The organism is Pseudomonas sp. CCI1.1, assembly GCF_034348165.1.
Taxonomy (GTDB): Bacteria; Pseudomonadota; Gammaproteobacteria; order Pseudomonadales; family Pseudomonadaceae; genus Aquipseudomonas; species Aquipseudomonas paracarnis.
The window spans coordinates 4,523,110-4,637,331 of the sequence record NZ_CP133780.1 but is presented as its reverse complement, the minus strand read 5'-3'; the positions used below and the strand labels follow the sequence as shown (position 1 = coordinate 4,637,331).

The window sequence follows — 114,222 nt, the reverse complement described above, 5'->3', positions numbered from 1 at the left end:
GGCGCCCTAGTGGCGCCTTTTTTACGTTCAAAATGAGCTATGTCCTCTGCACTGCCATGACCCTGACCATGCAGGAACAAGATTAGAAGATCAGTTTCCGGGGTATTCAGCAATGACGTGGTCTGTGCCTGCTTTGGACAAGCCGATTACCTTATAAGCGTCATGTTTCCCGTCCACTTCCATTCCTGGGGAGCCGGCCGGCATGCCAGGAACGGCGATCCCGAGAAGGTCGTCACGTTTGCTCATCGCAATGATTTGCTCGGCGGGCACGTGACCTTCAACAAACTTTCCATTGATCATTGCTGTGTGGCAGGACGAGAGTCGTGGAGCAACACCGAGATCCTGCTTGACCGCGCTCATGTTGGTTTCTACATGATCAACGACGGTGAAGCCGTTAGCTTCAAGGTGCTGGATCCACTTCTTGCAGCATCCACAGTTAGCGTCACGATGGACGTCGATCGTCAGCGACTCTGCTGCATGACCAGCTGAACTGATAAACAGAGCCGCAAATGCAGCGAGGCGAAGTGCCCGACCGGGACGAAGAAAGTTATTTCGCATGGGTATGTTCCTTCCCATCAGCGTGGGTATGAGTTTTTGGCTGAGTGGCCGGAGTTTCAGGGGCGTCATGTGAAGCCTCCACAACCTGAGGATGGGCGTGTTCGGTACTTTCATCCTGAGAAGGCGCTGCGGCCGCCTCATGGGCATGAGCGCTGTTTCTCTCGCCATGATGGTCGCCTGCTTCGGCTATCTCTTCGGCTGCACTCGCGTCATGATGCCCCGCGACAACGCCTTTTTGGCCCTCATGCTGGCCTTCATGGTTATGCATTTTGCTCTCACCGCCACCGTGTTGATGACCACCGCTGCTGGTTGCTAGAGCTTTGTATTGCTCTGCATCCAATGAAGGCAGTTGCTGGAGAAAAGCGACCATTCCCCATATGTAGGGATCGGCCATGCTTTTACCCCAAGCGGGCATGCCTGTGGATTTGATTCCATGCTTGATGATCCAGAAAGCTGCGGCAGGGTTTCCATCAACGCCCAGTTTTGAAAGATTCGGAGGTGCAGGGTAAAGGCTATTACTTAACTCGGTTCCTGCAATACCCGGAGCCAGATGGCAACCGATGCACATAGAGTTGTAGTTGCCAGCACCTGCGCGGATGAGAGCTTCTTCGCTCAGGTCGGGGACTTTAATGTCGCGTGAGCGCACTTCGATCGAGCGATCCCGAGCGGTGGAAAGTAGCGCGTAAACGGGATCGGAATGTGGTTCATCCGCCCCAACATTGATCACACCAAAATAAACCACGCCGGCACCTGTTATTGCGGCAACCACCCCGGCAGCAGTCAATGTTTTCAATGTTCTTTTCATGTCAGGCCCTCAAAACCACATCCGAATACCGGCGACAAACCGGGCCTCGTTGGCATCCTCTCCTTCATCGCTGGCCAGATCTGCCGTATTGCCGTAGGAGCGGCTCCAGCTAACACCAATGTAAGGGGCAAATTGGCGAACAATCTCATAACGCAATCGGAGCCCTACTTCGGTGTTTGCCAATCCAGACCCAATGCCGCGCTGGGGATCATTTTTTCCGTAAAAATTGGCTTCGGCCGTCGGCTGCAAGATCAGGCGATTGGTCAGCAGAATGTCGTAGTCGCCTTCCAATCGAGCAGCGGTTTGACCGTTCTCACCGATGTAGGCGGTCGCTTCGGCTTCAAAGTTATAGAGGGCCATGCCCTGAATACCGAGCGCTCCCCAAGTTTGTGGTGACCCGGGTTTGAAGTCTTGTCGTACGCCGGTGACGACATCCCACCATGGACCGATGGAGTGCCCCCAAAGTGCTGAGAGTTCAGCGTTTTCCGTTACGCCATTGGTACGTTCGCCTTCCGAGCGCAACCACAGTCGGTCAACGTCACCGCCGATCCATCCTTTTGCATCCCAGGCCAATGCACTACCGTTGTCAGCATCCTGGTACTCAAATTTATCCAGCAGCATGAAGGAATTTAGTTTTTTGTCGTGGACACCATGACCAGCGACATCTGGAAAGGCGGCTGCACGGTCAGCGTCGGTAAGTACGGGGACTGGGGTTCGACTGGTGGTAGTCGCCCCTCCATCCATACTTTCCATTCCGTCCATTTGCCCGTCATCCATACTCATCTTGCTGTGATCCATAGCCCCCATCTTGCTATGGTCCATAGCTCCGATTGAGCCGTGGTCCATCTTGGAGTGATCCATCTCTTCAGCGGCGTGAACCACGACAAAGAAAGCAGGACTGGTAGAGACTGCCAGTGCTATCAACGTTGGGCGTAAAAACTTACTGGTCATGATCTCAATCTGCCTTTTTGGTTTTTTGGTCATGATCCATCGACTCATGGCTCATCTTGCTGTGATCCATTGACCCGTGATCGGGCTTTGACTCGTTTGTCGCAGTTGGAGGCTTGCTCGTTGCTTCCGCAGGAGTAGCAGGTGAATGAACACTACTATCTTCGACTGCCAGCGCCACGGACGAGAGTCCACCCATCAAGCCGACGGCAAAGAGGCAACCGACCAGCGATTTACGATTTAGGTATGTGCTCACAGATCGTCTCCTTTACTCATCAACCCGTACTTCACGGAACATGCCCATTTCCATATGGAAAAGCAGGTGGCAGTGATAGGCCCAGCGACCTAAGGCATCGGCGGTGACTCGATAGCTGCGCTTGGTACCTGGTGGCATGTCGATTGTGTGCTTGCGCACCATGAACTTGCCGTTCTCATCTTCAAGGTCGCTCCACATGCCGTGAAGGTGGATGGGGTGGGTCATCATGGTGTCGTTCACCAGGGTGATACGCAGACGCTCCCCATACTTCAGACGAAGCGGCTCGGCGTCAGAGAATTTGATGCCGTTGAAGGACCACGAAAACTTCTCCATGTGACCGGTCAGATGAAGCTCAATGGTGCGATTGGGCTCGCGACCGTCAGGGTCTTGGAAGGTGCTTTTCAGGTCTGAGTAGGTGAGCACTCGACGACCATTGTTTCGTAACCCGATGCCTGGATCGTTTAGCTTGGGCGTTGGGTTCATGGCTTGCATGTCAACCAACGGGTTGTTGGTTTCGGACGCTGGGTGAGTTTGCATTTCGCCACCCATACCGCCCATCCCTGCCATCTTGCTGTGGTCCATGCCAGCCATGTTGGACATGTCGCCTTTGTCCATTCCCGCCATCTTGCTGTGGTCCATGCCGGCCATGTTGGACATGTCGCCTTTGTCCATTCCCGCCATCTTGCTGTGGTCCATACCGGCCATGTTAGTCATGTCACCGCTGTCCATGCCGGTCATCCCGGTCATGTCACTTTGGTCCATTCCCGCCATTTTGCTGTGGTCCATGCCCGCCATGCCTGACATGTCACCTTGTTTCATATCGCCGCCGCCCATACCAGCCATGCTGCCATGGTCCATGCCCGCCATACCGCCCATACCCATGTCATCCATGGTCAAAAGCGGCCGAGGATCGATCGCAGGTACCTGTGCCTTTAATCCTTCGCGAACTGCCAAGGTTCCACGTGCATAACCGGTTCTATCCATGGACTGGGCGAAGATTGTGTAAGCTTCTTCGCTGGCAGGTTCTACGATCACGTCATACGTTTCTGCCACGGCGATGCGGAATTCATCGACGCTGACTGGTTCGACATGTTGGCCGTCAGCCGCCACAACGGTCATTTTCAAACCAGGGATGCGGACGTCGAAATAGCTCATAGCTGAGCCGTTGATAAAGCGCAGGCGCAGCTTCTCGCCCGGCTTGAAAATACCGGTCCAGTTACCGTTAGGCGCCTGGCCATTCATGAGATAGGTGTAAGTATCCCCACTGACGTCTGCGAGATCAGTGGGGTTCATTTTCATTTCAGCCCACATCTTCCGGTCGGCCACGGCAGCAGACCAACCTTGCTTGCTGACGTCGTCGATAAAGTCGCCCACGGTACGTTTGTGGTGATTGTAGTAGTCCGATTGCTTCTTGAGCTTGGCCATGACGCGACTAGGATCTTCATCGGTCCAGTCAGTCAACATCACCACATAATCGCGGTTGTATTGAAAAGGTTCAGGCTCTTTCGAGTCGATGACGATTGGACCGTAAACGCCTGCCTGCTCCTGCAAACCAGAGTGGCTGTGGTACCAGTACGTACCGTTCTGATGCACCTTGAATTTGTACTCGTACATGCCATCGGGCGCGATGCCATGGAAACTCAAACCCGGTACACCGTCCATATTGGCGGGCAGAATGATCCCGTGCCAATGAATGGAGGTGTCTTGGTCTAGGCGATTTTTCACACGCAGTGTGACCGTCTCGCCTTCGCGCCAGCGCAGCAAAGGTCCGGGCAACGAACCATTGATGGTCATGGCTGTGCGCGGCGAGCCAGTTATGTTTACAGGGGTTTCACCAATAAACAGATCAAATTCGTTACCGGTGAGAACGCTCGGCAGACCAGGACTGGTCACTGCCCATACAGGAGTGCGCCACAGACCCAGGCCGCCGAGAATGCCACCAGCGGCCAGGCCTTTAACGAATGTCCGCCTAGAGGTTTTGGAATGCATGCCGTTTATGTCCGATCAGTCAAAAGGGAAGCCGTGCGAAACAACCAATGAGTTGCTCAAACAGGTGAAGGCACTCTCTCGGGGGGTGTAATGAGCCCGAATGAGCTCGCTCGCCGTCACTAAAAACGAGTTCTTACGGCAAGCGAGCTCAGAAATTGCCACATTTGAACCACCACAGTGATTACATTTCTGTCAGCTTGGGAGCGCAGCAAGCTATTCAGCAATTCTTGTGGTCCGTCGATTTGGCTTGGCTTTCTGCGATGGGAGGTTGGGTGCTTTGCTTTTGGGCTACTTGATACGATTCCATTGAATTATTCCTAGCCGCTTCCATACGTGCGAACGCCCGGTCACCACCGCCTTCAGCCATTGCCAAAGAAGAGACGGTCAGGGCTGCGATGACGAACAAAGTTTTGATGGGGTTCATTTGAATTTCCTCGGATGAGTATTGGTAACCCCCGAATCCACATCAAGTGATGATTCTTAGGGGTGAGCTTAAGGCTCAATAGGACTATAAGACTCATCCCCTGTCAGGAACCTTAGGTGAATATTACAGTTGTGTCAGGTTGCGATATTTCTCTTGAGGAACACGCTATTTAATCCGTAAGGTCTCGATCTTCCAGCGTCACACCGCTATTTACTGAGTATCAGTTTGAGGTGCGTGACTTTGTAAGTTTCCGTTAACTTTCAAGGGGAAGATGTTTTTTTAGTTTCTTTACTGGAACTGCATATCTGAACCTGGATGCACCGCGTCAACACTTAAGTGTTCGATGTTCATGGGAAATAGTAGCGCTACTGAGGGTGATTTAGCGTGAGTATTAATTTTGAGAAAGCGCTTGGCTTCGCAGAAAGAGCGTTAATTTATCGTAGTCAAAGAGCTGAGATCCTGAGTAACAATATCGCAAACGCTGATACGCCGAACTTCAAGGCCCGAGACTTAGATTTTTCTACTGTGCTTGCAAGCCAGACAACAGAAACTCCTGCTACTCCGTTTTATTTGAAAACAACAAATGTAAAACACGTTACCGAAAAAGAATCAGCAGGTGATATTTACGGAGGTGCGTTGCTTTACAGCACACCAGCTCAACCTGCCATTGATCAAAATACTGTCGATCAGCAGGTCGAGGTCGCAAAATACACAGAAAATGGAATACGTTTCGACGCCGCTTTTACTCGGTTGAATGGAGCATTCAAAGGTTTGCTCAAAGCTCTGCGAGGTGATTAGTAGCGCAAGGGCTTGCGAGCGGTAATTGTGGCCGACGCGGCTGCTTCGGTACTCCCTGAGGGTTCACCAAGGGGAGCCCCCTGCATACGGGGCTCTGACTAGGGGCAGGTGTCAGCATTCAAGCGCTGATCTGAGAAGGAAAACCTAACGCCTCGACAGCTTTACGAATCTGCTCTGGGCTTTCGCTGCTTTCAACACTCACCTTACCGGCTGACCGATCCACGGAAACCGTAGCTTCGTTGTCCAGTGACTGAATCGCTTTGGTAATTTTGCTGACGCAACTGCCGCAACCAATGCCTGATACATCTAAGACGAACATGGTTATTCCTCTCGTGCTGAGCGGTCTCTTTTCACCGCACCGACAGCATCAACGTTGACACGATGGCAAGGTCAATAGTTATCTGTTTCGGGTTGTGAGCGTCATTCATGGGTAATTGCACAGTCTGGACCACCCTTTTGCATTTGACCTAACCAGCCATTTGCATCGGATTCGACCAGTACGCTTCTTGGCCATGACCGGCAGAGAACGGCCAAAACCGGACGCTCATCACGAACGTCTGAAGCTTGAAAGCCTGACTGACAGGCCAACACGCACAGCACCTATTAACCCTGCCTTCGCAACCCCTTCTCCAGTTGGTCTCGCCAAAACCCTAGCTCTATAGGGCGGCTTTCCAAACGCCAAGATTAGGAGTAATGTAATACTGACTACATATTAAATAGCTATCTCTACATGAAAAATTGGCTGACTCTGATTCTTGGCTTACCCACCGCTAATGCCACCGAACGCATGCGGGCTTGGCGCGCTTTGAAAGCTTCAGGTGCGGCAGTTTTGCGCGATGGTGCTTACCTGCTGCCTGATACCGGTGTCTGTCGTGAAGCGTTAGCGTCTGTCGAACGCGACATCCTGGCCATCAACGGCACCGCTTACGTCTTGCCCGTCGTCGATTCTCACGGTGAGCGCTTTGTCGAGCTGTTCGACCGTAGCGAGGACTACACCAAGCTACGCACTGAGATCGAAGCATGCCGTGCACAGCTCAATGCTGAGAACGCACTGGCCACCACCAAGCAGATTCGCAAGCTGCGCAAAGCCTACGAACAACTGGTCAACATCGATTACTTTCCAGGTAAGCCGAAGCAGCAAATTAATTTGGCTTTGCAGGAGCTAGAGACAGCGGTTAGCAGGGCCCTGTCTCCGGATGAGCCACACAGCAGCAACCAAACAATAACGACACTCTATGTTGATGATTATCAGGGACGCGTCTGGGCAACACGCAAGCGTCCCTGGGTCGACCGACTGGCGTGTGCCTGGCTCATTCGTCGCTTCATTGACGCGCAAGCTCAGATCCTCTGGCTGAACACGCCACAGGACTGTCCAGTCGGTGCCCTGGGTTTTGATTTCGATGACGCAACCTTCAGCCATGTTGGTAACCGCGTCACCTTCGAAACCCTACAAGCCAGTTTTGAGCTTCAAGAGCCCGGCCTAAACCGTATCGCCGCATTGGTGCACTACCTCGATATCGGAGGTATCCAGCCGGTGGAGGCTGCCGGTATCGAACGGGTGCTGGCAGGGCTACGTGAAACCATTACCCATGACGACCATCTGCTGGCAGCTGCAAGTGCCATCTTCGATGGCCTGCTCGCCGGGTTCGTGAAAGAGGAGCAACCCAATGAGTAAGGTTTTGGCACCAGAGGTTGAAGAGGATATGTCGAGGCCTGAACCGATTAGTCTGCGTGAGGCGTTCTGGTTCTGGCTGAAGCTCGGCTTCATCAGTTTCGGCGGGCCAGCCGGACAGATCTCGATCATGCACCAGGAGCTGGTGGAACGGCGACGCTGGATTTCCGAGCGCAGATTCCTGCATGCCCTCAATTACTGCATGTTGTTGCCTGGGCCTGAAGCTCAGCAGTTAGCAACCTACATTGGCTGGCTAATGCATCGAACCTGGGGCGGAGTTATTGCGGGTGCTTTGTTTGTACTGCCCTCACTTTTCATCCTGATCGCTCTTTCGTGGATGTATATCGCCTTTGGCGATGTCCCCGCGGTGGCCGGACTTTTCTATGGGATCAAACCCGCCGTAACGGCCATCGTGGTGCAGGCGGCACATAGAATCGGCTCTCGGGCATTGAAGAACAATTGGCTGTGGGCAATAGCGGCGGCTTCATTTACCGCGATCTTTGCATTCAATGTTCCGTTCCCGCTGATCGTCTTGGGGGCCGCGTTAATCGGCTATGTCGGAGGTCGCCTGGCTCCCGAGAAGTTCAGAGCTGGGGGGCATAGCGCCGCCAAAAAGTCCTTCGGCCCAGCCTTGATCGATGACGACACTCCGTCCCCGGAACATGCCCGGTTCAGCTGGTTGAAATTGGCATCGCTCGCACTGATCGGCGCCGTGCTATGGGCTTTGCCGATGGGGATTTTGACCGCCCTCTTTGGTTGGGAAGGAACCTTGACCCAGATGAGCTGGTTCTTTACCAAGGCGGCATTACTGACCTTTGGCGGAGCCTACGCAGTGCTCCCATACGTCTACCAAGGCGCGGTCGGTCACTATGGCTGGCTAACCCCGACGCAGATGATCGACGGGCTGGCTCTGGGGGAAACCACGCCAGGGCCGCTGATCATGGTGGTGGCTTTCGTCGGCTTTGTCGGGGCCTATGTCTTGCAAGTATTCGGTGCCGATCAAGTATTTCTGGCGGGAGCTGTGGCCGCCGCCCTAGTGACCTGGTTCACCTTTCTACCATCGTTCCTGTTCATCCTCGCGGGTGGCCCGCTGGTGGAGTCGACCCACAACGAACTCAAGTTCACGGCACCCCTTACCGCCATTACGGCGGCGGTGGTGGGAGTTATCCTCAATCTGGCGTGTTTCTTCGGCTATCACGTACTTTGGCCGAAAGGCTTCAGCGGTAACCTGGACTGGCCCTCCGCGTTGATCGCGATTGCTGCGGCGATTGCCTTGTTCCGCTTCAAGCGAGGCGTCATTCAGGTACTGATGGCCTGCGCGCTCGTCGGGTTGGCTGTGCATTTGCTGCGCTAGAAAGCATGAATTGATTAGCAATCTTTGGCGGGCATTGGGCTCGCCTGACCACCCAGCCTATTGAGCTAGGCAGGAGGTGTTCCATGAGGTGGATTACCCGTGAACGACCCAAGATCGATCGGGTTGCTTGTCCTTGGCTGATCACTCGCTTTATCGATCCACAGGCCGAGTTCTTGTACGTACCCAGCGGTGATGTGCTGCGGATTGCAGCTGAGAAAGATGCGACACCCTACGACATTCCGGGCGTAGAGCTTACCCATGAGGGTGAGTTGTGCAGCTTCGACGCGTTTGTGAAGAAGTACCAGCTCAATGAGCCCGCCTTGCAGCAGCTCGCGAAGATCGTGCGGGGAGCAGATACCTCTCGTCTGGATCTGACGCCACAATCGGCTGGGCTGTACGCCATCTCACTGGGGCTGTCGCAGCGATATTCCGATGATCATGAAATGCTTTCGCATGGACTGATCCTGTACGACGCGCTTTATGCCTGGTGCAAGGAATGCCAAGGTGAATCGCACAACTGGCCTCCTCAAATGTAAAGAGACCAGCTCGCACTGAAGCCCAGCCTAGCGCTGGGCTTTTGCCGTTTAGTGGCAGTGGTAGTCGTTCGTTTTATGGTTGCGATGGCAACCTTTTGAATCAGTACCACCACTATGCGCGAAGGCAGCAGCGGACGAAATCGAAAGTAAAGCGGCGATCAAAAGGGCAGACAGTTTCATCAGGGCTTGCTCCATGCTCATGTTTTTATACTCGTGAGACCTCTCACGCCTTGCAGAGTATGGCCAATTGCCTTCATCGAGCAAGCAACTTCCTCGCTGTTTCCCTGACATTCGATGAAAGGCTGAGTGCCTATTTCTTGAGCTGTCCCCGCCTCTAGTTTAGGATGTTGTGATATCCCCCTAGGGAGGATATAAGAACATCTATAAACGAGAAACTCGTTGCTCTCTTTCTTCGAGAAATGCTCGACAATCTAGTGGTCACACGCCTCTCCATGTGAGATTTCTCATGCTGAAAATCCTAGCCAACCGCACCTACCGTCATCTCTTTCTCGCCCAAGTAATCGCGCTCGTAGGGACTGGACTCGCCACCGTCGCGCTGGGGCTACTGGCATTCGATCTTGCGGGCGCCCAAGCGGGCGCCGTCCTCGGTACAGCCTTGGCGATTAAAATGACGGCCTACATCGGCGTGGCGCCGATTGCCGCCGCTTTTGCAGAACGCCTACCCCGTCGAGCGATGCTGGTCTCGCTGGATTTGATACGTGCCGTGGTTGCACTGGCGTTGCCGTTCGTGACCGAAGTCTGGCAAATCTATGTGCTGATTTTCGTCCTTCAGTCCGCCTCGGCAGCGTTCACTCCGACGTTCCAGGCGACCATTCCAGACATACTGCCGGATGAGGACGATTACACCCGCGCCTTGTCGCTATCACGTCTCGCCTACGATCTTGAAAGTGTCGCCAGCCCAATGCTCGCCGCCGCGTTGCTGACCGTGATCAGCTTCCATAACCTGTTCGCCGGCACCGTCATCGGGTTCCTTGCCTCAGCGGCCTTGGTCGCCACAGTACTCCTGCCAAAGGCGAAACCGACGCCACGACGCAGCATCTACGAACGAACCACTCGTGGCCTGCGCATATTCCTGGCCACTCCTCGCTTGCGGGGGCTGCTGGCTCTCAATCTGACGGTAGCGGCTGCTAGTGCAATGGTCATCGTCAACACCGTAGTGCTGGTGCAGTCGCGCTTCGCTCTGCCTCAGAGTTCTACGGCATTAGCGCTGGCTGCGTTTGGTGGCGGCTCGATGGTCGCTGCCCTGGTCTTGCCTCGATTGTTGAAAAACATCAAAGACCGAACGGCCATGCTGTTTGGCGGAGGCATATTGGTCGCAGGCTTAGCGGTTGGCATCAACCTGACCACCTACAACTTTCTGCTGCCGCTGTGGATGGTGCTTGGGGTGGGCTACTCCTTGGCCCAGACTCCGAGCGGTCGACTGTTGCGTCGCTCTGCACATGCCGAAGATCGCCCGGCGTTGTTTGCCGCCCAATTTGCGCTATCCCATGCCTGCTGGTTGATTACCTACCCATTGGCGGGATGGCTGGGTGCCAACATCAGCCTCACGGCCTCGTTTGTTGGGCTCGTTGTCGTGGCAGGTAGCGCATTGGCGGTCAGCATCGTGATCTGGCGTCCGGCCCATGATCAAGAGAGTATCAGGCACAGCCATGAGAATCTGTCGGATGACCATACTCACCTGGACGGACACAGCGGCACCGATCATGAACATCCATATGTCATTGATGATCAACATCGTCGCTGGCCGAATAGGTAACCGCGTCAACACCTGCTTTAAGGCTGCTCCAGGCAAACTGCATGATTGGCCGCCAAAATCTGAAGAGACCAGCTCGCCCTGAAAGTCAGCCTGGAGCAGGCCGGTTCCTCGAAGCACTGCCGTGGGAGTACTGCGTGCTGCAAAGCAACGGCAGATATGCACTCCATCGCTCAATCCAGAATTCACGGATCGACTTGAACATGCCGGCTGATCGGTATGTTATTATGTAACTATAAAAATCAATGAGTGATGCCGCCTTGCCTCGCCTCTCTTCCCTTTTGCCCGCCGTGACCCTGACTTGGTTGGTGGCCGCCTCGGCCTTCGCCGAACCCCGTGTTCTAACCAGCATCAAACCGCTGCAACTCATTGCTGCGGCCGTGCAGGACGGTGTCGGGACACCTGATGTGTTACTACCAGCCGGTGCTTCACCTCACCATTACACGTTACGTCCTTCGGACTTGCGTCAGGTAAAAGAAGCAGACCTGGTTTACTGGATCGGGCCAGACTTGGAGGGCTTTCTGCCTACCGTACTTGAGGGCCGAAAGGGCAAGAGCGTGGCTGTGCAGGACATGCAGGGGCTGCACCTAAGGCATTTTGGCGAGGAGCATCGACATGACGACGAGCCTGTCGGAGATCAATCTGAGGGGCATGATGCAAAAGAGCAGGCAACAGAATTGCAGGTCGATAATCATGACCAACTTCATCGACCCGGTGCACTGGATGCCCACCTCTGGCTGAGACCTGAGAATGCACGGTTGATCGCCAAACACATGGCTTCGGATCTGGCTCTTGTCGATCCAGGCAATGCCGCTCGCTACCAAGCAAATCTGGATGCCTTCGAGCAACGCTTAAAAACCCTCGATATCAAACTAAAAGCGCGCCTCAAGCCGCTGGAAGGCAAACCGTTCTTCGTCTTCCACCAGGCTTTCGACTACTTTGAGGAGGCCTACGGATTGCAGCACACTGGAGTTTTCGCAATCAACGCCGAGGTCCCGCCTGGTGCACGCCACGTCGCAGAGATGCGAGAGCGCCTCAAGGCTGCTGGACCTACCTGTATATTTAGCGAACCACCCATGCGTCCACGTCTGGCGCAAACCTTGAGCGATGGCCTGCCAGTGCATTTTGCCGAACTAGATGCGCTGGGCTTTGGTCTAAAACCCTTGTCCAACAACTACGAGCAATTGCTGATGAATCTCAGCGATGGTCTTGCTGGGTGTCTTGATCAACTTTGAAATGGAATTATGCATACGATTGAGCCGAACTGGATGATGATCGGCACAATATTTCGGGCCATAGGTCATCGCCTTTTCAGTGAAGATACGCATCTATGGCTTTGATGGGATTGCCAGACATGTCCTGCGTCAGCTTCTGCGCGGCCTCAATCTCTTGTGGCGTCATTGAAGCGGTAATCCTATCGCGCTCTTCTAACGCAATGCTGTCAGGAGCGCTCGCGGCCGCCAGGCTAAAGAGCGCATAAGCTACCACGTGATTCTGCGGCACCCCATAACCATTGGCGTATAGCACTCCGAGGTTGGATCGAGCGAGGGCTGCCCCCTGCTCGGCAGCGAGGCGATACCACTTGATGGCCTCCTTGAAGTCCTGCGGCACGCCTTTGCCCTGGACGTACATCATTCCGAGGTTGGATTGTGCGGCAGCGTTGCCCTGTTCAGCTAAAGGTCGCCATTCACGTAAAGCGGCGGTGAAATCTCCTCGCTGAAAAGCCGAGAAACCTTCATCGAAACCTGCATAGACCGTGTTCAGAACACCAAGCAGCACAAGGTAAACTGGTACATGGCGGGCGTGCATGGCGAATCCTGATTTTGTCTTGGAGCACTATCGATAATCCTAGCAAAGAATCCACCCGTCACCTTTAAGCCATGATCCGTATACCTACTTAAGGGATGTGCTGGCGTGGCCTCCTCTACCGCGAGCGAGTGAAATTGAAGAATTGCCGCCGCATAAGTGCGAACCACAAGGGCGGCCCAAGGTTGCCGTGCGCTCAGGTACTACTAAATTGAGGTTTTTGGCCAGACCAGTAAATTCGGTTCATGGGCGAGTGCCTTTCCCTTAGCGGCCGAGTCAAAGTTCAACTATGACGCCATACTTTTACCGAGGAAATCAGGAGAATGGCGGCGAGCAACGGGAGGAGATATGTTGTCGGGATCAGACCTAGTAATTGCCCGCCGATGAATGTTCCTATGATGGAACCCGCTGCCATGACCAGTATGAATGGCCGTTGAGCGCGGATTATCGAAAAGCTCTGGTCGCGGCTGTATCGCGTGAAACCCACAATCATTGTGGGCAGGCTCACAGCAAGTGAAAGACTGCCAGCGAGCTTGATGTCAGCACCGAATAGTAGAACGATTGTGGGTATTAACAACTCACCGCCAGCAACCCCCATCAATGCAGCAACTACTCCGATACCGAAGCCAACCACGATCCCGACTATAGCCAGTGTCTCGCCTTGAAGCAGGGCGACCCCAGTTGCGCTTGCCTCATGGCCGAACAGCAAAGCAACAGCGATGCCTACGAGCAGCACTGCCAAAACGCGGTACAAGGTTTTACTCTTGAGCTTGGTTGCCCATCCCGCTCCAAACCAAGCACCCGCAAGGCTTCCAGCCAGAAGCGTGACGATGATGTCCCACCGTTCAAAGACCGCAGAGTAGGGAACGCTGAATGCGCGAAATGGAAGAGCTGTGGCTACCACCACGAGGCTCATGGCCTTGTTGAGAATGACAGCCTCCAACGCACCGAAACCAAACAATCCGATGAGTAGTGGCAGCCTGAACTCTGCGCCACCCAAGCCAATCAGCCCACCTAGGGCACCGATAATAGTGCCGCTACCAAATACTATTGGTTTGTTTTTTTCTCTACTTGAGGTCATTGCTCATTTTTCTTTTCAGCGCCCTGAAACTACAAAGCTAGACTAGGATCTTTCCTGGTCCTTCTGCCAAGCTAGATAAGTGTTCACTGGAGGGCGTCGGCTGAAGTGTTGCCGTAGCCCATCAAACAAAGAGTTCGCCAACGCTTGCTGATGGCGTGCGCTGACTAACCGCTGGCAGTCCTGTGCGTTAGGGATGGTCTGAAGTAGCCATGTATTTCCCCGGCATACCACCTAGCGCAACTTTTAAACTCGCCAAATGATCAAAAAACAATCAATTCGACGAGTATTTCTTACGTTTTCGCCACCCGGACCCCACTCCGGTGGCCATTTCCCGCATTACAGGCGCACCTCTCCTGCATTCGTCAGTAAATGTCGGCGCGCCATCCACAGGTTCGACAGAGCGAACAGTGTCACCAGTTGCGCCGTGTTTTTGGCCAAGCCGCGAAAGCGCACCTTGGTGTAACCGAACTGGCGCTTGATTACCCGGAACGGATGCTCGACCTTGGCGCGCACCTGAGCCTTGGCCTTTTCAATCTTGCGCTTGGCTTTGTACAGCACGCTGCGCTTATCGAGTTTTTTGTAGGTGCTGCGGCGTGCCGCCACCTGCCAGATAACTTCACGTCCTTCATGCTCGGGCCGCTTTTCGACACCGGTGTAGCCTGCATCGGCGCAGACCACGTTTTCGTCGCCATGCAGCAATTTGTCCACCTGGGTGACATCCGCCACATTGGCCGCCGTGCCCACTACGCTGTGCACCAGACCCGATTCGTCATCGGCGCCGATGTGGGCCTTCATGCCAAAATAATACTGGTTTCCCTTCTTGGTCTGGTGCATTTCCGGGTCGCGCTTGCCGTCCTTGTTCTTGGTCGAACTGGGCGCATTGATCAGCGTTGCATCGACGATGGTGCCCTGGCGCAGCGACAGGCCGCGGTCGCCCAGATAGCCATTGATGACAGCGAGGATGCCGGCCGCCAGCTCGTGTTTCTCCAGCAAGCGGCGGAAGTTGAGAATGGTGGTTTCGTCGGGGATGCGCTCCAGGTTCAGCCCGGCAAACTGGCGCAGGATCGTGGTTTCGTACAGCGCTTCCTCCATCGCTGGATCGCTGTAGCCGAACCAGTTCTGCAGCAGATGCACACGCAGCATCGCCATCAACGGGTAGGCCGGACGGCCACCTTCACCTTTCGGATAATGTGGCTCGATCAAAGCAATCAAGCCCTTCCACGGCACCACCCGATCCATCTCGATCAGGAACAACTCCTTGCGGGTTTGCTTGCGCTTGCCAGCGTACTCGGCGTCGGCGAAGGTCATCTGCTTCATCGGGAAACTCGGTGGGTGGGGTCGCGGTATTTTGCCAAATCAGAAAGTCTTTTTCAGAGTTTCCCTAGGCTGACAAGCCAAGCGCTGGATCGCAACCATCCATCACCTTATCCAGCTAGATCTGCCTCCTCCAATAAGTGCCGCACAAATCCCGGCGGGTGCAGATTTCCGGGAGGTTTGCGCCAGATCAGTTGGAGACGCTTTTCAAGCCCCGGGATGGGAAGAGCTACCAGCGCGCCACTGCGAACTTCGTCTTGTACTGCGGAAGCCATCACCAACGACACGCCGAGTCCCGCCCTCACTGCTTGTTTGACTGCCTCGGTGCTGCCTAGCTGCATACCGCTGCGAGGCACGCCCAGTTCGCCAAAGTATTCGGTCAGAAGCCGTCCGGTACCGCTACCCGGTTCACCTCCCAGCATCGGCAGGTCCACCAGACGATCACGTTCTATGCACCCTGCTTCAGCCAGCGCATGGTCGGGGCTGACGATAAGCACCAGCGGCTCGACCCGCCAGAGGCGGTGTTCGAAGTCGGGGTGAGGTAGCCACCATTCCATGATCGCGGCGTCGAGCTGGCCCGCCAGTAGCTGGTCGGCCACATCCGGGTTGGCGGCGATGCGCAGATCCACCTCGCCCCTCTCATTTGCGGTCGTCAGATAGTTGCGCACGAATGGCTGGAGAAGGTAGGTGCCGATGTTGGAGCTGGCCCCGACGCGCTCACGATTGCCATGCAGGGCTTCTAGCGCCCGGGCGTGCATGTCGAGCAAGGCGGTCGCATGCGGCATGAAGGCCAGCGCCCGTGTGGTAGGCTGGCAGCCGCTACGACTGCGCTGCACCAGCGTTACGCCGACCTGCTCTTCAAGCTTCTGCAAGTGCTGCGACACCGTCGGCTGGGCCAGCCCCAACGCCCTCGCCGCGCTCTGAAAACTGCCTGTTTGAACGATCGCTACCAGGCTCTTCAGCCAGACCGGATTCAACATGCGGCAGGCTCGGCCTTGGGCAGACGGTTCGCAGCGTTGATTGGGCGCGCACCTGCCAATACCTGGATGATGTTCTGCGCTGCACAACGTTCAATCTCCAGGCGCACCGCGCGCACTGCCGACCCTATGTGCGGAGTGAACAGCGTATTCGGATGCGCGAGCAGCGCAGGATCGATCAGCCGCGGCCGGTCCGCGCGAGCCCAGTCTTCCATTTCGAATACATCCGCCGCATACCCGCCGAGCTGGCCTCGCTCAAGCGCCGCGAGCACGGCGGCTTCATCCACTACCGAACCACGACAGGGGTTTACAAGCAGAGCGCCCGGCCGTACGAGGGCAAGCAGCTCGGCGTTGACCAGATGCTGGGTATCGGCATTCAAGGGAAGCGCCAGCAGGATGAAGTCCGAGCTGGCGAAGAGTTCGCTGCACGCCACCTGGCGCAGGCCGAGCCGTTGCTCGGTTTGTGTATCCAGAGCCTTCGCCTCGTGGTACTGCAGGGTCGCGCCCCATCCCTGCAAGCGATCAGCCATGGCCAGTCCGATGGCGCCCATGCCAAGGATGCCGACCGTAGCGTTATCCAGCCCCGTGCCGTAGAACTGTGGTTGCCAGCCCTGGAACTCGCCAGAGCGGACGAACGCATCTGCTGCCCGCAGATGCCGCCCCAGCCCCACCGCCAGTCCGATCGCCAGCTCGGCAGTCGGGACCGTCAACAGATCAGGCACGAAGGTCAGCCAGACCCCGCGGGCAGTACAGGCGTCCACATCGAAATTGTCGAAGCCCTTGAGCGCGCAGCCGACTACACGCAGCTCAGGGCAGGCTTGAAGAAAGTCTGCATCGACCCGATCGGGCATGAACGCCATCATCGCCTGAGCATCGCGGCAGCGGCGCAGAATTTCCTCGCGCGTCAGCGTGCTGTCGGTCTGGTTGGTCATCAGCTCGCAATGTGGCGCCAGCAGTTGCAGGATCTCATCGTGTACTCGGTGAGTTATAACGAGTTTCGGCAGCATGGTTTGTCCTATTTGAAACGTTTGCGCAGCACGCCACTGAAGGCGTCTACTAGCGTGACCATGGCCAGGATGACCAGCAGGATTGCTGCAACCTCCTGGTACTGCATGATGCGCAGCGAGCCCATGAGTTCGAAGCCGATACCGCCGGCGCCAACCATGCCCATCACGGTGGAGGCGCGAAAGTTGTATTCCCAGCGGTAGATCGCCACGTCGGCGAACTGCGGCGTCACCTGTGGCAAAACCGCGTGCAGCAGCACTTGCATCGGCGTAGCCCCCGCCGCCCGAGCGGCTTCCACCGGCGCTTCGTCGACGTGCTCGATGGCCTCGGCGAAGAACTTGCCGACCATGCCGACCGAATGCAGACCCAGGGCAAGCACGCCCGGCAAGGCGCCGAACCCTACGGCTGCAACGAAGATGATGCCCATGATCAGCTCCGGCACCGACCGCAGGGCATTGAGCAGCACCCGGGCAACACCGAACACAAGGGGGTGCGGCGCCGTATTGCGCGCTGCAACGAAGGCCACCACCAGCGAGAACACCACTGCGATGGCCGTACCGGCGATGCTCATCGCCAAGGTGTCGATCAAGGGGCGAATCCAGCTTCGATAGCCCGAAAAGTCTGGCGGCATGGCCTCGCCTGCCAGGGTCGCGATGGAGGGCAGCCCGTTCAGCAGCGTGGTGGCATCGAGCAGCCCCACGTACCAGCAGGCCAACAGCACCACTCCGAATACAATCGCCACCTGCCCCAGCTGGCGCCACCAACCGAGGCCGAAGCCTCGAAGGATGTGCTCGCGTTGCTCTGCAGGCAGCGCCTGCACGTCGTAATGAGTAGACATATCGGTGCTCACATCGTGGCGAAGTCGAGGCCGAGCAGCGATCCCATGTTGCGGATCACATCGTAGTCGGCGTCGGTGATTGGCGCGAAGGCCTCGGCCTTGAAGTTGCGCAGCACTTCGGGATCGTCGATACCGACGAATACATCCCGCACCTTGGTTTTCAGCTCGGGGCTCAGGTTCGAGCGCATCGCCCAGGGGTACTGGGGGTATTCGCCGCTGTAACCAAGTACTTTCACCTTGCTCGGATCGATTAGGCCACGTTCGGCTACGTGATTGAAAATTACCTCCGACAGCCCACCCGCATCGGCGTTGCCGTTCGCCACGTTGACGGCAACGGCGTCATGCGTGCCCACAAAATGTTGTTCGTAGTCCTGCCCACCCGTCAAATCGGCCGTCTCAAGAAGCACGGTTTTGGGAATCAAATGGCTGGACGTCGATGCCCGGTCACCATAGGCCATCTTCTTGCCCTTAAGGTCGGCATACTCATTCACGCCTGACGCCACATTGGCGATAATCACCGAGCGATAGGTCGGCTTGCCGTCGATGACCATGGCAGCGAAGGGCTCGATGTCGCTTTTGCTTTTGGCCATGACGTAGGACAGCGGACCGAAATACGCCAGGTCGATACGGCCAAAGCGCATCGCCTCAATCATCGAGGAATAGTCGGTGGTTACGATCAGCTGCACCTTCTTGTCCAGATGCTCTTCCAGATAATCCTTCAGCGGCTGGTTACGCTTGATCAGCTCGGAGGCGTTTTCGTCCGGCAGCAGGGCAACCTTTAGCACATCCGGATCGGCATCGGCCGCTAGGGCGGACAAACTTGAAACAGCGGACAGCAAGCAAGTCAATAAGAGCGCGGATAAGCGTTTCATCGGGACATCTCCAGTGAAGGTTCGAGCATGACAGGTGGTTCAGCCGGAGCATTCGCTGGCTGAGTCGTAGAGCGGCCTGCATAGATGCGCTCAAGCTGCGCATCGGTGAGTTCCGAGGGCGCGGCATCGAAAACGATCTGAGAATCGGCCAGCCCGACGACGCGATCGGCGAAGCGGCGGGCATATTCGAGTTGATGCAGCGAAACGATGGCGGTGATGCCGTCTTCCTTGCAGATGTCGCGCAGCAATCCGAGAACACGGACCGAAGTGGCCGGGTCGAGACTGGCTACCGGCTCATCGGCCAGAATGATCGCCGGCTGTTGCGCTAGCGCACGCGCGATGCCTACCCGCTGCTGCTGGCCACCGGACAGTTTGTCCACCCGGCTTAGCGCCTTGTCTGCCAGACCGACCCGAGCGAGGCAACTGAGCGCAATCTCCTGATCGGCACGCGGCAGAGGAAACAGCGAGCGGAGCGTGTTGTGAAAGGCCAGCCGACCGGTAAGCACATTAGCCAGTGCGCTTTGACGTTCGATTAGCTGGTGGTGCTGAAAGATCATGGCGGTACGCCGACGATGCTGACGCAAGGCCGAGCCGCTGCCGAGTTCACCGAGTTCGCTGGTGACACTGCCGCCAGTGGGCGTGACGAGTCGATTGAGACTACGGAGCAAGGTCGACTTGCCTGCGCCCGAGAGACCAAGCAGCACGGTGAACTCACCACGCCGAAATGCAATCGAGGTATCGCGTAGGGCTGTCACGCCGCCTGGATAGACGACGCTCAACCGGTCGACCCGCAGCACGGCGTCCTGTATCGGATGGGGCGTCATTTGATCACCTTTCGCAATATTGCTGGCCGCACAATTGCGGTTCGCGATGCAAAGGGTAGAAATTCCTTGTTACCGCACTGCTTCTAAAGGATGACATTTCGATGAATACTTCGAATCTGCCGTAGCGGGGCGGCAAGCGAAGCCGTGGAAGAACGGGCGCAACGTAGCGTCTTTCTTCACGCGGGATACAGGAGGCTTTGATTGATACTGCTGCGGATTCGCTACAGTAACGTTGGGCCAGAACGTAATGCCATCCAAGCAAGAGAGCGCACACTAGCGGACTATAGGAGACATTCTATTCTTGCCCGTCGATTGACCTAGGCCGTTATGTGGCTGGTCGAAACCTTCAGGTGCCGCCCAACTAGACGTCTGTTGTCGCGCCCAGCTTAATGCTAGGGAAACTCTGAAGAAGACTTCCAGATTTTGGCAAAATACCCGGATTCCACCCACCGAGTTTCCCGATGAAGCAGATGACCTTCGCCGACGCCGAGTACGCCGGTAAGCGCAAACAAACCCGCAAAGAGTTGTTCCTGATCGAGATGGATCGGGTGGTGCCGTGGAAGGGTTTGATTGCCTTGATCGAGCCGCATTATCCCAAGGGTGAAGGCGGTCGTCCGGCCTATCCGCTGATGGCGATGCTGCGCGTGCACCTGATGCAAAACTGGTTCGGTTACAGCGATCCAGCGATGGAAGAGGCGCTGTACGAGACCACCATCCTGCGCCAGTTCGCGGGGCTGAGCTTGGAGCGTATCCCCGATGAAACCACCATCCTCAACTTCCGTCGTTTGCTGGAGAAGCACGAACTAGCCGCCGGCATCTTGGCTGTCATCAATGGCTATCTGGGCGACCGAGGGCTGTCGCTGCGCCAAGGCACGATCGTCGATGCCACGCTGATCAATGCGCCGAGTTCGACCAAGAACAAGGACGGTAAGCGCGACCCGGAAATGCATCAGACCAAGAAGGGTAACCAGTACTGTGTGTCACGAACACAGGTCAGATGACCTGTGCTGCTGTGCCGAAGATGGAAGTAGGCCTTCCGAAGTCGGCTTGCAGGAGCGGACTTCAAACCACCCGGTGCTGCTGCATCCAAAAGGTGTGGTGGTGAGCGACCGAGGAAAAGTCATCCCTGAGGATGGCAGGTGAGTATGGAGAAGATGAGCGAAAGCAAACCGTCCGATGACGCATCGTTATGCCCAAGGTGCTGCCGAAACTGAGGTGGAGTACTGGCTTCAGGACAAGTCGGGGCGTTACCTGCTTACGGACCCGATGGCAGCCGGTGTATAGGCGGCATGATCTTCATACAGGCTTTGGTACGGAACGTGAGAACCTTGTTCCAGATGCGAAGGAAAATGACAAATGGCCAACACCATGAGGAAGAATACCGATGCTGGAACGAGGGGCGGAGCCTCCCGTAGTAGCGATGAAGCCTCTGTAATGGAGGTGGAGCGAAGGGGCGGCGTTATCCGGCCGACGAGCGTTGCCAACCTCCGGGGATGAGTGGCGTGAGCTCGGCGAAACCTTATGACATAGCGAAACGCACGGTATGGGACGCCTACCAGCAGGTCAGGGCCAACCGCGGTGCTGCCGGCATCGACGATGAAACCATCGCCGATTTCGAGCGGGATCTGTCTAAGAATCTCTACAAGCTGTGGAATCGGATGTCGTCGGGGTCGTACTTCCCGCCTCCGGTCAAGCAAGTAGAAATTCCCAAGGCATCGGGAGGCACGCGCAAGCTGGGAGTGCCCACGGTTGGTGATCGTGTCGCGCAAACCGTGGTCAAGCTTCTCATCGAGCCGGAGCTGGACTCGATCTTCCACTCGGACTCCTATGGGTACCGGCCGGGACGATCAGCGAAGCAGGCGGTGGCGATCACGCGTGAGCGCTGCTGGCGATACGACTGGGTGGTGGAGTTTGATATCAAGGCAGCCTTCGATCAGATCAATCATGGGTTGCTGATGAAGGCGGTGCGCCTGCACATCAAGGAGGACTGGATACTTCTGTACATCGAGCGGTGGCTGGTTGCGCCGTTCGAAACGGATCACGGTATGCGCGTCCGACGCGAACGCGGCACCCCGCAAGGTGGAGTGATCAGTCCCCTCCTGATGAATCTGTTCATGCACTATGCCTTCGACACCTGGATGCAACGTACCAGCCCCAACTGCCCGTTTGCCCGCTACGCCGATGATGCGGTGGTGCACTGCCGCAGTCGAAAGCAAGCGGAGTACGTGATGCGCTCCATTGCTTCACGGCTGGCTGCCTGTGGCTTGACGATGCACCCCGAGAAATCGAAGGTCGTGTACTGCAAGGACAGTAACCGTCGCGCAGGTTATCCGCATGTGAGCTTTACCTTCCTCGGCTTCACCTTTAGGCCGAGGAAGGCGCTCAGCAAACAAGACCAGCTCTTCACGAGCTTCCTTCCGGGAGCGAGTGCGGATGCCTTAAAGCGGATGCGGCAAGCGGTACGCAGGTGGCGACTCAATCGCCAAACCCACGTGACGCTGGTCGACGTGGCTCGGCTCTACAATCCAGTGATACAGGGGTGGTCGCAATACTATGGCTCGTTCTATCGGACAGCCATGCTTGGCATCTTCCAGCACATTGACCGCGCGCTTGAACGCTGGGCCCGACGAAAATACAAGGCTCTTCATAGGCGCAAGCGGCGCATTAGCCAATGGCTGGACAAGATGCGGACTGTGGTACCCCGGCTGTTTCATCACTGGCGAGTGACCGGGCAGCAAGGTTGGATAACGGGAGCCGTATGACGCGAGAGTGTCACGTACGGTTCTGCGAGCGGCTGCGGGGGCAGTTCCCGCGGCCGACTCACCACTTCGGCATGAAGGCGCACATCGGTGTCGATGATGAGTCGGGCTTGGTGCACAGCGTGGTGGGCACGGCGGCCAACGTGGCCGATGTCACCCAGGTCGATAAGCTGCTGCACGGCGATGAGAACATGGTCGGTGCCGACGCGGGTTACACCGGCGTCGAGAAACGCCCTGAACATGAAGGCCGGGGGGTCATCTGGCAGATCGCCGCCCGCCGTAGTACTTACAAGAAGCTTGATAAGCGCAGTGCTTTGTACAAAGCCAAGCGCAAGATTGAGAAGGCCAAGGCTCAGGTACGAGCCAAGGTCGAGCATCCGTTCCGGGTGATCAAGCGCCAGTTCGGTTATGTGAAGGTGCGCTTCCGTGGTCTGGCGAAGAACACGGCGCAACTGATGACGCTGTTCGCGCTGTCGAACCTGTGGATGGCGCGCCGACATTTACTGGCGAATGCAGGAGAGGTGCGCCTGTAATGTGGAAAATGGCTGCCGCGAGGTGCTCGCGGCGGCTAAAAACACAGAAATAAGCGGGTGATCTGAGCGTTTTTGATCGATTTGCCGCTTTTAAAATCGGCAGGGGCTGAAGTCAGCCAGAAATACACAACTACTTCAGACCATCCTTAGAGATGAATCCAGTTTCAACCAGGATTGACGGTACGTCTGGCGACTTAAGTACGGCAAAGCCCGCCTGCTCCACACGCTTCTGGTGCAAAGTGGTGATGCCCGCCAAACTTCTCAGTACGGAGTGGCCCAGTTCCAGGCTCGTTGCGACTGTAGCGCTCATCGACATGTCGAGAATCACTCCTGCCAGCATGGGGTCCTTATCTTTGAGTGCGAGGCTTTTGGTCGTACCGAGTAACTCGGCGCCGTTCTCCTTCTGCGCGAGCCAGCGCGCAGTAGTGGACGTGGCTCCACCTTCCGATAGCGCATAGATCGACGCTCCGGAGGCCGTGCGCCGAGGCGCGGCGTCCGCGTGTATGGAAATGAAGATATCGGCATTGTGTTGGCGAGCAATCTCCACCCGCTTGCGTAACGGTACGTAAACATCGCTGTCGCGTACGAGTCGCACGGTAAACCCCTTTTCCCGCTCGATCCGTTTGGCCAACTGCCGAGCAATTGACAGCACCACATCTTTTTCCCGCTCGCCATTGGCCCCGACTGCTCCAGGGTCTTTACCGCCATGCCCTGGGTCTACCACGACGATGATGTCGCGCTTTGGATGAGCCGAATCATTAAGCACAACCTGCGGTGCAGCCGGCTGTATTGCCGGGGATGCCGAGTTGGAAATATCCAGCACTAAGCGATGCCCCTGTGCCTGTTCAGGTGCCAGCATGAAGGTATTCAACTGCACGGGACCTATCAGGTCCAGGACAATCCGCGTTCCTGTACCTTGAGGCCCTGAACGTATAGCGCGGATTGGCATGTTACCCAGTTGCAGTTTGCTCAAATCAAAGGCAAGGCTGGTTCCCATCAGATCGAGAATCAACCGATCCGGCGCCGTCAGGGAGAAGGTCTTGTACTGTGCTGGACCACTTAGGTCTAGCACCAGCCGAAGCTTGTCGTCGGTGTTCCATAGCCGAACATTTAGGACTTGTGCGGCTTGTAAGCCCAAAGGTAAAGCAAAGGCAAAACCGGCCAAAAATAGATTGAGTAATGAACGTCTGTGCATCTCGTTTACCGTTTTTGGGGAGAGTCCTTTCTCTGCCATTCAGATTAAGAACCGTAGAGCTTGCAGAGCGGCAAGGTGTCCCGGATAAAACCAGTAGCCCCATTGCCGCACCGGCCAGACGTTGAAGGTGAACTTCTGATGCAGCAGCCAGAGTCCGATCAGCGGAGCGGCAAATGCAGTGCTCAAGGCCAGCAATGAGTGAATTTCAAGATCCATAGCCCTGGTCACGATGCTACTGCGGGTGTTGCTCAACAGGCATAGAACTGCTGGCAGCAACCAAAGAGCACCGGGCCTCTTGATCGCTAACAAGACAGCCGCAGGAACGAGCGCGCCGTATAGCCCGTACATCAACGGGTCATCCAGCACGTAGGCAATCGCGGCAGCCATCAAGGCCATAGCGCTGCTCAACAAGGTGCGATGTTGCCATCCCCAGGCAATCACCAGCCCCAATGCCAGGGTAACCAACACGTTGAATGATCCCGAGGTGCTGATATAGCGATAAGGCACTTCTGAAATGGCGGCGAACACCAGCATCAAGGCGAGGTAGCGTCCATTCGCGGCAGTCAGTAATTCGCCCGGTTTGGAGCGCGCCACGTTGGCAGCAATGGCGACACAGAACAGCGGAAAGGAAAGCCGCCCCAGAATGAACAGATTGCTCATCTCCGGCCACACCAACCGCAAGTGATCGATGACCATGGTCAGCATCGCCAGCCACTTGATCAGATCCAGGCTACTGCTTCGGCTCTTGAGTGAGGAATGCTGGGTTGTATGAGCAGTCGTCATGTCCACCCCAGTGTGACGGCGGTCAGCAAGAGATAACGCACGCCCTTGGCCATGGTGACGATCAGCAGGAAACTCCAGAATGGCTCGCGCATGACTCCGGCGACGACCGTCAGCGGATCGCCAATGATGGGCACCCAGCTCAGCAGCAACGACCAGCGCCCGTAGCGCAGGTAAGACTGCTGGGCCTTTTCGAGCTTGCTCTCGCTCACCGGGAACCATCGCTTGTAGCGAAATCGCTCGATAGAGCGACCCAGAATCCAGTTCAGCGCAGAGCCAAGAACGTTGCCGAAGGTGGCGACCGCCAATAGCGCAGAAGCAACGTATTGGTTGGAGAGCAACATCCCGACCAACACAGCTTCAGACTGCATGGGCAATAACGTGGCGGCACCGAATGCCGCCAGAAATAGACCAAAATAGCTGGCGAGTTCGAACACTTAAACGACGCCTTGGGCGCTCAAGCCGATCCAACCATGGAAGCCTACGTACAGACCAACACCGATTATCAACACGCTGGACAGGTACGGTGCACGACGAGCCACGGTGCCCAGCCACGGCCAGCGGTTGGAAGCCTGTTTAGCACCAATAGCCGCAGCAGCTCCCACCGCCACCAAGGTGATCGCCAAGCCGATGCTGAAGCACAGGACGAGTATGCCTCCCAGCGCGACTTCTTTAACCTGAAGACACAGCAACAGAACGGTGATGGCAGCCGGACAAGGAATCAAACCACCCGTCAAACCGAACATGACGATCTGGCCCGTGGTCACCTCACGATTCGTGAAGCGCTTACGGATATCGTTGGCATGTGCGCGTTCATGCGCATCCTGATAGCCATCAATTGACAACTCCAGACCTTCCAGTTCGGAATGCGCGTGCCCGTGATCATGCTCCTGGAACGCCAGATCGTAATCATGGGAGTGGCCCGCATGCCCAAGACTCAAGCGCGCACTGAACTCATGAGGCTCCGGGATATCGACTGCCGACTCCAGAAAGCCTTCGCGCTCGACGAAAGAGAACGATTGAGTGCTGCCGTCCGGACGAGTCGTCATTAGGCGAACATCCGATGTAGCCCAAGCGTGTCCGGTCAATGTTTTCAGGCGCCAATGCGGTGGCATACCTACTTCAAAAATCGACAGTTCGATGCGCCCGTGGCCGGTATCGATTCGATGGGTTTCATCATGATGGCCATGGTCATGCTCACCGTGGTGGTGGTCATCACCTTGCTCGAACTTGAACATCTGCTCACCGCGCCAGGTACGCCACAGCATCCAAAGAGCAACTACGATGATCAGTGCAGAGGACGCAAGCTGGAAGTACGGCTCAGTGGTTTGAGCGTCCAGACCTTTGCCCAGGTACATGCCGCCGATGGCGACCAACCACACCACGGCGGTGTGCGACAGCGTCGCGGCCAGACCCAACAAAACGGCCTGTTTAACCGAACCACGAATGGCCACGATGAAAGCGGCCATCATGGTTTTTGAATGGCCCGGTTCCAGGCCATGCAAGGCACCGAGCAAGATAGCGCTCGGGAAATACAGCCAGGCGTGTGTACCGCCCTGTTGCAGCAGTTCAGCAAAGTTGGGCATGTCAGACCTAGAGGTACTTGGTGATTTGTTTGAAGGCTTCCAACGGTGCGCGCTCGCCATTGTTCAAGGCTGAGACTGTGTCCTCCAGACAGTGATCAATGTGATCCTGGATGAGCGTGCGCTTCGCTTGACATACGGCTTTTTCGACCGCATGCAGCTGCTGAGCGATGTCCACGCACTGACGCCCCTCTTCAATCATGGTGATGATGCCGCGTAAATGGCCGTCCGCCCGTTTGAGACGCTTGATGATCGCCTCGTGACTTTGGTGAGTGTGGGGATGGCTGTGTTCGTTTTCACTCATGACTTGAGCCTCGGGCCTTAATGAATTACGCTGGCATCCTATCCCCCCTTAGGGGATGCGGTCAAACGCATCAAAGCCCTGAAAAACGAGTTGAAGCCCGATCACGATGTTCAGCAGAACACTGACAACAACGGTGGTATTCGCGCTTGTCCTCGCCATGTTTGTGGCCTGGGCCGGGCATACCTATACGTTGTCAGTGACGTCGAAACAGCCTGCTTGGGAGGTTGCGCAAGACGCCCATCACTCTCATGAAGAGCTGACTGAGATGTCGTGTGCGAGCTGCTCGGATCACTATCACTCCCCGCTGACCCCTGACCATCAGCACGAAACACCGCAGCTCACTTCACTGTTGATTTTGGCCGAACAACCCAAGCTATCGGTGCGGGTTGATGCCCCGCAATATGCAGTTCCCCCTCCGCCGATATTCTTGATCAAGCGTCCACCCCGTCCTTCGTTCGCATCCTGACCATGGCCGCGCAGCGGCCTTTGATCCCTCCAACGTAGGATTTATCCATGCATTCGCACTCGATGAGCGGCGTGGGCGCATTCACTGCGCCATCGCACCGCCCGCTACTGCTGTTGTTTTTACTTGTCGCTGCACTTTTCCTCGGGATGCCCGAGGCGATGGCTCACGCCGTCGCGGAAGGTGACAAGGGCTTTATCCAGGAAAGTTCCGGCGTCATGTTGCTGCCCTTCATCTACATGGGCGCCAAGCACATGATGACGGGCTACGATCACCTGCTGTTTCTGTTCGGGGTGATCTTCTTCCTTTACCGCCTGAAGGATGTGGGGCTCTACGTCACACTGTTCGCGGTAGGCCACTCGGTGACGTTGCTGCTGGGCGTGCTGACCGAGATCAGCATCAGCTCGTACATCATCGACGCCATCATCGGTTTTTCGGTGGTGTACAAGGCACTCGATAACTTGGGCGCGTTCCAGCGCTGGTTCGGTTTCCAACCCAATACCAAAGTGGCCACGCTGATTTTCGGCCTGCTCCATGGTTTCGGCCTGGCCACCAAAATCCAGGAGTACGAGATCTCGCCCGACGGGCTGATCCCCAACTTGCTTGCGTTCAACGTCGGCGTCGAGATCGGCCAGTTGCTGGCCCTTAGTGCGATTCTCATTCTGATGGGGTATTGGCGGCGCACCGCCAGTTTCTGGCGCCACGCCTATACCGCCAACGTCGCCATGATGAGTGCCGGTTTCCTGCTGATGGGTTACCAGATCACCGGCCTGTTTATCTCCGCCTAAGGAATTCTGACCATGTTCAATACTCCGCTTCCAACTGTTAATGAATTGCCCAGCACTCGCAAACTGGTTCGTTCGACTGTCATTGCACTGCTGACTGCTATTGGCCTGCTGATGACCGTTGTCATGCCTTCGGAATACGCCGTTGATCCTACGGGTGTGGGCCGCGCACTGGGTCTGACCCAAATGGGCGAATTGAAGATCATCCTTGCCCAAGAGGCGTTGGCGGATACAGCGCCGCCGCAAGCATTAGCTCCTAGTTCAGCTCCAGCTCCAGCTCCGCAGATTGCGCAAATCCAACCTGCTGCAATACCTGTGGCCCAATCAGCGTCGGCACCGACCCCAGCCATGAAGACGAATCAAATGACCGTCACGCTCAAACCAGGTGAAGGGACAGAGATCAAACTGGAAGTGCTGAAGAACAAGACTGTGAGTTATGAATGGACAGCGGCTGGTGGGCTTGTGAACTACGACACCCATGGCGAGCCCTACAACGGTGAAAAGGGTTACTTCCACAGCTACAACAAGGGCAAGCAGGTCAAAAGTAATAAAGGCGAATTCACCGCCATTTTTGACGGCACCCATGGTTGGTTTTGGCGTAATCGCAGCAATAACGACGTGACCATTTCGTTGAAGACGAGTGGTGATTACCTGAACGTCAAACAGTAATCCGACACAGAGACGGCTGTCCTACTGCCGAAAACGCGGACTTCAGCCTGACCACAGACCATTTATTTCATCCACTTTTGAAGAGTATTCCCATGAAATCCCCAACCACTCTGATTCGTTCTGTGCTGCTGTTCTGCTTCCTGGGCTTGATGACGGCATGCGGCGGTGGTGAGAAAGGCACAACCTCCGAGAGCGCTGAGCACGGACATTCGCACGAGTAACACTCTAAAAAAACAAGGCCGCGATTGCGGCCTCGTTTTTCTGCATGACGAAAAGTTCTAGCCTATATCCCGCAAACAAATGACTGCTTTGGGTCGTCCTCTGCCGGTCATGGCCACGAAGCCTGCAGGTCAAATCCGAAGCAAATTACTGGTCAAATCGAATGCAAATGGCTGGGCAAGTCTGTGCAATTACCTAACGGATAGGCTCTCGACAGAACTGGTATAGCATCCCTTGATTCTTCTATGCCATCATCGATGCTTGTAAAATCGGAGGCTAAGGACATGGCAAACGATTTACCACCAGATTACATAGAGTTCGCGAAACAGCTGGGGTTCTCGTCACCAGAGCAGTGGGACGTGACCAGGGGAAATCTGAAAGATGGCTGGAAACGAATTCATCGTCGCATTGTGACAGGGCGGTCTCTTCGGGGGACGATTCTGGACTTTGTAGCTAGAATGAATTCGTCTGACGATCACTTTAGGCGCAAGTCCGGTGAGGTCGGGGTAACTAGGGTAACTCCAGTATCCGCGCAGGTTCAGCTTTTTGAGGATCTATACCCACAATTTGCGCCTTATGTTCCCCCTCAGACGTCGGTAGGATCTGAACACCGGATCAAAAAACCGAAAGCTCCCAAAGTCCGAAAGCCGAAAGTTAAGACGCCAATGTTTGTACAAATTGGATTTGGCTTAGTAAAGCACCTTCCGGCCACGGAAAATCGAGAGGGACAGCGTGATTCTCGACGAACACACTACACCAATCGAAAAAGCCTCAAAGAGCATAATTTACGTGCCAGGTTGGTCGCTAAGCGGATCACATGGGGATAGCGATTAATCCTGATATTTCTAAGATCTCAGTTGTTGCGCTAGATTTGTCAATTCGTATACTGCTCAATCATTTTATAAAGGTCATCTCATGTCCCGTCTTGCTGAGTTCCGTCAACTCGAAAAACACTTGGCCGAACAACTCGCTGCCCTTGAAGCCATGAAAGGCGACGAAGGCCTGAAAAAAGAAGTTGAATTCGAAACTAAGCTGCGGGCTTTGCTTGCCGAGTACGGTTATAGCCTCCGCAACGTCATCGCTCTCCTCGATCCCCAGGCAGCAAGCCGTGCTTCTACTACCGCTGCCCCGAAAAGTGTCCGCAAAGCACGTGACGTCAAGATCTACCAAAACCCAAATTCGGGCGAGTTGATCGAGACCAAGGGCGGGAACCATCGCCAGCTCAAGGAATGGAAAACTGAATTCGGCGCGGACATTGTTGAGTCCTGGCGCACTCAGTAAGATCGGTTTGAGTACAAATGAGGGCCCGGTGGGGCCCTTTTTCGTAGCCACATGCGGGGTAATCATGGATCGACATCTCTACAGGTTCAGGACAGCGGATCGTCTGCTCGGAAAAGACGCCACCGAGACCAAGGAGGCTGTGCCCGGTGAGCTTGAGAAGCTTGAGATTTACTTCGCACCGCCTGAGCAATTGAACGATCCTCTAGAGGGGTACAAGGAAATCTACTGGGCGGGTGATGAAATCGTCTGGGCGAATTTCTTTAGGCATTACCTATTGATACTAGCGCTTCGAAGCTGGGAGATTGATGACGCGGTAATGAGCGGCGTGCCACTTCCTAATGAGCTCCCAATTGGCCAGTATCCTGCTAATCTCCGGGGTGTGTACCTCTTTGCTTTCCAGGAAATGGATTACCTGCTCCAAAGTAGTGAGATATTTCAGGGGTACATCAAGGCACTCTCTAAAGCCGAGAGAAAACACTACAAGCCACAGTTGTTGCTCTACCTCAGTTCTCTGCATACGCGCTTCTTAACAATCGTACTTTCAGTAAGTTACAAGTACGAGTTAACCGGTGCACATCATCCTGAGAATCCTGGAGACCCACTAGGGGACAGTGACTTTCATCTGAAGATAATATCAAATATCGAAGCAGATGATGGCCAGCATCGTGATTTTGAGTCATACATGTTGCCGCTGACCGAAAACTGACCCAGTAAAGGCTGTTCTGCCGACTGAAAACTGACCCAGGTGTTCAACTGCTTCTGCTCATTTTCCGAGCAGGAGAACACAGGGTGATCAGCATGGAAATGTTGGGAAAAATCCGGCGGATGTACTTCCGCGACAAGCTCTCGCTGCACCAGATAGCCAAGCGTACCGGGCTGTCGAGAAACACCATCCGAAAATGGGTCAGAGCGCCCGAAGCCACTCAGCCGGCGTACCAGCGGTGCGCGACCTTCAACAAACTCAGCCCATTCCACGACACGCTGGAACAGGCGCTGAAAGCCGATTCGTTCCGGGCAAAGCACAACCGCAGAAGCGCTAAAGCACTTTTCGAGCAGATCAAGGCCGAGGGTTATGACGGCGGCTATAGCCAGCTCACGGCGTTTGTACGCTCGTGGCGAGGTGAGCAAGGCAAGTCTTTACGCGCTTTTGTACCGCTGACGTTTGCGCTCGGTGAGGCCTTTCAATTCGACTGGAGCGAAGAAGGTCTGCTGATCGGCGGCCTGTTCCGGCGTATCCAGGTCTCTCATATGAAGCTGTGCGCCAGTCGCGCATTTTGGTTGGTTGCGTATCCCAGCCAAGGCCACGAGATGTTGTTCGATGCCCATACCCGCTCATTTGGCGCGTTAGGTGGGGTGCCGCGTCGTGGCATCTACGACAACATGAAGACCGCTGTCGACAAGGTCAACAAGGGTAAAGGCCGCACGGTCAATGCCCGGTTTGCCGTGATGTGCGCGCATTACCTGTTCGATCCGGACTTTTGCAACGTGGCCTCCGGCTGGGAAAAAGGTATTGTCGAAAAGAACGTCCAAGACAGCCGACGGCGCATCTGGCTGGATGCTCAAAACTGCATGTTCCACACCTTCGAGGAACTGAATGCCTGGCTCGGCCAACGCTGTCGTGCGCTGTGGAGCGAGCTGCTGCATCCGCAGTACAACGGACTTACTGTGGCGGAAGTTTTGGAGCTGGAACGGGTCGAAATGATGCCGATGCCGACGGCCTTTGATGGCTACGTCGAGCGCACCGTTCGGGTCTCCAGCACCTGCCTGATCAGCGTGGCGCGAAATCGCTATTCGGTGCCTTGTGAGCGAGTCGGCCAGTGGGTCAGCAGCCGTCTTTACCCATCCCGGATCGTGGTCATCGCCGATGACGCAATGATTGCCAGCCACGAGCGCCTCTTTGATCGAGATCAGGTCAGTTTTGACTGGCAGCATTACATCCCACTCATCGAACGCAAGCCGGGTGCACTGCGCAATGGCGCACCGTTTGCCGATCTGCCCAATCCGTTGCAGCTTCTCAAACGGGGCCTGAGACGTCACAGCAATGGTGATCGAATCATGACGCAGGTGCTCGCTGCCGTGCCCATCGCCGGTCTCGACCCGGTGCTGGTAGCGGTAGAACTGGTGCTTGAGTCGGGAAGTCTGAGCGCCGATCACATCTTAAATGTTCTCGCCCGACTCACCGCTACTGCACCACCGCCTTCCGTAGAAACCAGCCTGCAACTCAAGGTGGCTCCCGTTGCCAACACGGCCCGATATGACCAACTCCGTACAACAGATGAGGAGAGCCGTAATGCGTGACTTGATGGCAGAACTTAAAGAACTGCGTCTGCATGGCATGGCGCAGGCTTGGGAAGAACTGGCGGCCCAGGGAGAAGCTTCGACGGCATCCTCGAAGTGGCTGCTTGAGCATCTGCTCCAACAGGAGCAGGCAGATCGCGCCGTGCGCTCGGTGAATCATCAGATGAACATGGCAAAGCTCCCCATGCACCGTGATTTAGCTGGCTTTGACTTTAGCGCTTCCAGCGCTGATGCCCGTCTAATCAAGGAATTATCCAGCCTTGAGTTTACGGAGACTGCGCAAAATGTCGTGTTCATCGGTGGGCCTGGAACCGGAAAAACACACCTGGCCAGTGCCTTGGCCGTGTCCGGAATCACTACTCATAACAAACGAGTACGGTTCTTCTCCACGGTCGATCTCGTCAACCTGCTGGAGCGTGAAAAGTACGATGGTAAGGCAGGCCGAATCGCCCAGGGACTGCTTCGGACAGACCTGGTGATACTCGATGAGCTTGGGTATTTGCCCTTCAGTCAGAGTGGTGGCGCGCTGTTATTTCACCTGCTTTCAAAACTGTACGAGCACACCAGCGTGGTCATCACCACCAACCTCAGCTTCTCGGAATGGTCGAGTGTGTTTGGCGACGCCAAGATGACCACAGCGTTGCTGGATCGGCTGACACACCACTGCCATATCGTCGAAACGGGCAACGAGTCCTACCGCCTGCAACACAGCACCTTGGCCGCTCAGACAAAGATCAAATCGCGTGAACGAAAGCGCAAGGACGAAGATGGTATTGAGGACGATGAGCCGTTTTGATCTGCACCGTAAACACCCTTCCGCATGCCTGCATGCGGTGGGGCCAGATGCGTCTTCAACTAGGACACTACTGCTAAGCTTATCCACAATTGCTGGGACAAAAATCAGCAATCCGCCCTGGGTCAATTTTCAATCGGCAGGGTGGGTCAGTTTTCAATCAGCGCCAACATTTGTGTTGGCGTTGGCTCGTTAGGCAGTGCGGTGGCAATACAATTGGCACGATCCGGTGTCGGCCACCTTACCCTCATCGATCCTGACACTTTGGTGTCAGCCAATCTGGGGAGGCACGTTCTGGGAGCGGATAGCCTAGGTAGACTGAAAGCCTCCGCGTTGAGGGACAAGATTCTGTTAGATCTTCCGACGACAGAATGCACCGCTTATGCGACTTTTGCCGAAGTGGTGATGAGCAGCAAACCAGAAGTGTTTGATAACGCAGATCTGGTGGTGATCACGACAGCAGACTGGCAGTCGGAGGTCACTGTATGGCGAGCCAAATCAAGCGGCGCTCCTTGGGGGCTTTTACAAGCCTGGAGCGAACCGTATACCCAGGTAGGCCATGCGCTATTCGCACCAGCCGGCACCTTTGATGGCCGTCAGTTGTTCACGGACGTCGGCGATTTTCTGCATAGATTTACAGAGTGGCCGGGAGGCGGTGTTGTTCCACTGCCCGCGTGTGGCGAGAGCTTTATCCCAGGCGGCTCGCTGGGAATGACCAATATCGCCTCTATGGTGTCGCACACGGCCTTACGCGCATTGACCGGCAACATCGCCACTGCATCTTGGGTCAGCAGTATCTACAGGCCTGAAGATGTTCTGAGCCTAGGAGGCCAATACCATGGTCCCAAACTGCCAGAGGGAGCGCAGCAAATCTTACTCGAGCGCGGATGGCCGGAAGATAAGGACGAAACGGTATGACGGATATCGCATGGCGCTGGCGATGGCCGGAGGTGAATTCCGAGCTATTGGTGTCCCAAGCTGTCGCGGACATCTTGGATAGTCATCGGCAGGGCCTTTTTGGCGTGGAGCGAGGGGGACAGTTATTTGTCAACCCGGTTGATCCGAAAGGGTTGCTGCTGGCCTTGGCCACGTTGCCTCATCGCGCCGATCGGTCAGGCTGGTCTTGGCTAGAGTTGGATGCGGAGCGGTGCCGTCAGGAAATCCAGGCTGCCAACGAACAAGGGTTACGTCTGGTGGGCTATTGGCATACGCATCCCCAATCCGTTCCGGTGATCTCTCCGGCAGACATCGGAAGTTTCTCCAAATTTGCTGCACGTTACACGCAGGATCTGCCGCACCCAATAGCCGTTATTGTCGGCAAGTCCGAAAAACCAGAAGGTATCAAGGCGTGGTCGTTCAGGGACGGCAGATATGTTGAGGCAACCTGTATCAGATGAGCTTCGAGTCAGTGCGGTGGAAGGTAGGTCAGCGTTTACCTTTACCCGCTAGCATTAGTGCGAAGAGCTCTGCCTGAAAGCGGGCATCATCCAATGCGTTATGGTTCGGTTCGCTGAGTGGCTTCAGCGCAGCGGTCATTTTGGATGATTTTGTTTCCTGCCAGCTGCAACCTACAGCGCCCATAAAGTAGGCCTTCATGTCGATAGCGGTAAAACCAAAGGGGTTGGTTTCCAGGTATTTGTGGAAGTAGTAATTGACGAATGACCAGTCAAACGGTGCATTGAGTCCTACGAAAATGACCTTTTGCCCCGGTTGGCAGGACGATTTCAGCCATTGATCAAATGTCAGCATCGCCTGTTGCGGAGCGAGGCCCTCGCGCTCCAGCTTCTCCAGACTCAGCCCCGATACTGCCAGTGCTTCCGGGTCGTGTTTTGGACTGTCAGGTCGTAGTTCAAGATAGATGGACGTTACAGGTTGGGCTACAAGACAGGCTCCAATGGAAAGCAGACTGTATTCGCCTGGTATAGGCCCAGAAGTCTCGACGTCGACGGAAACATAAAGCTCATCAGGGTGCATGTCATATCCTTTCGTGTAGTTACCTGATCACGCTCAGGCTCTTAGCCATGTGAAGGTGGAAAGGCAGGTATAGCCATTGCCCCATTTTTTGCTGTTTCACTCGCTATCCGGCGTTCGAGCAGCGGCAGTGCCTGTCTACCAGCGGATTGCGCGTTCCTTTGGTCAGCTCTGGGCCCAAGCATAATGATGTGTGTCATTCTCTGATGGCGGATGAGGGCCGGACGATCATGAGTGAAACTGAGCGCTGGATAGTAAAATGCCAGAAAACTGAGGACGGTACTGGCGACATCATCATTGATCTGCCTCAAGAGTTGCTTGACCAAATGAGGTTAGGTGTTGGGGACGACCTGGAGCTAACGGTAGTGAATGGCACATTAGTCCTGACGCCCGTGTGCAACGCAACATCAGTGCGGCCCATGTTTGCTGGCGTCCTGCGTCAGGATGTCTATCATGCTTACCGCATGCGTCTGGAGACGCTTCTTCATATCTCTGTCAATGCTTCGGATCTGGACATTCACGACATGATAGTAGCTGGCTTCTCGGTCAGCCTGATCAAAATGCTTTGTGATGATGGAACCCTCAGCGACGAAGAACGCGACAGAATCATTCAACCCAAAACGCTCAAAACAAAACTGTCAGCCAATCAGCTTTTAACGTTGCATGAGAGCGATCGCCTGTTCCGGTTTGCACATATTACCGCCATGGCCGAGGTGATCTTCGGTGACAAAGGGAAGGCCAAACAATGGCTTTCCAAACCCAAAGCCCGTTTTTTGGGAGAAAGCCCATCGGCGATGGTCACTACAACCTTTGGCACACATCTAGTCGAAGAAATGCTGATTCAAGTGTCTGAGGGCATGTCATTTTGATTCAGCCGCAGCCAAACGGCTTCTACCGCTCCTTGAGTAACATGGATTTCATGCGCCTATACCGGCGTCGCCTTGCCGAATACGACATGCACGGGCATCCATGAAGCACTAGGTTTCACCCACATCGGCACCTACCGCTAGGTAGGGTTCACGCACGGCAATGGCATAGCTGGGTACTGGCGAAAACCCACTTTATCCGGTGACAGCTAGATAGAAATCATCCCGTTCAGTGGGATGAGGGGAGAAGACGGACCAGCTGTGAAATGGCCCAGTCTTCGGCATCGGAACCTCGTGTGTCGATGGGAGCTAAGCTGATTGATGCTTCTCGTTCGAATCGTTTTTTTGATCGGCCGGAGGTACAGATGAATCTGGCAGATTTTGTCTCAGTGCTTTCTGCGGGTGAGAAAATAGATGGGTGCCAACTCACCACCTCAGATGCTGTGGCCCTCGCCAGTCTGCATTTTCCTTCCCATGCCTATTGTCTTGTTGCTGATTGGGCAATATTGGATCTCGACATTCCAACACGTCAGCGAAAAGCCATTACGGATAGACAGCTAATTCCTGCTCTCGTTTACGCTTTGACCGTTATCCAAGACAGTAAAGGCCGCTTCCCGCCTGGTGATTGGGTCCGAACAACGCTGGGTGTTTCCTTCACCCATGACTGCTTATTTCGAACAAAAAACACAGTTTATGTGCTGATGGGGACTGGTCGAAGGTTGCACACGGATTTAGACATCGCACTGAGCCTGTGCTGAAAAAAGACTATTTCCGCACAGGTGAGTGACCGGTCGCGCTCACATAATATTTCGGCCTGAATGAACGCTCTCGCTGTTGTGTCAATCTATGTTGTTACCAATCGAGCCCCGTATTTGAAGTGCGACCCGTCTGTGTCAGTCTATGTTGCTGTCGTGTGGATCCCGGATCATCCTACAGGCCCCGATTTACGAGAGGGGCTGTGTCAAACTATGTTGTTGGTAACCAAGGGGCTGTTTTCAACAGCCCCTTTTTTGTGTTTTGAATTCGCTCAATTCAAGGATGCGTATTGATGCAAAACCCTCCTGCTACCGTCCACGCACGTTTGCACAATCGCCGGTTCGTGGTCGCCAACAACGCCCAAGGGTTGTCCGGTACCGGCACCGTGTTTCATTACCAGATCGAAGACGGCGTGATTTCGAGCACTTACCAAGGTGGCCGAATTCGCCTGGGAACGCAGGTCGGGCGGGTGACCGGCCCAGATACTATCGAGCTGCTTTATCAGTGCGTCACCCTGGACGGGGAGCTGCTCGCAGGGTGGTCACGAGGCACGGTAGGTGTTGATCACGCCGGGCGCACTACCCTGAGTTTCGTTTGGGGCTGGCTATCGGGTGCGACCGGAGGCGGAGAGTCTAGCTATATCGAGATCACTGGCTAGAGGTATTGAAAGCACCATAAAACCTACAGGTAGGCGCATATCCCCTGTGGGAGCTGGCTTGCCTGCGAGGGCTGCGTGTCAGTCGCTGCATCTGTTACTGCACCACCGCCTTCGCAGGCAAGCCAGCTCCCACATTTGATCTCCATCGGGTTTGAGAAAGGGGTGGGTTAGGTCCACCAGTAGCGCACGAGATGAAAGAAGATCGGCGCCGCAAAGCACACCGAATCCAGCCGATCCAGCATCCCGCCGTGCCCTTCGATCATGTGGCCCCAGTCTTTCACCCCGCGGTCACGCTTGATCGCCGACATCACAATCCCTCCCGCAAACCCCAGCAGGTTGATCAGCAGCGCGATCAGGAATGATTGCCAGGGATTGAACGGTGTGGTCCACCACAGCGCTGCGCCGATCAGCGACGACAACAGGATCCCGCCGACAAAACCTTCCACGGTTTTCGACGGTGACAGGTTGGGCGCGATCTTGTGTTTGCCGAACAGCTTGCCGCACACGTACTGCAGCACGTCCGACAGTTGCACCACGATCACCAGATAGGCGATCAGCAGCAGGTTACGGCCTTCGTAACCCGGTATGTCCAATGTCAGCAGCGCCGGGACGAAAGACACGCAGAACACGGCGATCATCAACCCCCATTGCACCTTCGATGCCCGTTCCAGAAAGTGCGTACTGTCGCCGCCCAGGGAGGCGAGGATCGGCAGCAGCAGGAACACGTACACCGGGATGAAGATCGAGAACAGCCCATACCAGTCGGCGTAGATCAGCAGGTATTGCAGCGGCAGGGCGAGGTAGAACGCGGCCACCAGGGCCGGGTAGTCGCTGCGCCGGGTGGGCGTGAGGGTGAGAAATTCGCGCAGGGCGTAGAACGACACCGCGTAGAACAGCAGGATCACCGCGCCGGTGCCGAGCCAGAAGGCGATGCCGATGACCACCACCATCACCCACCAGGCGTTGATGCGGGCGTTGAGGTTGTCGATAACTGCGTTGGGGCTGCCACGGGTGCGCAGCTTGAGGATCAGGCCGATCAGCGAGGCGATGACCAGGATCGCGCCGATGCCGCCAAATAACATCAGGGTTTGGCTATCCATCTCAGGAATGCTCCGGGGCAAGGGCGAGCAGGGCGTCGCGAGTGCGGGCGAGGAAGGCGGCTTTGTCTTCGCCTTCTTCCAATTGCAGGGGGGCACCGAAGCTGGTGGTGCATAACAACGGCAATGGCAATACGCGACCCTTGGGCATGACCCGGTTCAAGTTGGCTATCCACACAGGGACCAATTCGGCCTGTGGGTAACTCTTTGCCAAGTGGTACAAGCCGCTTTTGAACGGCAGCAAGCCATCCTCCAGATTGCGCGTGCCTTCGGGAAAGATGATCAACGAATCGCCGCCTTCCAGGGCCGCGAGCATGGGCATCAGTGGGTTATCCACAGGCTCTTTGCGCTCGCGGTCGATCAGCACGCCATTGAATACGCGGTTGATGATGTAGCGGCGCAACGCGCTCTTGTTCCAGTAATCACTTCCGGCCACCGGGCGTGTGAACTTGCGCAGGTTCTGCGGCAGTGACGCCCACACCAGCACGAAGTCACCGTGGCTGCTGTGGTTGGCGAAATAGATGCGCTGCACCGGCACTGGCGCGCACCCCAGCCACAGGCTGCGAGCGCCGGTGACGGTGCGGGCCATGGAGGTAATCAGCGTGGCGACCACGGGTTCGAACATGAGGATTCCTTATCCGGCAAAAGGCAGCCAAGGGCTGGCAAGGATGACGCCCAGGGTCAGCAGCGCTTGCGCGCCCAGTAGCCAGGCTTGTTTACGCAACAGTTTGAGAGCGCCGCGCCGGCGTTCGCTCCATGGCCGACCGGCTCGCTTGGGCAATTGCAGGCCAAGGGTTTGCAAGGCTTGGTCAAGGTCTGGCGTGCGGGTAACGTCGCGGGCCAGCAAGGCGAACAGATCGGCGTCAAAGGCCACCCGTAGCGCCCAGTATTTTTGCAGCAGGCCCAGCACGATCATCCACAGGGCCAGCAGCAGGCAGGTCGTCGAAATACTGGCCAACAACAGTTGGGCAAGGCCGAACAGTACGCCGAGCAACGTCAGGCCTGTGGATAACTGATCCAGGGAACGGCCACGACGTAGCAGGCTGGCGACTACCTGGAGTTCCATATCAGCGGGCATAATGCAAACCCTCCAACGCTTTACGGTGTGCGGGGTGCAGGACCACAGTGGCCCGTGCTGTACGAATAATAGCCAGTGCTTGGTCAACCGTTGCGGCGCGCCCGGTGGTCAGCAGCCAGGCGGCGACGGCAGTGGCGCTACGGGAATAACCGAGGGCGCAGCACACCAGCAAGGGGCCACTCATTCGCAGACGTTCAATGGCGTGCGCGGCCTTCAGGCATTCGCCGGCTGTCGGGGTGATCAGGTCCAGTACCGGCACGCAGGCATAAGCACGGCCCTGTGGATTAATCGGCAGTTCGGCACACAGATCGACAATGGCTTTGAACGGGCCTTGCTCAGAGGTTGTAGGAACACGCCCCAGCCAGACGTTATCCACAATCAGATCCGGCTGTGGATGTTTGCGTGTCCACAGCCGCGAATTGGTCCACGCCCCTGCCAAGTAAGGCGCATACAGCCAGCGAGCGGCAGGCGTCAGGCGGCCATTTGTACGTTTTTGAAAGCCCGGCGCGCCGATCACCAGGTAGTTGGCGCTGATCAAGCCGAGGGAAACCGCTGGCCACAGCAACCACAGCCAGCCGCCGCGAAGTAACAAACCCAGCGTCAGCAGTACTATCGCACCCAGCCCATAGCGAACAGCCAGGCGCCAGCGTTGGGTATCGCGCGTTAACCGGGCACTCAACAATGGGCTCGGGTGTTCCACCGGCCATAACCACACGCACAACCACCCCGCGAGGGCCCCTGTGGGTAAGTCGATAAAGTGATGTTGATAAGTAGTCAGCACCGAGATGCCGATCAGCGCAAACCAGCCATGCACCACCCAGCGCCAAATCCCCTGGGAGTGCCGCTGATACATGACCCACAAGATCACCAGCAGCGCGATATGCAGTGAAGGCGCCTGGTTGAACGGTTTGTCGAAACCGGCCAGCACGGCGAACAGCCAGCCGAACACACCGTCCAGTTCCGGTCGCTCGAAGGTGAAGCGCAATGGCCAGATCAGGAAGCAACTCACGGCAATCACCTGCGCACTCAGCAGGCGCAGTGCATGTTGTTTCAACTCATGCCGTGTATTGGGCAGCAGCAGGGAGAAGCCGTAGAGCAGGTCGATGGACCAGTAGGGCACGATGGTCCAGGCCCAGAACGGCATGTGTGTTTCCCAGCCGAACACCAGGGTGCCGACGTCGCTGCGCTGGCTGGTGACCCAGGTGGCAAAGCCATAGGTGCTGAAAAACAGCGGCGCCAACAGCAGCAGCCAGAGCACCGCAGGTTTCAATAAACCGGGCTCGCGCATGTTCAGATCTTCTGTGCCAGGGACACGGTGAAAATGCCCCACTCATCCACGCGCTGGGTGATCTTGCGAAAGCCCGCCGCTTCGACGAGTTGGTCCATTTCCGCCTGGCTGCGCCGGCGCATCACCCAGGCCTGGCCCTGCCGGTGGCTGGTGAGCGCACGGGCAATCAGCTCCAACTGCGGGTGCCATGGCTGCCCGGTGTAGACCAGGTAACCACCTGGCTCCACGGCTTCGGCCAAGCCCGCCAGCGAGCCGCCGACCATGGCGTTATCGGCGAACAATTCGTACAGGCCGGATACCACGGCCAGCGTCGGCTTAGGGGCCAGGGCAGCCAGGTCAGCGCGGTCGAACGCATCGCCTTTGACGAACTGGGCGATGTCCCCCAGGCCCTTCTCGCGAATCAGCGCGCCACCGTCGCGCACGTTGATGTCGCTGTAGTCGCGCAGCAGGATCGATTCCGGCAGCGGCGATACGCCTTGCAAGGCTTCCAGGATGTAGCGGCCGTGGCCGGCGGCGATGTCGACAATGCGCACTTCGCGTTGGTCATCACGCAGCTTGGCCATGGCCAGGCGCAGCAGCTCTTCGACGTTCAGCTTGCGTTGGCGAATACCGCGCCAGCCAATGGAATTGAGGTAGTTGGTATCGATCATCCGCCCCAGCCCGCCCTTGCCGGTAGGCTTATTGCGATACACGTAGTCCAGGGTGCTGCCGGAATCGAAGCCGGTGTCGAAGCCCAGCTTCACCCCATCCGACAGGTTCTTGCCCAGGCCCATGCTGGCGCGGGTCATGCGCCAGTACAGGTCGCGCAGTGAATTGCGTGGCAACGGCGCGGCGAGGGATTCGGATTCGGCGCACGTGGCGCCAAGTTTGTCGGCGTCCAGTAGAGAAGCGCGGTCCAGCGGGTGCGCGAAGTTCTGCAAGATAAAGCGCTTGGCGCTGGTCACAGCCACGGCGCGATCACGTTCGCCGAGGGTGTCGTGGAAAAAGCCGGGGAGGATATGCAGCTCTTTTTTCAGGCTGCCGAGGCGGTCGAAGAACTGCTGCTGGGGTTTGCGGTGCACCACAAAATCGGAGCCGGAGATAAGCAGCTGGGTCGGCACTTGGATCGCCTGGGCATCGGCTACAACCCGGTCGGCGGCTTCGTACAGGCCCAGCAGCACATTCACCGAGATGGCCTTGGTGATCAAGGGGTCGCTGTCGTAGGACGCCACCCGTTCCGGATCATGGCTGAGGAACTTGGCCTTGACGTAGCTGTTGACGAAAAAGTTGCCGCGAAACTTGCGCATCAGTGCCAGGCCCGGGCGGGCGAGGGGCACATACAGCTTGACCTTGAAGGCTGGCGAGGCGAGCACCAGGGCGCGGATTTTTGGCGCGTAATCATGAACCCAGGTGGCCGCAATCACCGCGCCGACGCTTTGGGCGATGACGGCGATGTCTTCCTCTTCGATGCTGTAGGTGGCATTGATGTGATCACAGAACGTCTGCACGTCGCGGGCGCTGGTGGCAAAGCTGGGGCTGTCACCGCGCTCGCCTGGGGATTGGCCGTGGCCACGGGCGTCCCAGGCGAAGAAGTCGAATTCAGGCAGGCCCAGTTCATCCACCAGGTGGGCAATACGCCCCGAATGCTCATGGCCGCGATGGAACAACAGGATCGCCTTGCGCGGCCCGGCGCCTGCCGTGGCCGGCCAGTGCCGGTAGAAAAGCTCGACGCCATCATGGGTACTGAAGGTGTGCTCTTGCTGTTCGAGCATCGCAAAATCCTTATGCAGAAGGGAGAGATTGTTGTTCTTTGAGGCCCTGACGCACCCGGTTGACCAAGGTATAGGCGAGCAGGGCGGCGACCAGCCACATCACCGCCTCCACCCAACCGGCGCCGAGCCAGCCCAGCGCCACGCCCGTGGCCAGCACCCCGAGTACGAACGCCCGATCACTCTTGCCCATGGGCCCGTCATAACGGCGCGACGCGCCCACCATCGGCCCCAGCACCCCGGCGTATTCGCTGAATACCGCCAGCAGCGTCACCAGCAGCACCGGTGCCAGGCTCACATCGGGGATCAATGCAAAGGGCAGGATCAGCGCGCTATCGGCGATCACGTCGCACAGTTCATTCAGATAAGCCCCGAGGCGTGACTGCTGGCCGAACTCCCGGGCGAGCATGCCATCGATGGCATTGAGCGCCATGCGCACAATCATCCACAGCGGGATCAGCGCAAACAGCCAGAGGTGTTGGGCAAAGCCCGCGATCAACAGCCCCACCAGCAGGGAAACAACCCCGGCCAGCACGGTGATCTGGTTGGCGGTGGTGCCGTTGTCATAAAGGCGCTGCACGAGAGGCCGCAGCAGGTTTTGAAAACGCGGTTTGAGTTGGTAGATGGAAATCATGGGGGTGGCGCTTCCTTGTCCGTGAACCCGCGAAAAACTGTTTTGGAGTGTGCCGACTAATCGCAGCCGACACCAGTGATGGCTCGTGTTTATAGGGGGTTAGTCACAATCAGAAGAACACCATCAGAACAAATGTGGGAGGGGGCTTGCCCCCGATTGCGGTGTACCAGTAACTAATCAGTCGGTTGACACACTGCTATCGGGGGCAAGCCCCCTCCCACAAGGGATTCAGGGTGAATTCAAAAGCGAACAAAAATTTCACGCTTCGTGTTATATCGTAACGAATTGTGTACAAGTGGGCGTTGAGCAGATGCAAGTGGATCTAGAGGCTGACGGGGCTTCGGTTGAAGGCCTCGCGCGTTTTCAGCAGGGGCTGTTCCACGCCCGTCGATTGCGCCAAGCCGGTATCGGCCTGACAACCCTGGCCCTCAGTGGTTGGATATTGGCGCTGTTCGTAGCGTTGTTTGCCCCGCTGTCGATCTGGCCGGTGGTATTGATCAACTGCGCGTCGGCCTTACTGCTGCTGGTGGCCGGTTTGCAGTCGGCCTGGTGGGTGGCCGATTGGCGTGCCCAGGCGTTGGAAGCGCCGAGCGGTGAAGCGGTCGAACAATCCATCGAGCCCACTCCCTGGCATAAAGGCCTGATCAACCGGTTCGGCAACGGCCTGTTGGCGCAGATTGGCGCGCCGGTGCTGTGGTTGGGCGGCTGGTCGCTGTTGGCGCTGGTCAGCATCCTGCAGTTCTGGAACCTGGGCTTGCCCGCTGCCGCCATCGGGCAGTCGGCAAGTATTGGCGCAGCGCTCGCATTGGCCCTGGCGTTTGGCCTGCTGGTATTCGAGCGCCGCCTGGCCCAGGAAACCGCTGCCCAATGGCCGGAAGCCTCACAGTTGGCGCAGTTGAGCCGGATGGCAATTATCTGCCTGGTGCTCAGCGCGATCTGCCTGCTGTTTGCCAATGCGGAGTCGGTCTGGCCGCTGCGCCTGGCCACTCTCATCGGGCTGTTGCCAGCGTTGGTAGCGTTGGAGTTCCTGCTCAGGGGCGTGCTGTCGCTGTTCAGCCCGCGTCAGCCGCGCCTTGAGCCGCGCTTGATGGCGCAGAGTTTCATTGCCGGCCTGCTGCGTTGGCCGCCTCAGCCCTTGCTGGCGTTGCAGCATGAGTTGCACAACCGCTTTGGCATCGACCTGCGCCAGATCTGGGCCTTTACCTACATGCGCCGGGCGTTTTTCCCGGTGTTGCTGGTGGTGCTGGCGGTAGGTTGGGCGCTGACCGGTCTGCATGAAGTGCCCCTGCAAGGCCGTGGGATTTACGAGCGTTTTGGTAAACCGGTCGAGGTGTTCGGCCCCGGCCTGCATGCCGGTTTGCCGTGGCCGTTGGGCCGCGTGCTGAACGTGGAAAACGGCGTGGTGCATGAGCTGGCGACCAGCGTCAGTGACGCCGCCACACCGCAGCTGGCCGCCGCCGAAGGCCCGGCGCCGTTGATCGCCAACCGCCTGTGGGACGCCAGCCATGTGAATGACAAATCCCAGGTTATTGCCAGCAGCAGCGGCGACAAGCAGGGCTTCCAGATCGTCAACATGGACGTGCGCTTTGTCTACCGCATCGGCCTCACCGATCAGGCTGCGCTTGCCGCCACCTACAACAGCGCGGATATCCCGACCCTGATCCGCAGCACCGCCAGCCGCATCCTGGTGCACGATTTTGCCTCGCGCACCCTGGATGAATTGCTCGGGGAAGAGCGCACCAGCCTCGCGGACGAGATTGGTCGTAGCGTGCAAGCCGACCTGCAAACCCTCGACAGCGGAGTGGAAATCCTCGCCACGGTGGTCGAGGCGATCCACCCGCCGGCCGGTGCCGCCAATGCTTATCACGGTGTGCAGGCCGCGCAGATCGGCGCCCAGGCGCTGATCGCCCGTGAACGCGGTGCAGCCAGCGAACAGACCAACCAGGCGCTGCTTCAAGCCAGTACCGCCCGCGATCAGGCCCAGGCCAGTGCCCGCGAAGTGAATGCCGGCGCCCAAGCAGCGAACCTGCGCTTTGCCGCCGAACAAAAGGCCTACGCCGCTGCGGGCCAAGCCTTCGTGCTGGAACAGTACCTGGGCCAACTGAGCCAGGGCCTGGCCCAGGCCAAGCTGCTTATTCTGGATCATCGTTTGGGTGCCGACAGCGCGCCGACGATCGATCTGCGTTCTTTTACCTTGCCCGCCGACCCGTCGGCGCCGCGCAAAGCCGTTCAATAAGGAGTCTGTCTGTTGAGCGCTCATTCCCACGATCATGATCACGGCCATCACCACCATCACGGCCACCACCATCACCATCACGGCGATGAGCAGGCGGCCGGGCCTTTTCCCTGGCGGCGCATGGCGTGGGCGGTGTTGCTGGTGCTGTTTGCCGTGGCAGCGGCAAGCCTGGTGCAAGTGCGTTCCGGTGAGGCCACGGTGATTACCCGCTTCGGCAACCCTGCGCGCGTGCTGCTGGAGCCGGGCCTGGGCTGGCGCTGGCCGGCACCGTTCGAAGCGGCGATCCCGGTGGATCTGCGTCTGCGCACCACCTCCAGCGGCCTGCAGGATGTGGGCACCCGCGATGGCTTGCGGATTATTGTGCAGGCCTATGTGGCGTGGCAGGTGCAGGGCGATGCCGACAACGTGCAGCGCTTTATGCGTGCGGTGCAGAACCAGCCGGATGAGGCGGCGCGGCAGATTCGTACCTTTGTCGGCTCGGCGCTGGAAACCACGGCGGCCAGCTTTGACCTGTCCAGCTTGATCAACACCGACGCCAGCCAAGTGCGCATTTCCGATTTTGAAGCGCAGTTGCGCCAGCAGATTGATCAACAATTGCTCACCACCTATGGTGTGCGCGTGGCGCAGGTCGGTATCGAGCGTTTGACGTTGCCATCGGTGACCCTCACCGCCACGGTTGACCGCATGCGCGCCGAGCGTGAGACCATCGCCACCGAACGCACCGCCGTGGGTAAGCGCGAAGCGGCGCAGATCCGCTCCGCTGCCGAGCGAGATGCGCGCATCATGCAGGCCGATGCCACCGTGAAAGCCGCCGATATCGAAGCGCAGTCGCGGGTTGAAGCCGCGCAGATTTATGGCCGCGCCTACGCTGGCAATCCGCAGCTGTACAACCTGCTGCGTTCGCTGGATACCTTGGGCACGGTGGTCACGCCGGGGACCAAGATCATCCTGCGCACCGACGCCGCGCCGTTCCGCGCCCTGGTGGATGGGCCGAAGGACCTGCAGCCATGAGCGAGCCTGAAAGCCCGGACAGCCCGTGGATCCAGGCCGGGCGCCTGACGTTCCTGGCACTGTACGCGGTCACCGTATTGGCGGCGTTGGCCTGGGCCTTTTCCAATGTGCGCCAGATCGACCCGCAGAATCGCGCCGTGGTCTTGCACTTCGGCGCCCTTGATCGCATTCAGAACGCCGGGTTGTTGCTGGCCTGGCCGCAACCTTTTGAGCAAGTCATCCTGCTGCCAGCGGCCGACCGGGTGATCGAACGCCGGGTGGAAAACCTGCTGCGTTCCGACGCGGCGTTGCAGGCCGATCGCGTGGCCAGTTTCGCCACGCCGTTAAGCGATGCCCTGGCCGGTTCCGGCTACCTGCTGACCGGTGATGCCGGGGTGGTGCAACTGGACGTGCGGGTGTTCTACAAGGTGACCGAGCCCTACGCCTTTGTGTTGCAGGGCGACCACGTGCTGCCTGCCCTGGATCGGCTGGTGACACGCAGCGCCGTGGCCCTCACCGCAGCGCGGGATCTGGACACCATCCTGGTAGCCCGCCCGGAACTGATCGGCAGCGACAATGGCGCCGCCGAACGGCGTGAGCGGCTGCGCGGCGACCTGGTGCAAGGCATCAACAAACGCCTGGCGGAGTTGGCGGCCAGCGGCTTGGGGCTGGGTATCGAAGCCACCCGCGTCGATGTGCAGTCGAGCCTGCCTGGGCCTGCGGTGAATGCGTTCAACGCGGTACTGACCGCCAGCCAGCAAGCCGATAAAGCCGTGGCCAACGCCCGCACTGAAGCGGAAAAACTCACCCAGACCGCCAACCAGGAAGCTGATCGCCAGGTGCAAGTCGCCCATGCCCAGGCCAGTGAGCGCTTGGCCAATGCCCAGGCGCAGACCGCTACCGTTGCCAGCCTGGCCCAGGTCAAAGATCCCGGTTTGCTGTTGCGCCTGTACCGTGAACGCTTGCCGAAGATTCTCGGCCAGGCCGGTTCAGTGACCACCGTCGATCCCAAAGACGACTCCCGCTTGATCATCCAGGGAGCCGAACAATGAGCGCACCCATGCTGACCTCTGCCGAACAGCGCAGCGCTGCCCGGCAATTGACCTTGGCGATGCTCGCCCTGGGCTTGCTCGTGCTGGGCCTGGTGTGGCGCTGGCTCGCGCCCGACCAGAGCGGCGTCAGCCAGCTGCTGCTGGGCGTGGCTTCGCTGTTGGTGGCGGTGCCGGTGATGCGTTCAGCCTGGTACAGCCTGCGCTTTCCGAGCCTGCACGGCATCACCGATCAATTGATCGCCCTGGCCATGCTCGGCGCCTGGGCCACCGGTGATCTGCTCACCGCCGCGTTGCTGCCGATCATCATGATCTTCGGCCATGTGCTGGAAGAGCGCAGCGTGATTGGCTCCCAGGAAGCGATCCATGCCCTGGGCAAACTCACCCGCAGCCATGCACGCCTGGTGCAGGCGGACGGCAGCATCACCGAAGTGGATAACGGCACCTTGAACACCGGCGATATCGTCGAAGTGCGTGCCGGTGACCGCGTGCCGGCCGATGGCGTGGTGTTGTCCGGCCAGGCGAGCCTGGACACGGCGCCGATCACCGGCGAGTCGGTGCCGTTGGAAGCCAGCGTGGGCGTGCAGGTGTTTGGTGGGGCGATCAACCTCGATGGCCTGCTGCGCCTTGAGGTCACGCGTACCGGCAACGAATCGACGTTGGGCAAAGTCATTGCGCTGATGCAGAACGCCGAGCGGTCCAAGCCGCCGATCACCCGGCTGCTGGAGCGCTATGCCGGCAGCTACATGGTGCTGGTGTTGCTGCTGGCGGCCGTCACCTGGTTTGTCACCAATGACGCCCAGGCGATGCTCGCGGTGCTCGTGGCTGCGTGCCCCTGTGCCTTGGTGCTGTCGGCACCGGCCACGGCGATTGCCGGGATTGCCGTGGCGGCGCGCCATGGCATCCTGATTCGCAGCTCGGCGTTCCTCGAAGAACTGGCCGACCTGACATCACTGGTGGTCGACAAGACCGGCACCCTGACCTTTGGCACCCTGCGCTTGCAGTCCATCGAGACTACCGCGCCGGATCGCCAAAAGCTGCTGAACCTGGCGGCCAGCCTTGGTTCGGCAAGCAGTCACCCGGTCAGCCGAGCGTTGGCGGGGTTGGCGAGCCAGGAGCAGATGCGGGTGCTTAGCGACATCCGCGAGCGTCAGGGCCTGGGCGTGGTCGCCCAGACCGAGCAGGGCGAAGCGGCGCTAGGGCGGCCGGAGTTATTTGAACAGTTGGGCATCGTCACCACCGCCGTGCCCGCCCATGATGGCCCGATTGCCGGGCTGGCGTTGAACGGCGAGTTCCTCGCCTGGCTGCTGTTGGCCGACAGCGTCAAACCCGAAGCGCGCCAGGCCCTGCAAGAGCTGCGTGACTTGGGCCTGGGCCGCCAACTGCTGCTGACCGGCGACCGCCAAAGCGTGGCCGACAGCCTGGCGCTGGATGTGGGCATCAGTGATGTCGAAGCCCAAGCGCTGCCGGAAGACAAGCTCAACCGCGTGCTGGGCGAAATCAGCAGTGGCTTCCGGCCAATGGTGGTGGGCGATGGCATCAACGACTCCCTGGCGCTCAAGGCCGGCGTGGTCGGCGTGGCCATGGGCGCGGGCGGTGCCGACATCGCCCTGGCCTCGGCGGACGTGGTGCTGATCGGCAGCGACTTGCGCCGCTTGGGCACCTGTGTGCGCTTGAGTCGCCAGTGCCGGCAGACGTTGCAGGTCAATGTGATCATTGGCTTGGGCTGGACACTGGCCATCGTGGTGTTCGCCGCATTTGGCTGGCTGGGGGCGGCGGGCGCGATGATCGCGGCGGTGCTGCATAACCTCAGCACCTTGTTGGTATTGGGGAACGCCGGGCGTTTACTGCGCTTCCAGGAGCCGCTGTTGAAGCTCGACGAATAATTTCAGAAATATTTGCACACGGCTGTAACGCCGACAGGGGGCCTCACTCTAGTGCTGTGTCGAGACTGAACAATCCGTTCAGATCGGCTCCACTACTGATCATGAGGAATACAACAATGAGCATTAAATCCGCTGCTGCTGGTGCCGCCCTCGCAATGGCCGCTGCTTCTCTGTTCGCGGGTGTGGCCACCCAGGTACAAGCGGCAGACGCCACCGTTCACTGCTACGGCGTGACCTCCTGCAAAGGCATGAACGACTGCAAAACCAAGGACCACGCGTGCAAGGGCCAGGGCGAGTGCAAAGGGATGGGCTTCAAGGCCATGACCAAATCGGCCTGTGACGCCGCTGGCGGTAAAGTCGGCGAGTAACCGGCAAACGAGTGCAACCGCGGCGGCTGCCTGCCACCGCTGCGGACACTTTGCCCTGGAGTGAGTCATGTCCGCGTCCCTTCCAAGTCTGGGTTACGGCCTGGGTTTACGCAGTGAGTACTACCACCAGATCCTTGAACAGTCGCCGGCCGTGGATTGGTTCGAAGTGATCTCCGAGAACTACCTGGTGCAGGGCGGCAAGGCCTTGTACTACCTGGATGCGATAGCCGAGCGTTACCCCTTGGTGATGCACGGTGTGTCGTTGTCCATCGGCGGGCCACATGCCCTCGATATGGATTACCTGAATCACATCAAACAGCTCGCAGAGCGCATTCAGCCGGCATGGATTTCCGATCACCTGTGCTGGAGCCGTGGCAGCGCGCACCAGTTACATGATTTGTTACCCCTGCCTTACACCGAAGAAAGCCTTTACCACGTGGCCGGCCGTGTACGTCAGGTGCAGGACGTGTTGCAGCGACCGCTGGTACTGGAAAATGTCTCCAGCTACGTGCGTTCCAAGGCGGATGAATTCACCGAGTGGGAGTTCCTCAACGCCTTGGCCCACCTGAGCGGATGCCAGTTGCTGCTGGACGTCAACAATGTCTACGTCAGCGCACGTAACCATGGTTTTGATGCCTGGACCTTCATTCGCAACCTGCCACCCGAAAGCATTCGCCAGCTGCATTTGGCAGGGCATATGGACTATGGCGACTATGTGGTCGATACCCATGACCATCCAGTGTGCGACCCGGTGTGGGCGCTGTATCAGCAGACTCTGGAACATCTGGGCCCCGTGTCGACGTTACTGGAACGCGATGACCATTTTCCACCCTTCGAAGAATTACTCACCGAGTTGAACAAAGCCCGTGAGTTGGGTGCCAGCGCCTTGGCCCGGAGAGCGTTATGCGCCTGATCGACTGGCAGTTGGCGTTTGAACAGCATCTATTATCCGAAGCGCCCCCGGCCAACAGTGGCTTTGCCGCTACCTTGCTGGGAGGGCCGACGTTGGATGTGGACACCGGCCTGGCGATTTACCACAACGCCTACCTGTCGCGTCTGCAAGAGGTACTGCGCCATGATTTCGGTGCCATCTGGTATTGGCTGGGAGATGAGCAGTTTTGCTCGCTGACCGAGGCCTACATCCGCCGTTATCCCTCGGCCCATTACAGCGTGCGCTGGTTGGGCGAGCGCTTTGCGATGTTTATCGTTGAGCATCTGATGGCTGCGCACAGTGCGCCTTTGGCTGAGTTGGCACGTCTGGAGTGGGCGTTCACCTTGGCGTTTGACGCCGCCGAAGGGGAGCCGCTGACCTTGAATGACATGGCGCACCTGGCGCCTGAAGACTGGCCCACCTTGCAGGTTGCGCTGGCGCCTTCGGTGCAGCAGTTGCTTTGCCGTTTCAACACGGTGGCGATCTGGCGAGCCAGCAAGGATGAGTCGGATTTCCCCGGCAGCCAGGCGCTGGAACCGGCGCAGATCTGCCTGGTGTGGCGCAACCAGAACCGCTGCCACTACCGCAGCCTGGAAGCCGCTGAAGCCTGTGCGCTGTCGGGCATGGTGACCATGGGCTGGAATTTTTCAGAACTGTGTACTGAGCTGACGGTCACTTATTCAGAGGGGGCGTCGCTGCAAGCGGCCACTTGGCTGAAACAGTGGGTCCAGGAAGGTTTGCTCGAGCGCCGAGCGCCATAGAAGGGGAGCTATTCATTCGATAGCTTCCTACTTTGTTTGGCATGGTCTACCCTCACAGCAGACGTCTGAAACAAGGGGGGACTACTCATGCTCGCGCAACTTCCACCGGCCTTACAGAATCTTCAGCTACCGCTGCGTCTTCGACTCTGGGACGGCCATGAATTCAACTTGGGCCCTGAGCCCAGTGTCACCATCGTGGTCAAGGACCCCACGGTTGTATCCAGGCTGACCCATCCAACACTCGACTCACTGGGCGAAGCCTTCGTCGAGGGCAAGCTGGAGCTGGAAGGCTCCATCACCGAAGTGATCAGGGTGTGTGACGAGTTGAGTCACGCTTTGGTCGATGACGACGAGGAGAGTCGTCCGGTGCGCTCGATTCACGATAAGGCCACCGACGCGGCGGCCATTTCCTACCATTACGACCTGTCCAACGAGTTCTACCAGCTATGGCTGGACCAGGACATGGCCTACTCCTGCGGTTATTTCGAAACCGGCAGCGAGTCGATCGATCAGGCCCAACAAGACAAATTCCGCCACCTGTGCCGCAAGTTGCGGCTGCAGCCGGGTGAGTATCTGCTCGATGTGGGCTGCGGCTGGGGCGGGCTGGCGCGTTATGCCGCACGTGAGTTCGGGGTCAAGGTGTTCGGCATCACCTTGAGCAAGGAACAACTGGCGCTGGCCAAGGAGCGGGTGAAAGCCGAAGGCCTGGAAGACCAGGTCGACCTGCAATTACTCGACTACCGCGACCTGCCCCAGGACGGTCGTTTCGACAAAGTCGTGAGCGTGGGCATGTTCGAACACGTCGGCCACGCCAACCTGGCGCAATACTGCCGGACCCTGTTCGGCGCAGTGCGTGAAGGCGGCTTGGTGATGAACCATGGCATCACCGCCAAGCACACCGACGGCCGCCCCGTAGGCCGTGGAGCCGGCGAGTTTATCGAGCGCTACGTGTTCCCTAATGGTGAACTGCCGCACCTGGCCATGATGACCGCCGAGATCAGCGAAGCAGGGCTGGAAGTGGTCGATGTCGAAAGCCTGCGTATGCATTACGCCCGCACATTGGACCATTGGAGCGAACGCCTGGAAGACAACCTGGAAGCAGCGGCGAAGATGGTGCCAGAGCAGGCGCTACGCATCTGGCGGCTGTACCTGGCCGGTTGCGCTTATGCATTTGCCCGTGGCTGGATCAACCTGCACCAGATACTGGCAGTGAAACCCCATGCTGATGGCGGGCATGAACTGCCGTGGACGCGGGAAGATCTCTACCGTTGACCACCAGGCACTGAAGCTCAAAACTGTGGGAGCTGGCTTGCCTGCGATAGCGTTGTATCAGGACCGGATGAGTCGACTGAAACACCGCTATCGCAGGCAAGCCAGCTCCCACATTGGTTTTGTGTTGGCGGTTAGAGGATGGGTGAGATCAGGCGTGCAATGCGCATCCCCAGTTGTTGCAGGCGACGGGTCTCGCGGCTTTCTTCCTGGCTGACTTCATGGGCCAGGGCAAAGTCATCCAGCAACATTTGTTCAACCTGGCTGGCGAAGGCTTCATCCACCGTCAGCAGCATCACTTCAAAATTCAGCCGGAACGAACGGTTGTCCATGTTGGCGCTGCCAATGGCGCTGATTTCGCTGTCTACCAACACCACCTTCTGATGCAAAAAGCCCGGTGTGTAGCGAAACACTCGCACGCCTGCTCGCACCGCTTCGTTGGCGTACAGGCTGGATGCGGCATATACGATGCGGTGGTCGGGCCGTGACGGCAGCAGCAGGCGCACATCGACTCCGCGCAATACCGCCAGGCGCAGGGCGGCAAACACCGCCTCGTCGGGGATGAAATAGGGGCTGGTGATCCACACCCGCTTGGTCGCGGCATGGATGGCCTCGACGAAAAACAGCGAGCAGGTTTCATAAGGGTCCGCTGGCCCACTGGCAAGCAACTGGCAGAGCACGCCGTCTTCCGGGTAGGCGTCCGGCAGGATCAGCGGCGGCAGTTCCCGTGCGGCCCAGAACCAGTCCTCGGCAAACGACTCCTGCAGGCATGCCACCACTGGGCCTGCGACCTGCACATGGGTATCGCGCCATGGCGCCAGCGGCGGTTTTTTACCCAGGTATTCATCGCCTACGTTATGCCCGCCGACAAAACCGGTGATGCCGTCCACCACGACGATCTTGCGATGGTTACGGAAGTTGACCTGGAAGCGATTGAGCCAGCCACTGCGGGTGGCGAATGCCTTGACCTGCACGCCAGCGTCACGCAGCGCTTGCACATAACGATGGGGCAGGGCGTGACTGCCGATGCGGTCGTACAGCACATAAATGGCCACGCCCTGAGCGGCTTTTTCCCTCAACAGGGCCTGCAATTGACGGCCCAGTTCGTCATCGTGAATGATGAAAAACTGGAACAGCACGGCGGTCTTTGCGTGACGGATAGCCTCGAAGATCGCGCCGAACGTGGCATCGCCATTGATCAACAGGCGCACTTCGTTGTTGGCCAGGCACGGCATGCGGCCCAGCTTGGGCATGGCGCGCAAGGAGGCATAGGCGCTGGAATTGCGCGCCGCGAGCGCTTCCTCCACCCAGGGGCGCCAGTTCAATTCGGTGATGGCCGTGTGCATTTCCTGGTTGGCCTGGCGACGGGCCTGGATGTACGCGTCGAACGTGCTGCGGCCAAAAATCAGGTAGGGGATCAGCGTCAGGTAGGGCATGAACATCAGTGACAACGCCCAGGCAATCGAGCCTTGTGCGGTGCGCACGGTCAGTACTGCGTGGATCGCGGCGAGCGTTCCAAGAAAGTGCAGCGTGGCAATGACGTAGGCGAGCAGGTGCGGGCCAAAGAAATCCATGAACGACGTAACTCCAGGCAGTCCAGTGCGTAACAGACCATGAACGGCTGTGAATGTCGCTATTTTATTTGCCATGCAACACTGGCTGCTTTGCGACGTCTAACGCCCACAATTACCCAGGAGTTACCCGATGAATGCTCGTCTGCTTGGTTTGGCCATGGTTGTTGGTTTGTCGCTGCCTGTGGCGGCACAGGCGCAGATGCTGGCGCCGGGCTTGTGGGAATTGACCACCAGCAATATGAAAGTCGATAACCAGGACCTGCCGGACTTGTCGCTGATCCTCGGTCAACTCAAGCAACAGATGACCCCTGAACAGCGCGCCATGCTCGAAAAACAAGGCATTAACATGGCCGGTAAAGGCGTACAGGTGTGCCTGACCCCGGCCCAGGTGGCCTCCGATTCGATCCCCCTGACCGACCCTCAATCGGGCTGCAAACAGGAAGTCACCGACAAGAGCGGCAACCAGTGGAAGTTCCGCTTCAGTTGCCCGAAAGCCCAGGGCACTGGGGTGGCAACGTTTCAGAGCCAGAAAGAATTCACCACCAGCGTCAACGGTACCTTCAATGCCACCGGGATCCAGCAGAAGGGTAGCCTGGACAGCCACGCTCAGTGGCTGGGCAACGATTGCGGTTCGGTCAAACCCCGCGCTTAACGCCCGAACTGCAGGGGCAAGCCCTGGCAACTGTTGACCACCTGGCCGTTGTGCCAGGCCAGGTGGCCGCTGACCAGTGTGGTACTCACGCTGTGGCGAAAGCTGCGTTCTGCAAAGGGTGTCCAGTCGCAGCGGGCGAGAATAGGCTGGCTGTTGACCGGCTTGCCGGCAGGCTCCGGTTTGATCAGTACCAGGTCGGCCCAGTAGCCTTCGCGCACGTAGCCGCGATCAGCGATGGCAAACAGGTCGGCCACGCGGTGGCTGGTCTTGGCTACCAGAGTGGTCAAGGGCAAATGCCCGTCGGCCACCAACTCCAGTAACGCCGGCAGGGCATGCTGCACCAGAGGCAAGCCCGAGGGTGCTTGCCGATAGCCCAACTGTTTTTGCGCCCAGGTATGCGGCGCATGGTCGGTGCCAATCACATCCAGACGATCACTCAATAATGCCAGGCGCAGCGCGTCGCGGTCGGTGCGGGTCTTGATCGCCGGGTTGCATTTGATCTGGTGGCCGAGGTGGTGGTAATCGCGGTCATCGAACAGCAGGTGGTGCAGGCAGACCTCGGCGGTGATGTGCTTGTCGGCCAGGGGCTTGTCTTCGAACAACGCCAGTTCCCGCGCGGTGGTCAGGTGCAACACATGCAGGCGCGTGCCATGGCGTTTGGCCAATTCCACGGCAAACGATGACGAGCGATAACAGGCCTCGGCATCGCGGATCAGCGGGTGGGCGACTGCGGGAATATGCTCGCCGAAGCGTTCGCGCAGGCGTTGCTCGTTGGCCAGGATGCTGGGCGTGTGTTCGCAGTGAGCGAGCAGGATGGTCGGCACCTCGGCAAACAGGCGCTCCAGAACGCGTGGGTCGTCCACCAGCATATTGCCGGTGGATGCGCCCATGAACACTTTGACTCCAGCCACTTCACGAGGAGCGAGGGCCGCGACGGTGTCGAGGTTGTCGTTGCTCACGCCAAAATGAAAGCCGTAGTTGGCCACTGAATGCAGTGCGGCACGGCGCTTTTTATCGGCCAGGGCTTCCAGGTTCAAGGTGGCCGGGTGAGTGTTGGGCATGTCCATGAAGCTGGTGATACCACCGGCCACCGCCGCGCGGGATTCGCTGTAGAAGCTGCCTTTTTCCGGCGCACCGGGTTCGCGAAAGTGCACCTGGTCGTCGATCATCCCTGGCAGCAGCCACTGGCCGTTGGCATCGATTTCCACCGGTTCGTTATCGCCTTGAATGCTGGCGGCAATCTTCTCGATACGACCATTGGCGATCAGTACGTCGGCGTCGAATACCTGGCCCTCGTTGACCAGGCGGGCGTTGCGGATCAGCAGGCGGCTCATGGTTCAGAACTCGTTTTGCAGGGCTTTGTAGCCGCGCACCAGGTCGACGTTGGTGCGTGCCACGTCTTCGGAAAACTCCGAAGCGCTGACACTCACCGGCGGGAATTGCGACAAGTCGGTGTTGGGGCCGATACGCGTGGTGGAGGGCACGTAGAAAGCGGCGGGCAGGTCGCGGCCGTCGACCACCGAGTTGTGGCGCACCACGCACCCATCGCCCACGGCGCAATTGAACAGCACACTGTTGAAGCCAATAAACACGCGGTCGCCCACCGTGCAGGGGCCGTGGACGATGGAACGGTGGGCGATGGAGGTGAATTCACCGATGGTCACCGCTGCGCCGGATTTGGAGTGGATGACCACGCCGTCCTGGATGTTGGAGTTGGCGCCGATGGTGATCGGGTCCATGGCGCCGCTGGCATCCACTTCGTCGGCGCGGATCACGGCGTAAGGGCCGACGAACACGTTCTCACCGATGATGACTTTGCCGCAGATGATCGCGGTCTTGTCGACGTAGGCCGATTCGGCAATCACCGGCAGGTCGCCGGAAGGATTTTTGCGGATCATGGCTGGCTCAGTGCGGCGCACAGGGTGTTGAGGTTGTATTCGAACAGCCCGATAAAGGTGCTGGCCGGGCCTTCTGCAGCGAGGGCGTCGGAGTACAGCGTGCCGCCGATCTGTGCGCCGCTTTCGTCAGCGATCTGCTTGAGCAGGCGCGAGTCTTTGATGTTTTCCATGAACACGGCTTTGACCTTGTCCTTGCGAATCTGGGTGATCAGTGCGGCAACTTCAGCGGCCGAAGGGTCACGTTCAGTGGACAAGCCCTGGGGCGCGAGGAACTGGATGCCATAGGCCTGGCCCAGGTAGCGGAAGGCGTCATGGGAAGTGACGATGCGGCGGTTACCCGGTGGCAGGGCGCCGAACTTGGCCTTGGCCTCGTCCAGCAGGCTATGGATTTGCTTGAGGTAGGCCTGGCTGTTGCGCAGGTAGGCGGTCTTGTTGGCCGGGTCGGCGGCCACCAGGGCCTTGGTGATGTTGCTCACATAGATCTCGGCGTTGGCTAGGTTGTGCCAGGCGTGCGGGTCGGGAATGGTTTCGCCATCCTCGTCCATGGTGTGGGAAATCACGCCTTTGCTGGCGGTGACCACCGTTGCCTTGGTTTCGGTGCTGGTAACCAGGCGGTCCAGCCACGGCTCGAAACCCAGGCCGTTCTTGATGATGACCTTGGCCTTGAGCAATGCCTTGGCGTCATCCGGCGTGGGTTCATAGGTATGGGCGTCGGCGTCCGGGCCGACCATGTTGCTGATCTGGATATGCTCGCCACCGATCTGGTGGGTGATGTCATTGAGAATACTGAAGCTGGTGACTACTTGGAGTTTGTCGGCGGCGTGGGCCATCGAAAGCGGCAGCAGCAGACTGAACAGCACGAGTAGAGCGCGCATCGGAACACCTCATTGGGATGTGAGCAAAGGCGGGCGGCGCAACAAACCGTGCACCGGACCGAACACCACGGACAACAAATACCCAGCGCCCGCCACCAGCACGATGGCCGGGCCGCTGGGCAGTGAGTAGTAGAACGACAGCAGCAGACCCAACCACACCGACAGGCAGCCCAGCAGCGCCGATACCGCAATCAGCACCGGCAGGCGTCGGCTCCAGAAGCGTGAGGCGATGGCCGGCAACATCATCAAGCCGACCACCATCAGCGCACCGATGGCCTGGAAACCAATCACCAGGTTCAGCACCACTAGGGTCAGGAACACGCCATGGGCGAGGGGGCCGAGGCGGCTGACGGTTTGCAGGAACAGCGGGTCGAGGGTGTCCAGCAACAGCGGTCTGTAGATCAGCGCCATGGCGATCAGGCTGAAACCCGAGACCCAGAGCATGCCGGTCAGGGTGGTTTGATCCACGGCCAGGGCGGAGCCGAACAGCAGGTGCAGCAGGTCCAGGCGCTTGCCGGCAAGGCCCAGGATCAGCACCCCGGCGGCCAAAGAGATGGGGTAGATGGCGGCGAGGCTGGCGTCTTCGCGCAGCCCGGTGCGGCGGGTGATCCACGCGGCCAGGCCGGCCATGCTCAGGCCTGCACCCAGGCCACCGAGGGTCAGCGCGGGCAGGCTCAGGCCGGCGAACCAGAAACCCAGGGCGGCACCGGGCAGGATGCCGTGGGCCACCGCATCACCGATCAGGCTCATGCGCCGCAGGATCAGAAACACTCCTAGCGGCGCGGTGCTGCAAGCCAGTACCAAACCGCCGATGAGTGCGCGGCGCATAAAGACGAACTCATGAAACGGCATCCATAAGTGGGCAGTGAAGTGCATTCAGGCCACCTGCATCTGCGGTTGCGGGCGGATCAGCTCTTTGCTGGGGCCGAATACGCAGCCGGTGTTTTTGATCTGCAGTACGTGCTGGGTGTGGTGACGCACGGAGGCCAGGTCATGGCAGACGATCACCAGGGTGCGGCCTTCGTTGTGCCAAGCGTGGATGTGTTTCCAGCACAGCGCCTGACCGTCCTCATCGAGGGCTGCGTGAGGTTCGTCGAGCAGCAGGACGGGTGCGTCGGCCAGGCTCATGCGTGCCAGCAGGGCGCGCTGCAATTCGCCTCCGGACAATGCCATCAACGGTCGGTGTTCCAAGCCAGTCAGGCACCAGTCTTCGAGTACCGCTTGCAGGCGTTGGCTGCGTTGTTGCGGGGTGTGTTGGATGCCCCAGAAACCGGCAGCGACCAGTTCTTGCAGGCTGATGGGGAACTGGCGGTCCAAGTGTTGCTGCTGGGGCAAGAAGGCCAGGCCGCCACGGCGTGGAACATCCACAATGACCTTTCCCGCCAGCGGTTTTTGCAGGCCGGCAATGACCTTGAGCAGGCTGCTTTTGCCTGTGCCATTGGCGCCGATGATGCCGGTGAGGCTGCCTTTTTCCAGGGTCAAATTCAGTGCCGGGGTGAGCGGTTGCCCGGGGGCACCCCAGCGCAAAGAGTTACAGGTGATCATGCAAAGTCTCTCGTCCAGCGGCTTTCAGCCACGGCATCGTGCGCGTGCAGGCTTTCGGCGTGGATCACTTGGAGGTGGAAGGCTTTGATGGCATCCGAGCGTTTCAAGGCGAGGTTCAGGCGGCGAGCGGCGTCTTCGCAGAACATCAGGTTCTGCCCGTTGGCCAGGGCGAAGGCTTGTTCGTCTGCGCGTTTCACCGCGGTTTGTACGGCGGTGCCGAGCGCGGCTTCGGCAGCGTTGATCAAGCCGACTATCGGCAGGTCAGTACCTTGCAACTGAACGTGCAACTGCGCGCTGCTGCGTTGGCTATGGGGTGTGGCGACGATGCCGTTGGCACTGCCGAGCCAGGCCAGCACCGCTTCATGCTGTAACGGCGTATTGGCGAAATCATCCACAAATTGCTGCTGAATCAACTGCCTGGCGAGGGCGGCGGAGCAAGGGCAGGTTGAGGAATAAGTAACGTCAATTTTTAGTTCCACGTGGAACATCTGGTTTTCCAGGCGCGCTTCGATGCTCACGGGGTAGGTTTTCCAGCCGGCTAATGGGCTGACCAGGGCAGGGCGTTTAAGCAGCAGCTGGGTGTGGATGCGCAGGTAAGCGTTCTTAGATAAACCTTCATGTGTGTCGAGAAAACGCTGCAGTACATTACGCAGCAGTGCAGATGTCAGCGGCTGTTGATCGAGCATTTCCAGAGCCAGGTACAGGCGTGACATATGAATGCCACGGGCCGTGCCGTCGTCCAGGCTTACGCCCGCATCAGCGGTGGCGGTCAGGTGTTGACCGTCAATCAGGATTGGCAAGGCGATGCCGCGCATCCCCACCCAGTTGAGTGGCAAGGCTTGGCGTGAAGCCTGCGCGGCGATATCCGGCAGAGTCAGCGCATTCATAAGCAGGTCCATCGTTGGAAATAATTCGACATGTTATAGTATAACAATACGAGCCACGATGAATTTTCTGCACCTGCCTTTGTTCAGTCACGTCGAGTAGGGATGCTCCTTTATCTGCGGTATATGCCATGCACCGACGTCAGCTCCTCAACCTGCTGCTGGTCAGCCCCTTGTTTGCCTTGCCTTTGGGGGCTCACGCCACGCAGATTCGCAATGCACGCCTGTGGCGCTCAGACGACAAGCTGCGCCTGGTGTTCGACCTCAGCGGCCCGGTGCAATACAAGACCTTTTCCCTAACCTCACCTGACCGATTGATCATCGACTTGAGTGGCGCCGGGCTCAGCGGCGACTTTTCCCAATTGGCGTTGAAGAACAGTGGGATTACCTCGATCCGTTCCGGGCATTTCGGCCAGAGCGACACGCGCATCGTGCTGGACCTGGTCGAGCCCATGCAGCTCAACAGTTTCGTGTTGCCGCCGCAGGAGGGACAAGGCCATCGCCTGGTGCTGGACTTGACCAACGCGACCCGTGCGCCCCGTCAAATCGCCGCTGAGCCAGCACCCTTGGTGGCGCCGGTAGACAAGGCGCATCCCAAGCGCGACATCATCGTGGTGGTCGACCCCGGCCATGGCGGCAAAGACCCCGGCGCCATCGGCTCCAAGGGCCAGCGCGAAAAAGATGTGGTGCTGTCCATCGCCCAGTTACTGGCTAAACGCTTGAAACGCGAAAAGGGTTTTGACGTGAAACTGGTGCGCAACGACGACTTCTTCGTGCCGCTGCGCAAGCGCGTGGACATTGCCCGTCAGCACAAGGCCGATATGTTTATTTCGGTACATGCCGACGCCGCGCCACGGCTGACCGCGTCGGGCGCCTCGGTGTATGCGTTGTCTGAAGGCGGCGCCACCTCGGCCACAGCGCGTTTCATGGCCCAGCGCGAAAATGGCGCCGACTTGCTGGGCGCCACCACCTTGCTCAATCTGAAGGACAAGGACCCGATGCTGGCCGGAGTGATTCTCGACATGTCGATGAACGCGACCATCGCCTCCAGCCTGCAGTTGGGCAGCTTGGTATTGGGCAGCCTGCAAAACATCACCAGCCTGCATCAGAAACGGGTGGAGCAGGCTGGGTTCGCCGTGCTCAAGTCACCGGATGTCCCTTCGATCCTGGTGGAGACGGGATTCATTTCCAACCCTCGGGATGCCCAGCGGCTGGTGACGGCGCGCCATCAACAGGCGGTGGCGGATGGCCTTTTCGAAGGACTCAAGCGTTACTTCCAGAAGAACCCCCCCATGAACAGCTACATGGCCTGGGTGCAGGCGCAGAAAAACAGCCAGGTCTAACAGCCAGCCCTTTCAAGGTCTTCTGTAAAATCCCCTGAAATTCATTCAGGGGGTACCTAAACGATGTGGGCGGAAGTTCTAGCGCGTTTCGAAAAAAAAGCACCTGCCAGTGTCATGGTCAAACTGGCGCTGCAGCAGGCTATTGCCCCCGAGTGGATTGATCAGGTTTTCGAAGAACACCGGCAACGGCAGTATTCTCGTGAGCTATTGTTCTCGACCATCATCAAGCTAATGTCCCTTGTTTCATTGGGCTTGAAGCCATCTCTGCACGCCGCCGCGCGACAACTGGAGGACCTTCCGGTCAGCCTGGCGGCTCTCTACGACAAGATCAGTCGTACCGAGCCTGCTCTGTTGCGCGCCCTGATTACGGGCTGTGCACAGCGCCTGGCTCCAACCATCCGGGAGCTGGGCTGCACGGCGATGCTGCCGGGTTGGCAGGTTCGGGTAGTGGACGGTAATCACCTGGCATCCACTGAAAAACGTCTGGGAGCTTTACGCAACGAGCGCGGCGCCGCTCGTCCCGGTTTTTCGGTTGTTGCATACGATCCCGATCTGGATCAGGTCGTCGACCTTCAGGCGTGTGAGGATGCCTACGCAAGCGAGCGCGTTTGTGTGCTGCCTTTATTGGCCAATGCCGAGCCAGGCCAAGTGTGGCTGGCTGACCGGCTTTATTGCACGCTCCCGGTTATGGAGGCTTGTGAGCAAGTCCAAACTTGCTTTGTCATTCGTCAGCAAGCCAAGCATCCACGCTTGATTCAAGAGGGTGAGTGGCAAGAGCCAGTACCTGTGGAAACTGGCACTGTGCGTGAGCAGATCATCCAGGTCAAAGGCGGTTACCAATGTCGGCGTGTCGAACTGACGCTTCATTCGCCAACGGACTCCGGCGACAGCAGCTTGATGTTCTGGAGCAACCTGCCTGAGAGCGTCAGTGCGCAACAGATCGCCGAACTGTATCGCCGCCGCTGGAGCATTGAAGGTATGTTCCAGCGACTGGAAGCGATCCTGGAAAGTGAGATCGAAACCCTTGGCAGCCCAAAGGCTGCCTTACTGGGGTTTGCAACGGCGGTATTGGCTTACAACGTCCTGGCTGTTCTCAAACGCAGTGTTGAACAAGCTCATCGGGATACCCAGCCTGAAGGATGGGAAGCCTCGATTTACCATTTAGCGGTTCAGGTCAGGAGTGGATATGAGGGAATGCAGATTGCGCTGCCCTCGGAACATTTTCCTGTCATTCCGTTGGAAAAACTGGCTCAGCACTTATTGGCGCTTGCCAGAAATATCCAACCTAAACAAGTTGCGAAAAGCCCCCGTGGCCCCAAGGTACCCAAGCCCAAAACATGGGTTAAAGGCACCGCGGTGAATGCGCATGTTTCAACGGACCGGATAATCAAGGCTGCCAAGACGAAAAGACCTTGAAAGGGCTGGGTCTAACAGCCGGTCATTCGGCTGCAAGTGAACTTGGCGCTGGCGCCCCCTGAGCTGGAAAACCGGTTGATGGTGGTCCAGCCCACGCGCCGCGTGTAGCCGACCCACACCTCGCCATCCGATGCCAACCCGGTAAAAAACGTCAGTTGCCCATAACGGCTGTTGGTCTGCGCCCAATAGCGTTTGCCGATCACTTCGAAACCGCGCAGATACGTAGTGCTGCCGACGGTTGCCACGCTATAGGCATTGCCCAACGGGTCTACACAAGCGAGCAGGTTGGCGCTGCGTGTGCAGTTGGCCAACAGGCTGGGTGCCTGGGCGCAGGCAGGCCCGGCGGCTGCCAATAGCAGGGCGCACAGCAGGTATCTCATCGGGTTTCTCAGCGTAAGAAGGTGACCCAGCATTGCGCCCTTCGTCGCGGCGAGCAAGAGGGATTGGCTTATTTGTATTGTTATACTATAACATAAAAGTACAGCCCGACCCGCGAACCCCTTCCCATGACCGAACACGATCTTTTGGCCCAACCAGCGGCCGACTACATGAATGAGGCCCAGCAGCGCTTCTTCCGCGAATTGTTGCTGGCTCAGCGTGATGACCTGCAAGCCCGTATCGATGCTGAGTTCCAGGCACTGCGCGAGCAGGAAACCAACAGCGACCTGGCGGATATCGGCAGTGCCGAAGAGCAACGCCAATGGCAATTGCGCCTGCTCGAGCGCGAAAAGAAGCTGTTGGACAAGATCGACGATGCCCTGGAATTGCTGGCCCGTGGCGAATACGGCTGGTGCCGTGAAACCGGCGAACCCATCGGCCTGCAACGCCTGCTGCTGCGTCCCACCGCCACCTTGTGTATCGAAGCCAAAGAACGTGAAGAGCTGCGCGAACGCCATAAACGGGCAGTTTGACCGGCCAACCTTGATGAGGAATACCTGATGCCCAATCGTCTCCCTGTGACCGTGTTGTCCGGCTTTCTCGGCGCCGGTAAAAGCACGTTGCTCAATTATGTCCTACGCAACCGCGACAACCTGCGGGTGGCGGTGATCGTCAACGACATGAGCGAAATCAACATCGACGGCAGCGAGGTACAGCGCGACGTCACGCTCAATCGTTCGGAAGAAAAACTGGTGGAGATGAGCAATGGCTGCATTTGCTGCACCTTGCGTGAAGACTTGCTTGAAGAGGTTGGAAAACTCGCCAAAGAAGGTCGTTTCGATTACCTGCTGATCGAATCCACCGGTATTTCCGAACCTTTGCCCGTGGCCGAAACCTTCACGTTTCGCGATGAAAACGAGCAAAGCCTGGCCGACATTGCACGCCTGGACACCATGGTCACTGTGGTCGACGGTATGAATTTCCTGCTCGACTACCAGGCTGCAGAAAGCCTGGCTTCACGGGGCGAAACCCTCGGTGAGGAGGATGAACGTTCCATCACCGACCTGTTGATCGAACAGATCGAATTCGCCGACGTCATCCTGATCAGCAAGATCGACCTGATCAGCAGCCGCGAGCGCGAAGAACTGATGGCCATCCTCGAGCGCCTCAACGCCCAGGCGGAAATCATCCCGATGGTCATGGGCGAAGTGCCGCTGAACAAGATCCTCAACACTGGCCGTTTCGACTTCGAACGCGCCGCCCAGGCCCCGGGCTGGTTGCAGGAGTTGCGCGGTGAGCATGTGCCGGAAACCGAAGAATACGGCATAGCGTCCACGGCTTACCGTGCGCGCCGGCCGTTCCATCCACAGCGGTTTTTCGACTTTATCGACCGCCCCTGGGTCAACGGCAAGCTGTTGCGCTCCAAGGGTTTCTTCTGGTTGGCGAGCAAACATCAGGATGCGGGCAGTTGGTCCCAGGCGGGCGGGTTGATGCGCCATGGTTTTGCCGGGCGTTGGTGGCGCTTTGTGCCGAAAAGCCAGTGGCCTCAGGACGAAGAAAGCGTGGCGGCGATCATGGCTAACTGGCAGTTGAGCACGGGTGACTGCCGTCAGGAACTGGTGTTTATCGGACAAAACATCGACTTTGCCCAGATGCGTACCGAGTTGGACGCCTGCTTGCTCACCGATGAAGAAATGGCCCTGGGTGTCGAAGGTTGGCGCCAGCTACCCGACCCGTTTGGCCCTTGGTATGAGCAGGTCGCCTGATGCTGGCCCCGGTCATTCCCCTGCGCCCCGTCATCCGCCAGACACATGGGGAAACGCCGCTGGCGCTGTCCGATATCCTCAATGACGGCGTCAACCTGGCCATCTGGCAGCGCCAACTGCCCCTGCATATCGCTGAGTTTGGCGCTTTGCTGGTGGCGCTCAATGAACCATTGGCCGAGTCCTTGGTGGTCGAGTTGGTTAGCGAAGACTGCGTGCCGAACTTGCAAGGTTTGGCGTCCAGTTGTCGCGATCTTGAAGGCTACGATGGGTTTATCGCCGATGTGTCGTGGCTGGTCAGTGCATTCGCTTGCCTGCTGGGCGCCAAGCGCATCGGCGTGCGTTTACGGCTGTTGGACAAGGCCATGTGCCCGCGTTTTCACGTCGATCACGTGCCGGTTCGGCTGATCACCACCTACGCCGGTATCGGTAGCCAATGGTTGCGCGAAGGCGTCATGGACCGGCGCACATTGAGCCAGGCGGATGCCGAGCCCACTGAGCGCATCGAGCAGATCCACTGCGGTGAAGTGGCGCTGCTCAAAGGCACCAAATGGCACGGCAATGAAGGGCACGGCCTGATCCATCGTTCGCCGGCGCTCAAGGCCGATGAGCGACGGTTGATCCTGACGCTGGATTGGCTGGCATAACCGCGTAGGATCAAACGCTCTAAACGGCCTGAACCATGCCTCTTATGCTGCAGAACATTCCTACCCATGTGATTGCCGGGCCCTTGGGCGCCGGCAAGACCAGCCTGATCAAGCACCTGCTTGCCCAGCGCCCGGCCAACGAGCGCTGGGCGGTGCTGATCAACGAGTTCGGTCAGATCGGCCTGGATGCAGCCTTACTCACCCAAGACGATGACGGTATCGCCCTGGGCGAGGTGGCAGGCGGCTGTTTGTGTTGTGTGAACGGCGCACCGTTCCAGGTAGGGCTGGGCCGCTTGTTGCGTAAGGCTAAGCCGGACCGGCTGTTTATTGAACCCTCAGGCCTGGGCCATCCGGCGCAATTGCTCAAGCAACTGCGGCAGGCGCCATGGCAAAACGTGCTGGCCGTGCAGCCTTGTGTGCTGGTACTCGATGCCCAGGCATTGGCGGCGGGCAGGCCGTTGCCCCAGGCACAGCAGGAGGCGTTGACCAGTGCCGGCCTGCTGGTGCTGAACAAGGACGAGACGCTGACTGCTACGCAACGTCAGGCGATCGAAGCGCAATTACCCGATTGCCCGCGCCATTGGACACGCCAGGCGCAATTGCCACTCGACCGGTTGCCCGGTTTGAAAGCACAAGCCCAAAGCGCTGTGGATAACTTTGCGGTGCCTGAAGCAGTGGGGCAAATGCCGGCGATCTGGAGCGACCCTGGGCTGCCGATCTGTTTGAGCCAGAGCCAGGAGGGCGGCTGGAGTATCGGCTGGCGCTGGCACCCAAGCCAGCGATTCGATGTCCGCCGTCTGCATCAGTGGCTATCGAGTTTGGGCTGGTGCCGGGCTAAATTGGTTATCCACAGCATTGACGGCTGGGTGTCCGCCAACGCTGTGGATAACAGCCCACTGCACTGGCAACCCAGCGCTTGGCGGCGCGATTCACGTGTTGAGTTGATCTTCAGCGCACCACAGGACGTGGCCGCATTGCAAAGCGCCCTGGCAGCCTGCCGTTACTGATGTTTTTTGCTGGCGTGGTCCTGGCGCCACTGGCTCAATTCGATGATCTCGGCGCTGGGCAGCGGCTCCTTGGTTTCGAACGGGTAGGGCGCCAGTTCGATCTGCGCGCTGTGGGCGCCGAATTGGGTGATGACCCCGGCGTGCCGGGTTTCGCCGGTCACCGTAAACTCGAAATTATAGATGCGCGCCAGGCGTCGGCGGCCATTGGCATCCTTGACGAAACCGATGCGTTTGAGCGCCACGGCACCGTCGAGCAGCTCGATATCGAGCTTGGCGCAATGCTGCTTGACCCGCGCCAACGCCCGTTCACGCAAGCCGTGGTTGTGCCAAACCCAGGCGGCGCCGGTGGCCAGCAGCATCAAGACGAAGATGTTTCCCAGGGTCAGCATTCCATGAACTCCAACAAAGTGAGCGCAGCTTAACTGTGTCGCCGGTCTGTCGTACAGGCTGCGTTTAGTCGCATACTGCTCGGCCAGAAATTCAACGGTTTTACGGAAATCTCCCGCATGAAACGTACACCTCACCTGCTTGCGATCCAGTCTCATGTGGTCTTCGGCCACGCCGGAAACAGCGCCGCCGTGTTCCCCATGCAGCGGGTCGGGGTGAATGTCTGGCCGCTCAACACGGTGCAGTTTTCCAACCACACACAGTATGGACAGTGGGCGGGCGAAGTGTTGGCGTCGCAGCAAATTCCTGCGCTGGTGGAGGGTATTGCCGCGATTGGCGAACTGGGCAACTGTGATGCGGTGTTGTCCGGATACCTGGGCAGTGCAGACCAGGGCCGTGCCATCCTCAGCGGTGTGGCGCGCATCAAGGCGATCAACCCCAAGGCGCTGTACCTGTGCGACCCGGTGATGGGCCACCCGGAAAAGGGTTGTATCGTGCCGCAGGAGGTCAGCGATTTCCTCTTGGATGAAGCCGCCGCCATGGCGGACTTCCTGTGCCCCAACCAACTGGAGCTGGACAGTTTTGCCGGGCGCAAGCCGCAATCGCTGTTCGATTGCCTGGCGATGGCCAAGGCCTTGCTGGCGCGCGGGCCCAAGGCTGTGTTGGTCAAGCACCTGGATTACCCAGGCAAACTGCCAGAAGGGTTTGAAATGCTGCTGGTGACAGCTGAGGGCAGTTGGCACTTGCGCCGGCCCCTGCTGGCGTTTCCGCGCCAGCCAGTGGGCGTGGGCGACCTGACGTCCGGGCTGTTCCTGGCGCGGGTGCTGTTGGGTGATAGCCTGGTGGCCGCTTTTGAGTTCACCGCTGCGGCCGTGCATGAAGTGCTGCTGGAAACCCAGGCCTGCGCCAGTTATGAACTGGAACTGGTGCGGGCCCAGGACCGTATTGCCCACCCTCGTGTGCGCTTCGAAGCCACACCGATCAGCCTGTAAGCACACAAAACCCAATGTGGGAGCGGGCTTGCCCGCGATGGCGGTATCTCAGTCAAAGCGATGTCGACTGAACCACTGCTATCGCGGGCAAGCCCGCTCCCACATTTTTTTGAGTTGATTCGCCGCTTGGAGTTTACGGCGCGTCGGCTTTGATTTCCCGGTAGCGCTTTTCCAGTTCCTGGCGAATCTGCCGACGTTGCTGAGCCTGCACAAAGCGGCGCTTGTCCTCGCTGTTCTGCGGCTGCAAGGGCGGTACGGCGGCAGGTTTGCGCTGGTCGTCCACGGCCACCATGGTGAAGAAGCAGCTGTTGGTATGGCGCACCGAGCGTTCACGGATGTTCTCGGTCACCACCTTGATGCCCACTTCCATCGACGTATTGCCGGTGTAGTTGACTGACGCCAGGAAGGTCACCAGCTCACCGACATGAATCGGCTCGCGAAAAATCACCTGGTCCACCGACAGCGTGACCACATAACGACCGGCATAACGGCTGGCGCAGGCGTAGGCCACTTCGTCGAGGTACTTGAGCAGCGTGCCGCCGTGCACATTGCCAGAGAAGTTGGCCATGTCAGGGGTCATCAGTACCGTCATCGACAGCTGGGCGTTTCCGGGTTCCATAGCACACTCACGGGTTGTAGGCATTGGTTGGGGGGAGGCACCTCTGCGGGTACTCAAAGTCTTTGCAGCGCCATCCCTAACGGGACGCCGTCAGGCGGCTTGCCGTCACGCGCGCAGCGATCTGTTTCCATATATTGCACCGGCTTTCCAGCAGAAGTCGCGGTGTTACCCTTCAAAAGCCCTTCTCAGGGCTTTTCTTACGATCAAGGCAGACTTTTCCGACCCTTCAAAGGCGCGGCCAGAAGTGGGAAAAGCGCCGGCACCCTCAAGGAGCCCCTCGCCATGCACGCCATCAGCTTTATCCAGGACTTGGCCGTGATCATGCTGGTGGCAGGGGTGGTCACCATCCTGTTTCACCGCTTCAAGCAGCCGGTGGTGCTGGGCTACATCGTTGCCGGCTTCATTATCGGCCCCCACACCCCGCCGTTTGGCCTGATCCACGATGAAGACACGATCAAGACCCTGGCGGAGCTGGGGGTCATCTTCCTGATGTTCTGCCTGGGCCTGGAATTCAGCCTGCGCAAGCTATTCAAGGTAGGGGCCACGGCGTTTATCGCGGCGTTCCTGGAAATCGTGTTGATGATCTGGATCGGCTACGAGATCGGCCGCTGGTTCGACTGGAGCACTATGGACTCGCTGTTCCTCGGCGCGATCCTGGCAATCTCCTCGACCACCATTATCGTCAAGGCCCTCAACGACCTGAAGATGAAAGACCAGCGGTTCGCCCAGCTGATTTTCGGCGTGCTGATTGTGGAGGACATCCTGGGTATCGGCATCATTGCGTTGCTGTCGAGCATTGCGGTGAGTGGCACGGTCAGCTCCGGCGAGGTGTTCTCCACGGTCGGCAAGCTCTCGCTGTTCATGATTGTCGCCCTGGTGATTGGGATTTTGCTGGTGCCGCGCCTGCTGGCTTATGTGGCCAAGTTTGAAAGCAACGAGATGCTGCTGATCACTGTATTGGGGCTGTGCTTCGGTTTCTGCCTGTTGGTGGTGAAGTTGGAATACAGCATGGTGCTCGGAGCCTTTTTGATCGGCGCAATCATGGCTGAATCCCGCCAGTTGATTAAGATCGAGGGTCTGATCGAGCCCGTTCGCGACATGTTCAGCGCAATTTTCTTCGTGGCGATTGGCTTGATGATCGACCCGCAGATTCTGCTGCAATACGCCTGGCCCATTGCGGTGATCACCGTGGCCGTGGTGCTGGGCAAGATGCTGTCGTGCGGGCTGGGCGCGTTTATCGCCGGCAACGATGGTCGCACCTCGCTGCGGGTTGGTATGGGGCTGTCACAAATTGGCGAGTTTTCTTTCATCATCGCGGCGCTGGGGATGACCCTGCAGGTCACCAGCGACTTTCTGTATCCCGTGGCGGTGGCCGTTTCGGCGATCACCACGCTGCTGACGCCCTACCTGATTCGCGGGGCCGACCCGCTATCATTGAAGATCGCCGCACTGATGCCCACGCGAATGAGCCGAGTGTTCGGCATGTATGGAGAATGGTTGCGCAGCATTCAGCCTCAGGGCGAGGGGGCGATGTTGGCCGCGATGATCCGCAAGATCATCCTGCAAGTCGGGGTAAACCTGGCATTGGTGATCGCAATCTTCTTTGCCGGCAGCTTTTTCGCAGGGCGCATCGGTGGGTATCTGGAAGGCTGGGTCAGCGATCAAAGCTGGCAGAAGGCGTTGATCTGGGGCGGGGCGCTGCTAGTGTCGTTGCCGTTTCTGATTGCGGCGTATCGCAAGCTCAAGGCGCTGTCGATGCTGCTGGCGGAGATGAGCGTGAAGCCAGAGATGGCCGGGCGTCATACCCAGCGTGTGCGAAGGGTGATTGCGGAGCTGATCCCCCTCTTGTCGCTGCTGGTGATCTTCCTGCTATTGGCAGCCTTGTCGGCCAGTATTCTGCCGACCAACAAGTTGCTGGTGTTGATTGCCGTGGTCACGGCGGCGGTGGCTGCAGTGCTCTGGCGCTGGTTTATCCGTGTGCATACGCGGATGCAGGTTGCGTTGCTGGAGACGCTGGACAACCACAAGGATACGGAACACTGACTGGCGTTGGCGGGGGCTGCTTTGCAGCCCAGCGGGAGCAAGCTCCCTCGCCACAAAAGCTATCAAGTATCAGCTTTCCAGCCAGACGTCCCGTGCCCAGTGCCACACCGATTCCCAGGTTTCTTCGGTGACCAATTCTTCTTCGGCGGACCACAACACCACGGTGCCGTCTTCTTCGACGCAGTAGTAGTCGTCGCCGTCCTGGCAGATCGGGATCAGGCTGCGATCAACACCGGCATCCCAGGCGTTGGCCGCGACGTCCGGCAGGTAAGTGTGGGACTGCGGGTCGGTGACGGTCACTGGCTCCAGGCTGCCATAGACTACGTCGCTGACGGTCAGCAAGAATTCACGGAAGACAAAGGGGATGTCGATGAACAGTTGTTCCTCGATTTCCACCAGCAGGTCTTCGTCAGGTAGCTCCAAAGGAACCGGGACCGGTTCGTTGGCTTCACGCAGTTGTTCGATGATTTCTTCCACGGCCGGGATCCTCTTGCTAGATGGCGCGGTTTATAGGGGCGTTTTATACAGTAGCTCGCTATAAGTGCAACCGTGAAATAGAAAACCCCGGACATGTCCGGGGTTTTTGTTACCGCTTGCTCAAACGCGCAGGTATTAGCCGTTCTGGCGGATACCGGCGACCAGCCATGGCTGGTCGTCGCCCTGGGCGCGTTCCATGTTCCAGCTTTCGCTGAACACTTCGCCCTGGTCGAAACGCGAGGACTTCGACACACCGCTGAAGGTCAGGGTGGCGATGGTCTTGTCGGCACGATCGTCCACGCCATCGAGCTGTACGCGCAGGTCGTCGATGTAGGTCGACTGGAAGGCGTCACCGATCTCGGCACGTTCGCGCTTGAGGAACTCCAGCAGTTGCGGGGTCACGAACTCGGAGATCTTGTCCATTTCGTTGGCATCCCAGTGCTGCTGCAGGGACTGGAAGTGGCTGCGGGCCGCTTCGACGAAACGCTCTTCGTTGAACCAGGCCGGTGCGTTGATCACCGGACGGGCGGCAGGGGCTGCCGAACCACCGAAGATCGAACCCATGGCAGGCTTCTGTTCGAACGCTTCACGCTGCATCGGCGCGCCGGCTGGAGCCAGGTGCTCCTGCTGCTTGCGGCGACGGGCGGCGATAAAGCGGAAGACCAAAAAGGCGATGACGCCCATGATCAGGATGTCGAAGATCTGCATGCCCTGGAAGCCGTCGCCCATGAACATGGACGCGAGCAGGCCACCGGCGGCGATGCCGGCCAGTGGGCCCAGCCAGCGCGAAGCACCGCCGGCCTTGGCAGCAGCGCCAGCGGCACCGGCTGCGCCTGCAGTAGCCGCAGCACCGCCCGCACCGGCGGATGGAGCCATTTGGCTGGTCTGGTGAGTCGGTGCCGCGCCCGAGCTTTTGCCGCCACCGAAGCGTTTGGCGTTGGCGTCGAGGCTCATCGTCAGGCCGATGCACAACGCCATGGCGATGCTAAGAAAACGTTTCATATAGGGAATTCCCATTTGTGGATTGCACGCGCGCCATGTTGCACAGGTGTCGTGGCAGTGGCTAGCGGCATAATGTTTCGGGCTTTTGCGTAAGACCAAATCCGAAGGGTCTGTAGGACTAATTACAGATATTGGCCCGCACGCCTCTAAAACAAGGGAGGGCCAATAATCTTCATGTTACGCAGTGTTTCATGATGGTGGGCTTATTGTGGCCAGCTCAGACCGCTTCGAGCTTGGCGTAACCCATCATCAGCCACTTGCTGCCCTCGGCGAAGTTCACCTGCACCCGGGCCTGGGCGCCGGCGCCTTCGAAGTTGAGGATCACGCCTTCGCCGAAGATCGCATGCTTGACCTGCTGGCCCAGGCTGAACGGGGTTTCCGGTATTTCGGAACCGGCAAACATGCTGCTGGAGTTCTGTTGCTGGCCACCGCCGAACGGGCGGCTGACGCTGTTGGACAAGCGCACTTCCTGGATCAGCCCCTTGGGCACCTCACGTACGAAGCGCGACACCTTATTGTAGGTTTCGCTACCGTACAGGCGTCGGGTCTCGGCGTAGGTCATCACCAGGTTCTGCATCGCCCGGGTAATGCCCACGTAGGCCAGGCGGCGTTCTTCTTCAAGGCGGCCGGGTTCTTCCAGGCTCATCTTGTGAGGGAACAGGCCTTCTTCCATGCCCACCAGGAACACGTAAGGGAATTCCAGGCCTTTGGCGCTGTGCAAGGTCATCAGCTGGATGCTGTCTTCATGCTCGTCGGCCTGGGTATCGCCGGCTTCCAGCGAGGCGTGGCCCAGGAAGGCGGCGAGCGGCGTCAGCTCTTCGTCGTCCTCGGTGTTTTCGAACGCACGAGCAGCGCTGACCAGTTCCTCAAGGTTTTCTACCCGGGCCTGGCCTTTCTCGCCTTTTTCCGCTTCGTGATAGGCGATCAGCCCGGACTGCTCGATCACGGTCTGAGTCATCAGGTGCAGTGGCATCTCTGCGCACTTGGCGGCCAGGTTCTCGATCAGCTCGACAAACACCCCCAACGCCCCGGCAGCACGGCCAGTCAGGCCTTTGTTGGCGATCAGCAAGCGCATGGCTTCCCACATCGACACATCGGCATGGCGCGCATGGTCGCGGATCGCTTCAACGGTTTTCTCGCCAATGCCACGCGCCGGGATATTGATCACCCGCTCCAGCGCCGCATCGTTACCACGGCCCTCAAGCAAACGCAGGTAGGCCATGGCGTTCTTGATTTCGGCACGTTCGAAGAAGCGCTGGCCGCCATAGATGCGGTAGGGGATGCGCTCGCGCAGCAACGCTTCTTCCAGCACCCGCGATTGGGCGTTGGAACGGTACAGAATCGCGATATCGCTACGGGCCAGGCCGGTTTTCAGTGCGCTTTCGATGGTTTCCACCACATAGCGCGCTTCATCGTGCTCATTGAACGCCGCGTACAGGTTGATCGCTTCGCCTTCCCCGCCGTCGGTCCACAACTCTTTGCCCAGGCGCCCGGTGTTGTTGGCGATCAAGGCGTTGGCCGCCTTGAGGATCCCGGCGGTGGAGCGGTAATTCTGCTCCAGGCGGATGGTCACCGCGTCCGGGAAGTCTTCGGAATACTGGTAGATGTTCTCGATTTTCGCGCCGCGCCAGCCGTAGATCGACTGGTCGTCATCGCCCACCACCATCAGGCTGTCGCCGCCCTTGGCCAGCAGGCGCAACCAGGCGTACTGCACGGCGTTGGTGTCCTGGAACTCGTCCACCAGGATATGGCGGAAGCGTTTCTGGTAATGGGCCAGCAAACCGGGGTTGTCGCGCCACAGGTCGAGGGCACGCAGCAGCAGTTCGGAGAAGTCGATGACGCCGGCGCGCACGCAGGCCGCTTCATAGGCCTCATAAATGCTGCGCATGGTGGCCAGGAACAGGTCGCCGCTGGCCTGGATATGTTGCGGGCGCAGGCCCTCGTCTTTCTGGCCGTTGATAAACCACTGCGCCTGACGCGCCGGCCAGCGTTGTTCGTCCAGGCCCAGTTCGCGGATCACGCGCTTGACCAGGCGTTGCTGGTCGTCGCTGTCGAGAATCTGGAAGGTCTGGCTCAGCCCCGCTTCCTGCCAATGCGCCCGCAACAGGCGGTGTGCCAGGCCGTGGAAAGTGCCTACCCACATGCCGGCCGGGCTGATGCCCATCAACTGCTCGATGCGATGACGCATCTCGGCAGCGGCCTTGTTGGTGAAGGTCACCGACAGGATGGAATGCGGGGACGCGTTTTCGACCTGGATCAACCAGGCGATACGGTGCACCAGCACTCGGGTTTTACCGGAGCCAGCACCGGCCAGGACCAACTGACGGCCAACGGGGGCCGCTACGGCCTGGCGTTGGGCATCGTTGAGGGAGTTCAGCAAAAGAGAGAGATCATCGCGCATCGACGCATTCTATGGGCCTTGGGGGGCCTGGGCAAATCCCAATGCCGGATGGTCGGTGCAAAACGCCTGCAGGCTAGCGACGCGGCGAACATTCTGACGGGGGTGATGACCGGTTGGTCATCGGCCGCAACCCGTGCCGTGTCTTGCTCAAGCGGTCTGGACCAAAGGTTTGCGGCCAATCGCAGCAGGTTTTTTATGACTTGTAGCAGTTTGGCCCAGGCGCTTGCTTGTGTATGCTCCGTCGACGTTTCGGGCTCACCATTATAAGAACACCGCCTATGACCCTTAGCACCGACCTGTTTGGCCCCTCGCCGGCCCCAGCACAGGTCATCCGTAAACACTATGCAACCCAAATCGCGGTTGAGCGCACGCGCCTGCTCTATCAGGGCTCGTTGCTGCCGACGCTGCTGATGCTGGTCAACGGCCTGGTCTGCGCCTGGTTGCTGTGGAACCCCAATCAATACCTGCTGGACAGCGTCTGGCTGCTCTGGCTGCTGGCCCTGGTGGCGATGCGCGTGATTCAAGTAGCGGCCTTTGACTCGGCCATGCCCAGCCGGCAGGCCCAGCCCGTGTGGCGCCGTATGTTCATGCTCGGCTCGGCGGTCAGTGGCCTGACCCTCTCGGCTGCGGCCATTGCCCTGGTGCCCACGGACAGTTTCATGCATCAAGCCTGGGTGTTTGGCCTGATCGGCGCCGCCACCTTGTCGGCCAGCGTTGCCTATGCCGTGAGCTTTTGGGCCTACCTGTCGTTTGCCTTGCCGTGCCTGGTGCCGGCCATCGTCTACCTATTCTGGAATGGCACACCGCAGCAACAAGGCTGGGGCGTGCTCGGGCTGATCCTGCTGGCGTCCCTGAGCCTGGTGGCGTGGCAGGTCAACCGCCTGATCCAGCGCGGGTTGTTGCGCCGTTTCCAGAACCAGGCCCTGATCGAGCATTTACAGCAGGCGCAGCAACGCAGTGAGCAGTTGAACCAAGACCTGGTGCGCGAAGTCGAGCAGCGCCGCGAGGTGGAGCAGAACTTGCGTGAAGCCCAAGTCGGCTTGCAAGACCGTGTGGCGCAACGCAGCCAGCAATTGGATGCTGCCAGCCTCGCCTTGAGTAAAAGCGAAGCGCGCCTGGCCATGGCCCTGCAAGCCAGTGAACTGGGCCTGTGGGACTGGAACCTGCAAACCGACGAGGTCCACCACACGCAACTCAAGGAGTTGTTTGGCCTGGAGCCCGAATACGTCACGGCGATGCTCAGCCACCTCAAACCGCGCTTGCACCCCGACGATCTGCCACTGCTCAAGCACGCGCTGGTAGAGCACCTCAAGGGTCGCAGCGAGGACTATCAGGTGGAATACCGGATACGTCATGGCGATGGGCATTGGGTGTGGATCGAAGACCGCGGGCGCGCCGTGGAGCGCACGCCCAGTGGCCGCGTTATCCGTATGCTGGGCACGCGTCGCGATATCAGTGCCAGCAAGGCCGTAGAAGAGCAGCAACGCCTGGCTTCGACGGTGTTCGAGGCGGCCAGCGAAGGCATTGTGATCCTCGACCCGAACTACGCGCTGATCGCCGTGAACCAGGCGTTCAGCCGCGTCACCGGCTTTGACATCGACGACATGCTTGGCCGCAACGTCGTGGAACTGCCCTGCAGTCGCGATGCGCGGCGCCACTTCCCGCTGATCCGCCAGGCATTGCTCAGCCACGGCACCTGGCAGGGCGAATTGGTGGAGACGCGCAAGAACGGCGAACTGTACCCGCAGTGGCTACAACTGAACGTGGTGCGCGATGTGCGGGGAAACGTCAGTCATATCGTAGGCTTCTTCGCCGATCTGTCCGCCCGGCGCGAGTCGGAGGAGCGCATGCGCTACCTCACCCACTATGACGAGTTGACGGGCCTGGCCAACCGTTCGCTGTTTCGCGAACGGCTGCGCGAGGCTCACCAGCGCGTGCGCCAAGGCGGTCGCAGCCTTGCGCTGCTGCATATCAACCTCGACCGCTTCAAATTGCTCAATGACAGCCTGGGCCATGAAGTGGCCGACCAACTGCTGCAGAAAATGGCGCGGCGCTTGATCAACGCGCTGCCGGAGGCCGACACCATTGCGCGCCTGTCCGGTGATGAATTCGCCGTGTTGTTTGACGCCTATGGCAACCTATCGAGCCTGGCGCGGGTGGCGACCCGGCTGCTGGCGAAATTGCGCGTGCCGGTGAATGTGGAGGGGCATGAACTGGTGGTCAGCGCCTCGATGGGCGTCAGCCTGTTGCCGGATAACGCACGGGAAATTTCTGCACTGGTCAGCCAGGCGAATATGGCGATGCAGCACGCCAAGCATTTGGGCGGGAATAATTTCCAGTTCTTCACCGACAGCCTGCAAGCCAGCACCCTGGAGCGTTTGCAGCTGGAAAACCACCTGCGCAAAGCCATCGACGAGCGTCAGCTCACGGTGTTTTACCAACCCAAGCTGTGCCTGGCGACGGGAAAGCTGAAGGCTGCCGAGGCGTTGGTCCGCTGGGAGCATCCGCAGTGGGGCATGGTGCCGCCGAGCGACTTTATCGGTTTGGCGGAAGAAACCGGCTTGATCGTGCCGTTGGGTGAATTTGTGCTGCGCCAGGCCTGCTGGCAGGCCTGCGAATGGCAGCGTCAAGGGCTGGCGCCGATTCGCGTGTCGGTCAACTTGTCGGTGCATCAGTTGCGCCAGGGCAAGCTGGTCAGCCTGGTGCGCCAAGTGCTGGAAGAAACCGCACTGGACCCGCAATACCTGGAGCTGGAACTGACCGAAAGCCAGTTGCTCGACAGCGTTGAACACATCATCGCCACCTTCCAGCAACTGCGTGACCTGGGGGTGAAGCTGGCCATCGACGACTTTGGCACCGGTTACTCATCCCTCAGCTACCTCAAACGTATCCCGGTGGACTACGTAAAGATCGACCAGGCCTTTATTCGCGGGCTTGGCCAGGGGCGCGAGGATGCGGCAATCACCCGTGCGATCATCGCCATGGCCCACGGGTTGGCGCTCAAGGTAGTGGCCGAAGGCGTGGAGGATCAGCAGCAGCTGGATTTCCTGCGCGGCGAGCAGTGTGACGAGGTACAGGGTTACCTGATCAGCCCGCCCATGCGGGCCGAGGGGCTGGCAGATTTGTTACGTAAAAATGCAGATTTTTCTTAGCGCAGCGTAGGCCGCCTTTATGGCTACATAGCGCCTGCCCGCTGAATCAGGGGGGAGCAGGGCGATTTAGTGATGCATCACACGGGCAAAACGACAATTCTTGTAGTATAACTACAAGCTTGCTACATCCCTGGCGCCTGCCAATAACAAGAGTCCTGCCCTTTGAACCTGTTGCAACATATCGCCCAGTCGCGCCACCTGTTACGCAAATCGGAACTCAAGGTTGCCGATCATGTGCTGCTTGACCCTGCGGCCGTGATGCACAGTTCCATGGCCGACCTGGCCCACAGCGTGGGCATCAGTGAGCCGACCATCGTGCGCTTCTGTCGCGCCATTGGGTGCTCCGGGTTTCAGGATCTGAAACTCAAGCTGGCGCAAAGCCTGGCTGCTGGTGCGAGCTTCGGCCAGTTTGCAATCCATGAAGACGACTCCGTCGCCGACTACAGCCTGAAAATCTTTGACACCACCTTGCACACCTTGATGGAAGTGCGCGAGAAGCTCGACCCGGTGGAGCTGCAAAAGGCCGTGACCGCGATGTCCCAGGCCCAGCGCGTCGAGTTCTACGGCTTCGGTGCGTCCGGCGCGGTGGCGGCCGATGCCCAGCACAAGTTCTTCCGCCTGCTGCTGACCGCCGCGGCCTACAGCGACCCGCACATGCAGGCGATGTCGGCGGTGACCTTGAAGCCCACTGACGTGGCCATCTGTATCTCCCAGTCAGGTCGCTCCAAGGACCTGCTGATCACCGCCAACCTGGTGCGTGAAAGCGGCGCTTCGCTGATCACCCTGTGCCCAAGCCAGACGCCATTGGCGGAGCTCTCCACGGTGAACCTGGCGATCGACGTGCATGAAGACACCGAAATCTACACGCCGCTGACCTCGCGCATTGCCCACCTGGTGGTCATCGACGTGTTGGCGATGGGCGTGGCCATGGCCCGTGGCCCGAGCCTGGTCAACCACCTCAAGAGCGTGAAGCGCAGTTTGCGCAGCCTTCGCCTCTCGCCAAAATCCGTCAAAGCCCTCGACGACTGAGGGTCTGTGGGAGCTGGCTTGCCTGCGATAGCGGTCTGCCAGTTACCCTCTTCATTGCCTGATACACCGCCATCGCAGGCAAGCCAGCTCCCACATGGATTTGCGCCAGCTTCGCAAGATTCATCATCCTGTAACCCCCGCGCCGCCAAACCGTCATCCCCCGCGCCCATCCTGTACTCCCCGTACTCGCATTGGGAGACTCCAAATGACCCGGCCCTACGAAGACAGCAACAGCACCGTCAAGACCCGTCGTCAGCAGGAAGACCAGCGCCGCATGGCGTTCCGTCGCGCCATCGAAGATCGTTGCGAGGAGCGCCAGTTGCTCCAGAGCATCAGTGACTACCCGGAACTGCATTGGCAGGCACCCGTGGCTGCCCAGCGAAACGCTCAGCCAACGCGCTGATCTGCACCCGTTCGCTGCGAATAAAGCCCAGGAACGCATGGGCCACCGGTGACAGGCGTTTAGCCTTGGCCTGCACCAGGCACCAACTGCGGTACAGCGGCAGTTCTTCCACCGGCAGCTCCTTGAGCCCGCCGGTGGCCAGCTCCAGGTTCAAGGCGTGGCGCGTCAGCAGGGCCACGCCCAACCCTGCCGCCACACACTCACGCTGCGCCTCCGCCGAGGCCACTTCTACCGTTTGGGTGAAGTGCACGCGTTTTTCCTTGAAGTATTCTTCGCAGGCCAGCCGCGTGCCAGAGCCCGGTTCGCGGATGAGCAGGGTATAAGGCTCCAGGTCTTGCAGGCGCAGCGGCCCTTGCAGGCTCAAGGGATGATCCGGCAATGCCACGGCCACAATCGGGTTGTTGAGAAACGGCAGGAACTCCAGGCCCATGTCCTGGGGCACCATGGACATGATCACCAGGTCATCACGGTTGTCCGAGAGCCGGCGGATTACCTGGGCACGGTTGACCACCGTGAGCTGCAATTGCACTTCCGGATGCTGGCGCTTGAAGGCGGCGAACAGGTGCGGCACGAAATACTTGGCGCTGGACTCCACCGCCAGTTTCAGTTGGCCTTGCAGTGAACCCTGCATGTCCGACAGCTGCATATCGAGGTTTTCCAAGCGCCCGAAAATATCGCGGCTGGCCCGTTGCAAGGCTTCGGCGGCCTCGGTCATGTAGAGTTTTTTGCCGACATAGTCGAACAGCGGCTGGCCGACCAGTTCTTCCAGCTGGCGAATTTGCAGGCTGACCGCCGGTTGGGTGAGTGACATTTCCTCGGCGGCACGGCTGTAGGAACGCAAATCACACACTTCATTGAAGATCTGCAGTTGACGCAATGTCATACGCATCAATGACTTACGCATTTTATAAGCCCTTAGCTCTCCGGTCGTCCGGCCAACTATAAGTCTTTACTTATACACAACCCAATAATTATTGATTTTTGTTAATTCTCCTGTGCGCATAGTGTGTGTCTCGCGACTGTCATGAAACATTTGGTCACGCGCCGACCCGCCTCAAGCGGGTCGAAGAACGCAGCAATCGGCTCAAGGGAATTTCCAAGTGATAAAAAAGATCCTGATCGCCAACCGTGGTGAAATTGCCGTACGAATCGTGCGTGCCTGCGCCGAGATGGGCATTCGCTCGGTCGCGGTTTATTCGGACGCCGACCGCCACGCGTTGCACGTCAAGCGTGCCGACGAAGCCCACAGCATCGGTGCCGAGCCACTGGCCGGTTACCTGAACCCGCGCAAGCTGGTGAACCTGGCGGTGGAAACCGGCTGCGATGCGCTACACCCCGGCTACGGCTTCCTGTCGGAAAACGCCGAATTGGCAGATATCTGTGCCGAGCGCGGCATCAAGTTCATCGGCCCGTCGGCAGAAGTGATTCGCCGCATGGGCGACAAGACCGAAGCGCGCCGCAGCATGATCAAGGCCGGTGTGCCAGTCACGCCGGGCACCGAAGGCAACGTTGCCGACATCCATGAAGCCCTCACCGAAGGCGACCGTATCGGTTACCCGGTGATGCTCAAGGCCACCTCCGGTGGTGGCGGCCGTGGCATTCGTCGTTGCAACAGTCGCGAAGAACTCGAGCAAGCCTTCCCCCGCGTGATTTCCGAAGCCACCAAGGCCTTCGGTTCGGCGGAAGTGTTCCTGGAAAAATGCATCGTCAATCCCAAGCACATCGAGGCGCAGATCCTCGGTGACAGCTTTGGCAACGTGGTGCACCTGTTCGAGCGTGATTGCTCGATCCAGCGTCGCAACCAGAAGCTGATCGAAATTGCCCCCAGCCCACAGCTGACCCCCGAACAGCGCGCCTACATCGGCGACCTGTCGGTGCGCGCGGCCAAGGCTGTGGGCTACGAGAACGCCGGTACCGTGGAGTTCCTGCTCGCCGAGGGCGAGGTGTACTTCATGGAGATGAACACGCGGGTGCAGGTGGAACACACCATCACCGAAGAAATCACCGGCATCGATATCGTTCGCGAGCAAATCCGCATCGCCTCCGGCCTGCCGTTGTCGGTCAAGCAGGAAGACATCCAGCACCGGGGTTTCGCGTTGCAGTTTCGTATCAACGCCGAAGACCCGAAGAACAACTTCCTCCCAAGCTTCGGCAAGATCACCCGTTACTACGCCCCCGGCGGTCCAGGCGTGCGGACTGACACGGCGATCTACACCGGTTACACCATCCCGCCGTTCTACGACTCCATGTGCCTGAAACTGGTGGTGTGGGCGTTGACCTGGGAAGAAGCCATGGACCGCGGCCTGCGTGCCCTGGACGACATGCGCCTGCAAGGCGTGAAGACGACCGCCGCCTACTACCAGGAAATCTTGCGCAACCCGGAATTCCGTAGCGGCCAGTTCAATACAAGCTTTGTGGAAAGCCACCCTGAGCTGACCAACTACTCGATCAAGCGCAAACCCGAAGAGCTGGCCCTGGCCATCGCCGCCGCCATCGCCGCCCACGCAGGCCTGTGAGGAATATAACAATGAGCAAGAAGATCTTCGTAACCGACACCATCCTGCGCGACGCCCACCAATCGTTGCTGGCCACCCGCATGCGCACCGACGACATGCTGCCGATCTGCGACAAGCTCGACAAAGTCGGCTACTGGTCCCTGGAAGTCTGGGGCGGCGCAACCTTCGACGCCTGTGTGCGCTTCCTCAAGGAAGACCCGTGGGAGCGCCTGCGCCAACTGCGCGCCGCACTGCCCAACACGCGCCTGCAAATGCTGCTGCGCGGCCAGAACCTGCTGGGCTACCGCCATTACAGCGACGACGTGGTCAAGGCCTTCGTGGCCAAGGCGGCGGTCAACGGTATCGACGTGTTCCGCATTTTCGATGCGATGAACGATGTGCGTAACCTGCGCGTGGCCATTGAAGCGGTCAAGGCCGCTGGCAAACATGCACAAGGCACCATCGCCTACACCACCAGCCCAGTGCACACCGTGGAAGCGTTCGTGGCCCAGGCCAAGCAATTGGAAGCCATGGGCTGCGACTCCATCGCGATCAAGGACATGGCCGGCCTGCTCACGCCCTACGCCACTGGCGAACTGGTCAAGGCACTCAAAGCCGAGCAGAATCTGCCGATCTTCATCCACTCCCACGACACCGCCGGTCTGGCCGCGATGTGCCAACTCAAGGCCATCGAAAACGGTGCCGACCATATCGACACGGCCATCTCCAGCTTTGCCTGGGGCACCAGCCATCCGGGCACCGAGTCGATGGTAGCGGCCCTTAAAGGCAGCGAGTTCGACACCGGCCTCGACCTGGAACTGCTGCAAGAGATCGGCCTGTACTTCTACGCCGTGCGCAAGAAGTACCACCAGTTCGAGAGCGAATTCACCGCCGTCGACACCCGTGTGCAAGTCAACCAGGTGCCGGGCGGGATGATCTCCAACCTGGCCAACCAGCTCAAAGAGCAGGGCGCTCTTAACCGCATGAGTGAAGTGTTGGCCGAGATTCCACGAGTGCGTGAAGACCTTGGCTTCCCGCCGCTGGTAACGCCGACCTCGCAGATCGTCGGTACCCAGGCGTTCTTCAACGTGCTGGCCGGTGAGCGCTACAAGACCATCACCAACGAAGTGAAGCTCTATCTGCAAGGCGGTTACGGCAAGGCGCCGGGCACGGTGAACGAAAAACTGCGTCGCCAGGCCATCGGCAGCGAAGACGTGATCGACGTGCGCCCGGCGGATTTGCTCAAGCCGGAAATGACCAAGCTGCGCGGTGAAATCGGCGCATTGGCCAAGTCCGAAGAAGACGTGCTGACCTACGCCATGTTCCCGGACATCGGGCGCAAGTTCCTCGAAGAGCGCGACGCCGGCACCTTGGCTCCTGAAGTGCTGTTGCCGATCCCTGAAGCGGGCGGCGTGGCCCGTGCTGGCGGCGAAGGCGTACCGACCGAATTCGTTATCGACGTGCACGGCGAAAGCTACCGCGTGGATATCACCGGTGTCGGCGTGAAGGCCGAAGGCAAGCGTCACTTCTACCTGTCCATCGACGGCATGCCGGAAGAAGTGGTGTTCGAACCGCTCAACGAGTTTGTCAGCAGCGGCGGCAGCAAGCGCAAGCATGCCACCGAACCGGGCCATGTCAGCACGGCGATGCCGGGCAATATCGTCGATGTGCTGGTCAAGGTCGGCGACGTGGTCAAGGCCGGCCAGGCCGTGCTGATTACCGAAGCCATGAAGATGGAAACCGAAGTGCAGGCAGCGATTGCCGGCAAGGTGAGCGCTGTACATGTGGCCAAGGGCGACCGGGTGAATCCTGGCGAAATCCTGATTGAGATCGAAGGCTGATCACAGCCTTCGAGACTGACGTTTAATCCTCGGGGGGGCAGGTGCTCCCCTTTTTTTTCGCCTGAAATTCAGGCGTTCCCGGGCTTAGAAGCTCATTTTCCACTGGCCCATCAGGCCTTGTTCGTGGCCATGGTTGCCGGCTTGGCTGGTATAGGTCAGGCCGACGCTGTGTTGGGTGGACAAGGCAAGGTCCAGGCCTGCTTGCAAGTCAAAGCTATCGCGGTCCAGGGCGGTGCCAGTGATGGTGTAACCGTCGATCAGGCCTGGCGCATAGCGCGAGGTTTGGCGGACCTGGCTATTGACGTCGCCATACAGGTGCTTCCAGCTCGTACTTAGGTGAGGCGTGAGGCTCATGTTGTTGTCGAAGCGATACAGCGTTGCCAGGCGCAGGCCAAAGGTGCTGTTCAAGTTTCGCTGGGTTTGTGGGCCGACGTTCAATGCGGTTACGCCGCCGCTCTCTTTGAAACGGTCGCGCTGATAGCGTTGGTAGCCGAGGCCGACGAAGGGTTCGACAGTGGAATCACCGCTGCCCAATTGATAGCCGAGTTCGGAGAACAGTGTCTGGCTGCTGGCGTTGTATTTGCTTTTGAGCGAGTCGTGGTAATTGAGCAGGCTGACGCTGCGTTTGTTCTGCCCGGCATGGTTGCTGTAGATCGCCCCCAGGCGCAGGGCGAAGGGGCCGTCCTGGCGCACGGCGTAGCCGCCCAAGTGCCAGCTGTCCAGGTTGGCGGCATAACGCGGGGCATCGAAGTGGCTGGAGGTCTTGGCGCCCATGACACCCACCCGCCAGGCATGGTCGAGCGCCCAGTCGGCGCCCAGCAACAGGCCTTGGGTATCGTGCTTCAAGCCGGCGCTGCCGTGTTGTGCGTCTAGGCTGCCGCCGTTGCCCAGGCCTTGCACCCAGAAGTGGCCGTCGTCGTCAGTAGGCAGTGTGCGCAGGGTGGCGAGCAATTGGCGGCTCAGGTGCTGGGTGGTGGCCTGGGTTGCGGTGGCCAGGTTGGCGTTTTGGCTGGCGGCCAGTTGCTCAAGGGCTGCGCCGATCCCTCCGGGTTGCTTGCTCAATTGCTCAAGAGATTTTTGCAGCTCCTTGAGGTCTTCCGAGTCCAACTCGCCGGATGCCACCAGTTGAATCACTGCCGGCTCCAGCACCTTGGCGACCTGCAGGCCGTTGTGCGAAGTGGCCTGCTGGGTGAGGAATCCGTCGAAGGGCGGTGGAATGGGCGGCGCTTCGAACTTGGGTATAAACGCCCCGCTATAGTCGGTGGCGTCGTAGGGATGGTTCTCATAGGGCTTGTATTCGATATCGCCTCGCGCGTGGGCGGGCTGAAAACTCGCGGCCACTGCCAGGCCGATGACGATTGCGGTTCTTTGAAGTGTAAAGGGCATGAATTCCCAACCTCTGATGAATGAGGCCGGGAATTTAGGCGAGGTGCGGGGGGATAACTGTCAGGCTATCGACCACCGTTTTGCGGGAGTTGTCTCTAGTACGGTGCGATTAAAAACTCATCTGCCATTGGCCGGTCAGCGCATGGTTGCGGCTGTTGCTGCCCACTTCGCCGGTATAGCCCAGGCCCAGGCGATGACGGACGGATAAGCCTACGTCCAGGCCCGCTTCGAGCAACAGGCTGTCCCGATCCAGCGCACTGCCTTGCACATTGAAGACGGTGCCACCGGCCAGGAAAGCCTGGCGTGTGGTGCTGTCGACATCGCCATAGGTGTGCTTCCAGCCAACGCTGGCACGAGGTGTGAGGCTGACGCCGTTGTCCAGCTGGCTCAGGTGCGCCAGGCGAAGGCCGAAGGTGCTGCTGAAGTTGTCCTGGGTCTGGCCCTCGACATGCAACGCAGCGGCGCCGCCTTTTTCGTGATAGCCGTCGCGTTGGTAGCGCTGGTAGCCGAGGTTGGCGAACGGTTCTGCGCTCAAGCGGCCACTACCCATGGCGTAGCCCAGTTCAGCGAAAGCCTGCTGGCTGTTGGCGTCATAGTCGCCCTTGGGGCGGTCGTTAAAACCGTTGAAGGCCACCGTGCGTTTACTGTCGCCCTGATGCCCGCTGTAGGCCGCACCCAGGCGCAAGGCCAGTGGGCCGCTCTGGCGCAGGGCATAGACGCCGGCGTGCCAGCTGTCGACGCTGCCGTCCACACCGGTGGTGTCCAGGTCGGTCTTGGAGTAACCGCCCAGCACACCCAGGCGCCAGTCACTATCCAGCGCCCAATCGGCGCCGAGCACTGTACCTTTGGTGCGTTGGGTCAAGCCGTTGCTGCCGTGCTCGCCATCGAGCTTGCCGTAGCTGCCGATGCCTTGCAGCCACAGGCGGCCGCGCGCGTTCGGGTCATTGAGGTTGCGCACCTCGGCGGGCACGCCGGTGGCGGCCAGTACCGGCGTATCTTGGTCATTGAGCCCCACCAGCAGTCCCGCACCGCCACCCACCTGGTGCATGGCGGCGAGCATGCTGTGGCCCACTTGCGCACTGGCATTGAGGGTGGCGCTGGTGAGGTTGGCGGTGCTACTGCCCGCCAGTTGCTCGATGGCTGCCCCGGCTGTGGCGGTGGTGGTATTGAGCAGGGCGTTGTACAGCGGGTTGTTCGTGCCCAGGCCTGCCAGGCTGTTGGCGGCGCTGGCGCCATTGCCGGTGCTGGCGAATTGGTTGAAGGCGATGTCGTTACGGGTGTATGTAAGGCCGACCTGAGTGGCGCTGTAATCCAGGGTTGGGGTCAGGAAGGCGTAGTCGCTGGTGACCTTGCCAAACGTGCCATTGATGCTGCCGGCTTGCAGCACGCTGTAATGGCTTTGCCAGGGGTAGGTGCCTTCGCCGGGGTTGACCGCCAGGGTCGCGCCATTGAGGTAAGCGGTGCCGCCGACCTTGATCGGCGCGCTGCTGCCGTCGGCGTTGACGCCATAGGCCAGGGTCGAGCCGCTGCCCATGCGCAAGTCGCGGTTGATGGTGGCGGTGCCCAACGCGGTGTTGGTCTGCAGGGTGCCGTTCACCACCAGGCTGCCCACCGAGCCGCCGCCGGCATACACACCGCCTGTGTCGACCGTCACGTTACCGGTAATCCCGCCTTGGTTGACCAGCTTGGCACCGCTGGAAACCTTGCCGCCGTCGCTGAAATCACCCTGGCCGGTCAACGTCCAGGTACCTTGCTTGACCTCCAGCCATTCAAGGTTGCGGCTGTCGCCAAAACTGCCCCCTGCGACGTCGTCCAGGGTCAGTCGGTCGTAACCACTGCCGCCGTCCACCGTGCCGATAAAGCGGCTGCCGTTGCGCAAGATCAGCTGGTCATCGCCGCCGCCCAAATCCAGGGCCAGGCCATTACTGCCGCTGATGGTGCCGCTATTGATAACCGTGTCGGCATAGTTGCCGACGAACTTCACGCCAAAGCCATCCAGGCCCTGAATCGTGCCGTGGTTCTCCAGGATGGTAGCCGCGAGCCCCGGCCCGTCGCTGCCGTCGTCCACCAGGATGGCATTGTTGGCACCACTGATCAACGCGCCTTTGGCGTTGTAGAGAGAGCCACCGCCCAGGGCGATCCCTTCGCTGCCGTTGGCAAAGCCGTTCTTGTCGACACCCCCGGTGCCGACACCCTGGATGACGCCGTAGTTTTCGATATGGGCGATCTTGTCGATGTCCACGCCGTCACCGTCGCCATCCGGTTGCAGCCCGGAGAACGCGCCGGTGATGGTGCCGTGGTTGATCACAGTGCCGTCGCCATCGGAACCAAAGCCCGAGCCGTTGCGGCCGATCACCGTGCCGTAGTTGGTCAGCGTGGCGCCCTCGTCCGTGGTGATGCCATGGCGGCCACCGGAAATCAGGCCATAGTTGGTCACCGTCACGCCGCTGGCGGAGTCGATGTCCACGCCATCGAACTTGTCATCGCGGGAGAAGGTGTTGCCGGTGGAGATCTCACCGTAGTTAGTGATAGAGGCGTTGGCGCCAGTCTTCATGCCGTCGCTGGCCTCCCCGCGAATCAAGCCACCGGCACGGTTGATGATCGTGGTGGTGACGTTGCTGCTGCGCAGCGCATCCAGGTCCAGCCCTTGGCCGGTGGCCGAGCGAAGGGTGCCGCTGTTGTCGATCAGCACGCTGCCGCTGACAACGTTACTGTTGATGCGCAACGCATCATTGGCACCTTGAATCACCCCACCGGCAAGGTTGTAAATGCTGTACCTGCGCTCCCCGCTGACGTTCCCCGAACTGTCGATACCCCGACCGCCACTGGAGACCAGCTTGCCCGCGTTAGTCACCACCACCCCCGCACCGCGGGTGCCGTCCTTGAGCGTCACCGCCACCCCGGAGGTTGTAATGCTGCCAGGCGCCGACGTGGTCAACGTATCACTGCCACCCAGGGTTTGCCCCTGTGTCGTAGGCGTGTCGATCTGCAGGGTCTTGGCTGCGGCTGCTTCAATGAAACCGCCGCTGGCCAACAGGGTGATGGCGAGCGCGAGGCGTTGTGGACACGGGGGCATGCTGGGCGACCTTGTTATGGCAAGCGAGTCGACTGGTATAGCGCAAGGTCGTTGCAGAAATGTGTCGCAGTGATGACGGTCAAGTCGTATGCATTAAATTGCATATCTCCAGGTCTTTCCCCTCCATATCTGCATTTTAATGCATATATAAAGACACTCTATGAGTGAGAAATGCACTATATTGCATGTGTTGCTCTCATCACTGCTTAGCAGGTGCACTAAATTGCAGAAAGACACCGCTTACTCTTTGACGCTGCAAATTTTCACCGCCGGGCACTGGCATGATGCTATGCGGCTTGAATTTCCTGAACCGCAACGGGGTTTTGTCGGGCCCTGCAGGTTTCATTACCGCCAGGATTATCTGGCCGATCACCTCGAAGAGATCCAGCAGCCTTTTTGCTACGCGGCCAGTGCCCGGTTCCCGCTGGATTGGGACGTTACGGTGCTCAAGTCAGCCCCCGCTTTTTTGCACGATATCGCGCCAGCCGGCGCGGCCAAGCGCTTTTTGATGCAGCGTCTTGGTCGTGAGAAACCCCAGGCCATCGATGACGACTTGTTCTTGCTGGGGCGCAGTACGTCGGCGCCGATTGGCAACATGCGGATCAAGGAGTCCATCCAAGCCCTGGGCGGTGAAACCCCGATGGGGTTTGCACGACATGAGGTCGTCAGTCGCGATAGCCGTTTCCTGGAATATGCCTATGAACAAGGTGCTGCCATCGGCGGTGCTACCGGAGCAGGGGGCGAGGCACCGAAATTGTTGATGACCCAAGGCGTAGATGGCTTGCTGTATCCAGACGCGATCCTGAATGACGCTGACGTCGCTCAGCACTGGTTCATCAAGTTCGCGCGCAACCAGGCTACGCAGACTGATCAAGATATCCTGCGAAGTGAGTACCACTATTACCGGGCGCTTGAGTCTCTTGGCATCGAAACGGTCGCCACCCAAGGGCTGGCGCTGGAAGAGGCGACAAAACCCAGCCTGTGGATGCATCGTTTTGATCGCAGGCTGGGTGAGGGCGGTGTTGAACGGCTGGCCGTCGAGTCGATCTATTCCTTGGCCGGTGTGACCACCCCTGGCAGCTACATGGATCATCTGGAGGTGGTGAGGCTGTTGGTCGATCAATGGCGAGCAGTGGGACAAGAGGACCACGTCGCAGATCTGGTCGCAGAGTACTTGCGCCGGGATTTGCTGAATAAAGTGCTGGGTAATTCGGATAACCACGGCCGCAATACATCGATCATCCGCGAGCCCAAGGCGCTGCGCCTGGCCCCCATTTATGATTTGGCACCCATGGTAATGGACGCTGAAGCCGTCACTCGAACCACCAAATGGCCCAAACCCTTGGAACTCGCCGGGGATATCAATTGGCGAGCGGTATGCGAGGCTCTGGCCGACCTCGTCGACCCCGAGCAAAGCTTTGAACGCCTGCGACAAACAGCCGAGCACCTGCGTGCATTACCGGATCTTCTGGTGGCCAGTGGCGTGCCCGCTGTGACCTTGAATCACCCAAGCATCCCATTAGGGAAACTGGACCTGCGTCTCAGGCAGTGGGGGTTGAGATGACGATTAGCATGGATGCTCGTGCGTTGTTGATCGACAGCGTCGAACAAGGCTTGGCCGGTGGCTCGCTTGAGCTGGGCTCCGCCGTACGCCGCCTGCGCATCGAAGTGACCGGCCTGCACCAAAGCCAGTTCGCCAGAATGTGCAAAATTTCGGTGCGTACCCTGGTGCATATCGAACATGGCGATGGCAACCCAACCCTGAAATCGCTGAATGCCGTGTTTCGGCCCTTCGGTTTGCAGATGGGCGTGGTCAAGGTGCGGCGCAACAGGCCCTGACCGTCAACCGCGCCGCACGTAGCCCTTGCCGAAATGCCGCTCCATCCGCGCCTGGATCAATTCGAGCCCCAGGGACATCACCCAATAAATGATCGCCGCCGTCGTGAGCATCTCGATATAGCGGTAGCTTGAGCGGCCATAGGACTGCGCCAGAAACATCACTTCCCACACGCCCATCACCGAGATCAGGGAGGAGTCCTTGAGCATCGAGATGAACTGGTTGGTGGCCGGCGGGATGATGGTGCGCATGGCCTGGGGCAGGGTCACGTGCCAGAAGATCGCCCTGTCGCGCATGCCCAGGGCCAGCGCGGCCTCGCGTTGGCCGTGGGGCACGCCGAGGATGCCGGCGCGGAAAATCTCGCTCAGGTAGGCGCCGTAATTCAGTGACAACGCGATGATCCCGGCGACGATGGCGCCTGGCACCAGCCCCAATTGCGGCAGGCCCAGGTAGATCAACAGGATCTGGATCAGCAGCGGCGTGCCGCGAAAGAACGAGGCGTAGAAACTGGCGATGCCGAACGCCACGGCACTTTTGGACAGGCGCCCCAACGCGGTGATAAAGCCCAGCACCGACGACGCGACAATGGCGCACAGGCACAAGAACAGCGTCAGCGCCGCGCCTTGCAGGAAGCCGTTGGGCGCAAGGTGCAGGCCGACCAGGTTGGGCAGCTTGTCGAGGATGATCGAGAACTTCAGGTCAAAGCTCAGGAAGAAACTCGCAAACAGCGCGAACAGCGCCGCCCAGGTCAGGTAAAGCCGTAGGCGAAAACTCATCGGCTGATATCGGCGCCGATCCATTTTTGCGACAGCGCGCTCAAGGTTCCGTCCTGCTTGAGCTGGGCGAAGACCTCACGCACTTTGCTGTCCCACTGCGGGTCGCCTTTCTCGATGGCCACCGAGTTGGGCTCCGAGTACAGCGGCGCACCGGCGAGCTTGAAACGCTTGTCCTGGGTCAGGCGCGGCTGTGCGGTGACCAGGTTGGTGAGGATCGCATCCAGGCGCACGCCAGCGCCCAGGCCCAGATCCTGGAACGCCACGTTGTCGGTGTCGTACGGGGCGATCTGCACCTCCTCGAACGGGTACTGCAACTGCGTGTCTTCGGCGCCTTCGATCACCAGGTTCTTGTTCAGGTAGCTTTCGTAGCTCGAGGCGCTGGTGAGGCCGACCTTCTTGCCGCTCAGGTCCCGGGCGTCGTGGATGCGGTCGTCCTTGGCATTGACCACAATCACGGCGGGCGAGGCGTAGTACTCCACCGGGAAGTCGAACACCTCGGCGCGTGCCTTGCTTGGGGTCATGGAACAGATGCAGATGTCGTAGCGCCCGCTCCACCGGCCGGCGGCGATCACGTCCCAGGACGGAGTTTCCAGGCGCAACTTCACGCCCAGTTTTTGCGCCACGGCCTTGGCCACGTCCACGTCGAAACCGTCGAGCTGGTTCTGGTCATTGAGAAATGAAAACGGCGGATAGCTTTCCATCAGCACGCCGACCAGTTCTTTTTTCTGCTCGACACGATCCAACGTGGCACCGCCAAAGGCTTGGGTTGAAGCAGCCAACATCGTCAGGCCCAGGGCCAACAGCGGTCTGAATTTCAAAATCGAACACCTGAATAAAAAAGAGGTTGTTATTAACCGAACGGTACGCATTAAATAGTTATAAGAACGACTCTCATAGTGAGTTATTTTCATAAGCATATGAGTAAAAAGCATATGGGCGCAGTAAGCACAGTAATTCTCGATGGTGGCATGGGCCGTGAACTGCAACGCCGTGGGGCGCCGTTCCGTCAGCCGGAATGGTCGGCACTGGCCTTGAGCGAAGCGCCGCAAGCGGTGGAGGCGGTGCACGCGGCCTACATCGACAGCGGCGCCAATGTGATCACCAGCAACAGTTACGCGGTGGTGCCGTTCCATATCGGCGAAGCGCGGTTCGCCCAAGAAGGGCAGGCGCTCGCCGCCCTGGCCGGTGAGTTGGCGCGACGGGCGGTGCAGGCCTCCGGTAAAGCCGTGCAGGTAGCCGGCTCACTGCCGCCGCTATTTGGCTCTTATCGCCCAGATCTGTTCCAGGCCGAGCGCGTCAGTGAGTTGCTCACCCCCTTGGTGAACGGCCTGGCCCCGCATGTCGATCTGTGGCTGGCGGAAACCCAGAGCTCGATCGCTGAAGCACGGGCGATCCAAGCCGGGCTGCCTAAGGATGGCAAGCCGTTCTGGCTGTCGTTTACCTTGAAAGACGAAGACACCGACGAGGTGCCGCGCCTGCGCTCCGGCGAACCGGTGGCGGACGCAGCCGAGGCGGCGGCGCAACTGGGCGTGCAGGTATTGCTGTTCAACTGCAGCCAGCCGGAAGTGATCGGCGCGGCGATTGACGCTGCCCGCAAGACCTTCGACCGTTTGGGTGTAGCGATTCAGATCGGCGCCTACGCCAACGCTTTCCCGCCGCAACCCAAGGAAGCCACGGCCAACGATGGCCTGGACCCGTTGCGCGATGACCTCGACCCACCCGGCTACTTGCAATGGGCGGCCGATTGGCAAGCGCGCGGCGCTAGCCATCTGGGTGGATGCTGCGGCATCGGACCGGAGCATATTGCGGTGCTGGCGCAGCGCCTGACCGACTGATTCACCGCTAGTCAAACCTGTGGGAGCTGGCTTGCCTGCGATGGCATCAACTGGTTTTGCCTGATACACCGAGGTGTCTGTATCGCAGGCAAGCCAGCTCCCACACATGTGAGTATTAACCCCGACACTCTGTGAGTGTCTTCAACTGGCCCGACCCACTCTGGTTCGCCTCCGACAACCACGCCTCAAACCCGGCACCGACCTTCGGCCATTCCGAATCCAGGATCGAATACCACGCCGTATCGCGGTTCTGCCCTTTGACCACCATGTGCTGGCGGAACACCCCTTCAAAACTGAACCCCAAGCGCTCGGCTGCGTACTTGGACCGCGCGTTGCCGTTGTTGCACTTCCACTCCAGCCGACGGTAGCCCTGCTCGAACGCATATTTGGCCAGCAGGTACACCGCTTCGGTGCTTTTCGGCGAGCGCTGCATCGGTGCGCCGAAGGTGACGTGGCCGATTTCGATACGGCCTTGCGCCGGGACGATGGACATCAGGCTGAGGATGCCCTGAACCTGGCCCGTTGCGCGGTCGATCACGCTGAAAAAGTACGGGTCGCTGTGGGCGGCGTGGTTGTTCAACCAGGCGTCGAAGGCACTGCGCTCGGTGAACGGGCCGTAGGGCAAGTAATCCCACAGCTTCGGGTCGGCCCCTGGGCCTTCAAGGGCTTGCCACAGTTGATCGGCATGGCGCGCCGGGTCGAGCTTTTCCAAGTGGATAAAACGCCCTTCAAGCAGTTGCGCAGTCGGCGCCGGGACGCCTTTCCAATCAGCGAGGGAAGTGATCATGCTGTGCTCCTTAAAGACCTTTGCGAAATTGGATGAAGCCTGGGCGTTCGGCGATGCGCTCGTAGAGTTGGATCGCGGTGGCGTTGGTCTCGTGGGTCAACCAGTGCACTTTGCAGCAGCCATCGGCCTTGGCGGTGGCGTAGACGAATTCGATCAGCTTGCGACCTACGCCCGTGCCACGTTGGGTCGGGTCCACCAGCAAATCCTGCAGGTAGCAGGAGTTCTCGATGCTCCAGTTGGAGCGATGGTAGATGAAGTTGACCATGCCCACCGCCTTGCCGTCCTGCCAGGCCAGTGCCGAATGGGTCGGCTCGCGGGGGTCGATCAGGCGTTGCCAGGTGCTTTGGCTGACGGCGTCCGGCAATTCGGTGTTGTAGAACGCCAAGTAGGCCTGCCACAGCGGCAGCCAGGCGGCTTGGTCGGCGGCTGTAACCTGGCGAATGTCGATCAAGCTCATTCTGAAACTCCTTGGGGAATAAAGCGGGCGAGGGTCTGGTCACGTACATCGGCACTGGCGGCCAGGCCGTCACGCACACCGGCCATGTCGGCGGCGCTGCGGTTCTGGCTGAGCTTGCGTTTGCCCACCAGGCGCTTGATCGGCAGGGCAAAGCCGACGATGGCCTTGAGCATGCCGTCAATGTAGTCCGCCGGTGCGTCGCTGACACGCCAGGGTTGGGCGCGGCCGCTTTCATGGCGGTCGGTGAGGGCGGTGACCACCTTGAGCAAGCGCTCGGCGTCGCTGAATACCGCAGGCGTGCCATAGGCGTGCACGGCGATGTAGTTCCAGGTCGGGACCACTTTGCCGTGCTCGGCCTTGGCGGGGTAAAACGCCGGGCTGATATAGGCGTCGGCACCGGCGAAGATCACCAGCGCTTCACCGCCATTTTGCAGCTCGCGCCATTGCGGGTTGGCTTTGGCCAAGTGACCGTACAGCGTGCCATTGGGCCCTTCATCGGGGTTGAGCAGCAAGGGCAAGTGGCTGGCTTGCAGGCCGTTTTCACCCACGGTTACCAACTGCGCCAGACGGGTGTGCTGGATCAGTTGCTGGATTTCGGGCAAGTCATCGAGAGCAAAGGCGCGGGGTGTGTACATGGAGATTTTCCTTGGCGAATGCCTGCATCCTAGGCAGGCTATTGGTTCGTTGTAAGAGCCATCTAGCGCTATTTTTATAGGTCCAATATGCCGCCTGTTTCGCCACCGTTGTCCTTCAACCCCGCCGGTATCGAGCTGGACCGCCGCCAGGGCCTCACGCGCCAGCTGTATGAGGCCCTGCGCCAGCGGGTATTGGATGGGCGATTGGTCAGTGGCACGCGGCTGCCCGCTACCCGTGATCTGGCGGCGGCCTTGTCGATTTCCCGCAACAGCGTGGTGCGCGCCTACGATCAGCTGTACGCGGAGGGGTTTATCGAAAGCCGGGTCGGTGATGGCACCTATGTTGCCCAATTGCCGATGGCCGAAAAACTATCCACAAAAGTATCCACAGGGTTGTCAACAGGCTTATCCCCAGGCTTATCCACAAAATGGGCGAATTTGCCCGAGGATTTAGATGACGAAGTTATCCACAGCGCCGGTTTGGCACGGGTAAAAGACCATCATCTGCCTCAGCCGCCGTTGGGACCGCCCCGGGCATTTCGCGTGGGCGTACCCGCCTTCGATCTGTTCCCGTTTGAGGTATGGGCCAAGCTGAATGGGGCGTTCTGGCGCAAACCCGACCTGGAACAGCTGTGCTATGGCGACCCGGCCGGTGACGGTCGCCTGCGCGGTTTGATCGCCGCGTACCTGCGTAGCTCGCGCGGCATGCAATGCACGGCTGAACAAATTGTGATCACCAGCGGCGCACAGCAGGCCATTAGCCTTTGTGCACAGTTGCTGGTGGAGCCTGGGGATGGCGTGGCGGTGGAAAACCCTGGCTATCGCGCGGCCGGCCATGCATTCGCTTTGGCCGGCGGGCGACTGCATGGCGTGCCGGTCGACGGCGAGGGCATGGATTGCCAGGTGCTCAGTACCCTCAATGATTGCCGCGTGGCGTATGTCACGCCTTCCCATCAGTACCCGCTGGGCGTGGTGATGAGCCTGGCTCGGCGCCTGGAATTGCTGGCCTGGGCCGAACGTTCAGGCGGTTGGATCGTGGAAGACGATTACGACGGCGAGTACCGCTACAGCGGCGCGCCGCTGTCACCGTTGGCCGCGCTGGATCGCAGTGGCCGCGTGCTGTATGTGGGCACCTTCGGCAAGGTGGCGTTCCCGGCGTTGCGCCTGGGTTATCTGGTGTTGCCACCGGGCCTGGTGCAAGCCTTCACCCGGCGCCGCGCCGTGGACGTGCGTCACTCCGAAGTCAGCACCCAGGCGGTGATGGCCGAGTTCATGGCGGCGGGGCACTTCCAGCGCCACATTCGTCGGATGCGTCGCGCCGCGCTCAGCCGGCGCAATGCGTTGTTGGCCGGATGGCCCACCGGGTTGCCCGGGGTCGGCGCGTTGCCAAATGCCGCGGCGGGTTTGCACATCACGGTGCGGGTGGACAGCCTGGCCCGGGAGCAGGCGTTGCTCGCTCAGGCCCGTGCAGTGGATGTCGAGATCAATGGTTTGAGCAGCTATTGGCTGGCTGGCACACGCCCGCCACCGGACCAGCATGCTGGCCTGGTGATGGGGTTTGCCGCCGTGCCGGAGGCGGCCATTGCGCAGGCGCTGGCGCGTTTGCGTCAAGCGTGGAAGGCGTAGCCGATCAGTTCTTGAAGAACAGCGACTTGGCCAGTTGCTCACCGATACTGCGGCGGTGGATTTCTATGATGTCCCAGTCACTGGGCCCGGTACGTTGGTGGGCGCCGCCGAGCCGATGTTGTTCGCGGGTCTTGAGATGATCCTTGGTGAAATTCTCCAATGCAGCGTTCTTGGTTTCATAGTGAAAGTGCGCGTACCACAGCGCCGTGCCATTCTCGTTATCGCGAATCTCGTACTCGTCCAGAAAGTCCTTTCTGGGCCCCTTGAGGGCACGCCGAGTGATGACCTTGACGATGGTGATCAGCCCCTGGCTGTGCAGCCAGTTCACCCGTTCCGCGGTTGGGGGCTGGCGCTTGATCATGTCGATGTAGGTTTCTTTGCCCTGCCGATAGAAACGTTGTGCCGCGTCTTTGAGATGACGATTGGTCACAGCAGCGGAGGTATGTTCGCTTTCTGTGAGATTGCGCTGGGTCAGCGCTTCTTCGATGTTCTTTGACGCGTCTTCCAGCGTCTTCGCATAGTCATCGAACATATCTTGAATGTCTTGCGGAGCATGCCAGGGCTTTGTTGAGAAACCCTTGTATTTGCGAATTTCGGCGTGTTCGCCCTCCAATAGCGTTTGCCCAGCGTTGATGCTGGTGTCCAGGTCCACCGAAACAGGCACGGGTGGGTGCAGCGCAGTTTTGTGCCGTGTGACCCACACCCCTGGCGACTTTTCATGGAATGTGGCGATCACCTTGCCGGTCATGCCGGCCCTGACGTCTACCAGGGAACTGTCGGTTTCACGCGGTTCACCCATTACCAAGCCGTGATGGCGTGTTTTGATTACTTTGCGCCGCGGGCGGGGCTCGGTCTTCGAGCTGCCGGGCTTGGGCTCCAGGGCTTTCTTCGTTCGCAGCAATTGCGCCAGGTCGTGCACGGCCCTTTGGCTGAACTCGCCAATCTGTTGGCGGAAACTTTCCAGGCGGCTTTTGTGCAAGTGTTGTGGGTAATCGGCGTGAAGATCGAGCAGGCGCTGGTCGGCACTGGAAAATTGCTCTACCAGGCTGTTGAGTACATCGATGCGCTCATCCAGCGATGCGCCATTACCGCGTTCCACAATCTCATTGAAACTCTCGACGTTCAGTTCGGCGCTATCGACGATCTGGCCCATCCGCTCGCGCAGCGTGGCGGGGATCTGGCGTTGCTCTTCATCGATACACAAGTAGCGGCCCAGGATGATCTCCAGGGATTTGAGTTCAGTGAGGGTCAGCTGTGGCAACTCCCCGATGGTTTTACGAATGACGGCTGCACCCTCATCTCCCAATGCTCTGAGATCGTTGAAACGGTCGTTGATGAACTGCAGGCGCTTGATGATTGCCTGGTTCAGGGTGGACAGGTCTTGGGCGCTGCGAGCCTGGTTTTTATAGTCGATGTCCACCTCGGCGTCGAGGATTGGGGACGACGACTTCAGGGCCTCCCTATAACTCACCACTTGTTGCTCCAAAGCGATCTGAGTCAGTTGCAATTGCTGTTTCAGGTAACCGCTCATAGTGCTCTGGTAGGTGGGCACCGTGTCGATGATGCTCAAGGACTTCAGTTGGCTGATCGCTTCGTCATACGCCGCCAGCCGGCTGTCGACTTTACCGATGAACGTTGTACGTCGCAGGTCCGTGGACGGGCCAGGGGCAGCGTCCAGCGCAGGCTTTGCCTCAAGCACGTCCAGCTGTTGGCGGGCGGCGACCGCGTCGAAGGCGTTGAGTTGAGTCATAAGTGCCGCAATGCGCGCCGGCTGATCGATCTTGACCGCACGCCGCCGGTTTCGAAGACCGCCGCCGCGTAGCCGCAAACGGACATCGACAAACCATTGCCCCGCGAGGTTGCCGATCAGCGGTGGGCCGGTACGCGAAGGTTCCTTCGGGTCGATGATGACGACGCTGTCGTTGTCATCCACCGTGACCTCGAACCAACGCTCGCTGACCGGTGCGTACCACTTATCTGCAAGCGGATAGAGATTGAGATGGTGACCGGGGTTTTTATTTTGTTCACCGAGTTTTTCGGGCTTGGCGACCTTGAAGCTGTCGAGCGTCTTGGCCAGTCCGAGGCGGCTGTGACTGAGGGCTCCGCGAGTGTGCACGGGGCCTTGATGCTTGGCTGAAAGTTGGCTGTCGGAAATAGTGGCCTGTTGGACTGAAGTAAATGTCTTCTCGGTAACGGACGGCCTGCCTACCGTTTCAATCGTCGTTTTCGTGGGTTCAGTGCCGACCCTGGGGGAAGCGGATCGCTTGGACGCTCGAGGGTGGCGCAGGGCGATGTGCAGCGTTAGGGCCATGCCGAGGTTGAGGAAGACATCCACCAACGCTGTCCAGGAGGCGGGCTGGTCACTCTTGTTCACGGCCTCCTCAGCGGCCTGCAGGTCGTCCATGATTTGCCAGACCCAAGCGGCGATGCCAAGGGTGCGGCCCAGGAAGGGCAGGGCGGCGTTGAAAATTTGCCAGCCGGCCTGTCGAAAGGTCGCCCAGCGTTTCTGTACGTTGGACACCGACTGGCGTGTCGCCAACTCGACCATGGCATTGGCGTTGGCCTTGAACAGCGTGGCAAAAATGTCATTGCCCATTTCTTCATCGCTCAACGTCACCGGGCCACTCATGTACAGCACGGTGAGCGGTTCGACCAGTGCGCGCACCACGGTCCAGGGCGAAGGAAGGGTGTCGGGGAAAACGTATTGGGCGTAGTTGAATCTTTGCGGTTCAGGTAGCCAGGCCAACACCGACTCGCGCAAGGAGCGCTCATGTTTGATGGCATAGAGCAGGTTTTGCCGCGACGCAAATTGCATCAGGGCCGGCTCCAGCAATGGCCGATAGAGTACGCAGGGACCGTTGCCGGAATGCTTCGGGCCAATCACGAACATATTGGTGACCACGTCTTGCTCAGGCCCGGGGCGCAGACTGGGCACGAAGGCCAGGCGGCGGATGACAATGGGGTGCCCGTCGACACGGCGCGCATGTTCATCGGGATGCATGACGGCGGCGACGTAGCGATAACCCAGCTCATCGAAGCCGCCCTGGCTGCGGATTTTCATCTGCAGGGCCAGCAACGGCAGTTGAATCTGCAGGTGGCGGATGTAGAGCTGTTGGCGGTGACTCGACTGGGTGGGGTCATCGAGCAGTTGCTGTTTGACCAGCGCGGGGTAGCGCTGACCGATGTCGATGTCCTCGATCACGTCTTTCAGGTAGCTGTAGGTCAGCCATGCGGGCACGTCACCGCCCCTGCCGTTGTAGTGCACTGTCACGTTGCCGGTGGGCAGGCCGGTGAGGTTTTCCAAGGCCAGGTCGATCAGGCTGCGTCGTGTGGTGTCCACGGCTCCGGGGACGATAAACGTGCCCCACAGCACTGGGCTCTCGATAACGATTTCGATGTTATCCAGGTTCAGGCGCGCCCCCGCTTGGGGGGAGCGGATAAGGTTTTGCAGCTGTGTCCGGGCGTAGTCACGAATGGCTGGAATGCCGTCCTGAAACGTTTCGCCGTGATAATGGCTGTGCAGTTGGGCCAGGTTGATCATATAGCGGCCGTAGGCGGCGATATCGGAGTCCGTTGCCGAAGCCAGCCAGTCTGGAAGTTGTCGGTGAATATCGCGGATATTCGACAGCTGGTGATCGCTCATTTCTTCGATACTGGGCACGATGCGGGCAACCGTGGTCGCGGGCACCTTTGCTTCGGCCAGGTTACCCAGGCCGGATTCGCCATAACTGCCTATGGCGTAGATTTGCAACGAGATCAGATTGCAGGCCAGCGTATCGAAGAAGTTGCCGTCGGGTTCATACAAGCGCCATTGCAAGGTGGCGTCGCTGGCGGGCGCACTCATTCGCGCAGGCAGCGCGGCACCCAATTGTGCCAGTGACTCGAACGTTTCATACCCGCTCACCAACGAGTGCGTCAGGATCATCGGGCGATTGGCGTGCTCGCCCACCAATACGGTGATATCCAGGAAGCTGGCATGGGTGGACCGGCCGGCTTCAAGAATGTCCACGTCGACCAGGTACGCGTGGGTCTTGTAAGGGTCTTTCAGCGAGCGTCTGGCCAGGTCGGGTTCCTGGAAAAATGCACGTGCCATCGCGCTTTCGTGCTCACTCAGGCCTTGCTCTTCGGTGATGTTCCACACCTTCCTCAGTGTGCTGGATAAGGATTGCCAGCGCGGACCGGTGGTGCCATTGGACGCGTTCCAGAAGTCCAGTTGCTGTTCCTGGAATGCAGTGAACAGCAGGTCGGATAGCTCGTTGATCAGGCGTGCGATGGCATCGATTTTCACTGCCAGATGCACAGGAATCAGAGCGTACGGCTGAAAGGTGAGGAAATGTTGGCCGTCGATATAGGTCACTCTCTCGCTGGACAGTGCCTGGCGGGCCAGCACTGAGGTGAGCGATTCGACAGTGGCCGGCGCACGCACGACGTCGTTGCCGACCACCACCCATTGAGGGCTGACGACCATGGCCAGGTCGGGTTCGATATCCAGCGTGGGATATAGCGCCTTGATAGCTGAGCGCAATGCCGTTGCGGCCACTTCGCGGATAGTGGGGCCACTGGTTAACTGGGTCAGCAGTTCATAGGTAGTAGGTGGACGGTGATTGTTGACAGTGTCATTGGGCATGCGCAGCTCCTTTGCATTCAATGGCCCGTACGGGCTTTAAGGAACGCGCAAGGTAGCGAGCGACGTTACCGCAGGGGTGGTAGATACGTCGCGCTGCGGCTGGCTGCGGTCATGAGTCGAGGGCGCGAACGCCCCCGCCTCAGGGGGAGTCATTTCACCGTGAAAAACAACCGCCGGGCCTGGTCTAGATTGATGTCACTGAGATACACCGCGGTTTTCTGCTTCTCGCCAAGGCCGTTGAGGGTGTCGGACTCCGCGCCACGGGCGTGCTCCTGCGGGGTTTTCAGGCGCGCGCGCAGGAATGCCTTGGCGGGCACCCAGTCGGTTGAGTAATGAAAGTGGGCATACCACAGCACGCTATGGTCTTCGCGGTTGTGGATGGTGTACTCGTCCAGATAGTCCTTCTCCGGGCCTTTGAGCCGTCGCCGCGTGACGGTTTTCTTGATGACGACCTCTTGGTTTCTCAGCAGCCATTCCAGAGCATGAACGGTGGGTGGATGCTTTTTGAACAACAACGACTTGTAGCGTGAAGCCTCCTTGTAGAGGGCTTGGGCCGCCTCGTTGAGCTTTCTGTCCACAAGCGCAGCCGAGTCCTTGTGGCTCTCGGTTGCGTTGCCTTGGGTGAGGGCCTCTTTAATATTCGAAGACGCCTGTTCCAGCGCCAATGCGTGCTGGTGAAACAACGTTTCTATGCCGATGGCCGTGCGCTCCGGCTTGGCCGCTTGTTCGGCGGTCCGCTGCTTGAAAGTCTCCAGTGCGTCCAACAGGTCCTGTGCCTGTTTGATGCGGGTGGCAACGTCCACGACAACACTGGGTTGTGTTTCGGCGGGCGTTACGCGCTGTACCCAGACGCCTGCGGGCTTTTCGTGGAAGGTCGCCATGATGTCCTGAGTCAGTGGAGATCTGATATCTACCAGACCGGTTTCCTCGCCTGTTGCTGACAGGCGTGGGTCACCGACCAGCACACCGTTGTAACGCGTATAAATGACTTTTTTCCTGGCTTTAGGCGGGGTCGGCGGCGGAGTTGGCCGGTTTCTGATGGCGTCCCGGTCACTGTGCAGCAGCTCCAGGTGGCCAACGGTTTCGTTGTAGAAGCTGCGGATTTTTTCACGCAGGCGCGTAAGGGGGGTGGTCAGTGCAACGTTGGTAAATTCCGCTGGAAAGTCCTGCAGGCGTTCATCAAGGACATTGAACTGTTCGACCAGGCTGCCCACGGTTTCTATGCGTTCGTCCAGACGCGACTCGCTGCGTTCGAACAGGGTTTCACGCAAGGTCTGAATCGACAGATTGGCGCTGTCGACAATACGGTCGATGGCGTTCCAGGCATCCGGAGCCGTGGTCATGCTGTTTTCGTCCACGCACAGATTGCGCGCCAGGGTCACTTGCAGGAACCTGAGGTCGCGGGCCGTGTAAATCGGCAAGCTTTTGCGGTGTTGGCAGATAGCCTTGAATCCGGATCGCCCCATCGTTCTAAGCTGAGCGAACCGCGACTCTGTGTAGTTCAGGCGTGCGATCATGTCCTGGCTCATCTCGGTCAAGGTTTGGGCGTCCTCGATATGGCGCTCCTCGGGATGGCTGGCCTGGCGCTCAATCTGGTCCAGCACGGTTTTAAGCTTCGGTGTGAACGTGACTTGAGCTTCGCGTATACCGGTTTCCGTCAGGTCCAACTGGGCGCCGACGTAGCGCACGACTTGCTCTTGATAATTCGCAGTCGGGGCAAACACATTCAAGATCTTGAGTTGTTGCAGCGCCGTTTCGTAGTTATTTCGCTGGGCCTCGAGCTTTTGCAGGTAGATCTCACGGCGGGCATCGGCCGAAGTGCTGGCCTGGGGGTCCTCCATCTCAGCGCGGGCCGCCTGTATCTCCAATTGCGTGGCGCTCTTGTCTCGCTCAAATTCTGACAATCGCCGCTGGGCTTCCACTGCCTTGACGTCCGCTTCGGATTTGGACCTTTGCTGTTGTTTTTTCGGGCCGCCGCCGCGCAGACGCAGACGCGTGTCGATGAACCATTGGCCCTGGGCGTTGTGAATCAACGTCGGGCCTGTGCGCTCCGGTTGCTTGGGGTCGATGATGACCACTGTTTCATCGTCATCGGTGTTCACCTCAAACCAGCGCTCCCCCACGGGGGCGTAGTAGCGCTGTGCATGCCGGAATAGGTGCTGGTGCTGGCCTGCCGCGCTTTCAGCGGGGCCCAGGCCGTCGGGCTTATTGATTTTGAAGCTGTCGAGCAGGGTGGCAAGTTCGCCAGGGGCGCGCTTGACTGCGCCACTGATGTGCAAGTGAGGTGAATATTTGGACGCCAACGCCTGGGTCAGGGACGGCTGTTGTTTGACGGTGACGTCCGTGGCGCTTGTCGGCTGCGGCAGGGTTGGCTGGGCCTTGCGTGGGTAGCCTGGACGGTGGCTGCGGCTGGCGACATGCAGGGTGATGGCCATGCCAAGGTTGAGCAGGACATCGGTGAGCGCCGACCACTCGGCTTGCTGCTCACCGTGCTCCTGGGCCTCGATAAAGTTTTGCAGTTGATCGACCACCTGCCAGATCCACACCGCCGTGCCCACGGTACGACCGAGAAAGGGCAGCACGGCGTTGAATATCAGCCAGCCGGCTTGCTTGAACGTGGCCCAACGGTTTTCGGCATTGGAAACCGATTGCCGATCCGACAGTTCGATCAAGGCATTGGCGTTGGCTTTGAACAGAGTGGAAAATCGGTCGCCGTTAAGCACTTGTTCACCTAGCGCCATGGGGCCGCTCATGGTCCATAGTTTGTCAGGCTCGATCAGGTAATCGGCCACCTGCCAAGGCGTAGGTAGTGCGCCGGGGAATACGTAATTGGCGTAGTCGTTACGCACCGCATCCGGTAGCCAGGCCAGTACCGACTCGCGCAGGGTGCTCGATTGCGAAATCCCATAGATCAGATTGGCCGGAGTCGGGAACTGCATCAGGGGCGGTGTGAACATCGGTCGATACAACAGGCATGGGCCGGCCGTCATGTCCTCGGGGCCGATCACGTACATGTTGGCAACGGTGTCCAATGTCGCTTCCGCGCGCCGCAGGGGCCGAAACGCCAATGGCCTGAGCACAATGGTTTGCCCGTCAACCTGGCGGTCAGTGGCCTCGTCTTGTAACACCGCCGCCACATAGCGGTAGCCTCGCTCGTCAATGCCTTCTTGCTGGCGAATCTTGGCTTGCAAGGCCTGCATAGGCAGTTGGATACGCAGGTGCTGGCTATAGAGGGTTTTACGGCGTAATGACTCCTGCGGGTCGTCCAGCAGTTTTTGTTTGATCAACGCGGGATAGGCACTGCCGATATCGGCATCGGTGACCAAGTCTACAAAATAGCCTGAGGTCATCCATCCAGGCAGGCTGAACCCCTTATCGATCTCGACAGATCGATTGCCGGTCGGCAGCGCAATCAGGTTTTGCAAGGCCAGTTCTACCACGCTCAAAGAGGTGGTTTCGAACTGACCCGGCACCACGAAGGTGCCCCAGATGACCGGGCTTTTCACCGTCAGGCGGATTTTATCCAAGGGAACGTTGGCGCTGGCAGGATGATCCTTGATCATTTGCGCCTTGATCACCTTCAACGCGTAAGCCTCGATGGAGGGAACGTCGTCGAGGTAAGAGCGGCCGGCGTTCTGGTTGTGCAGGGCGGCGAGGTCCTTCAAGTGCCGGGCAAAGAAGTTCTGGTCGGCGACGGACGCCTTCGTCAGCCAGTCGGGCAACTGGTTCTGATACCAGGCAAGCCCTGGGCCCTTTTCAGGGGCAAGCGGGGCGATGGCTGGCGGCGTGCCGAGGACGACATCGGCGTTATGGGTCTGGCGCAGGTCCGAGAAGTCGATTGCACCCACGGCCTCGACCAGCACGGACACCATTGCGCAGGCCTGATGATCAAAAAAGTCGCCATCAGGCTCGAACAGCCGCCAATGAATTTCCTGGTTCGAAGCAGAGGCTGGCAGGTGCAACGACAATGAATTGCCCAGGTGCTCCAGCGAAGGAAATTTTTCATAGCCCTTGAGCAGTGAATACATGAGGATCGAACGCTGCCCTTCATGTTCGCCGAGCAGTACCGCGATCACCACTTCATTCTGGTGCGTCACGTGGTCAGCGTCGACGCGGTCGATATCGATCAGGCAGGCCTTGAGGTTGTAAGGGTCTTTGCCCTTCCTGTCGGCTTTATCGGGGTGGGTGAACAGGGTGCGCGCCATGGCGCACTCGGTGGCGCTCCAGTCGTCTGCGGTCTCGACATTCCAGACTGCCCGCAACATGCTCGACAACTCGTGCCAATGCGGGCCGCTGCCGTTGGTTTGATTCCAGTAGGCGACCAACTGTTGCTGGAAGGCCCGCAGCATGACAGGAGCCAGCAGGTTGAGGGTTTTGGCGATTTCACAGATACGCACGGGCAAGTGAACCGTCGGCTCGACGATCGGTTGCTGGGTGAGAAAGTGTTCGCCCTCGATGTACAGGGTCGGCACTGACAGAACTGCCTGTTGAGCGAGGATGTCGCTGAGTGCCTGATATTCCGTGGGCCCGGCGACAATCTCGTCGTCAATCAGTTGCCAGGTCGGCGTACCGACCATGGCGATGTCCGGGTTGATATCCAGCGTCGGGTACTGTTCCCGAAGTGACTGGCGCAACAGAGCCGATGCGGTCTCCCTGAATGAAGGGCCGACATAGAGTTGGGTGAACAGCGCTGAGCGCTCATCCAGCCGTTTGGCGTTCGTGTGGTTATTTGCAGCGGGTGAGGTCATAGAGTGGCTTCCCTGTCTGACCGGTTGATGGAGATAGCCCGAGGTATAGGTTCGGAATTTCCATGCTAGGGCTCGGCCAGACAGGTAGGCGGTGCTTACATAGGCCTGCTGTTAAATGCACGTACGCCAGTACAGCGCTTCACCTCCCGGACTTAATCTTGGTCCAGGCCCTTGTCCTGGCGCGTTCGGCTTTGCTGTCCAGGGGTTTGAGGGTGTAGAGCGTGGTCATGGCCGTGTCGGTCGGGTACAGGTTGGGGTTGTTGCGTATGGCCGGGTCGACCCGCTCGGTAGCGTCCTTGTTCGGGTTGGGATAACCGACAAAATCGCTGACCGGTGCGATGACGTCGGGTTGCAACAAATAGTTGATGAAGGTGTAGGCGTCGCCCGGATTTTTAGCGCCCTTGGGAATGGCGAGCATGTCGAACCAGATCGGCGCGCCTTCCTTGGGCAAGCGCATGTCCACGGTCACGCCATTCTTGGCTTCCTTGGCGCGGTTGGCGGCCTGGGAAAAACTGCCGGAGTAGCCCACCGCCACGCAGATATCGCCATTGGCGATGTCCGCCATGTATTTGGAAGAGTGAAAGTAGGTGATGTACGGACGGATCTTCATCAACAGCGCTTCGGCCTTGTCGTAGTCCTTGGGGTTGCTGCTGTTGGGGTCCAGGCCCAGGTGCTGCAACGCCAGGGGCAGGATCTCCGAGGGCGAGTCCAGCAGCGCGACGCCGCATTGCTTGAGCTTGCTGATGTTCTCTTCCTTGAAGATCAGGTCCCAGCTGTCCACGGGGGCGTTGTCGCCCAGGGCCGCCTTGACCTTGGCTGGGTTGAAGCCGATCAGGATGGTGCCGTACATGTAGGGCACGGCGTATTGATTGCCGGGGTCGTTGGCCTCGATCAGCTTCATCAGCTTGGGATCGAGGTGGTTCCAGTTGGGCAGTTGGCTGCGGTCCAGGGGCTGGAACACGCCGGCTTCGATCTGTTTGGCCAGGAACACGTTGGAGGGTACCACCACGTCATAGCCGGAGTTGCCGGTGAGCAGTTTGGCTTCCAGGGCTTCGTTGGTGTCGAAGATGTCGTACACCAGCTTGATCGACGGGTGCTGGGCCTTGAAGTCTTCCAGCGCCTTGGGCGTGATGTAGTCGAACCAGTTGTAGACCTTCAGGGTTTTTTCTTCGGCCTGGGCTGCGCCGCTGACAACCACGGCGCACAGGGCGAGCGACTTGAGTATGTTCATTGGGCTGCTTCCTCGAAACCTTCCAGCACGTTGACGGCGTTGATGCCGATTTCCTCCACCGCGTAGCCGCCTTCCATCACGAACAGCGTGGGCTTGCCCAGGCGGGCAATGCGCGCGCCCATGGCCAGGTAGTCCGGGCTGTCGAGCTTGAACTGCGAGATAGGGTCGTCCTTGAACGTGTCCACGCCCAGGGACACCACGATGATATCGGCGGCGTAGCGCTCGATCTCGGCGCAGGCCTGTTCCAGCGCCGCGCTCCAGGCCTGCCAGCCGGACCCGGCCGGCAACGGATAGTTGAAGTTGAAACCAACGCCGGCGCCCTCGCCATGCTCATCGGCGTAGCCAAGGAAGAACGGAAATTCTGCCTCCGGATGGCCGTGAATCGAGGTGAACAGCACGTCGCTGCGCGCATAAAAAATCGACTGCGTGCCGTTACCGTGGTGGTAGTCCACGTCGAGGATCGCGACCTTTTTGCAGCCTTGATCAAGGAATGCCTGGGCTGCGATGGCCGCGTTGTTGAGGTAGCAATAACCTCCCATCACATCGCTGGCGGCGTGATGCCCCGGCGGGCGGCACAGGGCGAAGGCACTGTGGGCGCCTTGCGCGATGGCGGCCTGCGCGGTAAGGGCCACTTGCGCCGCGCTGTAGGCCGCTTGCCAGGTGCCGGCGGTGATCGGCGCGCCACCATCGAAACTGTAATAGCCCAATTGGCCGTGCAGGCTGGTGGGAAGCACACGGCGCAACGTACGAGCGGGCCAGGTGTAGGGCAACAGGTCGCCGTCCTGGCCGTACTCGGTCCAGCGTTGCCAGGCGCCTTTGAAGAAGTCGAGATAGTCACGGCTGTGAATACGTTGCAGCGGCGCCAGGCCGAAGTCCTGAGGGGCCTGCACGGGGCCCAGTTCACGGTCCTTGACCCGTTGCAGCACGTGATCGGCACGCGAGGGCATTTCGAAGCAGGGCATCAGTTGCCCGTCCATCAGTTCACAGCGGCCATGGTGCAGGTGGTGATCGTCCGAGTAGATCGTCAGCATTTGTTGTTCTCCGCAGGCTGTATTCGTGAGTGCAGTCTTGCGGCGCACGCGCTTTATGAGAACGACAGGAGCGGCCAAAAGGAGATAAATATGGCCAAAGTGTGTGTCCGCAATTCGCCCCTTATTGGCGCGTCATGCTCGAAATTGGCTCGGCGTGACGCCGCTCCAGCGCACGAACGCATGCCTGAAGCTCGCCGTTTCGCTGAACCCCAGCGTCTCGGCAATCCGGTGGATCGGCCACAGGTCGTTAGCCAACAACTGTTTGGCGCGTTCGAAGCGCAGCTCATCGAGCAGTTCCTGATAGCTGCAACCCAGGTTGTGCAGGTGCCGGCGCAGGGTGCGCGCCGAACAGTTCATCTGCTGGGCCAGGCCATCGAGCCCAGGTGCGGCGTGCAATTGTGCAGCCAGCAACTGGCGGATTCGCCCCAGCCAGGCCTCGCGCCCGGTGAATTCGGTGTTCTGTTTGCGACAACGTTCGACCATGGCCTGGTGGGTGACCGCGTCGGCCAGGGGCAAAGGTTGGGCGAGCCAGCGTTTATCAAAGGCGAACGCGTTGGCTATAGCCTGAAACTGGAGCGGGCAGTCGAAGCTCTCGGCGTAGCGGGCCTGATAATCCGGCGCCTCGTGCTCGAACCGAGCGCCCAACAACGGCAGGGGATGGCCGAGCAGGTCGTCGCAAATGACCTTCAGTGATCCCAGGCACAGCTCGACATTGAAGGCAGTCAGTGCCGGGTTTTCGCGGTAGTCGCCGGCCGTGAACCAGATGCGTTCGCCGTCTTCGTCCAGGCTCAGTTCAAAGAGTGTTCCCAACAGCGCCGGATACCGCAGGGCCAGGCGCAAAGCGTCACCGAAAGTGGCACTGGTGAGCAGGGCATAGCCCAGTAGGCCGTACGAGGAAACATGCATACGCCGCCCAACGATCAAGCCGATATCACGCTGATGGGCCACGGCATTGGCGCACACTTGCATCTCCTGATGTGTGGCGATACGCGTGTCGGCGCGGCTCAAATCCGCCGCACAGATGCCGCTGCCGGCCAGCAATGCTTCATGGGGCAAGCCTTCGGCCTCGAAGGTACGCAGCACCAGGGACACGGCATTGAGGGTGGTGAGGTGGGAATGCAGCATGGGAACTTCCAGCCAGGGGATGGCTGGAAGTGGAGCAAGTTACATGCCGGTCAGCTCAGCTCGCCGCACAGGTCCAATTCCACCAGGCGGCGGATTTCTCCGCTGTCCAGCCCCGCGCCGATCAAGGCGTTGAGCTTGCCGAAGGCCGCTTCTCGGGTCATGCCGCCGCCGGACAGTACACCCACGCCGCGCAGGCGGCTGCCGGCTTCGTAGACATCCAGTTCCACGCCGCCTTCATGGCATTGGGTGATTGCAACCACTACCACCTCTTGATCCTGCGCACGTTGCAGGCTGGCGAGGAAGGCCGGATTGTCACTTGGCCCGGTGCCGCTGCCGAAGCATTCGAGTACCAATGCCTGGATGCCGCTGTCGATCAATGCATCCAGTTGCGCGGCAGCAATGCCCGGAACGAGCGGCAGGACGCCAACGTTGGCCGGGGCCTTGTCGTTGCGGTAGGCCAGCGCGGCGGGAAGCCTGTCTGCCAGGGCGACACCGCCGTTGCGCTGCAGTGCGGCAAACGGGTTGCGCCCAAAACTGCGAATCTTCGCGCAGCGAGTCGGCGCCATCAGCGCGCCGTGGAAGTACAGGTGCACACCCGGCTTCAGGCCTTCGCCCAAGGCCGTCAACGCACCGCTGACGTTTTCCCAGGCATCGCTGTCGGGCACACCGGCCGGCAGCATCGAACCGGTGAACACCACCGGCGCCGGGAGGCCCAGCAGCTGGAAGCTCATGGCCGCTGCGCTGTAGGCCAGGGTGTCGGTGCCGTGCAGGATCAGTACGGCATCGCAGCCGGCGTCTACCGCCTCGACCACGGCGCTGCGCAGGCGTTGCCAGTAGGCGGGGTTCATGTTGGCGCTGTCGATCAGTGGTGACATTTCCCGGAAGCGCCACGCGGGCAGGTCTGCGTCGGCAAACTGTTCTCGCATACGCACTTCAAAACCAGACGCGGGCGCCAGGCCATTGGCGCTGGCCTGCATGCCGATGGTGCCGCCGGTGTAGAGCACCATGACGTTGTTAGCTGATTGCATCGAAAATCTCCTGAACGAAAAACGCCGCCGGGCCCAGAGCATGCCCAAGGCCGGGCGGCGTGTCATCTAACCGTGATTAACGTTGCGCTTGAGCGCTCAGTTCAGCTGCCGGAGCCGCCTCGGTTTGCACCGGGTTGGCTGGCCATGCCTTGCGGTCCAGGTCCAGGTCGGGGAACTGGCTGGAGTCGAACACCGGGGTCTTGATGCCCGCTGCGCGCTGGTTGTCGTAGTCATTGAGGATGCGCATGGCAATCTTGAACAGGAACGCCAGGGCAAACAGGTTGACGAACGCGAGCATGGTCATGGTGATGTCGGCGAAGGCGAACACGGTGCTCAGGTTCTCGATCGAGCCCCAGAAAATCAGCACCAGCACCAAGGCGCGATAGCCCATCAGCACCTTGCGGTTATTGCCGACCAGAAAGCGCAGGTTGCTCTCGCCCAGGTAGTAGTTGTACATGATCGAGGTGAACACGAACAACGCCAGGGCCACCGAGATGAACATGCGGCCCCAGTCACCCACCACCGCCGCCAGGGAGTTCTGGGTCAGGGCAATGCCGTCGCCTTCAAAGCCTGGGGTGTAGAAACCCGACAGCAGGATCAGCAACGCAGTACAGGTGCAGATCACGAAGGTGTCGAGGAACACGCTGAACGCTTGCACCACGCCTTGGGCGATAGGGTGTTCTACCGACGCCACTGCCGCCACGTTAGGCGCACTGCCCAAGCCTGCTTCGTTGGCGAACACGCCGCGTTTTACACCCATGATGATCGCGCTGCCCACCAGGCCACCGAAGGCTTGGTCGAGGCCGAACGCGCTCTTGACGATGGTCGCGAGCATGGCCGGTACGTGGTCGAATTGCAGCACGATCACGTACAGGGTCACGGCGATGTACACCAGAGTCTTGACCGGTACCAGCAGGTCGGCAATCGAGGCAATACGCTTGATCCCGCCAATGAACACCAGGCCCAGCAACACCGCCAGCGCCAGGCCGGTGTAGGTGGTGTCGAGGCCAAACGCGTTATTCAACGAGTGTGTTACAGCGTGGGCTTGCAGGCCATTGAAGGCAAAGCCGAAGGTCACCAGCAGCAGGAACGCCATGACCATCCCCAGCCAGCGTTTCTGCAGGCCGTGCTGGATGTAATACGCCGGGCCGCCACGGTAGGTGCCTTCAGCGTCGGTGCGCTTGTACAACTGGCCGAGGGAGCACTCGATAAAGCTCGAAGACATGCCCACCAGCGCGGTGACCCACATCCAGAACACGGCACCCGGGCCACCCAACGTCACGGCAATGCCGACTCCGGCGATGTTACCGGCACCCACTCGGCCGGCCAGGCTGAGCATCAGCGCCTGGAACGAGCTGAGTTGGCCGGCGCTGCTCTTGAGGCTGTCTTTAAACACCGAGAACATGTGGAAAAAGTGACGCAACTGCACGAAACGCGAGCGGATCGTGAAATAACCGCCGAGCCCGACTATGAGCACGATCAGTACTTTCCCTGAGAGGAAGTCGTTGATGACTTCGAGCATGGAGTGTTCCTCGCTGATTTTTCTAATGGCAAACGCAGGACGGTCCGACGCATCGCTCGGCACCAGGCAGTGCACGACGCTCGATCCCCATCCTTTTGCGGGTGTTGTTATTCATGCGCTTTCGCGTGGTTCCCGGGCCTCGTTACCGACAGCCGCAGACGCGAAGAGGGGCGGCACTATACCTAGGCGAGCGTGATCCGTCTGCACGGGGCGATTAAAGGTTTCAGCGCGGTCGCGCAAGGCGAGGAAGGTTTGCGGTGCGATATTAGATTTTTTATGGGCGTCATGGAGCAACCTCAAGGCAAAAAAAAGGGCCTGAAGAACGAGCCTTCAAGCCCTCAAAAGGTGAGAGGTGTCTAGTCCCTCAACCTGGTGAGCAGTGCAACAAACGCTTAGGCCTTCAGCGGCACCAAACGTGGGGCAATCATGTTTTCCGGGCGCAGGATGTCGTCGAGCATGGCGTCGTCGAGCAAGCCTTCTTCACGCACCAGTTCCAGCACGCCGCGCCCGCTTTCCAGAGCGATACGCGCAATGCGGGTGGCGTTTTCATAGCCGATGTACGGGTTCAGCGCGGTGACCAGGCCGATGGAATGCTCCACCAGTTCGCGGCAGCGCGCTTCGTTGGCGGTGATGCCGACGATGCAGTGCTCGCGCAGCATGTCCATGGCGCGTTGCAGCAGGCGGATCGAGTCGAAGATCTTGAAGGCGATCAGCGGCTCCATCACGTTCAACTGCAGTTGGCCGCCTTCGGCTGCCATGGTCAGGGCCAGGTCGTTACCGATGACCTGGAACGCTACCTGGTTGACCGCTTCCGGGATTACCGGGTTGACCTTGCCGGGCATGATCGAGCTGCCTGGCTGGCGAGCCGGCAGGTTGATCTCGTTGATGCCGGTGCGTGGGCCGCTGGACAGCAGGCGCAAGTCGTTGCAGATCTTCGACAGCTTCACGGCGGTACGCTTGAGCATGCCGGAGAACAGTACAAAGGCGCCCATGTCGGAGGTGGCTTCGATCAAGTCGGCCGCCGGTACCAGCGGCTGGCCGCTGATGGTGGCCAGGCGTTGTACGGCCAGGGCCTGGTAGCGTGGGTCGGCGTTGATGCCGGTACCGATGGCGGTGCCGCCCAGGTTCACTTCGGTCAGCAGCTCCGGTGCCAGGGTTTTCAGGCGGGCCAGGTCTTCACCCAAAGTAGTGGCGAAGGCGCGGAATTCCTGGCCGAGGGTCATCGGCACGGCGTCTTGCAACTGGGTGCGGCCCATTTTCAGCACATGGCTGAACTCGGCGCCTTTGGCGGCGAACGCCTGGATCAGGCTGTCGAGGCTGGCCAGCAGCGCGTCATGGCCCAACAGCAGACCCAGGCGGATCGCGGTCGGGTAGGCGTCGTTGGTCGACTGCGCCATGTTCACGTCGTTGTTGGGGTGCAGGTACTGGTATTCGCCTTTCTGGTGACCCATGGCCTCCAGCGCGATGTTGGCGATGACTTCGTTGGCATTCATGTTGGTTGAAGTGCCGGCGCCGCCTTGAATCATGTCCACCACGAACTCTTCGTGGAAATCGCCGCGGATCAGACGCGCACAGGCTTCGCTGATGGCAGCGTGCTTGGCTTCGCTGAGCTGGCCCAACTCGCGGTTGGCGTCAGCGGCCGCTTGCTTGACCATTGCCAGACCGACCACCAATTTCGGGTAATGCGAAATCGGAACGCCCGAGAGGCGGAAGTTATTCACCGCTCGCAGGGTCTGGATGCCGTAATACGCTTGAGCCGGTACTTCGAGTACGCCGAGCAGGTCTTTTTCGGTACGGAATGATGCAGCAGAGGACATGACGGAAATCATCTCAATATGGACCCGGAACTGGCCGGAACGCTGCGAATGCTAGGCTTGTAGAACTTTTTGGGCCAATGCTGTTAAACACTGGCCTATGCACAAACGGCATAATGTGGATGTGACCCGGTTATCTTGGCGGGCGTGTGTGCCAAAATGGTGCATTCCGTGGGAGGCAGTGATGAACCTTGAGAGCAAGTGGTTGGAAGACTTCAGCGCCCTGGCGGCGACGCGTAGTTTTTCCCAGGCGGCTGAGCGGCGCTTTGTCACCCAGCCGGCGTTCAGTCGGCGTATCCGCAGCCTGGAAGCCGCGTTGGGGCTGACGTTGGTCAACCGTTCACGCACGCCGGTGGAACTGACAGCGGCCGGGCAGTTGTTTCTGGTGACGGCGCGCACCGTGGTCGAACAGCTCGGTGAAGTACTGCGCCATTTGCATCACCTGGAAGGCGGGCAGGGCGAAGTCATGCAAGTGGCGGCCGCCCACTCCCTGGCCTTGGGGTTCTTCCCGCGCTGGATCGCGCAGTTGCGCAACGAGGGCTTGAATATCGCCACGCGGCTGGTGGCCACCAACGTCGGCGACGCCGTGCACGCCCTGCGCGAAGGCGGTTGCGACCTGATGCTGGCGTTCTACGACCCGGACGCGGCGATGCAAATGGACGCCGAAATTTTCCCGTCGCTGCACCTGGGCAACACCGAAATGCTCCCGGTGTGCGCCGCCGATGCCGACGGCAAGCCGCTGTTCGACCTGGAAGGCGAGGGCAGCGTGCCACTGCTGG

Annotated in this window: 101 protein-coding genes and 3 pseudogenes (1 of these 104 only partly in view); 47 read left to right on the top strand and 57 right to left on the bottom strand. The window is 59.2% G+C overall.

All coding sequences use genetic code 11. From position 1 onward, the window contains the following. Window positions 1–90: 90 nt before the first annotated feature. The 6 genes from RHM69_RS21075 to RHM69_RS21050 all read right to left on the bottom strand — a co-directional run bounded on the left by RHM69_RS21075 (window position 91) and on the right by RHM69_RS21050 (window position 4,980). Window positions 91–558: a DUF411 domain-containing protein gene (locus RHM69_RS21075; RefSeq protein WP_024078245.1), complete on the bottom strand. Its 468-nt coding sequence runs from the start codon at window positions 556–558 to the stop codon at window positions 91–93. Continuing rightward, entirely contained in the window at window positions 548–1,363 is an 816-nt protein-coding gene (locus tag RHM69_RS21070; RefSeq protein ID WP_024078244.1) for a c-type cytochrome, read from the bottom strand. Before RHM69_RS21070 ends, RHM69_RS21075 begins: the two co-directional genes overlap by 11 nt. A 9-nt stretch (window positions 1,364–1,372) precedes the next feature. After that, the gene (locus RHM69_RS21065) at window positions 1,373–2,347 is read right to left on the bottom strand and encodes a copper resistance protein B (protein WP_019821351.1); all 975 of its coding nucleotides are present in this window, start codon (window positions 2,345–2,347) and stop codon (window positions 1,373–1,375) included. Then, window positions 2,319–2,567 (bottom strand): hypothetical protein, encoded by a 249-nt coding sequence (locus RHM69_RS21060; RefSeq protein ID WP_154502361.1) that lies wholly within the window; start codon window positions 2,565–2,567, stop codon window positions 2,319–2,321. The genes RHM69_RS21065 and RHM69_RS21060 overlap by 29 nt, the downstream gene beginning before the upstream one ends. A 12-nt stretch (window positions 2,568–2,579) precedes the next feature. Continuing rightward, window positions 2,580–4,556, bottom strand: coding sequence for a copper resistance system multicopper oxidase (locus RHM69_RS21055; protein ID WP_024078243.1), 1,977 nt, complete (start codon window positions 4,554–4,556; stop codon window positions 2,580–2,582). Window positions 4,557–4,773: 217 nt separating this feature from the next. After that, complete coding sequence (locus RHM69_RS21050) at window positions 4,774–4,980, bottom strand: co-regulatory protein PtrA N-terminal domain-containing protein (protein WP_019821356.1); 207 nt, start codon at window positions 4,978–4,980, stop codon at window positions 4,774–4,776. A gap of 384 nt (window positions 4,981–5,364) precedes the next feature. Here RHM69_RS21050 and flgB point away from each other — a divergent pair, with 384 nt between their 5' ends. After that, window positions 5,365–5,778, top strand: a complete 414-nt coding sequence (gene flgB / locus RHM69_RS21045) for a flagellar basal body rod protein FlgB (protein ID WP_019821357.1) — start codon at window positions 5,365–5,367, stop codon at window positions 5,776–5,778. A 118-nt stretch (window positions 5,779–5,896) separates the two neighbouring features. Here flgB and RHM69_RS21040 read toward each other — a convergent pair whose 3' ends face one another. Continuing rightward, the gene (locus RHM69_RS21040) at window positions 5,897–6,097 is read right to left on the bottom strand and encodes a heavy-metal-associated domain-containing protein (protein ID WP_019821359.1); all 201 of its coding nucleotides are present in this window, start codon (window positions 6,095–6,097) and stop codon (window positions 5,897–5,899) included. Between the two features lie 411 nt (window positions 6,098–6,508). Here RHM69_RS21040 and RHM69_RS21035 point away from each other — a divergent pair, with 411 nt between their 5' ends. From RHM69_RS21035 to RHM69_RS21025, 3 genes are all read left to right on the top strand, one after another. Beyond that, entirely contained in the window at window positions 6,509–7,453 is a 945-nt protein-coding gene (locus RHM69_RS21035) for a chromate resistance protein ChrB domain-containing protein (RefSeq protein ID WP_024078242.1), read from the top strand. Then, window positions 7,446–8,804, top strand: coding sequence for a chromate efflux transporter (gene chrA, locus RHM69_RS21030; RefSeq protein ID WP_019821362.1), 1,359 nt, complete (start codon window positions 7,446–7,448; stop codon window positions 8,802–8,804). Before RHM69_RS21035 ends, chrA begins: the two co-directional genes overlap by 8 nt. Window positions 8,805–8,887: 83 nt before the next feature. Then, window positions 8,888–9,340, top strand: a complete 453-nt coding sequence (locus RHM69_RS21025; RefSeq protein WP_019821364.1) for a chromate resistance protein ChrB domain-containing protein — start codon at window positions 8,888–8,890, stop codon at window positions 9,338–9,340. A 48-nt stretch (window positions 9,341–9,388) separates the two neighbouring features. On the opposite strand, the gene RHM69_RS21020 is transcribed toward RHM69_RS21025, so the two are convergent. Beyond that, window positions 9,389–9,520, bottom strand: a complete 132-nt coding sequence (locus tag RHM69_RS21020; protein ID WP_094030665.1) for a YHYH domain-containing protein — start codon at window positions 9,518–9,520, stop codon at window positions 9,389–9,391. Window positions 9,521–9,806: 286 nt separating this feature from the next. Between RHM69_RS21020 and RHM69_RS21015 the strand changes: the two genes are divergently transcribed. Together RHM69_RS21015 and znuA are read left to right on the top strand one after the other, a co-directional pair. Then, window positions 9,807–11,117 (top strand): MFS transporter, encoded by a 1,311-nt coding sequence (locus RHM69_RS21015; RefSeq protein ID WP_019821365.1) that lies wholly within the window; start codon window positions 9,807–9,809, stop codon window positions 11,115–11,117. Between the two features lie 242 nt (window positions 11,118–11,359). After that, window positions 11,360–12,349 (top strand): zinc ABC transporter substrate-binding protein ZnuA, encoded by a 990-nt coding sequence (gene znuA / locus RHM69_RS21010; RefSeq protein WP_019821367.1) that lies wholly within the window; start codon window positions 11,360–11,362, stop codon window positions 12,347–12,349. Window positions 12,350–12,425: 76 nt separating this feature from the next. On the opposite strand, the gene RHM69_RS21005 is transcribed toward znuA, so the two are convergent. From RHM69_RS21005 to phnC, 8 genes are all read right to left on the bottom strand, one after another. Beyond that, window positions 12,426–12,923: a tetratricopeptide repeat protein gene (locus RHM69_RS21005; RefSeq protein WP_019821370.1), complete on the bottom strand. Its 498-nt coding sequence runs from the start codon at window positions 12,921–12,923 to the stop codon at window positions 12,426–12,428. 280 nt (window positions 12,924–13,203) lie between these two features. Next, on the bottom strand, window positions 13,204–14,001 hold the full coding sequence (locus tag RHM69_RS21000) for a sulfite exporter TauE/SafE family protein (RefSeq protein ID WP_019821372.1): 798 nt from the start codon (window positions 13,999–14,001) through the stop codon (window positions 13,204–13,206). A gap of 336 nt (window positions 14,002–14,337) precedes the next feature. After that, a complete protein-coding gene (locus RHM69_RS20995) occupies window positions 14,338–15,318 on the bottom strand; it encodes an IS5-like element IS1384 family transposase (RefSeq protein ID WP_010466230.1) in 981 nt (326 codons plus the stop codon). A gap of 107 nt (window positions 15,319–15,425) precedes the next feature. After that, window positions 15,426–16,295 (bottom strand): LysR family transcriptional regulator, encoded by an 870-nt coding sequence (locus RHM69_RS20990; RefSeq protein ID WP_010466239.1) that lies wholly within the window; start codon window positions 16,293–16,295, stop codon window positions 15,426–15,428. Next, on the bottom strand, window positions 16,289–17,299 hold the full coding sequence (ptxD, locus tag RHM69_RS20985) for a phosphonate dehydrogenase PtxD (protein WP_003118429.1): 1,011 nt from the start codon (window positions 17,297–17,299) through the stop codon (window positions 16,289–16,291). Before ptxD ends, RHM69_RS20990 begins: the two co-directional genes overlap by 7 nt. Window positions 17,300–17,307: 8 nt before the next feature. Then, window positions 17,308–18,135, bottom strand: a complete 828-nt coding sequence (gene phnE, locus RHM69_RS20980) for a phosphonate ABC transporter, permease protein PhnE (protein WP_010466252.1) — start codon at window positions 18,133–18,135, stop codon at window positions 17,308–17,310. Between the two features lie 8 nt (window positions 18,136–18,143). After that, window positions 18,144–19,007 carry a phosphate/phosphite/phosphonate ABC transporter substrate-binding protein gene (phnD, locus tag RHM69_RS20975; RefSeq protein ID WP_010466255.1) on the bottom strand — a complete coding sequence of 288 codons (864 nt, stop codon included), beginning with the start codon at window positions 19,005–19,007 and terminating at the stop codon, window positions 18,144–18,146. After that, on the bottom strand, window positions 19,004–19,831 hold the full coding sequence (gene phnC / locus RHM69_RS20970; RefSeq protein WP_003118432.1) for a phosphonate ABC transporter ATP-binding protein: 828 nt from the start codon (window positions 19,829–19,831) through the stop codon (window positions 19,004–19,006). Before phnC ends, phnD begins: the two co-directional genes overlap by 4 nt. Before the next feature lie 461 nt (window positions 19,832–20,292). On the opposite strand from phnC, the pseudogene RHM69_RS20965 reads away from it, so the two are divergent. From RHM69_RS20965 to RHM69_RS20955, 3 genes and pseudogenes are all read left to right on the top strand, one after another. Next, window positions 20,293–20,805 (top strand): annotated as a pseudogene (locus tag RHM69_RS20965) (IS5-like element ISPre1 family transposase); the annotation flags it as partial. A gap of 519 nt (window positions 20,806–21,324) precedes the next feature. Further along, window positions 21,325–22,593: a group II intron reverse transcriptase/maturase gene (gene ltrA / locus RHM69_RS20960; RefSeq protein WP_010466266.1), complete on the top strand. Its 1,269-nt coding sequence runs from the start codon at window positions 21,325–21,327 to the stop codon at window positions 22,591–22,593. A gap of 59 nt (window positions 22,594–22,652) precedes the next feature. Next, window positions 22,653–23,123: pseudogene (locus RHM69_RS20955) on the top strand (IS5 family transposase); the annotation flags it as partial. A gap of 130 nt (window positions 23,124–23,253) precedes the next feature. Here RHM69_RS20955 and RHM69_RS20950 read toward each other — a convergent pair. Genes RHM69_RS20950 through RHM69_RS20930 form a run of 5 tightly spaced genes read right to left on the bottom strand, consistent with a single transcriptional unit; the run spans window position 23,254 to window position 26,985 of the window. Further along, window positions 23,254–24,318, bottom strand: a complete 1,065-nt coding sequence (locus tag RHM69_RS20950) for an N-acetylmuramoyl-L-alanine amidase (RefSeq protein WP_041161326.1) — start codon at window positions 24,316–24,318, stop codon at window positions 23,254–23,256. Window positions 24,319–24,357: 39 nt separating this feature from the next. After that, the gene (locus RHM69_RS20945; protein WP_024078238.1) at window positions 24,358–25,101 is read right to left on the bottom strand and encodes a TraX family protein; all 744 of its coding nucleotides are present in this window, start codon (window positions 25,099–25,101) and stop codon (window positions 24,358–24,360) included. Continuing rightward, entirely contained in the window at window positions 25,098–25,535 is a 438-nt protein-coding gene (locus RHM69_RS20940; protein WP_024078237.1) for a YqaA family protein, read from the bottom strand. The genes RHM69_RS20945 and RHM69_RS20940 overlap by 4 nt, the downstream gene beginning before the upstream one ends. After that, a complete protein-coding gene (locus RHM69_RS20935) occupies window positions 25,536–26,684 on the bottom strand; it encodes a nickel/cobalt efflux protein RcnA (protein ID WP_024078236.1) in 1,149 nt (382 codons plus the stop codon). It lies immediately after the preceding gene. Between the two features lie 7 nt (window positions 26,685–26,691). Next, the gene (locus RHM69_RS20930) at window positions 26,692–26,985 is read right to left on the bottom strand and encodes a metal-sensing transcriptional repressor (RefSeq protein WP_024078235.1); all 294 of its coding nucleotides are present in this window, start codon (window positions 26,983–26,985) and stop codon (window positions 26,692–26,694) included. Between the two features lie 513 nt (window positions 26,986–27,498). Between RHM69_RS20930 and RHM69_RS20925 the strand changes: the two genes are divergently transcribed. The 8 genes and pseudogenes from RHM69_RS20925 (at window position 27,499) to RHM69_RS20890 (ending at window position 34,890) form a co-directional block, all read left to right on the top strand. Further along, window positions 27,499–28,236: a HupE/UreJ family protein gene (locus RHM69_RS20925; protein WP_024078233.1), complete on the top strand. Its 738-nt coding sequence runs from the start codon at window positions 27,499–27,501 to the stop codon at window positions 28,234–28,236. A gap of 12 nt (window positions 28,237–28,248) precedes the next feature. After that, entirely contained in the window at window positions 28,249–28,902 is a 654-nt protein-coding gene (locus tag RHM69_RS20920) for a hypothetical protein (protein ID WP_024078232.1), read from the top strand. Between the two features lie 1,134 nt (window positions 28,903–30,036). Continuing rightward, a complete protein-coding gene (locus RHM69_RS20915; RefSeq protein ID WP_024078231.1) occupies window positions 30,037–30,402 on the top strand; it encodes a histone-like nucleoid-structuring protein, MvaT/MvaU family in 366 nt (121 codons plus the stop codon). 64 nt (window positions 30,403–30,466) lie between these two features. After that, window positions 30,467–31,108, top strand: coding sequence for a hypothetical protein (locus RHM69_RS20910; protein WP_069556886.1), 642 nt, complete (start codon window positions 30,467–30,469; stop codon window positions 31,106–31,108). A gap of 92 nt (window positions 31,109–31,200) precedes the next feature. Beyond that, the gene (istA, locus tag RHM69_RS20905; RefSeq protein WP_126589213.1) at window positions 31,201–32,700 is read left to right on the top strand and encodes an IS21 family transposase; all 1,500 of its coding nucleotides are present in this window, start codon (window positions 31,201–31,203) and stop codon (window positions 32,698–32,700) included. Then, window positions 32,693–33,496 carry an IS21-like element helper ATPase IstB gene (gene istB / locus RHM69_RS20900; RefSeq protein WP_069556884.1) on the top strand — a complete coding sequence of 268 codons (804 nt, stop codon included), beginning with the start codon at window positions 32,693–32,695 and terminating at the stop codon, window positions 33,494–33,496. The genes istA and istB overlap by 8 nt, the downstream gene beginning before the upstream one ends. A 168-nt stretch (window positions 33,497–33,664) precedes the next feature. After that, window positions 33,665–34,411 (top strand): annotated as a pseudogene (locus RHM69_RS20895) (ThiF family adenylyltransferase); the annotation flags it as partial. After that, entirely contained in the window at window positions 34,408–34,890 is a 483-nt protein-coding gene (locus RHM69_RS20890; protein WP_017341627.1) for a Mov34/MPN/PAD-1 family protein, read from the top strand. The pseudogene RHM69_RS20895 and the gene RHM69_RS20890, both read left to right, overlap by 4 nt. A gap of 28 nt (window positions 34,891–34,918) precedes the next feature. On the opposite strand, the gene RHM69_RS20885 is transcribed toward RHM69_RS20890, so the two are convergent. Beyond that, entirely contained in the window at window positions 34,919–35,467 is a 549-nt protein-coding gene (locus RHM69_RS20885) for a 3'-5' exonuclease (protein ID WP_017341626.1), read from the bottom strand. Between the two features lie 227 nt (window positions 35,468–35,694). Between RHM69_RS20885 and RHM69_RS20880 the strand changes: the two genes are divergently transcribed. From RHM69_RS20880 to RHM69_RS20865, 3 genes are all read left to right on the top strand, one after another. Continuing rightward, a complete protein-coding gene (locus tag RHM69_RS20880; protein ID WP_228758830.1) occupies window positions 35,695–36,333 on the top strand; it encodes an antitoxin Xre/MbcA/ParS toxin-binding domain-containing protein in 639 nt (212 codons plus the stop codon). A 362-nt stretch (window positions 36,334–36,695) separates the two neighbouring features. Continuing rightward, window positions 36,696–37,088, top strand: a complete 393-nt coding sequence (locus RHM69_RS20870; protein ID WP_074059250.1) for a DUF6957 family protein — start codon at window positions 36,696–36,698, stop codon at window positions 37,086–37,088. Window positions 37,089–37,378: 290 nt separating this feature from the next. Continuing rightward, on the top strand, window positions 37,379–37,744 hold the full coding sequence (locus RHM69_RS20865) for a hypothetical protein (protein ID WP_137270720.1): 366 nt from the start codon (window positions 37,379–37,381) through the stop codon (window positions 37,742–37,744). Between the two features lie 167 nt (window positions 37,745–37,911). On the opposite strand, the gene RHM69_RS20860 is transcribed toward RHM69_RS20865, so the two are convergent. From RHM69_RS20860 to RHM69_RS20835, 6 genes are read right to left on the bottom strand one after another with little or no spacing between them, the layout of a single operon-like run. Next, the gene (locus RHM69_RS20860) at window positions 37,912–38,844 is read right to left on the bottom strand and encodes a phosphatidate cytidylyltransferase (RefSeq protein ID WP_014720583.1); all 933 of its coding nucleotides are present in this window, start codon (window positions 38,842–38,844) and stop codon (window positions 37,912–37,914) included. A gap of 1 nt (window position 38,845) precedes the next feature. Further along, window positions 38,846–39,466 carry a lysophospholipid acyltransferase family protein gene (locus RHM69_RS20855; RefSeq protein ID WP_032901856.1) on the bottom strand — a complete coding sequence of 207 codons (621 nt, stop codon included), beginning with the start codon at window positions 39,464–39,466 and terminating at the stop codon, window positions 38,846–38,848. 9 nt (window positions 39,467–39,475) lie between these two features. Then, entirely contained in the window at window positions 39,476–39,919 is a 444-nt protein-coding gene (locus tag RHM69_RS20850) for a hypothetical protein (RefSeq protein WP_014720581.1), read from the bottom strand. Continuing rightward, a complete protein-coding gene (locus tag RHM69_RS20845) occupies window positions 39,909–41,207 on the bottom strand; it encodes a phosphatase PAP2/dual specificity phosphatase family protein (protein ID WP_200599925.1) in 1,299 nt (432 codons plus the stop codon). Before RHM69_RS20845 ends, RHM69_RS20850 begins: the two co-directional genes overlap by 11 nt. A 2-nt stretch (window positions 41,208–41,209) precedes the next feature. Beyond that, on the bottom strand, window positions 41,210–42,958 hold the full coding sequence (locus RHM69_RS20840) for a bifunctional alpha/beta hydrolase/class I SAM-dependent methyltransferase (protein WP_200599923.1): 1,749 nt from the start codon (window positions 42,956–42,958) through the stop codon (window positions 41,210–41,212). 10 nt (window positions 42,959–42,968) lie between these two features. Next, on the bottom strand, window positions 42,969–43,589 hold the full coding sequence (locus tag RHM69_RS20835) for a CDP-alcohol phosphatidyltransferase family protein (RefSeq protein WP_014720578.1): 621 nt from the start codon (window positions 43,587–43,589) through the stop codon (window positions 42,969–42,971). A 310-nt stretch (window positions 43,590–43,899) separates the two neighbouring features. Between RHM69_RS20835 and hflK (RHM69_RS20830) the strand changes: the two genes are divergently transcribed. The 8 genes from hflK (RHM69_RS20830) to cfaB all read left to right on the top strand — a co-directional run bounded on the left by hflK (RHM69_RS20830) (window position 43,900) and on the right by cfaB (window position 53,082). Then, window positions 43,900–45,825 carry a protease modulator HflK gene (gene hflK / locus RHM69_RS20830; protein WP_014720577.1) on the top strand — a complete coding sequence of 642 codons (1,926 nt, stop codon included), beginning with the start codon at window positions 43,900–43,902 and terminating at the stop codon, window positions 45,823–45,825. A 9-nt stretch (window positions 45,826–45,834) separates the two neighbouring features. Further along, a complete protein-coding gene (hflC, locus tag RHM69_RS20825; RefSeq protein ID WP_183144149.1) occupies window positions 45,835–46,836 on the top strand; it encodes a protease modulator HflC in 1,002 nt (333 codons plus the stop codon). Next, on the top strand, window positions 46,833–47,867 hold the full coding sequence (gene hflK / locus RHM69_RS20820; RefSeq protein ID WP_014720575.1) for a protease modulator HflK: 1,035 nt from the start codon (window positions 46,833–46,835) through the stop codon (window positions 47,865–47,867). Before hflC ends, hflK (RHM69_RS20820) begins: the two co-directional genes overlap by 4 nt. Then, window positions 47,864–49,750 carry a cation-translocating P-type ATPase gene (locus tag RHM69_RS20815; RefSeq protein WP_032901860.1) on the top strand — a complete coding sequence of 629 codons (1,887 nt, stop codon included), beginning with the start codon at window positions 47,864–47,866 and terminating at the stop codon, window positions 49,748–49,750. The genes hflK (RHM69_RS20820) and RHM69_RS20815 overlap by 4 nt, the downstream gene beginning before the upstream one ends. A 116-nt stretch (window positions 49,751–49,866) precedes the next feature. Continuing rightward, window positions 49,867–50,118, top strand: coding sequence for a membrane protein (locus tag RHM69_RS20810; protein ID WP_003195792.1), 252 nt, complete (start codon window positions 49,867–49,869; stop codon window positions 50,116–50,118). A gap of 67 nt (window positions 50,119–50,185) precedes the next feature. Next, complete coding sequence (locus tag RHM69_RS20805; protein ID WP_014720573.1) at window positions 50,186–51,031, top strand: DUF692 domain-containing protein; 846 nt, start codon at window positions 50,186–50,188, stop codon at window positions 51,029–51,031. Next, complete coding sequence (locus RHM69_RS20800) at window positions 51,022–51,810, top strand: DNA-binding domain-containing protein (RefSeq protein WP_014720572.1); 789 nt, start codon at window positions 51,022–51,024, stop codon at window positions 51,808–51,810. The genes RHM69_RS20805 and RHM69_RS20800 overlap by 10 nt, the downstream gene beginning before the upstream one ends. A gap of 87 nt (window positions 51,811–51,897) precedes the next feature. Next, a complete protein-coding gene (gene cfaB / locus RHM69_RS20795) occupies window positions 51,898–53,082 on the top strand; it encodes a C17 cyclopropane fatty acid synthase CfaB (protein WP_014720571.1) in 1,185 nt (394 codons plus the stop codon). Between the two features lie 131 nt (window positions 53,083–53,213). Here the strand turns inward: cfaB and cls are convergent, their stop codons facing one another. After that, complete coding sequence (gene cls, locus RHM69_RS20790; protein WP_020302042.1) at window positions 53,214–54,653, bottom strand: cardiolipin synthase; 1,440 nt, start codon at window positions 54,651–54,653, stop codon at window positions 53,214–53,216. 130 nt (window positions 54,654–54,783) lie between these two features. On the opposite strand from cls, the gene RHM69_RS20785 reads away from it, so the two are divergent. Continuing rightward, window positions 54,784–55,305 carry a DUF3617 domain-containing protein gene (locus RHM69_RS20785; protein ID WP_014720569.1) on the top strand — a complete coding sequence of 174 codons (522 nt, stop codon included), beginning with the start codon at window positions 54,784–54,786 and terminating at the stop codon, window positions 55,303–55,305. Here the strand turns inward: RHM69_RS20785 and RHM69_RS20780 are convergent. The 6 genes from RHM69_RS20780 to folE2 are packed head-to-tail and all read right to left on the bottom strand — an operon-like array spanning window position 55,302 to window position 60,510. Beyond that, complete coding sequence (locus RHM69_RS20780) at window positions 55,302–56,639, bottom strand: dihydroorotase (protein WP_200601217.1); 1,338 nt, start codon at window positions 56,637–56,639, stop codon at window positions 55,302–55,304. The two genes, RHM69_RS20785 and RHM69_RS20780, sit on opposite strands and share 4 nt — an antisense overlap. Window positions 56,640–56,642: 3 nt before the next feature. Further along, entirely contained in the window at window positions 56,643–57,203 is a 561-nt protein-coding gene (locus RHM69_RS20775; RefSeq protein WP_005792581.1) for a DapH/DapD/GlmU-related protein, read from the bottom strand. Beyond that, complete coding sequence (locus RHM69_RS20770; protein ID WP_200646048.1) at window positions 57,200–58,078, bottom strand: metal ABC transporter substrate-binding protein; 879 nt, start codon at window positions 58,076–58,078, stop codon at window positions 57,200–57,202. The genes RHM69_RS20775 and RHM69_RS20770 overlap by 4 nt, the downstream gene beginning before the upstream one ends. A gap of 9 nt (window positions 58,079–58,087) precedes the next feature. After that, window positions 58,088–58,954, bottom strand: a complete 867-nt coding sequence (locus RHM69_RS20765) for a metal ABC transporter permease (RefSeq protein WP_200601221.1) — start codon at window positions 58,952–58,954, stop codon at window positions 58,088–58,090. After that, window positions 58,955–59,623, bottom strand: a complete 669-nt coding sequence (locus RHM69_RS20760) for a metal ABC transporter ATP-binding protein (protein WP_166406510.1) — start codon at window positions 59,621–59,623, stop codon at window positions 58,955–58,957. It lies immediately after the preceding gene. Then, complete coding sequence (folE2, locus tag RHM69_RS20755) at window positions 59,620–60,510, bottom strand: GTP cyclohydrolase FolE2 (protein ID WP_166406509.1); 891 nt, start codon at window positions 60,508–60,510, stop codon at window positions 59,620–59,622. Before folE2 ends, RHM69_RS20760 begins: the two co-directional genes overlap by 4 nt. 128 nt (window positions 60,511–60,638) lie before the next feature. Between folE2 and RHM69_RS20750 the strand changes: the two genes are divergently transcribed. Further along, on the top strand, window positions 60,639–61,850 hold the full coding sequence (locus RHM69_RS20750) for an N-acetylmuramoyl-L-alanine amidase (protein ID WP_166406508.1): 1,212 nt from the start codon (window positions 60,639–60,641) through the stop codon (window positions 61,848–61,850). Window positions 61,851–61,964: 114 nt separating this feature from the next. Further along, entirely contained in the window at window positions 61,965–63,266 is a 1,302-nt protein-coding gene (locus RHM69_RS20745; RefSeq protein ID WP_322255510.1) for an IS4 family transposase, read from the top strand. Between the two features lie 11 nt (window positions 63,267–63,277). On the opposite strand, the gene RHM69_RS20740 is transcribed toward RHM69_RS20745, so the two are convergent. Then, entirely contained in the window at window positions 63,278–63,646 is a 369-nt protein-coding gene (locus RHM69_RS20740; protein WP_200599354.1) for a glutamine synthetase, read from the bottom strand. A 126-nt stretch (window positions 63,647–63,772) separates the two neighbouring features. On the opposite strand from RHM69_RS20740, the gene dksA reads away from it, so the two are divergent. Genes dksA through RHM69_RS20720 form a run of 4 tightly spaced genes read left to right on the top strand, consistent with a single transcriptional unit; the run spans window position 63,773 to window position 67,061 of the window. Further along, complete coding sequence (gene dksA / locus RHM69_RS20735) at window positions 63,773–64,177, top strand: RNA polymerase-binding protein DksA (RefSeq protein WP_003195761.1); 405 nt, start codon at window positions 63,773–63,775, stop codon at window positions 64,175–64,177. A gap of 27 nt (window positions 64,178–64,204) precedes the next feature. Then, a complete protein-coding gene (gene zigA, locus RHM69_RS20730; RefSeq protein ID WP_014720560.1) occupies window positions 64,205–65,410 on the top strand; it encodes a zinc metallochaperone GTPase ZigA in 1,206 nt (401 codons plus the stop codon). Next, a complete protein-coding gene (locus tag RHM69_RS20725) occupies window positions 65,410–66,054 on the top strand; it encodes a DUF1826 domain-containing protein (protein ID WP_133633603.1) in 645 nt (214 codons plus the stop codon). Before zigA ends, RHM69_RS20725 begins: the two co-directional genes overlap by 1 nt. A 44-nt stretch (window positions 66,055–66,098) precedes the next feature. Further along, entirely contained in the window at window positions 66,099–67,061 is a 963-nt protein-coding gene (locus tag RHM69_RS20720) for a CobW family GTP-binding protein (protein WP_200599388.1), read from the top strand. On the opposite strand, the gene RHM69_RS20715 is transcribed toward RHM69_RS20720, so the two are convergent. Continuing rightward, the gene (locus RHM69_RS20715; RefSeq protein WP_003195752.1) at window positions 67,055–67,450 is read right to left on the bottom strand and encodes a DUF3301 domain-containing protein; all 396 of its coding nucleotides are present in this window, start codon (window positions 67,448–67,450) and stop codon (window positions 67,055–67,057) included. The two genes, RHM69_RS20720 and RHM69_RS20715, sit on opposite strands and share 7 nt — an antisense overlap. A 117-nt stretch (window positions 67,451–67,567) precedes the next feature. On the opposite strand from RHM69_RS20715, the gene pdxY reads away from it, so the two are divergent. After that, entirely contained in the window at window positions 67,568–68,440 is an 873-nt protein-coding gene (gene pdxY / locus RHM69_RS20710) for a pyridoxal kinase PdxY (protein WP_200599356.1), read from the top strand. A gap of 133 nt (window positions 68,441–68,573) precedes the next feature. On the opposite strand, the gene RHM69_RS20705 is transcribed toward pdxY, so the two are convergent. After that, window positions 68,574–69,059: an acyl-CoA thioesterase gene (locus RHM69_RS20705; protein ID WP_003195747.1), complete on the bottom strand. Its 486-nt coding sequence runs from the start codon at window positions 69,057–69,059 to the stop codon at window positions 68,574–68,576. Between the two features lie 282 nt (window positions 69,060–69,341). Here RHM69_RS20705 and RHM69_RS20700 point away from each other — a divergent pair, with 282 nt between their 5' ends. After that, complete coding sequence (locus tag RHM69_RS20700) at window positions 69,342–71,102, top strand: cation:proton antiporter (protein WP_014720556.1); 1,761 nt, start codon at window positions 69,342–69,344, stop codon at window positions 71,100–71,102. Window positions 71,103–71,171: 69 nt separating this feature from the next. Here RHM69_RS20700 and RHM69_RS20695 read toward each other — a convergent pair whose 3' ends face one another. From RHM69_RS20695 to uvrD, 3 genes are all read right to left on the bottom strand, one after another. Continuing rightward, the gene (locus RHM69_RS20695) at window positions 71,172–71,579 is read right to left on the bottom strand and encodes an SMI1/KNR4 family protein (RefSeq protein ID WP_014720555.1); all 408 of its coding nucleotides are present in this window, start codon (window positions 71,577–71,579) and stop codon (window positions 71,172–71,174) included. 135 nt (window positions 71,580–71,714) lie between these two features. Further along, window positions 71,715–72,581 (bottom strand): Tim44 domain-containing protein, encoded by an 867-nt coding sequence (locus RHM69_RS20690; protein ID WP_003195740.1) that lies wholly within the window; start codon window positions 72,579–72,581, stop codon window positions 71,715–71,717. A gap of 217 nt (window positions 72,582–72,798) precedes the next feature. Then, window positions 72,799–74,982 (bottom strand): DNA helicase II, encoded by a 2,184-nt coding sequence (uvrD, locus tag RHM69_RS20685; RefSeq protein ID WP_014720554.1) that lies wholly within the window; start codon window positions 74,980–74,982, stop codon window positions 72,799–72,801. Between the two features lie 278 nt (window positions 74,983–75,260). Between uvrD and RHM69_RS20680 the strand changes: the two genes are divergently transcribed. The 3 genes from RHM69_RS20680 (at window position 75,261) to RHM69_RS20670 (ending at window position 79,566) form a co-directional block, all read left to right on the top strand. Continuing rightward, window positions 75,261–78,134: a putative bifunctional diguanylate cyclase/phosphodiesterase gene (locus tag RHM69_RS20680; protein ID WP_014720553.1), complete on the top strand. Its 2,874-nt coding sequence runs from the start codon at window positions 75,261–75,263 to the stop codon at window positions 78,132–78,134. 162 nt (window positions 78,135–78,296) lie between these two features. Next, complete coding sequence (gene hexR / locus RHM69_RS20675) at window positions 78,297–79,163, top strand: transcriptional regulator HexR (RefSeq protein WP_003177007.1); 867 nt, start codon at window positions 78,297–78,299, stop codon at window positions 79,161–79,163. 205 nt (window positions 79,164–79,368) lie between these two features. Next, window positions 79,369–79,566: a PA3496 family putative envelope integrity protein gene (locus RHM69_RS20670; RefSeq protein WP_020302818.1), complete on the top strand. Its 198-nt coding sequence runs from the start codon at window positions 79,369–79,371 to the stop codon at window positions 79,564–79,566. Here RHM69_RS20670 and RHM69_RS20665 read toward each other — a convergent pair. Continuing rightward, window positions 79,496–80,470, bottom strand: coding sequence for a LysR family transcriptional regulator (locus tag RHM69_RS20665; RefSeq protein WP_014720552.1), 975 nt, complete (start codon window positions 80,468–80,470; stop codon window positions 79,496–79,498). The genes RHM69_RS20670 and RHM69_RS20665 overlap by 71 nt on opposite strands. 196 nt (window positions 80,471–80,666) lie before the next feature. On the opposite strand from RHM69_RS20665, the gene RHM69_RS20660 reads away from it, so the two are divergent. Then, window positions 80,667–82,082 (top strand): acetyl-CoA carboxylase biotin carboxylase subunit, encoded by a 1,416-nt coding sequence (locus RHM69_RS20660; RefSeq protein ID WP_003195732.1) that lies wholly within the window; start codon window positions 80,667–80,669, stop codon window positions 82,080–82,082. A gap of 11 nt (window positions 82,083–82,093) precedes the next feature. Beyond that, window positions 82,094–83,902 carry a sodium-extruding oxaloacetate decarboxylase subunit alpha gene (gene oadA, locus RHM69_RS20655; RefSeq protein WP_003195730.1) on the top strand — a complete coding sequence of 603 codons (1,809 nt, stop codon included), beginning with the start codon at window positions 82,094–82,096 and terminating at the stop codon, window positions 83,900–83,902. Window positions 83,903–83,986: 84 nt separating this feature from the next. On the opposite strand, the gene RHM69_RS20650 is transcribed toward oadA, so the two are convergent. Continuing rightward, window positions 83,987–85,288 carry an autotransporter outer membrane beta-barrel domain-containing protein gene (locus RHM69_RS20650; protein WP_014720551.1) on the bottom strand — a complete coding sequence of 434 codons (1,302 nt, stop codon included), beginning with the start codon at window positions 85,286–85,288 and terminating at the stop codon, window positions 83,987–83,989. Window positions 85,289–85,397: 109 nt separating this feature from the next. Continuing rightward, entirely contained in the window at window positions 85,398–88,364 is a 2,967-nt protein-coding gene (locus RHM69_RS20645) for an autotransporter outer membrane beta-barrel domain-containing protein (RefSeq protein ID WP_200599364.1), read from the bottom strand. 223 nt (window positions 88,365–88,587) lie between these two features. Between RHM69_RS20645 and RHM69_RS20640 the strand changes: the two genes are divergently transcribed. Both RHM69_RS20640 and RHM69_RS20635 read left to right on the top strand, forming a co-directional pair. Then, window positions 88,588–89,928 carry a type II toxin-antitoxin system HipA family toxin gene (locus tag RHM69_RS20640; RefSeq protein ID WP_060766908.1) on the top strand — a complete coding sequence of 447 codons (1,341 nt, stop codon included), beginning with the start codon at window positions 88,588–88,590 and terminating at the stop codon, window positions 89,926–89,928. Further along, window positions 89,925–90,203 carry a helix-turn-helix domain-containing protein gene (locus RHM69_RS20635; protein ID WP_014720548.1) on the top strand — a complete coding sequence of 93 codons (279 nt, stop codon included), beginning with the start codon at window positions 89,925–89,927 and terminating at the stop codon, window positions 90,201–90,203. Before RHM69_RS20640 ends, RHM69_RS20635 begins: the two co-directional genes overlap by 4 nt. Window positions 90,204–90,206: 3 nt before the next feature. Here the strand turns inward: RHM69_RS20635 and RHM69_RS20630 are convergent, their stop codons facing one another. Together RHM69_RS20630 and RHM69_RS20625 are read right to left on the bottom strand one after the other, a co-directional pair. Beyond that, complete coding sequence (locus tag RHM69_RS20630; RefSeq protein ID WP_014720547.1) at window positions 90,207–90,977, bottom strand: amino acid ABC transporter permease; 771 nt, start codon at window positions 90,975–90,977, stop codon at window positions 90,207–90,209. Continuing rightward, window positions 90,974–91,795 (bottom strand): ABC transporter substrate-binding protein, encoded by an 822-nt coding sequence (locus RHM69_RS20625; protein ID WP_014720546.1) that lies wholly within the window; start codon window positions 91,793–91,795, stop codon window positions 90,974–90,976. Before RHM69_RS20625 ends, RHM69_RS20630 begins: the two co-directional genes overlap by 4 nt. Window positions 91,796–91,909: 114 nt before the next feature. On the opposite strand from RHM69_RS20625, the gene RHM69_RS20620 reads away from it, so the two are divergent. Beyond that, window positions 91,910–92,812 carry a homocysteine S-methyltransferase family protein gene (locus RHM69_RS20620; RefSeq protein ID WP_020302823.1) on the top strand — a complete coding sequence of 301 codons (903 nt, stop codon included), beginning with the start codon at window positions 91,910–91,912 and terminating at the stop codon, window positions 92,810–92,812. Window positions 92,813–92,927: 115 nt separating this feature from the next. Here the strand turns inward: RHM69_RS20620 and RHM69_RS20615 are convergent, their stop codons facing one another. From RHM69_RS20615 to RHM69_RS20605, 3 genes are read right to left on the bottom strand one after another with little or no spacing between them, the layout of a single operon-like run. After that, entirely contained in the window at window positions 92,928–93,599 is a 672-nt protein-coding gene (locus RHM69_RS20615) for a GNAT family N-acetyltransferase (RefSeq protein ID WP_106111407.1), read from the bottom strand. Between the two features lie 10 nt (window positions 93,600–93,609). Beyond that, window positions 93,610–94,056 (bottom strand): GNAT family N-acetyltransferase, encoded by a 447-nt coding sequence (locus RHM69_RS20610; protein WP_014720543.1) that lies wholly within the window; start codon window positions 94,054–94,056, stop codon window positions 93,610–93,612. After that, a complete protein-coding gene (locus tag RHM69_RS20605) occupies window positions 94,053–94,691 on the bottom strand; it encodes an FMN-binding negative transcriptional regulator (protein ID WP_014720542.1) in 639 nt (212 codons plus the stop codon). The genes RHM69_RS20610 and RHM69_RS20605 overlap by 4 nt, the downstream gene beginning before the upstream one ends. Window positions 94,692–94,778: 87 nt before the next feature. Between RHM69_RS20605 and RHM69_RS20600 the strand changes: the two genes are divergently transcribed. Beyond that, window positions 94,779–96,317 carry a PLP-dependent aminotransferase family protein gene (locus RHM69_RS20600; protein ID WP_019818147.1) on the top strand — a complete coding sequence of 513 codons (1,539 nt, stop codon included), beginning with the start codon at window positions 94,779–94,781 and terminating at the stop codon, window positions 96,315–96,317. 4 nt (window positions 96,318–96,321) lie between these two features. On the opposite strand, the gene RHM69_RS20595 is transcribed toward RHM69_RS20600, so the two are convergent. The 8 genes from RHM69_RS20595 to aspA form a co-directional block, all read right to left on the bottom strand. Beyond that, window positions 96,322–100,944, bottom strand: coding sequence for a dermonecrotic toxin domain-containing protein (locus RHM69_RS20595; protein ID WP_200599366.1), 4,623 nt, complete (start codon window positions 100,942–100,944; stop codon window positions 96,322–96,324). 149 nt (window positions 100,945–101,093) lie between these two features. After that, on the bottom strand, window positions 101,094–105,692 hold the full coding sequence (locus RHM69_RS20590; protein WP_200599368.1) for a dermonecrotic toxin domain-containing protein: 4,599 nt from the start codon (window positions 105,690–105,692) through the stop codon (window positions 101,094–101,096). A 139-nt stretch (window positions 105,693–105,831) separates the two neighbouring features. After that, entirely contained in the window at window positions 105,832–106,923 is a 1,092-nt protein-coding gene (locus tag RHM69_RS20585; protein ID WP_019818144.1) for a polyamine ABC transporter substrate-binding protein, read from the bottom strand. Continuing rightward, window positions 106,920–107,954 (bottom strand): histone deacetylase family protein, encoded by a 1,035-nt coding sequence (locus RHM69_RS20580; protein WP_019818143.1) that lies wholly within the window; start codon window positions 107,952–107,954, stop codon window positions 106,920–106,922. The genes RHM69_RS20585 and RHM69_RS20580 overlap by 4 nt, the downstream gene beginning before the upstream one ends. A gap of 132 nt (window positions 107,955–108,086) precedes the next feature. Next, window positions 108,087–109,079: an AraC family transcriptional regulator gene (locus RHM69_RS20575; RefSeq protein WP_014720537.1), complete on the bottom strand. Its 993-nt coding sequence runs from the start codon at window positions 109,077–109,079 to the stop codon at window positions 108,087–108,089. Between the two features lie 50 nt (window positions 109,080–109,129). Further along, window positions 109,130–110,107: an asparaginase gene (locus RHM69_RS20570; protein WP_014720536.1), complete on the bottom strand. Its 978-nt coding sequence runs from the start codon at window positions 110,105–110,107 to the stop codon at window positions 109,130–109,132. A 76-nt stretch (window positions 110,108–110,183) separates the two neighbouring features. Then, entirely contained in the window at window positions 110,184–111,629 is a 1,446-nt protein-coding gene (locus tag RHM69_RS20565) for an alanine/glycine:cation symporter family protein (RefSeq protein WP_014720535.1), read from the bottom strand. 392 nt (window positions 111,630–112,021) lie between these two features. Continuing rightward, complete coding sequence (aspA, locus tag RHM69_RS20560; RefSeq protein WP_003195657.1) at window positions 112,022–113,446, bottom strand: aspartate ammonia-lyase; 1,425 nt, start codon at window positions 113,444–113,446, stop codon at window positions 112,022–112,024. A gap of 181 nt (window positions 113,447–113,627) precedes the next feature. Between aspA and RHM69_RS20555 the strand changes: the two genes are divergently transcribed. Further along, window positions 113,628–114,222, top strand: the 5' portion of a protein-coding gene (locus RHM69_RS20555; protein ID WP_014720521.1) for a LysR substrate-binding domain-containing protein. It continues 314 nt past the right edge of the window; the window shows 595 of its 909 coding nt (coding positions 1–595); the start codon lies at window positions 113,628–113,630; its stop codon lies off the right edge, out of view.

Excerpts from the sequence above, each read along its gene's own strand:
- RHM69_RS21000 (WP_019821372.1), bottom strand. The coding sequence starts at position 14,001 with ATGACCTCAAGTAGAGAAAAAAACAAACCAATAGTATTTGGTAGCGGC.
- dksA (WP_003195761.1), top strand. The coding sequence starts at position 63,773 with ATGACCGAACACGATCTTTTGGCCCAACCAGCGGCCGACTACATGAAT.
- folE2 (WP_166406509.1), bottom strand. The coding sequence starts at position 60,510 with ATGAATGCGCTGACTCTGCCGGATATCGCCGCGCAGGCTTCACGCCAA.
- RHM69_RS21075 (WP_024078245.1), bottom strand. The coding sequence starts at position 558 with ATGCGAAATAACTTTCTTCGTCCCGGTCGGGCACTTCGCCTCGCTGCA.
- RHM69_RS21020 (WP_094030665.1), bottom strand. The coding sequence starts at position 9,520 with ATGAAACTGTCTGCCCTTTTGATCGCCGCTTTACTTTCGATTTCGTCC.
- aspA (WP_003195657.1), bottom strand. The coding sequence starts at position 113,446 with ATGTCCTCTGCTGCATCATTCCGTACCGAAAAAGACCTGCTCGGCGTA.
- phnE (WP_010466252.1), bottom strand. The coding sequence starts at position 18,135 with ATGTCTACTCATTACGACGTGCAGGCGCTGCCTGCAGAGCAACGCGAG.
- RHM69_RS21070 (WP_024078244.1), bottom strand. The coding sequence starts at position 1,363 with ATGAAAAGAACATTGAAAACATTGACTGCTGCCGGGGTGGTTGCCGCA.
- chrA (WP_019821362.1), top strand. The coding sequence starts at position 7,446 with ATGAGTAAGGTTTTGGCACCAGAGGTTGAAGAGGATATGTCGAGGCCT.
- RHM69_RS21050 (WP_019821356.1), bottom strand. The coding sequence starts at position 4,980 with ATGAACCCCATCAAAACTTTGTTCGTCATCGCAGCCCTGACCGTCTCT.
- RHM69_RS20840 (WP_200599923.1), bottom strand. The coding sequence starts at position 42,958 with ATGCTCGAACAGCAAGAGCACACCTTCAGTACCCATGATGGCGTCGAG.
- RHM69_RS20885 (WP_017341626.1), bottom strand. The coding sequence starts at position 35,467 with ATGCACCCTGATGAGCTTTATGTTTCCGTCGACGTCGAGACTTCTGGG.
- RHM69_RS20815 (WP_032901860.1), top strand. The coding sequence starts at position 47,864 with ATGAGCGCACCCATGCTGACCTCTGCCGAACAGCGCAGCGCTGCCCGG.
- RHM69_RS20705 (WP_003195747.1), bottom strand. The coding sequence starts at position 69,059 with ATGGAACCCGGAAACGCCCAGCTGTCGATGACGGTACTGATGACCCCT.
- RHM69_RS20810 (WP_003195792.1), top strand. The coding sequence starts at position 49,867 with ATGAGCATTAAATCCGCTGCTGCTGGTGCCGCCCTCGCAATGGCCGCT.
- RHM69_RS20920 (WP_024078232.1), top strand. The coding sequence starts at position 28,249 with ATGTTCAATACTCCGCTTCCAACTGTTAATGAATTGCCCAGCACTCGC.
- RHM69_RS20780 (WP_200601217.1), bottom strand. The coding sequence starts at position 56,639 with ATGAGCCGCCTGCTGATCCGCAACGCCCGCCTGGTCAACGAGGGCCAG.
- RHM69_RS21065 (WP_019821351.1), bottom strand. The coding sequence starts at position 2,347 with ATGACCAAAAAACCAAAAAGGCAGATTGAGATCATGACCAGTAAGTTT.
- RHM69_RS20750 (WP_166406508.1), top strand. The coding sequence starts at position 60,639 with ATGCACCGACGTCAGCTCCTCAACCTGCTGCTGGTCAGCCCCTTGTTT.
- RHM69_RS20620 (WP_020302823.1), top strand. The coding sequence starts at position 91,910 with ATGGGCGCAGTAAGCACAGTAATTCTCGATGGTGGCATGGGCCGTGAA.
- RHM69_RS20765 (WP_200601221.1), bottom strand. The coding sequence starts at position 58,954 with ATGCACTTCACTGCCCACTTATGGATGCCGTTTCATGAGTTCGTCTTT.
- RHM69_RS20990 (WP_010466239.1), bottom strand. The coding sequence starts at position 16,295 with ATGTTGAATCCGGTCTGGCTGAAGAGCCTGGTAGCGATCGTTCAAACA.
- RHM69_RS20850 (WP_014720581.1), bottom strand. The coding sequence starts at position 39,919 with ATGCCCGCTGATATGGAACTCCAGGTAGTCGCCAGCCTGCTACGTCGT.
- RHM69_RS20565 (WP_014720535.1), bottom strand. The coding sequence starts at position 111,629 with ATGCTCGAAGTCATCAACGACTTCCTCTCAGGGAAAGTACTGATCGTG.
- cfaB (WP_014720571.1), top strand. The coding sequence starts at position 51,898 with ATGCTCGCGCAACTTCCACCGGCCTTACAGAATCTTCAGCTACCGCTG.
- RHM69_RS20595 (WP_200599366.1), bottom strand. The coding sequence starts at position 100,944 with ATGCCCAATGACACTGTCAACAATCACCGTCCACCTACTACCTATGAA.
- RHM69_RS20720 (WP_200599388.1), top strand. The coding sequence starts at position 66,099 with ATGCTGCAGAACATTCCTACCCATGTGATTGCCGGGCCCTTGGGCGCC.
- oadA (WP_003195730.1), top strand. The coding sequence starts at position 82,094 with ATGAGCAAGAAGATCTTCGTAACCGACACCATCCTGCGCGACGCCCAC.
- RHM69_RS20835 (WP_014720578.1), bottom strand. The coding sequence starts at position 43,589 with ATGATTTCCATCTACCAACTCAAACCGCGTTTTCAAAACCTGCTGCGG.
- RHM69_RS20585 (WP_019818144.1), bottom strand. The coding sequence starts at position 106,923 with ATGAACATACTCAAGTCGCTCGCCCTGTGCGCCGTGGTTGTCAGCGGC.
- RHM69_RS20880 (WP_228758830.1), top strand. The coding sequence starts at position 35,695 with ATGAGTGAAACTGAGCGCTGGATAGTAAAATGCCAGAAAACTGAGGAC.
- RHM69_RS20680 (WP_014720553.1), top strand. The coding sequence starts at position 75,261 with ATGACCCTTAGCACCGACCTGTTTGGCCCCTCGCCGGCCCCAGCACAG.
- RHM69_RS20845 (WP_200599925.1), bottom strand. The coding sequence starts at position 41,207 with ATGCGCGAGCCCGGTTTATTGAAACCTGCGGTGCTCTGGCTGCTGCTG.
- RHM69_RS20775 (WP_005792581.1), bottom strand. The coding sequence starts at position 57,203 with ATGATCCGCAAAAATCCTTCCGGCGACCTGCCGGTGATTGCCGAATCG.
- RHM69_RS20950 (WP_041161326.1), bottom strand. The coding sequence starts at position 24,318 with ATGCACAGACGTTCATTACTCAATCTATTTTTGGCCGGTTTTGCCTTT.
- RHM69_RS20800 (WP_014720572.1), top strand. The coding sequence starts at position 51,022 with ATGCGCCTGATCGACTGGCAGTTGGCGTTTGAACAGCATCTATTATCC.
- RHM69_RS21005 (WP_019821370.1), bottom strand. The coding sequence starts at position 12,923 with ATGCACGCCCGCCATGTACCAGTTTACCTTGTGCTGCTTGGTGTTCTG.
- RHM69_RS20915 (WP_024078231.1), top strand. The coding sequence starts at position 30,037 with ATGTCCCGTCTTGCTGAGTTCCGTCAACTCGAAAAACACTTGGCCGAA.
- hflK (WP_014720577.1), top strand. The coding sequence starts at position 43,900 with ATGCAAGTGGATCTAGAGGCTGACGGGGCTTCGGTTGAAGGCCTCGCG.
- RHM69_RS20645 (WP_200599364.1), bottom strand. The coding sequence starts at position 88,364 with ATGCCCCCGTGTCCACAACGCCTCGCGCTCGCCATCACCCTGTTGGCC.
- RHM69_RS20935 (WP_024078236.1), bottom strand. The coding sequence starts at position 26,684 with ATGCCCAACTTTGCTGAACTGCTGCAACAGGGCGGTACACACGCCTGG.
- RHM69_RS20745 (WP_322255510.1), top strand. The coding sequence starts at position 61,965 with ATGGTCAAACTGGCGCTGCAGCAGGCTATTGCCCCCGAGTGGATTGAT.
- RHM69_RS20700 (WP_014720556.1), top strand. The coding sequence starts at position 69,342 with ATGCACGCCATCAGCTTTATCCAGGACTTGGCCGTGATCATGCTGGTG.
- RHM69_RS20930 (WP_024078235.1), bottom strand. The coding sequence starts at position 26,985 with ATGAGTGAAAACGAACACAGCCATCCCCACACTCACCAAAGTCACGAG.
- hflK (WP_014720575.1), top strand. The coding sequence starts at position 46,833 with ATGAGCGAGCCTGAAAGCCCGGACAGCCCGTGGATCCAGGCCGGGCGC.
- RHM69_RS20740 (WP_200599354.1), bottom strand. The coding sequence starts at position 63,646 with ATGAGATACCTGCTGTGCGCCCTGCTATTGGCAGCCGCCGGGCCTGCC.
- RHM69_RS20575 (WP_014720537.1), bottom strand. The coding sequence starts at position 109,079 with ATGCTGCATTCCCACCTCACCACCCTCAATGCCGTGTCCCTGGTGCTG.
- RHM69_RS20690 (WP_003195740.1), bottom strand. The coding sequence starts at position 72,581 with ATGAAACGTTTTCTTAGCATCGCCATGGCGTTGTGCATCGGCCTGACG.
- RHM69_RS20590 (WP_200599368.1), bottom strand. The coding sequence starts at position 105,692 with ATGACCTCACCCGCTGCAAATAACCACACGAACGCCAAACGGCTGGAT.
- RHM69_RS20760 (WP_166406510.1), bottom strand. The coding sequence starts at position 59,623 with ATGATCACCTGTAACTCTTTGCGCTGGGGTGCCCCCGGGCAACCGCTC.
- RHM69_RS20650 (WP_014720551.1), bottom strand. The coding sequence starts at position 85,288 with ATGCCCTTTACACTTCAAAGAACCGCAATCGTCATCGGCCTGGCAGTG.
- RHM69_RS20715 (WP_003195752.1), bottom strand. The coding sequence starts at position 67,450 with ATGCTGACCCTGGGAAACATCTTCGTCTTGATGCTGCTGGCCACCGGC.
- RHM69_RS21055 (WP_024078243.1), bottom strand. The coding sequence starts at position 4,556 with ATGCATTCCAAAACCTCTAGGCGGACATTCGTTAAAGGCCTGGCCGCT.
- ltrA (WP_010466266.1), top strand. The coding sequence starts at position 21,325 with ATGAGTGGCGTGAGCTCGGCGAAACCTTATGACATAGCGAAACGCACG.
- zigA (WP_014720560.1), top strand. The coding sequence starts at position 64,205 with ATGCCCAATCGTCTCCCTGTGACCGTGTTGTCCGGCTTTCTCGGCGCC.
- RHM69_RS20865 (WP_137270720.1), top strand. The coding sequence starts at position 37,379 with ATGCAAAACCCTCCTGCTACCGTCCACGCACGTTTGCACAATCGCCGG.
- RHM69_RS20870 (WP_074059250.1), top strand. The coding sequence starts at position 36,696 with ATGAATCTGGCAGATTTTGTCTCAGTGCTTTCTGCGGGTGAGAAAATA.
- RHM69_RS20855 (WP_032901856.1), bottom strand. The coding sequence starts at position 39,466 with ATGTTCGAACCCGTGGTCGCCACGCTGATTACCTCCATGGCCCGCACC.
- RHM69_RS20770 (WP_200646048.1), bottom strand. The coding sequence starts at position 58,078 with ATGCGCGCTCTACTCGTGCTGTTCAGTCTGCTGCTGCCGCTTTCGATG.
- cls (WP_020302042.1), bottom strand. The coding sequence starts at position 54,653 with ATGGATTTCTTTGGCCCGCACCTGCTCGCCTACGTCATTGCCACGCTG.
- RHM69_RS20925 (WP_024078233.1), top strand. The coding sequence starts at position 27,499 with ATGCATTCGCACTCGATGAGCGGCGTGGGCGCATTCACTGCGCCATCG.
- RHM69_RS20995 (WP_010466230.1), bottom strand. The coding sequence starts at position 15,318 with ATGAAGCAGATGACCTTCGCCGACGCCGAGTACGCTGGCAAGCGCAAG.
- RHM69_RS20630 (WP_014720547.1), bottom strand. The coding sequence starts at position 90,977 with ATGAGTTTTCGCCTACGGCTTTACCTGACCTGGGCGGCGCTGTTCGCG.
- phnC (WP_003118432.1), bottom strand. The coding sequence starts at position 19,831 with ATGACGCCCCATCCGATACAGGACGCCGTGCTGCGGGTCGACCGGTTG.
- ptxD (WP_003118429.1), bottom strand. The coding sequence starts at position 17,299 with ATGCTGCCGAAACTCGTTATAACTCACCGAGTACACGATGAGATCCTG.
- RHM69_RS20860 (WP_014720583.1), bottom strand. The coding sequence starts at position 38,844 with ATGGATAGCCAAACCCTGATGTTATTTGGCGGCATCGGCGCGATCCTG.
- RHM69_RS20805 (WP_014720573.1), top strand. The coding sequence starts at position 50,186 with ATGTCCGCGTCCCTTCCAAGTCTGGGTTACGGCCTGGGTTTACGCAGT.
- RHM69_RS20610 (WP_014720543.1), bottom strand. The coding sequence starts at position 94,056 with ATGAGCTTGATCGACATTCGCCAGGTTACAGCCGCCGACCAAGCCGCC.
- uvrD (WP_014720554.1), bottom strand. The coding sequence starts at position 74,982 with ATGCGCGATGATCTCTCTCTTTTGCTGAACTCCCTCAACGATGCCCAA.
- phnD (WP_010466255.1), bottom strand. The coding sequence starts at position 19,007 with ATGAAACGCTTATCCGCGCTCTTATTGACTTGCTTGCTGTCCGCTGTT.
- RHM69_RS21025 (WP_019821364.1), top strand. The coding sequence starts at position 8,888 with ATGAGGTGGATTACCCGTGAACGACCCAAGATCGATCGGGTTGCTTGT.
- istA (WP_126589213.1), top strand. The coding sequence starts at position 31,201 with ATGGAAATGTTGGGAAAAATCCGGCGGATGTACTTCCGCGACAAGCTC.
- istB (WP_069556884.1), top strand. The coding sequence starts at position 32,693 with ATGCGTGACTTGATGGCAGAACTTAAAGAACTGCGTCTGCATGGCATG.
- RHM69_RS20605 (WP_014720542.1), bottom strand. The coding sequence starts at position 94,691 with ATGTACACACCCCGCGCCTTTGCTCTCGATGACTTGCCCGAAATCCAG.
- RHM69_RS20600 (WP_019818147.1), top strand. The coding sequence starts at position 94,779 with ATGCCGCCTGTTTCGCCACCGTTGTCCTTCAACCCCGCCGGTATCGAG.
- RHM69_RS21040 (WP_019821359.1), bottom strand. The coding sequence starts at position 6,097 with ATGTTCGTCTTAGATGTATCAGGCATTGGTTGCGGCAGTTGCGTCAGC.
- pdxY (WP_200599356.1), top strand. The coding sequence starts at position 67,568 with ATGAAACGTACACCTCACCTGCTTGCGATCCAGTCTCATGTGGTCTTC.
- RHM69_RS20890 (WP_017341627.1), top strand. The coding sequence starts at position 34,408 with ATGACGGATATCGCATGGCGCTGGCGATGGCCGGAGGTGAATTCCGAG.
- RHM69_RS20725 (WP_133633603.1), top strand. The coding sequence starts at position 65,410 with ATGCTGGCCCCGGTCATTCCCCTGCGCCCCGTCATCCGCCAGACACAT.
- RHM69_RS20945 (WP_024078238.1), bottom strand. The coding sequence starts at position 25,101 with ATGACGACTGCTCATACAACCCAGCATTCCTCACTCAAGAGCCGAAGC.
- RHM69_RS21015 (WP_019821365.1), top strand. The coding sequence starts at position 9,807 with ATGCTGAAAATCCTAGCCAACCGCACCTACCGTCATCTCTTTCTCGCC.
- znuA (WP_019821367.1), top strand. The coding sequence starts at position 11,360 with ATGAGTGATGCCGCCTTGCCTCGCCTCTCTTCCCTTTTGCCCGCCGTG.
- RHM69_RS20665 (WP_014720552.1), bottom strand. The coding sequence starts at position 80,470 with ATGCGTAAGTCATTGATGCGTATGACATTGCGTCAACTGCAGATCTTC.
- RHM69_RS20670 (WP_020302818.1), top strand. The coding sequence starts at position 79,369 with ATGACCCGGCCCTACGAAGACAGCAACAGCACCGTCAAGACCCGTCGT.
- RHM69_RS20615 (WP_106111407.1), bottom strand. The coding sequence starts at position 93,599 with ATGATCACTTCCCTCGCTGATTGGAAAGGCGTCCCGGCGCCGACTGCG.
- RHM69_RS20570 (WP_014720536.1), bottom strand. The coding sequence starts at position 110,107 with ATGCAATCAGCTAACAACGTCATGGTGCTCTACACCGGCGGCACCATC.
- RHM69_RS20910 (WP_069556886.1), top strand. The coding sequence starts at position 30,467 with ATGGATCGACATCTCTACAGGTTCAGGACAGCGGATCGTCTGCTCGGA.
- RHM69_RS20580 (WP_019818143.1), bottom strand. The coding sequence starts at position 107,954 with ATGCTGACGATCTACTCGGACGATCACCACCTGCACCATGGCCGCTGT.
- RHM69_RS21035 (WP_024078242.1), top strand. The coding sequence starts at position 6,509 with ATGAAAAATTGGCTGACTCTGATTCTTGGCTTACCCACCGCTAATGCC.
- RHM69_RS20635 (WP_014720548.1), top strand. The coding sequence starts at position 89,925 with ATGACGATTAGCATGGATGCTCGTGCGTTGTTGATCGACAGCGTCGAA.
- RHM69_RS20785 (WP_014720569.1), top strand. The coding sequence starts at position 54,784 with ATGAATGCTCGTCTGCTTGGTTTGGCCATGGTTGTTGGTTTGTCGCTG.